Origin of the sequence: Pseudovibrio sp. Ad46 (assembly GCF_001623065.1) — a bacterium.
Classification (GTDB): Bacteria; Pseudomonadota; Alphaproteobacteria; order Rhizobiales; family Stappiaceae; genus Pseudovibrio.
On the sequence record NZ_LMCG01000041.1, the window covers coordinates 173,015 to 285,993 of the forward strand.

Consider the following 112,979-nt stretch of genomic DNA (forward strand, 5'->3'; position numbering starts at 1 on the left):
CCCGTCCGCGGTGTCATCAAGCCGCTCTCTGATGAAGAATTGTTGGTTGCTCAAGGCCAGGAAAACCATGAACGGAAAGACCTGAGTTTCATTGAAACCTGCCTGTTTGTTTTCCGCCTTGCGCAAGATTACCCGCAGACGCTCATTGTCAAAGCCATTGGCAAAGACAAGTCTCTCGTTTCCAAACTCCGTAAGCTGGCGGCAACCATGCCTGAGGAGTTTTTGCGTGTGATTGGGCCTGCCCCAAAAATCGGACGGCCACGTTGGGAAGAGATGGCAAGTTTCTTCCACGAGGGCCAGCTGGCGCCGAACCACGAAAAAGCGATTGCCTCGCTGTTTGCGCTGGATTCATTCACAGAGCTTCACAGCGATGAGCGGTTTAGCGAAGTGTTGCAGCTGCTGCAGGAAACGCCAAGCGAGATGGAGGCAGGTTCTGCGTCCTCTTCTGGTGAGATTGCTGTTGCAGCTCATACCCGCGCCGCGAAATCTTCTGAATGGCTTGGAAACAAGCATGTGCTCGTCAAGCACACTGGCAAAGCGACCGTCTTCTCCGTTGATAGCAAAACGCAGAGTGACTTTGGCTCCTTCTTGCTGAAAGAGCTGCCCGGTCTGATTGCCAAATTTGAAGACACGAAGGGGGAGGATGCCTGATGGTGTAACCCCTGAATGACGAAAGGCCCTGCTGACGGCAATCAGCAAGGCCCCAAAATCGTCGCCCAAGAGAGTGAAGAGCACTCGTCGAGGACCATCTTTAGCACGATCATCCTACGACGAACGCGCGGTGCGAATCAAGTCAGCAATGCTTTCTTGAAACCCTTTGTGGCGCATTTTTGCTTTTTCGGGCGCTCAATCCCCAATCTTACTTGGATAACACCTTGGGTCTTCCCTCGGTGAATGGGTTAGCTATGCAAAGCACCGGTGTTGCGTCCTTTCGCAAAATGACACCCGGCATGTTGGAAAGCCAGCGACTGGCAATGGCGAATGACATCGTCAAAACAACAAAAGCCGAGGTGGCGATCACGTTAAAAAAGGCGGCTCCTGCTCTGGGGATCGATGGTACCGCCTACCATATTCTCGATATTCTGATCGGCCTGACACGGGCAGATGACTGGAAACAGGACCGCCGTCCGCTGGTCGCGATCTCCAATGACAAGTTGGCTGAATACGTGTGCCGCTCCACGCGCACCGTGATCCGTGCACTTAAGCGACTGGTTGAGGTGGGCATACTGGCATACCGCGACAGTTCAACAGGCCGTCGTTTTATCTATCGCAATGGTGCAAGTGGTGAGATTGACCGTGGATATGGTTTTGACTTTTCGCCAGCACGCCAGCGGATTGATGAGATCAAACGGATTGGGGAAGAGTTTCAAGCACGGGTGCGGGCAGAGCAGGAAGCAAAGCGGACTGTTAACCGGCTGTCTCGCGCAATCGTTGACGCTTGCCGGACCGGGCAAAGCGAAGGCGTGGATTGTACCGTGTTCCTGGGAGAACTCTCTGCCATTATGGAAACGCCAATGCTGCTTCTTGAGCGGGCAGCCAAGGTCTCAAAACTCTATGAACTGGTTGTAGAAGAGCTTGCGGAAGACAAAACCGGAGACGAGCAAACTGCCTCAGATATCAATGAATATGCTAAAATGTCAGGCGACCATGACATTCATGTCACCCCTTATAATAATACAACCCATCAAACTCATATAAATAGTAAAACACGGCAGCCATCTAACGATGGCTACTCAAATAACAACTCCGCTTCTAACGAAGCTTCGAAGATTGCTCTTGAAAAAGATCAATCAAGCAAATTCTCTGCCAAATCCAACGCTTCAGCTCAATTGCAATCTCGGCAATCTGGTCAGTTAGATAATGGTTTAAGTGAGCATTTATCTGCTATTTCCATTGGTTTGATTGATAGCGCAACAACAGAGACCCAGGAAATGCTGGGCATGCAGTTTTCAAGCTGGTTCGAGCTTGCGCAGTCTGGCGAGCAGCTTCGTTTGGCGATTGGCCTTTCCGAAGATGGCTGGAAACAAGCGGTTGTGACACTGGGCGAAAAAATGGCTGCGGCGGTTCTGGTGGTGACGGTTGAAAAAACCCTGCGCGATCCTGAAGGCATTTCGCGACCGGCGGGTTACTTCCGCGCCTGTGTTGACCGCGCCAAGGACGGAAAACTCGCCCTGCACAAGTCGCTTTATGGTCTGGCTCTGGGGTAAGGGTCTGCAATGCCGGTTTCTTGCGGATGGGGTAGATGGATCCGCAAGTGTGGTGTTGGTGCGCGGGTGATGAATTCGTCTTCGATAAGGTCAAGCATATTGCGTTGTTCCCGAAAACTCACCAACGCCTTTGCATCCGCAAAGGAAAACCATTGATAGGTATCGTGCTCTTCATTGATCGTAATTGAGGTATCGTGAGGAACATCTGCAACAAACACTGGCAGAATTACGAAGCTGTTCTTTTCTGGGATGTAGAAACGAATATCAGCATCTGCGGACCAAAGGTTGTCGAGCACTATGCCAGTCTCTTCTCTCACTTCGCGTAGCATTGCTTGCCAGGCTGTCTCTCCTGCTTCGATACCCCCAACAATCTGACTCCAGGTATGAACTGGTGGTTTGAGGCGGTGAAGCAGGAGAACCTGTGGCTCTTCAGTGTTCTTGTTGATGAGAAATACGGTTGCGGCGTCGCAAAAAACAGGGACTTGGGACATAATGGTCTCATTGAAAATGGTAAAGGATTCAGATTAAGCCAAGAGAAGCAGATTTATCTCTTATCCTGGTGGTCAATTACCCGCCTCCTCCTTAACATCGCTAGGTTGAACCTAGATCTTTGGTCATCACATCAGATGGCTTACATCGTTTAATTTTGCCACTCTGGAAGAACCATCCTTCTCTCGTGTCAAATGCGTGAGACTGCAGGGTCTGATGTCGTGCGTAATGTTCTGTAGGTGAATATCGCTTGAAAGGCCAAGCCACCAGTTGATGATGCAAATGATGGAGTTTGCGTGGCTAATGATTATGAGCCTCTCCATGTTGGCATTCGCTAAGAATTCCATGTAGGTCGCAATTCGAGAATACAACATCCGCCAACTTTCACCCTGATCGTAAGGAATCCAATCAAGAACTGGTTCGGTTGGTGAGCTCCAGATTTTCTGGGCTTCTGCTTTTGAGAGGTCTTTTGCCACGCCGTTGTTCAATTCACGCAACTGCCCGGCTTTGGTGAACGCATTTCCGGTTTTCTGAGTTATCCATTCCGCAGTTTGCACTGCGCGTGTCAGATCGCTGGTAAAAATTTGAAAGGCAGGAGTTGGAACAGATTTTGCCAAGTAATCGGCAGTTTGCTTCGCTTGAGTGATGCCGCGAGGTGTAAGTGTTGAATTTGTCCAACCGCCCACAACACCTTTCAGCATGTGCTCACTTTCACCGTGTCTCAGAAGAATGAGTTCGTTCAACATTCAATACCACCAGAGTTCCGGCACTTCCATGAATAGAGAATGTGGAGTGTCAGGAGCTCAAAACTTCGCTGGTCTCTTCGTCCTGCGGTGTCGGTAACTCGATCCGAAGATGTGGGCTTGCTTTGCGTGTTACGAACTCGGCATGGAGATATTCAAGAACACGGCGCTGGCCGGGAAAGCTGAAGAGCTCCATGGCATCATCAAATGAAAACCATTGATAGGCATCGTGTTCCTCATTGATGGCGATTGGCGTTTCGCTGGAAACAAAGCTCACGAATACTGGCAGTTTTTGGATGATGTTTTTTTCCGCAACATAAAACTCCTCGCACAGATCAGCAGACCAGAGTTCGGTGAGGACCAAACCGGTTTCCTCTTTCACCTCTCGTAATGCTGCTTCCCAGCCGGTCTCATTTGGTTCAACCTTGCCTGCGACCTGACACCAAGCGCCGAGCAAAGTATCAGCGCGGCGCATAAGCAAGACCTGCGGCTCCTCTGCATTCAGGTCGAGAAGAAAAACGGAAACGCCGTTGCTGAGAACGGGAATATTGTTGGGGGTCATAAGTTGCTCATAAAATAACTGGTGCAATAGACCATGAGCATACTCAGAGAAGAACGAAAAACCAAGAGAGACAAAGGGCCGGAGATCACTCCCCTGCCCTCACGTTTAAGTTTTGGAGTGGGCTGTTGAAGCCGGGACCTGATCGTCTTTAGAGAACTGACCGCGTGTCCGGTTGGCATAAGAGACCAGTGCCAACATCACCGGCACCTCAACCAGTACACCAACGATGGTTGCCAAGGCAGCTCCGGAGGTGACGCCGAACAAGCTGATTGCCACAGCGACGGCCAGCTCAAAGAAGTTGGACGCACCAATCATTGCGCCGGGTGCTGCAACATTGTGAGGCTGACGCCACTTCCGCATCCAGAAGTAGGTGACGAAGAAAATCAGGACAGTTTGGATGAGAAGCGGAATCGCGATGAGAACGATGTCTGCTGGTGATGAAATGATGTTGTCCGCCTGAAGACCAAACAGCAAGAACACCGTGCCCACCAGACCTGCAATCGAGAATGGTTTCATCCCTGCACTGAATGAAGAAAGGTGCTCTTTGTCTTTGAGGCCGAGCCGGGTCAACCACCCTGCCCCCAATGGCAACGCAACAAATAGTGCGGTTGAAACCAGCAGTACATCCCATGGGACAATGATGTTTGAGACATCCAGCAAAAACGCCGCGATTGGCGCGAAAGCGAAGATCATAATCAAGTCATTGGTTGCAACCTGTGCCACCGTATAACTTGCATTGCCCTTTGTTAGATAAGACCAGACAAACACCATTGCAGTACATGGAGCAACGCCAAGCAAGATCATGCCTGCGATGTATTGATCCGCCAGATCTGCTGGAATGAACGGCGCAAAGATATGGCGCATGAACAGCACGGCCAGAGCTGCCATGGTGAAGGGTTTCACCAGCCAGTTCATAGCTAGTGTTACGATGAGTCCCTTAGGTTTCACAAAGCAATTGCGAACCTCGGTGAACTCGACCTGCACCATCATTGGATAGATCATAAGCCAGATCAGAACCGCGATGACCAGATTGATCCCGCCGACCTGCAAGTCACCGATTATCTGAAAAAGGCCAGGTTGAAGGAGGCCGGCCCCTACCCCCAGAGCCATTGCAAGACCTACCCAGACTGAGAGGTAGCGTTCAAAAGTACCCATGATTTCTCCTGCCTATCGTCGATAGACGATGAATTTCGACAAATTTTAGAGCTTGAAGCTGCTCTCAAAGAGGAAGTTGAAGTTCTTCAACTCAGACCGATTGACTGAATAACAAATGCGCGGGCGCTGAACTTCCGCCAGTATGAACCCTGCATCCTTTAAGATCCGAAGATGCTCGGACACAGTGGATTGCGCCAGACCGATAGAGTTCACGAGATCTCCACCGACGCAGCCGGGTTGAGCCGCCATAATCTTCAGCAAGCGAACACGCGCAGGATGCGCCAGGGCTTTGGCCTGGACTGCGAGCTTTTCTTCTTCTACCTCATTCAAAGAGGCAGGTGCGAATTCCGTAACGCAGGTGTTTTCTGTCATCGTTGATTCCGTATATCGTCGATACACGATATACTCCTCTCCTCCCCCACTGGCAAGGCCTTTCTGTGTTGACAGCTGTCAACTTTTTTGAAGCCGAGTTGACAGCTGAAACTCCCCTCCCCTGCTCACTTCTATCGTGCTGCGGAGTGATACTCTGGGTTGGGCTGCATGCCTGTTGCAGAGGCCATGCGGTTGGACATGGAGAAAAAGGCCGCGACTTCGCAAATGTCCCAGATGTCTTCTTCCGAAAACCCAATATCCCGAAGGCCTTGCCGGTCACCCTCAACAATCTCAGAGGACGTCTTCGCAATCTTTGTAGAAAAGTCGAGCATCACACGCTGCTTGTCAGTCAGATCAGCATAGCGATAGTTCATCACCATAGCTTCACCCAGTTCCGGCTTGTTGGAATACTCCCGAACAGCAGCGCCATGGGCGACCTGACAATACCAGCAGGAATTGATCGACGAAACGGTGACAGCAATCATCTCTCGTTCCAGTTTGGAAATGCCAGAGTCTCCAAGCATGAGCTCATTATACATCTGAGAAAACGCCCTGAGCTTTTCTGGTCGATGTGCGAAGGCAATCAGCACGTTCGGGATCAACCCGAGTTTGCTCTGACATTTCCCAAAAAGCTCCTGAATATCATCAGGTAATGGATCCGGCAGGCTAAGCTTCAAGGCAGTCGGATGCGTAAGGCTTGCGCTCTCTATTTTCTGAAAATCGGTTGTAGTCATTATATGGTCTCTCCTCCATTTCAACAGCTTAACTGTGATTGAAGGAACTGTCCTCACTACAAAAGGAGAGCAAAGAAAAGCCCGCCTTTGGGAAGAGGCGGGCTTAGTTGGAGGCTTGCTTGTGATTTAAGCGTGGGCGGAGAGCTTACGCTCTTTTCGTTTATTGGTGACGTGCACATATCTGTAGAGCTCTAAGAGTAGAAGCGGTGTGAAATGCACCAGTGCTGGCCCAAATTTGTAGTCTACCAGGACCCAATGGGCGAACACGAGGACTGCTGCTGCGTAAGCAAGTTTCTGAAGGTTCTTCCATCTGGATCCGAGCTGGGCGATGAACCAATCATTGCTGGTGACTGTGAGCGGAATGAAAATGAGAGAAGCCAGCCATCCAGTCCAGATCCCGATTTTGACGAGATCTTGCAGGATAGGGCCAAGAGATCCCTTATCCAGCAGGTAGATAGCGACATGCAGAGCTGAATAGCAAGCTGCAGCTACGCCAATATACCGCCGCCGTGCCATCAGCCAACGCACCCATCGTTGACCGTTTGTCAGGAACATCAGCGGCGTGATCATGAGGCTTATGATGAGAAAACGAGCGGCAAACTCTCCAGTTGGAAGGAGAAGGTGCTCCAACTTGTCGCTTTCACGGAGAAGCTCTCCGATGATAGCAAGCCCCGGGAGTGCAAGGATAGACCAGAAGGTAAATGGTGAGTTCCAAATTGCTCGAAGGTAAGACATGGTCGCCCGGATGAGTTTGCACTGAGTTGTAAGGTGCACACTGCTGATTTCGCGGTGTTGGGGTACGTGGGAAGTCAGCAGTGTGCGGCCGATTGCGACTGCGGAGTTCGCGTTCAACCTTGTCTAAACACTGGATCAGCTCTGTCTTTTCCGCAAGAAATCAGATGTAACAAAATGTCGTGGAACTTGGTTGGGTTAGAGATCTAGCTGCTTCGTGGTGTCGGTTAAGTTATGGCCCAACATATTGGAGGCATTAGATAATTTAAGAAGCTCCGACAATGGCCCGCAAACTGTCCTTTCTGCATGTGTTTAGCGAAAGGCTTCCTCTATTACACTTTAACAAGAGTTGCGTTGTTTTTGATGCAAACGTGGTTGCAAACAGCAGTAACAGCTGAGGGCCTCTGAAAAGAAACCCGCCGCAAATCTGCGATAGACTGTTGAGTGAGTTGTGTGCTGCGAATGTTGGCTTGGATAGAATGAGAGGAAAACTGGGCCTCAAAGCATCGGATTGATACTCGGTTTTATCGGCTTTGCGCGAGATGTGCAGGTTTTTGACCTACCAAACGGACGGGTCATCAGAGCTGAATACGTGTGAGTTGCCAACTGACAACATTGCTCTGGAAGGGATATCGGCACTCAGGTTGCCCGAATTGAGTGCCGATGTTGGAGGATGTTACAGGTTCAAACGCAGAACCTGAGAACGTTTCTGGAACTCTTCCTCATCGATTTCACCAGTCGCAAAACGTCTGCTCAGTATGTCCAGAGCTTCTGAGGTTTGGGACTTTAGCTCTTCAGGTTCAACCTTGCGAGCAGTGTTGGAACCTCCGAAATAGCCGTAGGACCGAGCGATTAAAAAGCCGATGACGAGCAAGAGAATAAGCGTGATTGGGAATGGGAAAAAGTGAAATCCGTGCATTCCTGCTTGATGAAACATAGTGATCTCCTTGGGATATTTATTAGACATCACTAGAATGGGGAGTACCGGCACAGCTTTCAAATTACATTTGTAATCAACTGTCTCAACCGCTTCACCTGCGGATAACGGTTACACTTTTATAAAAGTGGACAGCTGTCAACTTTTCGAATTGGCAAGAGATTTCGAATTTACGTCGAAACTATCCGTGGAATGAAACAGGATGGAAGGCGTGGTTCAGGTAGCATACTGACAGGAAAAAGAGGTGCCAGAATGATCAAAAAACTCCCAGAAAGTTCGGAGAACATCCTCGGTTTCGAGGTGGATGGAAAGGTCGATCTTAACGAAGAAATGGAGCTGATTTCGCAGGTTGAGAACGTCCTCGACAAACATGCAAATGTCAGTGTGCTGGTGATTTTGAATGATCAAGCGAAGTGGGGCATCGAGGCTGGCTACGAAGATTTGAAGTGGGCGATGACACATATCAAGAGTTTTCATCGCATCGCAATCGTCTCTGATCGGAAGATTTGGGAGTGGCTCGTCGCGATTGATAGTCCGTTTGCAGCCATGCTTGGAATAGGTGAAAAGCACTTCGATATGGCAAATCTCGACAAGGCCTGGGAATGGGTCAGAGAGTAAATTAGGCCCATCGGGCGGTGAGGATAGAGCGTTGATAGAGACCTATCGCGGTGTAGTTTACCCCTATCAGTTGGACCATATGGGACACATGAATGTTCAGTGGTACACCGAGAAATTCGATGAGGCCAACTGGCATCTGTTCTCACAAGCCGGGCTAAGCGCGACCTATTTTCGAGAGTACAACAGGGGTATGGCTGCCGTTCAGCAAACCACGAAATACCATGCCGAAGCGCTGGCGGGAGACCTGCTTCTGTGTCGATCAGGGGTGACGGACATTCATGATAAGACGCTCTATATCCTCCATGAAATGCATAATACTGAAACGCAGAAATTGATCGCGACCACTGAACTGATATGCGCGCATCTGGATAGGGAAGCCCGCCATGCGTGCCCGTTTCCGCCAGACGTGCGGGCGGCGGCAAAAGCACTTCTCATAGAGGGTAACTAAGTCCTCCATCGCGTTTCAGGAAGGCTATTCTGGTCCTATATCGCGTTCTAGGTCGCAGGCAATCCGCCAAACTCCCATGGTTCCAACAGGCAAATCATGGAGTTATCAAATGGCAACAAAGCACAGCACCAAAGCCCTTATCGCGATTGGCGTAATAGCGATTGCGGCTTACGTTACATTCTCAACAGGCATGGAAACCTCTGAGACTCTCAGCCCTGAAGGTGTGCATTCAATCGAGATCTCAGGAAGCAATCTGGGTCTGCGCATCGTCGGAGGCAATAGCAGTTCAAGCGACATTAAGCTTGATACAAGCGATGCAAGAGGTTGCTCTCTAACCGCTACAACATCCAAGAATGAAGACGGTCTTATGACCATTAAATTTGAAAGACGCGGGTCCTGGAGACTTGGTTGGTGCGACCCGGCGGCGACGCTCAGGTTGCCGAATTCGATGAACATCAGCGTAAAGATGGACAGATTAGCGGGTGACTTTGTGGGGCAGTTTAAGGACTTCGCTATCACCTCAGAGAAGTCTGTCATCTATTTCGACGGGAGTGTTTCGCGCTTCGATTTGGTTGGAGAGATGGCCGCGGTCTATTTGAAATTTGATGCAGATGTTCCAAAGGAAAACATCCGCATCAATGTTGAGAAGCTCGTGTCCAGCATCAACTTGGCGAAGGGGTGGAAGCACGCCACAAGCATCCTGCTAGAGATCTTTTAGGCCGACTCCACACTCTGCACAGTACGGCTTTCTTTTCGCCAGGCACTCGGGCTCTTGCCGGTGATGCGTTGGAACTCGCGGTTGAAGTTTGACTTTGTCGTAAAGCCAACCTCGTAAATGATCGTGGTGATTGGGGTGTCTGTTGTCTCTAGCAGATGACAGGCCTCAGTCACACGAAAGCCGTTGGTGTATTGCGGTAGGTTGACCTCACGCACTGTGTTGACAGCTGTCGAAATCTGACGCGCTGGCACTCGGAGTTTACGTGCCAACCTGTCGAGAGACAGGTTCTCGTCCCGATACAGATGTTCATTTTGCATGAGTTGATCGAGAGCCTCAACTAGCTCAATCTGTTCCTCGGAGGCCGAAACGGTCTTTGCTTCGGGTTGTGGCAACTGCGGTGTAGCTGCTGGTTTGCGAGTAAACAGAACAGCGATTGTGACCAGCGCAAGCAGCATGAAGAGGTTTGCCGTGCCAACGATGGTTGCTGCATTGGTCCCCTTGTTCACGGCAAAGTCTGCTGCAACGGCTAAATCAACAAGTGCGGATGTTGAGAAAATAGCGCCTGCGATCAGCTGTGTCTGGCGCGCCGGGAGCATCTGATCAATGGGCAGATGGCTGGCCCATTCCCACTGCCTGGTCGTTGCAGACCGGAAGAACAACAGTCCATAACCGAGATAGACAACGACACTTGTAAGGTCGATCAGCACCAGCGCGTTGAAAGCGGGTGCCAGAGTGAGAGAGCTAAGAGATGCAACCGTTGCAACAATTGTCCAACCGACAGCTTTCTTCGAAAGACGCTCCGTGAGTTGAAGAAATGAGAGCCAGGTCGCAGGCGGCAACAACAATGCCAGCCCTATGAGTGACCAGGGTGGGAGGTCTCCCATGCCCCATTTGATACCAAGAAGAACCGACTGGATTGCGTAAAGGCTGATGGTTGCAATAAGCAGTGACGGAATTTTGCGTCCATACCCCACCATAAGGCGCAGCAGGATGAAGCATAAGAACAAGGCAGTAAAAAAGGGAAGGGGTAAGCTCGGCAACGCGCCAACTCCAATTGCAGACAATGCTCTATATCTAGTCTGTCTGCGTAAGGAGTAAAAGAGCGTACTGCATTTCTTTTAGCGGCAGAGCTTTCGGGCAACATTGAGCACAAACATCCAGAGGATGGCTTGCGTCCAGACGATGCCGATCAGATCCCAACTGATAGCGGGAACGAGGAAGCCGGATCGACAGATGACAACTGCGAGTAATTGAGTGGTGATTATTGCCATGAGCAATTTCGCCGAAGGGCGTGGTGCCTGCCAGAACCAGTGATCGTGTCTGCAGACAAACAGGAGTAGATGTCCGGCCACAACCAACTGCAAGAACATGACGCTCTGCAACTCCGCAGCGGGTACATCCAGCCAATGCCGCGCTGCCATCATGAGGGCAAAGTTCTCGACAACTGAAATGAGCCCGAGCACGGTTGCCGTGCGCAGCATGTTTCCGAGTTGCCATTCCATTGGCGCTGGTGCAGCCTCGGTGTTGTCGTAGGCGATGGTGATGATCGGGATGTCATCCAGCAATGCCAGCATCACAATCATGATGGCTGTCAGAGGCACCTCTTCCAACAACAGCACGCTGGCAGAGACAAACACCATAAGGTTGATTGTCATGGCCATGCGATAGTCAACGTAGCTGATCATCCGTGCGAAGATTTTCCGTGCCTCGATAACGGCATCGGTGATGACGGATAGGCCAGGCAGTGTGAGGATCAGATCAGCGGCAGATCGGGCTGCATCTGTTGCACCTGAAACGGCAATGCCCACATCAGCTTGTTTCAATGCTGGAGCATCATTCACGCCGTCACCCGTCATGGCGACGTAACCTCCGGATTGTTGAAGTGCTTTGACGATGCCGTATTTGTGCTCGGGAAAGACACGGGCGAAGCCATCTGCGTTGACGATCTCCTCGCGGATGTTGGCTGGCAGGTTGTCCATGTCCTTTGCCTCAGAGAACACCTGACTGGCGCTTTCAAGTGAGGTGCCGAGACCCAGCTGTCCGGCAATCTCTCTGCCTATGGCGACATCATCGCCTGTCACCATCTTTACCGCGATACCAGCATTCTGGGTTTCTTCAATCACTGATTTGGAATCGTCGCGGGGCGGATCAAAAAGAGAGAGGATTCCGAGCAGGCGTAACTCGTGGTTCTCGTTGGTCTTGGCAATGCCAAGCGCGCGTAGGCCTTTGACTGCAAACTCGTGCACGGCCTTGCTGGCGACGGCTTTCTCCTCTGGTGTATTTGTGCTGAGATCGATGACGACTTGCGGCGCACCTTTGATGACCTTGAACGCCCCGCTTGGGCCGGAGATGCCTGCTTCCGTTCTCTTGCTCACAGGATCAAACGGTGTGAATGTGTTTTGCTTGTAAAGTTCCAGCACACCCCGTTCGGCTTTGCTGACAATCAGTTGGTCGATGACGTCCTTCTCAATGCTACTCGAGGCAAGAGCTGCCATGACGACCAGTTCTTTTTCGCTCTTCGCATCAAACAACACGGGCTCGCCAAGTGTGAGTTCGTTTTTGGTAAGCGTCCCGGTTTTGTCAGAGCACAGCACATTCACCCCTGCCAGCTCTTCAATCGCCTGAAGGTGTGAAACGATGGCTTTCTTTCTGGAAAGTGTGAGTGCACCCAAAGCCATGGTGACTGAAAGAACAGCGGGCATCGCAACTGGGATTGAGGCGATCACCAATACAAGCACCAGTTCAATTATGCCCAGAATGCTTTGCTGCAGATAAAGCTGTTTGACGATGATGAGCGCCGCAAGCAAGGCCGTGCCGAGAATGAGAAACTTGCCAATACCCAGAACGCTTTTCTGGAAATGAGAAATGTTGCCGGCGGACTGAACCAGCTTGGCTGTGTTGCCAAAGAATGTATTCCCGCCCGTCGCTGTCACAAGCGCCTGCATGGTGCCTTGTTTGATGATGGACCCAGAATACGCCACATCGCCGATTTGCTTGTCGACCGGGAGCGACTCTCCCGTTAGTGCAGCCTGGTCGACGGCAAGGTATGGCCCGCGTTCCAAAATGCAGTCTGCCGGGATGATATCTCCGTTTTCCAGATTGATGATGTCGCCGGGCACGATTTCCTCGGCTGGAATGTCAGTCCACTTCCCATCTCGTTTCACGCGTGCTTTGAGAGCCATGGATGATTTCAGTGCTGCAAGCGCGTCTGCTGCTTTGCTGCTTTGAACAAACTCGATGCCAGAGTTGAGGACCAGCATAAACAGGATGATCGCAAAGTCGGCCCAATGCGCAATGATGGCAGACAGGATGGCTGCGATTTCGATGAGCCACGGAATTGGGCCCCAGAATGTCAAAAGCAACTCTACCAGTTTGCTGGTCTTCTTTTCCTCCAGCGCATTTGGGCCATACTGCTTTAGCCGGTTGGATGCGGTAGAACCAGACAGCCCTTCCGGTGAGCTTTCAAGGCGTTTGAACTCATCAGCTAAATTAGGCTTTTCCTGTTCTGCCATCCGGTCTTTCCATGGATTGCGCACACATCATGGAATTATCTTCACCGCAGCATGTAAACGGATGATGAGAACAAGCTGAGCTTCCATGAACCGTGGTTTCCTGATTGCGAAGCGGCTTGCTCAAATTATTCAGGTTTGCTGAGAGGGGAGGGGGCTTGCGCCTAGCGTTGTGGTTGCGCTCACTGTGTTTCCGTAACATACTCATGGGTATGTTTTGATTTGGGAGGGAAATCATGCGTGCTGTTGTCTGCTCAGAATACGGACCACCAGAAGCTCTGCGTGTGGAGGATGTTGAACGCAAGGAACCGAGGAAAGGACAAGTGCGGATTGCGGTGGAAGCTGCAGGCGTCAACTTTCCAGATACGCTGGTGATTGCGGGCAAGTATCAGATCAAGCCACCAATGCCGTTTGTTCCAGGCGGTGAAGTTGCGGGGAGAATCGAGGCCGTAGGGGGAAGCGTAACCCAGTTTGCACCGGGTGATCCCGTGATGGCCCTTCTGCTGCAACAAGGTGGCTATGCCGAAGAAGTTGTCGTTGACGCTTCAGCTGTGATGAAGCGGCCAGAAGCGATGGCTGCTCATGTTGCCGCCGGCTTTACGATGACCTACGGCACGTCCATGCATGCGTTGAAGCAACGTGCGCAGTTGCAACCGGGCGAAACACTGCTGGTGCTGGGCGCTGGCGGTGGTGTCGGGCTCACGGCTGTTGAGCTGGGCAAGGTCATGGGCGCCAAGGTGATTGCCGCCGCCAGTTCCGCTGAAAAGCTGGACGCCGCGCGGAAAGCGGGTGCAGATGAGTTGATCAACTATTCCACGCAGGATCTGAGAGAGCGTCTTAAGGAGATCACGGGCAAGGCTGGCGTTGATGTTGTGTATGATCCGGTTGGCGGAGAGCTCTTCGAACAGGCACTCCGCTCAACAGCCTGGAATGGTCGCGCACTGGTTGTAGGCTTTGCTGCTGGCGATATCCCATCAATCCCCACCAACCTGCCTCTGCTGAAGGGCTGTGCCGTTATGGGCGTGTTCTGGGGTGCGTTCCGCATGAGGGAGCCGGATAAGGACCTGAATAACTTCTCAGAGCTGTTTAAATGGTTCCAGGAAGGCAAAATCAACCCAACTGTTAGTAAGAGCTATTCTCTGGAAGAAGCTCCTCAGGCGCTTCGAGACCTCATGGAGCGACGTGTGGTAGGGAAGGTCGTTCTGGAAACCGGGAGGGAATGAAGATGCAACCCAGATTTGCAGGTCAGGCAGCCCTGATTACGGGCGCAGGCAGCGGCATTGGCCGCGCGACCGCGATCCGACTGGCGGAAGAAGGAGCTGCAATCGCTCTGGTGGACCTGAATGAGGACGGCCTTGATGAAACCGCAAGGCTGTTGCCAGAAGGTTGCCGTGCACGGGTCTATGTCGTCGATGTTGCGAATGAAGAAGCGGTTGAGAGCTGTGTGGATGCGGTTGAAAACACCTTTGGCGGTATAAGCGTTCTTTGCAACAATGCCGGGGTCATCTGCGAAGGCTCGTGGGGCGGAAGCCATGAGGACTTTAGCGACTGGCTCAAGGTTTATGAGGTGAATGTACTCGGTGCGATGCTATTCACCAAGTACACCCGCGAACAGCTCAAGGCTTCAGGTCAAGGTTCTATTGTGAATACTGCATCCGTTGCTGGAATCAGAGCGGGCGCTGGCGGCAATGCCTATAGTGCATCCAAAGCTGCGCTCATCAATTTTACAAAAACATCCGCCTGTGATTTTGGCGAGCATGGTGTGCGTGTGAATGCGGTTTGTCCGGGGCTCATTGAGACCGGCATGACAAAACCTGTGTTTGATCACGCCCGCAGTGTTGGCAAAGAAGACAGGCTCGGCTCAAGAGCGGAACTGCGTCGACACGGTGATCCTGCTGAAGTTGCAGCAACAATCGCTTTCCTTGCCAGCCGCGATGCCAGCTTCATCACTGGCCAGGCCCTCGCCGTTGATGGCGGAAACACATCCTCCCTCAACATGCCGGGTATGAAGATCTGAGATGGTTTTGGTTAGCCAAAAATAGAAAGAGCCAGTCTGCAACACCGGGCAATGCTGTTGCGGACTGGCTCTCGCTGATCCAAAGGGGTGGACCAGATGGCTTCAATTATGAAGTTACTTTAGAAATAATCACAAGTAGAATTACGGATTATACAGTTAAAGACCTCGTATTTTTAGCAGAAAGTCTATATGGTGAGCACTGTCACCCAGCATCTCTGTTAACACCCGGTCGTGTTTCATGAACAATCCGACATCAACTTCGTCGGTCATACCGATTCCACCATGCATCTGCACCGCTTCTTCTGTTGCCACGCGAGAAACCTTAGCAACCTTGGCTTTGGCTGCTCGGGAAAGAGCCTCTGCCTTATCTGAGGTTGTATCTGTTGCGCGTAGCGCGGAGGAGATGAGTGAAGCTGTTTGTTCAATCTGGCAATAAAGGTCGGCCATTCTGTGTTGAAGTACCTGAAACATGCCGATTGGAACACCAAATTGTTTTCTTTCATTCAGGTATGCCGTTGTGCGCTCTGCAACTTCTTTTGCAACTCCAAGTTGTTCTGAGGCTGCAATCGCACGACCTGAGCGGAGCGTGGCGTCCAGAACGGTCGCGCCCTTATCAAGCGGACACAGCAAATCCTTGCCATCCAGATGCAAATTGCTGATCTGAATGTTCGCCGCATTGCGGCTGTCCAGCATAGCGTTGCGCTCTACCTCAACTTCAGCCGTGCTTGGATCTACCAGAAAAAGCCCAATGTCTTCGCCGGTTTTTGCAACAACAATCAGCCGGTCGGCGTTGTAGCCATCAAACACCGCGCGTTTTCTGGCGTTGAGAATGAAGCCGTTGCCGTCCGATTCTGCTGTGGCTTTGATGCGGGAGGGGTTGTGCTTTGCTCCCTCATCTATGGCCAGCGCGATGACTGCGTCGCCAGTCGCGATCTTCGGTCCCCACTCGCTTAAATGCTCACCACCAGACTGACGCAGTGCCATTGCACTCAAAACAGCGGTGGAGAGGAACGGAGAGGCTGTCAGGTTGCGCCCCATTTCCTCTGCAACAAGGCCTGCAGCGCGGTGGCCAAAGTCATATCCGCCAGCGTCTTCCGGCAGCAACATGCCAAACCAGCCCATCTCGGCCAGTGTTTTGTGAAGCTCCTGATTAAAGCCAAGAGCCTCTTTATGGTCGCGCAGATCACGCAGCGCCTGCACTGAGGCATTTTCTGCCATAAAACCAGAGGCTGAGTCCTTCAGAAGGGTTTCTTCAGAGCTGAAAAGTTCCATATTTTCTCTCCTTAACCCAGTGATGGCAGGCGCAGCACTGCTTTTGAAATGATGGAGAGCATGATCTCCGAAGTGCCGCCTTCAATGCTGTTGCCCTTGGAACGCAGCCAAGAGGCAGACTGATTGCCGATGCCGTTGTTCTCTTCTGGCCCAGACAAGGCTTCCAGCCCTCCAGCCTGTACAACGAGGCTCTGGCGGCGTTTGTTCAGTTCTGTGCCGAGATACTTCAGCTCTGCAGAACGGGCGCCCAGCTGGTTGCCTGCGCGGTGGAAGTCTTTCGCAGCTACAAGGTGCGCGGTCAGTGCCATTTCATCAATCAGGAACTCCCCGATATCAGCACGAAGGAGCGGGTCATCCAATCGGCCTGTCTCATCCAGCCCAATGGAGTCGATCGCAGTTTCATAAAGGCCAGCGGAACCGCCAAAAATCGCATCCAGATTGCTGACCATTTCGCGTTCGTGGGTCAGCAGATACTTGGCGATTGTCCAGCCGTTGCCGCGCTCATCAACCACATTCTCCATCGGCACCTTCACTTCATCGAAGAAGGTTTCGCAGAACGGAGAACTGCCGGAAATCAGGCGGATTGGCTTGGTGGAAACGCCCTTGCTGGTCATATCAAACAGCAGGAATGAGATGCCCTTGTGTTTCTTCGCATCAGGTTCGGTGCGCACCAGAGCAAAGATCCAGTCTGCTTGATCTGCGTAGGAGGTCCAGATCTTCTGACCGGAAACGAGGAAGTGGTCGCCCATATCCACGCCTTTGGTTTGGACAGACGCCAGGTCAGAGCCGGAACCCGGCTCTGAGTAGCCCTGACACCAGCGAATTTCACCGCGTGCGATTTTGGGCAGGTGCTGCAGCTTTTGCTCGTGAGAGCCGTATTTCAGCAAAGCGGGACCAAGCATCCAGATGCCGAAGCTTTCCAGCGGAGATATGGCGTTGATGCGCGTCATCTCCTCTTTGAGGATCTTGGCCTCGTCACCGTTCAGGCCGCCGCCGCCGTACTCTTTCGGCCAGCTTGGCACGGTCCAGCCACGCTCGGCCATGCGCTCCAGCCATTGCTGTTGTGCTTCGGACTTGAACGTCCAGTTGCGGCCACCCCAGCAGATGTCGCTCTCTGTGGTGACTGTCTTGCGCATGTCTTGCGGGCAGTTCTCTTCCAACCAAGCCCTTGTTTCCATGCGGAAATCATCAAGTGATGTCATTGCGTTCTCCCTGTTTTGGAGTGCAGATGCAAAGGATAAGGAGAGCGAAGGCTCTCCCGCCCTATCAGATCTTTTCCTGAGTGTGTTTGCGCAGCTCGGAGCGGCCAATGAAGTTGCGGTGTACGGCATCAGGACCATCCGCAAAGCGCAAGGTGCGCAGGTTCATCCAGTTGGTTGCCAGCGGGGTATCCTGAGAGATACCCTGACCACCAAACATCTGCATGGCTTCATCCGTCACCTTGAGGGCCATGCGCGGCGCAACAACCTTGATCTGGCTGATCCAGAATGCTGCTTCGCGGGCGGAGGCATTGTCCATCATCCATGCAGCTTTCAGGCAGAGAAGGCGGGCCTGCTCAATCTCCATGCGGCATTCTGCGATGATGTCGAAGTTGGCGCCCAGTTTGTAGAGCTGCTTACCAAAGGCTTCGCGGTTGATGGAGCGCTTACACATCAGCTCAAGCGCTTGTTCCGCTTGTCCAATTGCTCGCATGCAATGGTGGATGCGACCCGGTCCAAGGCGGCCTTGTGCCACTTCAAAACCGCGCCCTTCTTCCAGAAGCAGATTCTCGACAGGAACGCGCACATCCTCAAACCGCAAGTGCAAGTGTCCGTGAGGGGCATGGTCATGACCAAACACCTGCATCGGGCGTAACTTGGTGATGCCCGGTGTGTTGGCGTCCACCACGATCATCGAGTGCTGCTGATGCTTGGTGCCGTCTGTTGGCGTGTGAACCATGGTGATGTAAACCGCGCAGCGCGGATCGCCAGCGCCAGAAGACCACCACTTCTCTCCGTTCAGCACATAGTGGTCTCCATCACGCACGCAGGACATGCGGATGTTGGTGGCGTCGGATGAGCCGTGGTCTGGCTCAGTCATCAGGTAGGCTGAGCGAATCTCGCCGTCCAGCATGCGCTTCAGCCAGGTTTCTTTCATCGCCTCGGAGCCATAGCGCTCAAACACCTCCATGTTGCCGGTGTCAGGGGCGTTGCAGTTGAATACTTCTGGTGCGAGCGGAGATTTGCCCATCTCTTCAGCCAGATAGGCGTATTCAACGGTGCTGAGGCCGTAGCCGCGCTTGGAGTCTGTCAGCCAGAAATTCCAAAGGCCTTTGGCGCGTGCGCTGGCCTTGAGACTTTCCAGAATTTCTGTTTGCCGCGGAGTATGTTGCCAGCGGTCTCCCACCGGAATCTCATCATGAAATTCGTCCTCGAGAGGCATGATTTCATCGCGAACCATGCTGCGCACTTGTTCCATGAGTGGCGCTACACGCTGGCTTACCCCAAGGTCCATAACTGGACGTTCGGCTAATAAAGTGTCGCTCATGATTGACCCTCCCAAGACATCTGAGCTCTTTTATCTTTACAGACCCGTGGGGAAATTCCACTTATTATCAGAGGGATAAGTGATCATGAGCTCCCACACAAAATCAAAATCCCAGGCCGGAGAGACAAAAGAAACGAGCTAAAAATTTTGCTTTACAACTGTTGATATACGGAAACATACTACTGAGTATGTTGTCAACTGCGCGCGAAGATGAGCACGCTTGACCATTGGTTTAAGGTGGCCTCCCCAAAACGTGGGTGGCGGTATCTGAATGAAGAAACGCCTGAATCAAGTCGCGTGAGAGGCGGTGGCAGATCGAAGAACACTATGGGAGGTAGGGTGTCTTCATGGGATATCTTGAGGAACTGTTTGGTGTCGCTGGCAAAACAGCGCTGGTAACAGGTGGTGGAACCGGCATTGGCCGCATGGTTGCCACTGCACTGGCAGAAGGTGGCGCCCGCGTCTTCATCTGCTCGCGCAAGCTGGACGTGGTTGAGAAGACAGCACAGGAGATCAATGCGAACCTGAAAGCCAACAATCCGGCGGCTGCCGGATCTGTTGAAGCGTTTCAGGGAGATGTTGGCTCTGAAGAGGGCGTGTTGGCTCTTGCTGAAACTGTGCGTGAGCGCAGTCCAAAGCTCGATATTCTGGTCAACAATGCTGGCATCACCTGGGGTGAGCCACTGGGCACCTTCCCGTATTTTGCGTGGAAGAAGGTGATGGATGTCAACGTGGCAGGCCTGTTCCATTTGACGCAGACGCTATTGCCAGAGCTGAAAGCCAGTGGACGACCGGAAGATCCGGCCCGGGTTATCAATCTGGGCTCGGTCATGGGCTCCACGCCGATTGGGGATGGCGCTTACTCTTACTCAGCCTCAAAGGCCGCAGTGCACCAGCTGACGCGTATCCTCGCAAAAGAACTGGCGAAAGAACACATTACATTCAACGGTTTCGCGCCAGGACCGTTCCAATCCAACATGACAGCGTTTGCAACGGGAACGGACGAAAAAGCAGCGCATGTCGGGAAAGGCGTGCCACTTGGCCGGATCGGGCACCCTGATGACATCGCGGGCGCGACGCTCTTCCTTTGTGGCAAAGGCGGGTCTTATGTCACGGGAGAAGTGATCCCGCTGGATGGTGGCATTCATATCGCCACAGGCACCAATTTGTTTGGACAGTGAGGGGCTTATGGAACTGACCATAGAAGAACTTGAGGCCCGGGTTGGCCAGCAGATCGGCTTGTCTGACTGGGTGGAGGTGGATCAGTATATGATCTCCACCTTTGGCAAACTGACCTTTGATGAGCAGTTTATCCATATGGATCCTGAGCGCGCCGCGGCTGAAACCCCGTTTGGCGGTACCATCGCCCATGGGTTTCTCACACTCTCACTCGCCAGCAAATTCGCCATAGAAACCCTGCCGGATGTGAAGGGGCGGACCATGGGCATCAACTATGGTTTCAATAAAATCCGCTTTTTACATCCTGTCGCCAGTGGTAAGCGCATTCGGGGACGTTTCACTCTGGATAATCTGACCCGCAAGGGAGATGGTCAGATCCTTCAGGAGTTTGGTCTTTCAATTGAGATTGAGGGTGTCGAAAGCCCCGCGTTGGTCGCACAATGGCTGACAATGACGTTTTTTGAGGAGGTAGCTGCATGACGCAGGACACGATAAATTTTGCCGGTCAGGTAGCGATTGTTACGGGCGCAGGCGGTGGGCTTGGTCGTCTTTACGCGCTGGACCTTGCTGCGCGCGGCGCTGCGGTGGTGGTGAATGATCTGGGCGGTTCTGTTGATGGCTCCGGTTCGTCCGCAACCGCTGCTGAAACGGTTGTTGAGGAGATCAAAGCAGCAGGCGGTAAAGCAATCGCCAATGCTGCGGATGTGACGGATGAGACTGCTGTCAACGCTATGGTGGCGGACACTGTTGCAGCATTCGGGCGCGTTGATATTCTCATCAACAACGCTGGCATTTTGCGCGATAAATCCTTTGCCAAGATGGAAATGTCCAACTGGAACAAAGTGGTAGACGTGCACCTCAATGGCGCAGCGCTCTGCACCAAGGCCGTCTGGAACGTGATGAAAGAGCAGGGCTATGGCCGCATCATCATGACTACATCTCCATCCGGCATCTATGGCAACTTTGGGCAGGCGAACTACGGCGCTGCGAAAGCGGGCCTTTGGGGCATGATGAATACGCTTGGCCTTGAAGGGGCAAAAAGCAACATTCACATCAACTGCATCGCACCTTCTGCCGGCACACGCATGACAGAAACTATTATGGATGCTGGCACGCTGAAGATGCTTGCGCCAGAGAACATCACGCCTGCAGTGGTGTTCCTGTGCTCTGAGGCTGCGCCAACCCGTAAGGTGCTTGTGGCCGCTGCCGGCACTTACACACTAGCCGAAATGGTTGAAACACAAGGCATTCATCTGGCTGAGGGCAACCGTACACCAGAGGCAATTTCTGCCAATTGGGGCCGGATTGCTGACCGCACGGATGCGGAGCCGGTGAACAGCGCCATGGAAGGTGTTGCCAAGCTGGTAAAGGCAATGGCCAACGCCTGAGCCTAAATGCCGATAAGGAGCCTGACTGTTCACGGGACGGGGGAACCGTCAGGCAACCGGATGTTTCATGGAGGAGGGGAGCCCATGACGAACGCCTTGCATACATTAGAGAAACCAGCGCTACAGGCTTATCTGAAGCAGCACATACCGGAGTTTGGTGAGCTTCTGGAGATTGAGAAATTTCCGGGCGGCCAATCCAACCCAACCTACAAGCTGGTGACCTCTGATAAGACCTATGTCATGCGAGCTAAACCTCCGGGAACCTTGCTGAAATCCGCCCATATGGTGGATCGCGAGTATCAGGTGATGACGGCTCTGGCGGGCAGTGATGTGCCTGTGCCCAAGACCTATCATCTGTCTGAGGACGACTCTCCAATCGGCACAATGTTCTTTGTGATGGAGTATGTTGAAGGGCGAATTTTCTGGGATCCTGCGCTGCCAGAGTGCTCTAATGAAGAGCGTATGGCGATCTTTGCGGAGATGAACCGCGTGTTGGCCGCGCTGCACGATGTTTCTCCCAATGCCGTTGGCTTGATGGACTATGGCAAGCCCGGCAATTACTTTGAGCGGCAGACCGGACGCTGGATCAAACAGTACAAGGCCTCAGAAACCGTCACGATTCCAGCCATGAACCGGCTGATGGAGTGGCTGGAAGCGAACATGGTGGAGGATGATGGTTCGACTTCGCTGGTGCACGGGGATTACCGACTCGACAACCTGATCTTCCATCCCACAGAGCCACGGATTGTGGCTGTGCTGGACTGGGAGCTTTCCACGCTTGGCCATCCGCTGGCGGACCTTGCCTATCAGTGCATGCAGTGGCGTTTGCCGTCTTTCAAAGGTTTGCGCGGTTTGGCAGGGCTGGATCGTGTGGCGCTCGGTATTCCGCTTGAAGAGGAGTACGTCCGTCAGTACTGTATGCGTCGCGGGCTCAGCGAGATTGAGAACTGGGAGTTCTATCTCGCGTTCTCCATGTTCCGATTAGCCGCTATTCTTCAAGGGGTTGTAGCACGTGCTGAAGCAGGCAACGCCTCCAACCCGCAAGCCGCAGAAATGATGCGAAAAGCTGTCCCTCTCATCGCCGGTATGGCGTGTGAGGTGGTTGGCGAACTGGTGGAGTAACGAGAGTGAACAAGCGATCCGGGCGTTGTATGTGCGGGGCGGTGTCCTACAAAATTGAGGGTGACCCGGTGGTTACAGCTCAATGTCATTGTGAGGAATGTCGCCGGGTGAGTGGGACCGGCCATACGGTTGGTGCCATGTTCCGGGCTGATCAGGTGAATATCTCCGGCGAGCTGGGCGAATATCTTTACACCTCTGCCAACGGCTCAAAGGTCACCAAAGCCTTCTGCCCAAACTGTGGAAGTCCGATCTATGGCCGCAACACCAACGCGCCTGACCACATGACATTGCCGCTCGGTTCCATGGACAACGCAGATGATCTGAAAATTGAGGTCGTCATCTTTGACCGCGACAAACCGCATTGGGATGCCCTGCCAGAAACAGCGGCGATCTTCGAAACCCAGCCAGACTGGAAGCCCGAGAAGGTGTGAAGCCTAAAAGAAGCGCTCCACAAACAACAATGCCCGCCTAAACCGGGTTAGGCGGGCATATTCGCAGGGGTTTGTGTCAGAGCTGCAGGGGCTGAGTACTTCGAGATCTCGACAAAACGGCGAGATAGCTGGTGCTCAGGGGTTGCGAAAAACTCTTGTGTTTCCTTGTGTTCTACGATCCTGCCGCCATCCATTACCGCGATGTCATCGGCCAGTTTTGCCAGCGTTTGCAGGTCGTGTGAGATGATCAGGAGACCCATATTCATCTCTGCCCGCACCTTGCGCAGCAGGGAGGTTATCTGCTCCTGCGTCACCAGATCCAGCGCGGAGAGCGGCTCATCCAACACAAGAAATCGCGGCTTAACCGCCAAAGCGCGTGCCAGAGCAACACGTTGGCACTGCCCGCCGGAAAGCTGGTGTGGTCGCTTGGCTGCGCAAGTTGCATCCAACCCAACCATATCTAACAGGTCTTGTGCCTGTCGCTGGCGTTCAGCCTTGGGCAGCTTATGGATGGCTTTCAGCGGCTCGCAGATTAGGTCCAGTGCACTCAAGAAAGGGCTCAAAGCTGCCAGTGGATCCTGCCACATGTAGTGGATGATTTCTCCGGTTTTGCTGAGGTCCGGAAAGAAGATCTGGTCGTTGTGGAATAGCGTCTCCTGCGGTGTGGGGATGATCCCCGTCATCGCCTTGGCAAGCGTTGATTTTCCGCAGCCGGAGCGGCCTAGAAGGCCGGTTGTGCGGGAGGGATGCAGGGTTAGGCTGACTTGTGATAGCACCTGATTAGAGCCGTAGGCGATGGAGAGGTGTCTTGCTTGCATGGTCATAGCTGAAGTCTTTCCATAGCGCCTGTAATTTCCGCAGTCGCACGGTGGCAATCCGGGGCGATTGGTTGGTTCAGATCGCAGGCATCAACGAGTTGGCCAGCGTCCATCACCAGCACAGAGGTGCAGGTTTGGCGGACAATGCGCAGATCGTGGCTGACGAACAGCAGAGCGGAGCCGGTTTCCTGCTGCACCACGTTGAGCGCCTGCAGCGTTTCGTGCTCGGTGATGACATCAAGCCCAGTGGTCGGCTCATCAGCTATCAGGACAGTCGGTTTTAAAATCAACGCCATAGCCATCATCACTCGCTGCTTCATACCACCGCTCAAAGCGTTGGGGTACTGCTTCAGGCAGAGCTTGGGCAGTGAAACCGCTTCGAGTGCCTGAAGGAGAGCATGGTGTGCAGTTTGACCGCGCAGTGAGACGTTTCCTGCAGTTTCAAGCAGTTGTGTTTCAATGGTCAGGCTGGGGTGCAAGGCGCTGCCGGGGCTTTGGAAGATACAGAAGATGCCGGTGCCTCGGATCTGCTGCTTTTCAGCAAAAGGCATTGCCAGAAGGTCGTTGCCTTGAAACCGGATGGACCCGCTTGAAGCTTCCAGAGGTGCACGCAACGCGCCTGTAATCGCGTGGCAGGTCAATGACTTACCGCAGCCGGATCTGCCGATCAGACCCAGCCTCTGGTTGGTTGCAAGATCAAAACTGACGCCTTCAACCAGCGGCTCGTTGTTCTGCGCACTGTTGGAAATGGTGAGGTTATGCACCTGAAGAAGGGGGATTTCTACCATCTGTAGGGTTTCCTCTTGTCCAGCTGAAAGCGGATGCCTTCACCTACCAGGTTGAAGCTGAGAACGGCGAGGATGATAACGATGCCCGGAGCCAGCACCACGCTTGGGCGCTCTGCGAAGAAAGGCCGTGCCTCGTTGAGCATGGCACCCCATTCTGCGGCGGGTGGTTGAGCCCCAAGGCCGAGGAAGCTGAGGGAGGATAACACCAGCAAAAGCCCTGCCATTTCAAGGGAAAGAACCACCAGCAGCGGGGGTAAAATTTGCGGAAGGATGTGCCGCCCGATGATGCTAAGCGGCTTTTGTCCGCATTGGCGGGAGGCTAAAACGTATTCTTTGGAAGCTGCTTCCAGCGTTAATGTGCGGACCAAACGGGCGAGGCTTGGCCACCAGGCTAGGGCGACGCCGATGACGGCGGAGGTGAGGGAGGCGCCCAGATAACCGATGATGGCAAGGGCGAACACCAGCATGGGAAACGCGAGGAAGATATCCGCAATCCGCATCAAAACCGCATCAACCCAGCCTTTGCAGAGGGCTGAGAGCAGGCCCACGGGCAGCGCGATGGCGAGGATAAGTCCGGCTGTTGTCAGCGCCGTGCCAAGGGAAAGTGCGGTTCCTGCCATCAGGCGGGAGAGGATACAACGGCCCAGATGGTCGGTTCCGAGCGGGTAAGTCAAACTAGGAGCGCTGAGACGGTGCAGCAGGTCGATCTGGTTGGGCGGGTTGGGGGCGAAGGCTTCGCCGCCGAGTGCCAGAGTGATGAAGAAGCACAGGAAGAGCCCACCCAGCAAAAATGTGGTTCTGCCTCTGAGGAGCTGTGTTGCCCGCGAGAGGGGGATAGATTTTGCTCTATTGACGTACGCCATGGTCATCCTCCTTGAGTTGAGGCATGAGCCAATGGTTCGTCAGGTCCGCCGCAAAGTTCGCCAGAAAGAACACCAGCCCCATAAACAGCAGATACGCCTGCAGGATCGCAAAGTCCCGCTCCGCAATGGCTTGCAGGGCGAGCTGTCCCAGACCGGGCAGGTTGAAGATATTCTCAATAATCACAGACCCACCTAGCAGGGAACCGAAAGAGATGGCCCAGTTGGTGATGAGTGGCGGCAGAATGGACTTCAGCACGTGGCGGCCCAAAATAGCGCGACGTGACAGACCTTTAGTGATGGCCAGACGGATGTAATCTTCGCTCATCACAGCGATAATCCGTTCCCTGACAAGGCGGCTCATCACCGCTGCGTTGCCGAGCGTCAACGTGATCACTGGCAGGATCAAATCTTGCGCATTGCCGAATTGCAGCAGTTTGAACCACCCCAGACCCAGCGCGAACACCGCCAGCAGAAACAACGCCAGCCAGAAGGAAGGCACGGAGACCAGAAACATGGTCAGCACATAAAGGCTGGTAGAGACCGATGTGCGCTGTGATACAGCGGTTACGGTGCCAAGCACCAGCGACAGGGCCAGCGAGCTGACGAATGCCAGAACGGACAGCGTTGCCGTGATGGGCAGGTGCTCTTTAAACAGCTCCAACACAGGACGGCCTGAGGCTATGGAGGTGCCCAGATCCAGCCGGAACAGGTCCAGCAGCCAGATAAAGTAGCGCTGGATCAGTGGCTTATCCAAGCCATACTCCACCCGCAGCGCCTCCACCTGCTCTGCGGTGAACGACACGCCGAGGCGACGCAGCTCCATCTCAATAGGATCGCCGGGGGTGAGGCCGATGATTAAAAAACCAATCAGGGTCATGCCAAACAGAGTTGGAATTCCCGAAAGCGTGCGCTTGAAAACAAACTGCTTCATGTGCTGATCTTTCGTGAAAAGGCAGCACAGATCATGGTGTTGCAATGACCTGTGCTGCGCATCTCTTATTTGGTTTGAGTAACCTGACCGTAGTCGATCCAGTCAGCATGCTCGAACATTGGGATGTTCAGACCCGGACGGGACAGGTTGAAGTTTGGTACCATCAGGATTGGAATAGCAGCCAGTTTGGTCTGCACGATTTCGCGGTGCGCTTCACGAACAAGTTCAATGACTTCTTCGCGGCTCTGCGCCTGACGGGCATTGTCGAGGATGGTGTCCAGCTTGCCACCCGGTGCGGTGTACTGGTAGCCCCACGGGGTCTTGGAGTGGAACAGGTTGTACAGCAGGTAGGTTGGGTCCGCGTTGTTGTTGGAGGCAAACTCCATGTACAGATCCGCTTCGCCGGTTGCCAGATAGGTGTCGTCATAAACGCCTGAATCATCAACCTGAACCAGCTCAATGTCGATGCCGATGCCGCGGAACATCTGCTCCAGCAGCTCTGGCATTGGGCGTACGCTGGAAACGTTCGGATAAGCGGCTACAAGGCGCAGTTTCAGCGGTTTGCCGTCTTTGCTGCGCATGCCATCGCTGCCTTTGGTCCAGCCAGCTTCATCCAGCAGGGCTTCTGCCTTCTGGGTGTTGTAGTCAAAGCCGTCCACGTGCTTGTCGCCAAGGCCAAACATCCAGTCTGGCAAAATGCCTTTTGCAACAACACCTTTGCCGTTGAACAGCACCTGTGCCAGCTGCTCGCGGTTGATGGCATAAGCCAGCGCCTCACGCACGCGTTTGTCCTTCAGCGTGTCGTATGGTGCTTTGCCGTGCAGGTTGGTCAGCAGCGCCACGTAACGGATTGGGCGGGACTGGTGCACCACCACGGACCCGTCTTTTGGCAAGCTCAGCAGCATCTGAGGGGTGACTTCAGCAACAATGTCGACCTCTTTGTTCTGCAGGGCCAGCAAACGCACCTGATCATCTGCAATGAAATGATAGGTGATGTTTTCAACCTTTGGCGCATCCCCCCAATAATCCGCATTGCGTTTCATGCTGATGGACTGCTTTGGCTTGTAGCTATCCAGCAGGTAAGGGCCTGTACCAATTGGATTTTCTGCACGTTCACCGTTGATGGAAAACAGCGATGCCCCACGGTGGGTCATGTTTTCAATGACAAGAGAGGAGTTGATCTCGGACTTGAACGTGAAGGTGTAAGGCCCGGTCTGATCAAAGCTCTCCTGATCAATCTGCAGGAAGTCGGAGCGGCCCTGATCGTACAGCTTCAGCGCATCAATGGCGGCTTTGGCGTCAAAGGTCTGCCCGTCGTGGAACTTGATGCCTTCGCGCAGCTTGATGCTGTAAATGCCGTCTTTGTAGTCCCAAGTCTCAAACAACACGCCTTGCGGAATGAAGTTTTCGTCTGGTTTAACAGCCGTTTCAACAATCTGCCCGGCTGGTCGACGGGTGGTGAAGTTGAACTTCTTCGGGTCGACGCTGTAGCGATCTTTTTTCACCGCAATGCGCAGCTGTTGAATGTCTTCCGCCTGTGCTGTTGGCACGCCGGAAATCAGAGCAGGAAGAGACGCTGCGAGCACACCGCTGACGCCAAGGAGTTGTTTGAATTTATTCATTTCAGTTCCAATCATTGTCTGTAATCGAGAGAAAATCAAACAAAGACAGGAGGCGCCCGTGGAGCATGGCTTCGCCGCAAAATTGCGTAGTGTCCCACCTCGTTGTGGGCAAAGACATGCTTTGGCTTGGCGATTTCAAGGATGAACACGCCCAAAGGAGCGGAAGAAGGAGACTTTAGCGTGGCAAGCGAAAAAACGCAGAACGCATTGTTCTTTTTGTCTTTTTGCTCCTCATCCTCATCAGAGGTTTCAATGAAGATCTGCTGAAGGCCCTGTGCAGTACAGATCGAAATTTCAAAACCATCCGCACCCGCACGCGGCATCATGCCGGGCGGTGCAACAAGCTGCAGGATCACAAACCATGTTGCGAGCCAGCAGGCCAGTACGGTGGATGGTTTCAAAGCCAAGTGAACGCACCTTGCGCTTGATGAGCAATCAGAGCCAACCTCAGACATTGCCGAGATTGAGGGATGAGCTGTTGCAGGCGTTGAGCTCTGCAGGTCCGAATGCATGCAAATGTGGCGCTGGTTTTTCTACAAGCAGCCTGCAGAAAACCTGAAGTTGCCATGGGTTTGCATGACGGAACAGGAATGTCCTTTGATAAAATAGCCCTTTTATGTCAGCAAATTAGCCACAATAAGAAAGGCTGGGACAAACCAATTTATGCTCAGACAGGAGGTGCTCTGGGGGCGGCGATGCGCACTGTTGTTTCAGCAAGCGCAACGCTTGTTGGCAGTGAAACCACATCGATAGGAAGGGGTGACCCGCCAAACTCTGTGTGAGGAGACGTGCTGAGGGCCTTTGCAACAACACTGCCAAATGCGCAGTTGTCGTAGGCTTCCTGCTCTTCAGCTTGCGGGAGTTCGTTGCCTTGCTCGTCAAGAAGGACTGTTCGCATACCTTGCGCGGTGCAGATGACAATCTCAAAGCCGTCCTCTCCGCCGGACACCATCATGCCGGGAGGCGCAACAAGCTGCATCAACACAAACAGTGCAGCAAATACAGTCGCTTTGGCTTTTGTCAGTTTCACAGCAAACTCGAGTGACGCTAAGTACATTTCCGCCTTAGGCCACTACAAAAACCAAGTCAATGACTTTTACTTATATGCACCGCGACTCTATGAAAATTTTTTAGCAAATTCTGTCAGGTATTTAGCTCGTAGAGTTACTTAACAACTCAGAAAAACACCATGATTTCATGGTGTTGTTGCACGCTTGTGGGGTGCTGAGGATTGCTGCTAGGTGAAGAATGCTCAGGTGAGCGTTAAACTGCCGCGGCTTGATAAGCCTGAGTTGCATTGAGCAGCAGTGCAGATGGATCAGAGGCGGTTTCAGGATATTCCTGAACCTGCAACAGAGATTGTAACCCACTGACTTCGCTTGCTTCTTGCTCTTCCTCGCTGCCGCCAAGGTTCTTCTCGCGCAGCTCGGTATAGGCCTGCGCCAGATTCGTCTGGGCTTGCGCTGCAACGGCCTGATCCTGACCGGATGGCTGAGCGGGCGCAAGGGCTGCTGCGATGACCGTGTTCAGCTTGGCAATGCTGGCTTCCGGATCACCGGAAACGGGGGCAGAGTCGATTGAGACTTCGCCGCCAATGGCATAGCTGTGACCATCCGGGCCGCGAGTCTCGGTATAACTCGGCGCTCCGGCGTAGGCACCGCCTGTTGCTGCATGGGCTTGTTCGTGCGCGCGAACTTCCGCGTCGCGTGTCTTAAGCTCTTGAACCTGCTCCTGTTCTCCATCAGAAAGCTGTCCGTTTTCATTCTTGGACTTTTCAGAGGAAGAGGAGGCCGCTACCGGGTTGGCAGAAAGGTCGCTTCTGATGGTGACGGAGTCTTTTGGGACCGCATGTTCAACGGAAAAAGACGTGGATTCCTGCTGGTTTACGCGTGCGGGCTGAGCTGCGTTGTAAGACGCAGAGCGAGCCAGTCCGGTAAATGAGGATCCAATTCCATCTATCATAGGTTGAACTTATACTAGGGACTGGTGCTTCAGGTAAAGGAATTTCTGATACACAATTTCGTTAGGTATGCTAGGGTTTTGCTTCGGGTGGAGACTGTAAACCTGTGTATTTACAGCGCATTCCTGAAATGTGCCTGCTGGTATTCAGGTAGGACTGGGCGCAAGAAAGATGCTTTAAAGCAGTTTGTCGGATTCAGATTGCAAGCAAACTGCGTTAAAGGGAAGGCAGCGGGAGCCTTTAGGGGAATACGGGAATGATCGAAGATTTGAGCCGGTCTCAGCAGGAGATATTGGACGCTGCTGCGGAGTGCTTCATGAGGATGGGGCCGGATGTGGCTTCCATTGATGATATTGCCGGTCTGCTTGGGTCTACAAAGGGGCGTGTTTACCACCATTTCCGCTCCAAGGGTGAGCTGCTTTATGCCGTCCGCCTGCGCTCTGTTTCCTTGCTTATGGAACGGGTTAGCCCCATTGCAGCGCAAGACATCCCCCCTGTCGAGAAGCTGCGCGCCATGTCCATTGCCCATGTGCTGCGCATCCTCAAGTTCCTGAGCTATCACCGTGTTGTCAGCGAAGACACCCGCATGTTTTTCCGTGGTGCGGCCAAGCCTCATGAAACACAGATGATCGAGCAAATCATCGAAATGCGCCGTGCCTATGAGAATCTGTATCGCGGTGTGCTGACAGAAGGCATTGAGGCTGGTGTGTTTGCAAAGCAATCAGTCTCCATCACCCTGCACTCCATCATCATCCTGATGAACGGCCCATGCTTCTGGTACTCACCGCGCGCTGAGCAAACCGACAAGGATCTGGAAGAAATCGCCCGCAGCGTTTCTGATCTGGTACTGCGCGCCGTGGTGGCTGATCCAGCGTTGCTGGAAGAGACTTAATCCCCGCTTAAAGAGGGGATATCTCGTTTGCGTTGAAATGTGCGTTGCTTTGCGCGATTTAGCGTTTTTCTGCGTTGTTATGTTTTTACGGATTAGGCCGGTTAGACGTTTCAGTCTGCGTGCAGACGATCCAGCAAAGGGCACTGCAGATTACCGCTAGCGCAGTTTCCCATGAGCTCTTCGAGCGCTTTTTCCAACTGTCGAAGGCTTTCGATTTTTTGGCGGACAGACTCCAAATGCGCCTTGCTCATGTCATGAGCGATTTTGCAGTTCTCGTCTTGCTGCTCACCGAGGCTGAGAAGCGCTTGTGCATCTTTGATGGTGAACCCCAGATCCCGGCAGCGTTTGATGAAGCGTAACTGCCCGATCTCCTTTTCGGAGTAGGCACGACGTCCGTTATCCCCGCGGGCAGGTTTGATAACTATGCCTTCGCGCTCGTAATAACGGATCGTTTCAATAGCAACGCCACTGCGCTTAGACGCTTCGCCAATCGCGAACATGTGATCACTCCTACCTTGATCCACTTGAGCTGGTCAGGACATGGCGCCTGATAGCGCGTCCGTGGCGCAACATCGGCAAGACACGCCGGGAACTGCCTGCAGGAAACTCGGACTGGCCGCTTCAGCAATACCGCTTCGCAGTTCGCAGTCTCAAAAATGGTTCAAGACTTCGCCGCAATATCAGGACCTGTTTGGAAAGCGCCACAAACCAGTGCATTTGGCATTGCCGAAACCAGACTGCCATTGAAGATATGCTTCATGAATGGGGCTCTGCTACAAGCTGAGCGCTTTACTTCACCAGCTTTACGTCTCTTGATTTTGTAATCTTCTTTGTTTCAGCAACAGCTTCATCACCAATCTTCTTGGCCTGTTTGTTCTCATCCCCTTTTAAGGATGCATAGCTGCGGTCCATGGTGATATCGAATGTCCCATTCACTGATGGTAATCCCACATCTTCGTATCTAAAAGTCCAAACGGCCTTTTTTCCGGCACTTGAGGCGTTGTGATAAAATTTTGGCTTGGATTGCTTGGCAACCCGCACAACAAAAGACCCGGATGGCAACTTTAAACGAGCACTTAGTTCATGCGCCTTTTCAAAGAGCTTCATGACCATTGGCTTGATTTCATCCGCTTGCTTTTGCTTGTTCTGATCCCCTTTTTTCGCTTCAAATAACAAAAAATTTCCAAGTTTCTGCAGCGTTAGATCAGCCAGCTTGCGGGCTTGTGAATCTCCGGCCAGTTTCGCGCGAGCCTGAAGGATCTTGATACTTTGCTTTGCTTCATGTTCGCTTGGAATACTGCTACTCGACCACTTCTTGGGGAGTTCAGGTGCTTTTATTGCAGTTGGCATCCTCGGCAACCTCTTTATAGACATTCCTCAAGTGAAACGCTCAAGGCTATAGTCATTGGGTTTTGAAGCACGATCAAGAGATTGATTTCTGTTAGGCTTAAAGGTCGTGATTAGATGTTTTTTGAGGGATTTATAGAAAGAAATGATTAGAGGGGTACAGCGCTCTTGCTGAAGCGTGACTGCAACCTTTTCACTCTTCAACACGATCCTTCTCATAGGTTTTTGCAACCGGGAACTCTGGTAGCCAGGTTTCGCGGCGGGTGGTCCAGAGCTCATAGGTTGGGGTCATCTGGTTGGGTTCGTCCAGAGCGCCCAAGTGGACCTCGACTTCGCCTTCACTGGTTGAATAGACGGAAGATCCGCATTTTGGGCAGAAGAAGCGGCCCTGATAGGCGTTCACTTTACCCTCAATACTGACCTTCTCCTCAGGATAGACCGCCGAGGCATGGAAAACGGCGCCGTGATGTTTACGGCAATCCATGCAATGGCAAACGCCAACCCTGTCCGGCTCCCCAGATGCCACAAGCCGAACCGCCCCGCACAAACACCCACCCGTGATTTGCTTCATCTCAACACTCCCCCGTTATCCGTCGGGCAGGGTACTGCGTGACATGTATTGAGGGCAAGGAAGTTTAGAGCAGCGCTTTACACTAATAAGGTTGGGGCAAGCGCAGAGTATAAATATGCATTTAGCATAAAAATATTCTCTAGCCCTTTGTGAGAAAATGAAAAAACATGTTTGTGCCGTACTGGCTTTATCTTTGTTAGCTGCAGGTTGTACCACAACCGCGCAACAAGGCCCTCGCCCAACCGTTGAAGAGATTGTTGATCGCAGCAACAAAACATTCTCTGCTTCAATCGGCGGAGCTATCGACCAATGTATCGATTTTGCGGCGAGTAACAAAGCACCAGATAAAGCGAAGTTTGCAAAGTATGGATACAAGCCAACCTTTGGTCTGGGCTTTCCTGCCTACTTCCGTCCGAAGGACGAAGGAGGCAGCAGATTCCCGGGTTCAAGGGGGGTGACCTTTGTCTTCCACTCTTGGATTGACCGTTGCATGGTGACCAGCAACGGTGTTGGTGGTGGCGTGTATATGCTGGCCGGCTGGATAAGAAGTGAGCTGGTTAAGCGTGGTTGGAAAAAAGTAAAAAGCGACAGCAAGTATAGATATCGCTATGTCAAAAAAGGCGTTGAGGTTGAAGTCTCTGGCTCGCAATCAGGTGGCTTGGCGCAAGTCGTATTGCATCAGACAGACAAGATGAAAAACTAGGCTTTGTGCCCGATTGGAATTGCTTTTGGATGTTGGCGAGAGTTTTGCCAGCATCCTTGAAGTGGCTCAATCCAAACAGCCCCGCACCATCATCCATCTCACGATAAGGGCGGATACGATCATTTCCAGCCAGGCCAGCGGCAAGGTGGTCAGGACGACTTGGGTGGTGGCCAGGTTCATGTTCCAAAGGCCAAGCCAGAGGATGACGAAGATTGTTGCCCAGATTACGCTGCCTGCGTAAAGCGCGTTGCGGATGGTTGGGCCGAACCGTTCCAGCAGCACCCAGCTGAGGCCGGTTGCTGCGAGCACCAGCACTGTGTCCCACACGCCCCAGATCATAAACACCGGCAGGTTCATGGGGGCTACGTCCTGAATTTGCGGAAGTGAGCTGCGCATCAATGGCATGACGAAGGCGAAATAGCGAAAGACCTCGGAAGCATTGATCCAAAGCAGGTTTAGCAGCAGGGCGAGCCAGAAGGCTCCTTTGAGATTTGGGGGAGCGATAGCAGTCATGGGGCCGAAATCCGTGTTCTGATGGTTTCCAAAAATTGTCTGGTGCTGGCGCGCAGAAAATCACCGTCTTGGGTGAGGCGGGAGGTGGACCAGAGGCCGTTGGTGAACACCACCAGCACTCCCGCAAGCAATTCCAGCTCTTCAGCGCTCAGCTGGTGCGGTGCAGGCGTTTCGTTGCGCAACGCATTGAGAAAACCCAGCTTGAGGCGGGCGTTGTGTTCTTCCACCTTGGCCAGAACGTCCGTGTCGTGCGGTGCAACCTCGGTTGCTGAGTTGGCGACAAAGCATCCCGGGCCCGGAAGGCCGGTTTCCTCCGCCCGGCTGATCTGCGCTTCAAAATAGGTTGCGACTTGCTCCAGCGTTGCATCAGGCTGCTCTACCTGAGTGAACGCCGGTGAGACAACGAGGTCCTGATAGCGTTGGAAACACGCGAGGAACATCTGCTTTTTGCCGCCGAATGCGCCGTAAATGGCGTGACGGGTGGCCCCTGTTGATTTCACAAGGTCATCTAGGGAGGAGGCATGGAAGCCGTTCTCCCAAAAATGCTCCAGTGCGCGGTCGGTCAGGTTCTGTGTGGTTATGTTGGCTTTTCTTGGCATGACTCAGTTGATAGCAGAATGATCGTTCTGAATCAAATCAATCCCACAGGAGACGGTGATACTGATAAGCAAGCAGACGATCACCCAGCCTTCATCCCACCTATGAGAAGCACTAGGCCAACAAGAACGACTTGATGGATTTGGAATGGTGGCTTTGAAGAAGATGATGGTTTGGCCTGCAGCGGCGTTGTTGGTGCTGGTGCTGGCCGGGTGTGGCTCGATTGAAGATGACTACGAGATTGCACGGTTTGAGGCCGTGGATGGAGAACTGCTGATGAATGGAGTCATCAGCTCGTCCACGCCGATTGATTTGCGGGCGGCTTTGGATGAGAACCCGAAGATCAAACGCATCGTCATGGTGGATGTACCGGGTTCCGATGATGATTACGCCAATCTGGAGGCGGGCCGCATAGTTCATGAACGCGGGCTGACCACGGTTATTCCGTCAAACGGTATTATCGCGTCTGGTGGGACGGACTTCTTCCTTGCGGGTAAAAAGCGAGTTGTGGTGAAGGGCGCGCGCATTGGTGTGCATTCATGGAGTGCTGAGGATTACAACGCGCTGGACTTGTCCAAAACGCATAAGGAGCACGAGAAGTATCTCAAGTACTACAAAAACATCGGCATCGATCCGCTGTTCTACTGGTACACACTGGAAGCCGCGCCGCCGGAAGATGTGCATTGGATGACCGACAGCGAGATGAAGCGCTACAAGGTCGGCACCCAATATGCCTCCCGACCATAAGGGCCTTTAGCGACACAAACATACATCACGGGTCACGTAACAGTGGTCCGTGATGCTTCCGCTCTTGCATCCCTCTCAAACGCTTTTTAAGGATACTCTTATGAGCTTAGGGAGCCTGTGATGACTGGGACCGATCTTCAAACCAAAGGCATGCTGTGTGATCCGGGGGATCACTTCAAAGGTATCTATGAAGTGGAGCGCAAATACGCTGTTGCCGATCTTGAAGTGATCCGCAGTCAGCTGGAAGCGCGTGGAGCCGTGCCCTTCACCCTTGGCAATACCGAGCAAGACATCTTTTATGACCTTGCAGACAGGCGCCTTGCCAACAACAACCAGCAACACGTGCTGCGTGTCATGCGCCCGTCAGGCCGTGCACTCTGGATCAGCAAAGGGCCGGGGCCGGACAAATGTATCTCCATGGATATGGCAGATGCAGATCAGACGAACGCCATGATTCTGTCTTTGGGGTTTGAGGAGGTCGAGCGGCTGGAAAAGAAGCGCGACATCTACTTTCTCGGCAAGTTCCACATCACGCTGGATGAAGTCCCTGACCTTGGCCGTTTTGTTGAACTGGCTATCATGACAGATGACGCCGACATGCTATCTCAGCACGAGCAGGAGATCGGCGAACTGGCCAACAGCTTCAACCTCTCCTCAAACGCCCTGCAAACCCAATCCTACCGCGCCATGCAGCAGGCTTTGAAAAAGGCCTGAATTCATTTCAGGATTTACTGATTTAGCTTTAAAACACACCCATTTGCGGGGTGTGTACTGTGGGCCTGTGCGCATCCATTTGAAAACTATGGTGTTCATACCCGTAAGTAATTGTGCCCGTTTTTCTATTCTTGAAGGCCGAAAATATTCGCAAGGGTAATACTGGGGTTAAGTTTCGCTGTTTAGTTGATACTAAAATTATGCACTAGGTATAAATGCATAATGAATTTATTTTTGGAATAGTTATGAGTGGAATATTTAATGCAATCAGAGTGGACCTATATACGTGACGGTCATTTCAGAAAGTACTTTGACGCATCTGCTCCACTCTACGTAAACAACGAAAACGTCTCTGCTATAATTAGCAATATTGAATACAACCAAGAGCTTCAGGTTCGGATTGCCAAAATACTTCCAAAACGGGATTTTAGCGCTTGTTATACTTCTTTTAGAAACGAAGCCTGCACGATATCCGGAAATTTTCTTTTACAAGGCTCGTTGGTTGCAACAGTCTCCGGGGTTGGGCAATTTAGTCTGAGTGCGGATCGGGCTAATTTTGTCAGATACGGCCCCTCTACCACCAAATTTCAGATTGCGCGCGGCACCGACCTGCAGTTGCTCTCCTATTCAATTTCAGAGGAGTTCCTCGCACGGGCTCTTGAAGACGACATTCCTGCCACGTTCCTTCCGTTTCTGAAGCGAAGCGAGCCGGAGTTTAACCTGTTGGAGTTTCGCCCGACACCAGAGATGCGGCGGCTTGTGCGGTCTGTGATCAGCAGTCCGCTGGTTGGGACCATGCGGAACCTGTTTATTGAAGGCGCCGTGCTGCAATTGCTGGCTCTGAAAGCCAACTTTCTCAGCAATCAGGTGTCGGCTGGCGGAATGCTTAACGAGTACGAAGTGGCGAGTGTGCAGCGAGCCTACAAGCTGCTGATGGGCAGCCTCAGCACGCCGCTGTCTTTGAGTGATCTGGCGTACAAAGTGAACCTTGGCGAGAAGCGCCTGAACAGCGGTTTCAAGAAGATTTTCGGAGGGACGGTTTTTGAGGTCTACCGCAATGAGCGGCTGGAGATTGCACGCAAAACGATTGAGCAGAGCGATGCCTCGCTCTCTAAAATCGCGCAGCACATTGGCTATCGCCACTACAACAATTTCATAAGCGCGTTCACGCGGCAGTTTGGGGTGTCTCCTGCAAAATACCGGAGGCATTCGCGGGATAATAAAAACACGGAATAGGTCATTAATTTAAAAAATACGGGGTGAGGCGGAATGTCGGAATTGAATATTATCAGAGAGGACGAAACCTCTTTTCATCAGGAATTAGAAGGCCTTCAACTTGCATCCTGCCAATTGAAGAACCTCGTGGAAGCTCTGAACATCGTTTTGACTAGCCGGCTGGAGCACACACGGGAATACGACATGCTGCTCACTATCAATCACGCAATTATGGGACACAATGAGGACCTGCAGGATCGCAGTCTACGGGTTCTCGCCCTGCTTCAACATTCAGGTGACCCTACCTACGTAGATTGAGGGTGATTGCAGCACCACGCCCCTGTGCCGGGTGATGCGGAGAGGGAGTTCAACGGGTCAATTAACTGGCATCAGATCAGACCTGCCCGTTGGCATCCCGTCTCTGTCTGTTCAGGAATAGCATATAGAAAAAGGATCGAGGCTATGCACCAAGACAATCCTCGGCAACAACAGCAACTGGTTGAACCGGGAAGCATTCGTATTTCTGGGCTGACGGTGAGAGAAAACCCGCGTATCAACCGCATTCAGTTTGTGTTTGATGAGCAACCCAGCGAGGAGATCTGCCGAATCTTAAAGAGCAATGCGTTCCGCTGGTCGCGTCATGAAGACGCCTGGCAGCGGCAACTCAGCCTGACCAGTCGCAAAATCGCAGTAAAAGCCCTGCTGGAAATCAAAGCCCTCGCGACACCTGCCAAGCGGGCACGGTGACGGGAACCGCACGCCTCTGCCTTTGTCGCCTGCTCTCCCGTTTCTGCCCACCATACGTGCATGGCGTGGTATCTTGACATTGGTGCATTCGCGCCGCCATCATTCTTCAAATTTTAGCTATTTGAGGTGGTTTGCCTTTATTTGAGGGCAACGAAACTGCTTTAAGCCGTTGGTCCTGCGTGTTTGTCCCAGGCATTTCCTTGGGCCAGCTCGTAATGTGCACCAAAGCATTGGGGTGAAGATGATTGAGATTCCAACACTTCTCGAAGCGCGGTCTGTTCAATCTAAGCGATTGACCACGCGGGTGCTGTTCTCTGGCCCTGAAGACGGTGTGCCGATCTTCTTTATTCATGGCAGTCTTTCTGCTGCCACGTGGTTTGAAGAAACTATGCAGCGCTTGCCCGAGTTTTTTCGTGCCATTGCGCCAGATTTGCGCGGGTATGCAGGCGCTGACCCTGCCGCTGTGGTGGATGCAACCCGTGGCACCAAGGATTTTTCCGATGACCTTGCCGCGCTGATGGACGAGTTGGGGATTGAGGCTGCGCATATGGTTGGCCACTCGCTCGGCGGCGGAGTGCTCTGGCAGTTTCTTGCTGATTATCCGCAGCGAGTGCTGTCTCTCACGCAAGTCAGCCCGTCCTCTCCCTTTGGCTTTGGGTGCTGCAAAGCGGATGGCTCGCCGTGTTTTGAAGACGGGGCAGGCAGCGGGGCTGCGGCGGTGAACCCTGAGTTTGTGAAGCTGCTTATGGGCAAAGACAGCAGTACGGGGAGTGATTTTTCTCCGCGCAACATCCTCAATACGTTTGTCTGGAAGCCGCCCTTCCAGCCCACGCGGCTAGGCGATTACATGACAACCGTGTTTGCGCAGCATACCGGCGACAAATCCTATCCGGGGGATGTGGTGCCCTCGCCCAATTGGCCGGGTGTCGCTCCGGGCCGTTATGGCAGCACCAATGCACTTGTACCCACCCGTCAGGCAAACCCTCTGGGGTTCTGTGATGTTGAGGCCAAACCGCCTGTGCTTTGGGTGCATGGCGCGGATGATCTCGTTGTCTCTGATGCCTCCATGTTTGATCTGGGCTCATTAGGCAAACTCGGTTTCCTCCCCAGCTGGCCCGGCGAAGAGGCCTTCCCACCGCAGCCGATGGTCACCCAGACCTCCCAAGCGCTGGACCGCTATGAGGCAAATGGTGGAAGCGTTGAGCGTTACGTGGTCAGGAACTGCGGCCACACCGCCTACATCGAAAAGCCGGAGGAGTTTGACGCGGTGTTCCATGCTTTCCTGATGAAACATGTGAGTGTGACTGAGGCGAGTTGAGGGTGTGAGCTGAGAGTACTCGAAACTAGTAGATCTCGCCCTTTAAAATAAACCAGTGATAATAAGCTAGATAAATCATAATGTTGTCGGTCTGTTCCTGTCAGCATAGGCTCTCCTATACCACCCCTTTGCGAAGCAGCAGCACGCGCCAGTCCGTGCAATTGGAGAGGTTAGGCACTCCGACAGAAGCAAAGCCTGGTCAAAGGAGGTGGTGGTTAGGTGAGATTTGAATTGAGGTTCAAAGTAAAAAGAGCCCGAAGACGACTGGCAGTCTACTTTCGGGCTCTTTTTAGGATAACCTAACAACCGGAGCGGGGAGTTAGCGCTTCCCGTTCCACTTGCCTAATATAACGCGTCTTCCTTAAGTCTTCAAGAAACCTGAGGGGCAGTAAGCCCCCTGAATGCTCAGAGGTCGGTGTGCTGCTATCGTGACTTTAGCTCCCTATAAAGGTAGAGATGCTCTGTATGTATGCAGGCGATACTCTCAGCTTTGATGCTAGTGAGGCCAATACTAAGGGGAGTGTTATGTGGGTTGGAAACGGTGAGTTTGATAGCTACGGGTATTTGAAAACCGCGTTTATCAAAGGACAGATGGACGGAGAGCTGAAGCCGGATATGTGCTATCGGATTTTTGATAGGGGCGGTACAAACACTTCTCAGCAGTTTCATTTTGTGCCCGTTGATATGAACGGAAATGAGTTAGGGCCTTCTGTCCTCAATACTGCTGGGAATATTGTTTATTCCATTTGGGAGAAAGGGCATCTTTCGCAAGACTGCAACATCAGCAATCTGTTCATGGCGTGAGTTTTGAAAGCGGGCCTACAGTCCCTCTACAAACTCCTCAAACTCAGGGTGTTCCTGCCATGAACCGTCGGGCCAGAGGGCTTTCATGGCTTTTACGATGGGATCGCTCCAACCTTGCTTGCCTTGGGATTGTGCCGCCAGCAGTTCGTCGCTGATCATGCCGGGGCGGGTGCGCCCAATGACCTCGATCAGAGCTTTGGCCTGTGCCAGATCCTTCGTCACCTTTGTCGCTGTATGCGCGCGCTTTTGTGAGATGATGAGCTTGTGCACGGCATAGCGTTCTGGTCGTGGCACATACACCGGAATGCCCGCCCCGAAGGGCAGGGCGGCAGGTGTGGACTCGTCAATCAACCAAGCCAGATATTGCAGGCTCATGGCTCCCGCATCCAACCCCTGTAGCTCCAGCGGTTGCTTTTCGCCGCGCTTGCGGGTTGGGGTCAGCAAGTCCACCACAAACCCGATGCGAGAGCGGAAACGCGATGGCTTGGCGCGTCCGTCCAGTTCCGGAATAGGCTCAAAACTCGGGTCGGCGTCTTTCAAGATCGAGAGCATATCGATGCCCTCATCTGCTTTGATGGCCAGTGAGGCAGCCACCAGATCTGCATCATCCGTCGCCAACTGTGTGGATGGTAACGTACACCCCAACAGCAGCGGGTAGCACTGATAAGCCAGCGTCCCCACCAGAATGGCGCCATTGCGGAACAGGCCATGATAGGCCATGGCATCCAGCACGCGGCCCGCATAGCTGTGTGTCGACAGCACACCGACTTTGTTGAGTACGCTCAGGTCCTTACGCCGCGCTCGCGCCCGCTCGCTGGCATACTTGATCTGCTCGACCTTCGCCTGTGTTTCCGGCTGCAACGCTGGCCCCACATACAGGCTCTTGCGCCCGGCACCGACCGGCATCTTGACGAAAATGTTCTCCACATTCCCCTTCGCCTGCTGATAAACCGAGCCCCGCAAAGCCCTGCTGTCATCATGCGTTTTCTGAATATAATCGGCGGCGAGATTCTGATAGGCGAGAGGAAGATCTGTCATGTAGGCAGTATAGACAGTTTGTTCCTAAAGTGTCTATACCATTATATAGTTCCAGGTGTATTGAGGCCGGACCTGATGAAATCGATTTTCCTAAGTAATGAACTGCGTGGCTTATTATAATTCATGTGATTTATGCATGTATTGTGGTAGAATACTTGCAGCTTTGATTGCGTTGTTTTCTTTGAAATAGATTCCGTTGTCAGGTTTGCTGCAGACTTTCGATGAAAGTGCATGATGCTCTTCTGCAGACTCGGATTTACCGAGATGTCCCATTATTTCCAGAGAGGGACAGAAACATGAATTCTGTTGATTTAAATACTAGCAGTGTTCAGCTGTTCGAAACACAGCACCCTGTGCAGCTACCCAACTCCTCTGCGGTGCAACCGGAGACCGATGAGGGCCTCAAGACCCTTCGAGCGAACGCATCAGGGATTGACTTTAAGCCTGTTGCAATTGGTGAAGGAACTTCGGATAGCCTGATTTCTGAAGAAACTAGAAATGTGCTGGCAGAGATGTCGCTCAAGTATCATGCTGCGGAACTTCAGTTTGAGTTTGCTCCACTTCGAGCCGCGTTTACCTCTATGAACTCCTCACTTGCGGAAAACAACGGAGACTATTCAGGTCTTGCTGATCGCCTTGGAAATTTTCAGGAAGGCATGCAGGGCATTCTTGCTAATGGCATAGAATTTAACCCAGCCAATCCCTTCCTCCGGAATGAGGACCTTCTCGAGGAGCTGGTAAATATTCTGCCAGATAGCACTGATGGTGAGCCAAACGATTTAACTGGCGTGCAGACTTGGGTTCTTCAAGGGAAAGCTGCTGAAAATGCAGGTTTGGCAGGGATAAACGTACTTACATTCGATTTCTCAGAGATGCTTGAGGGTGATGATGCCGAGAGCGTTGTAAGTGTTCTGGGAGAAGCCGTTGCTAGCTGGCAAGGTGCACTTGATCAGGCTTATAACAGCATTAGTGTGATCCGTGATGAGAAGATTGCTGGGTTGTCTCAGCCAGCGGAACCAGTCGATTCTGAGGCTGCCGCAAACGTTGATAAGGACATGAATTTAGATCTGGCGCGCGAGAAAGCGCAGCACGTTCAGACTGAGCTCGCCAAACAGGTCTTCTCATTGGTCAATGCGACATCTCCAAGCGCTCTGGCGTCCTTCAGCTTGTAAAATATTGGAGAAGCTGCGCCTGCTGCTGGCGCAGCTCTGAAGATCTGGATGCTCAGAATCGGTATAGACATTTTGATTTGAAAATGTCTATACCGATAGCCACATGACCAATCTTCCCGAACCCCCAAATGCTTTGAGTGTAGAAACAACCTATACTTGCAATATTGGATCCTCTCCCCAAATATTGTTTAGGTCGGGAAGAGGGGAGGAGCTATTGGAAAATGAAGGCGGAAAGAAGAGGCCTAGTAAAACACTTGTGGTTACAGGCATACTTGGCTGGCTTCTTGTCATTTGAGAGTTTCTGTATTTTCTCACACGCATTCCCATCCTCATAATACTGGGAACAGGTGCAGCCTTCTTTGCCCTCGAAAAGGTCTTAGATGTCGTGCTTGGGCGTATCTTTAGAAGAAAGCCCAAGCAATAAATCCCCCGTAAACGCTCTGCCAAATAGAGACCCACACTCCACCTTTGAATGGCTGACGGGGCTTGGCAAGTTCTGTTAGGCTTCTCCTGAATTTCAGGGGAGGGGTTTATGGCGGTTGGTTTTGAGGTTGAGGGGACGACGGCGGTTATTACGCTGGATAGACCTGAACGGCGCAATGCGGTGGATGGGGAGACGGCGCAGCTGCTGGTGGATGCCTTTACTCGTTTTGATGAGGACGACAGCCTCTCCGTTGCCGTGTTCACCGGGTCTCAAGGCACGTTCTGCGCTGGGGCTGACCTTAAAGCCATTTCAGAAGGCAAGCTTAATACCCTGCAAGAGGAAGGCGATTTCGCGCCGATGGGCCCGTCTCGAATGCGGCTATCAAAGCCAGTGATTGCGGCGATTGAGGGCCATGCAGTGGCTGGCGGGTTGGAGCTGGCGCTTTGGGCGGATATGCGCGTTGCCGGAAAATCTGCGGTGTTTGGCGTCTATTGCCGGCGGTTTGGCGTGCCACTGATTGATATGGGTACCATCCGCCTGCCGCGTTTGATCGGCCAATCCCGCGCCGCAGATATGATCCTGACAGGACGCAGTGTGAGCGGCGAGGAAGCCGTGGCTTTTGGCCTCGTCAATCGCCTGGTGGAAGACGGGGAGGCTCTCACCAGGGCGAAGGAATTGGCGGCGCATATGGCGCAATTTCCGCAAATGTGCATGCGCAGTGACCGGCTTTCCATGTTTGAACAGTGGGACATGACAGAAGCAGAAGCGATCAGGAACGAGATGCGGCGCGGCCTTTCGGTAATCTCCAGCGGAGAGACCGTTTCCGGCGCAACGGCTTTCAGCCACGGCAAGGGACGCCACGGGGTAGGTGTAGAAAGCTGACGAGCACATTGATTGCGACTGGGTAAACGCAGGCTGCACAATTTTGCGGGCCTCGCTAAGACTGCCTACACCTAAACTCCAATAAACATTACTTAGCGGAAGGCATTTTTCTTCGCATGATATATTGTATCTCTCAGGACCGATTGTCGGAGGAATGCCGTGCCTGCCCAACCCCAAAACCCCGCTGGAAATCAGGAAAACCTGCCGCCAGAGCAAGAGCAATGGCTGGATGCTGTGGAACGGGCATTGAATGTCCGGCTGGGTGAGATCCCTCCGCAAGGTGACAATGCCGTTGAAGACATGATTGTTGATGGGCCTGAGGAAGAGCGCGGCGAGTTTATGGCCATCGTTGAGGATGAAGAGCAGGAAAACATCGAGGAAGGCATTGAGCAACGGCCCACGCACGATCAGCAAGGCCGCATTATCGAAGAGCAAGGCGAGTTTTTGGCGCTTGGAGATGATGAGGACGAACGCGACATTGAGCGGGGTGTTGAGCAGCGCGGTGTAGACTTGCGGCAACCGGAAATCCCGTTTGAGGCCCCGCCGCCTTACGATCCTCCGCCACCTTATGAAGCGGGCGAACAGGAGGATATGGATGACGAGGAATTTGAGGAACTGGAACGGCCCGAGCATCGCGAGTTGCACCAGCATGATCCGCAGCCAGGAGAGGGCGAGCAGCCACCGGAACGCCGGGTTTACAACGAGATGCCGCAGGCAGGTAGCCCTATCCGCCTGAACCGGAAAAATGATGGCACCATGGTTATTGATCGACGCTCTGTTCCAGCCACGATTAAAGCCAAACGGGAACGCAGTTTAGGTCGGCGTGATAAGGTGACTTATGAACCTACTGAACATTCGATGAATGTAGAAGGTCTGCTCACACCGCCCAATAAGGTTGGCAACGAGCGGCTGCAAAGTGTGTTCGCGAGTGGCGCGACAGGATACCTGCAAAAGTTCCCGGATATTGAAGATTCCGCTATCAAACGATGCCATGCGATGGAAGAGGCAAATGGTTCATTGCAGTTTGTTGGTGCCGATCAGATTGTGCATGAGACCAAAATCTTGACCGCTCTCTCTCATTTCAAAGATGCGAAGGGGGCAGAGAATATCATCGAATATCGAGGCTCTGGCATTTCGCAGTTTGGTGATCCGTTCCTGATCATGGAAGAAATGAATGGCGGCACACTTGCAAATCGTATCCCTGATGATCGCGGTCTGGAAGAGCCGCAACTGAATGATTTTGCAAAGGGCGTTCTCTCTGGCATGGCGTTTTTGCAAAATCGGAACATCATTCATCAGGACCTGAAGGCTGATAACATCCTGTTTCGCGAAAATGACAGCACTGTGCCGGTTATCAGTGATTTTGATACAGCCTCAGCACATGAGGGCATCGCCTCTGACCACGAAAATGGTCGGGACTTCGGCTACAGGAGAGGCGGTTCTCCCGATATTCAACCGCCGGAAGTATACGATGAAAATGGCCAGATGACCGGCAAGATCGACTCCTGGAATGGCGGAGTTCTGATGTTACAAGCGGCAATCGGTAATGAGGGGCGACAAGCTTTCCTCGATGAGACCGCAGAGTTTCGTGCACAAGACGGGCGCAGAGATCAGGGGCTTTATGATGCCTTTCTTGATCCGCGCATCGCAAATGTACCGCCAAACATTCAGGCCGTGATCAAAGGACTTCTGAAGATCGATCTGAATGAGCGAATGACCGCTGAGCAAGCATTAGCGCTGATTGAAGATCAGCCAGAGGATGAGCAGCAGTAGCTGCAATTCTCATTATTTTGGTAGGGCCGCTTACACGTTGTTTTGGCTGTTTGCTTTTCAGCGCATAGGCGAACAACGATACTTCCCGATACTGCAGGCTGAAACGAGGAGATCTCGAGTGGTTCGCAAGGCTGGTGATGTTTTTCGAGGTGATAATGGCTGACTATGACACGTGGATGAGAGCTGTCGCCAAAGTCCTGAGCATTGATCTGCCGCCAGCACAAGCAGCAGCGGGCTCCGCAAACGCACTTGAAACGCCTCCGGACAACAGCCCCATCAAGGTGCAAACCAAACCAGACGGAACCATGGTCATTGAGCCAGATTCCGTGCCCTCAGCCTTTCAACATGGCAACACCAACGGTGGCAAACAGCCCTATGGCAACATGTTTGGCATTTCTGAAGAGCATGCCATGGACGTGACAGGCAAGGTCAGTCCTCCTGTCACAGGTGGTGCGGCCAATGCGGAAAATGTGTTGTCTTATGATGCGTCTGGCGTGGTGCAAGACTATCCGTATATGGAAGATGCCGTGATCAAGCGGCCAAACGCGTATTCCGCTGGACCGGATTCCCCGCCCACCTTTGTCGGGGCAGAGCTGCTGGTGCACGAAGCCAAGATCCTCACCGCTCTTGGTGAGTTTGATCACGCGCCCGGCAGCGAGAATATTTTGAAGCTGAAAGGCGCAGGCCTGACTGAGTTCGGGGAGCCATTCGCCATCCGTGAAAAACTGAAGGGTGGGTCGCTGGATGACCGTCTCCCAGAAGACAAAGGCATGGATGAAGAGCCGCTCAACGACTTCGCCGGAGGACTTTTGGCCGGAGTTTCGTTTTTGCAAAAGCGGAACATCTTCCATCAGGATCTGAACATCGACACCATTCAGTTTCGTGAGGAAGACAGCACAGAACCGGTGATCACAAGCTTTGACTATGCAACGGCGCATGAGGGGGTTGCCGCTGATTGTGAGGATGGCCAGCATTTTGAAATGGAGATTGGTGGTACGCCAAACAACCAGCCGCCTGAACGGTTTGTTGATGGAGCGGAGCTGTCTTCTAAGGTGGATTCCTGGGCAGGTGGTCTTGTGCTTGTTGCGGCAGCTGCTGGCAAAAATGCGCAGCAGGAGCTGATTGACGAACTTCAGGAATTCCGTAGTGGCAGCAGCAATGATCAATCTTTGCTGGATGAAAAGCTGGAAGCGCGGTTGGATGGCACACCGGACAACATCAAGGGCGCGATTAAAGGCCTGCTGAAACTATCTCCGGAAGAGCGCTTGTCAGCCGAAGAGGCTTTGGGTGTTGTCGGCGAACGCTCAGAATAAGGCTGAAGTGAAAATTTATTCCTGAATGCAGCTGGTAGCACAGGGTCATTAGATTATTCTTCTGCTAAAGGCCCTGATTGCGCTAAACGCTTTTATGCACTATGCCAAGAATATACGCATTTTTGGGGGCGTTTCGGGAGGAAACCATGACAACCGCTGCTGCCAATTGGATCGATCGATTCCAAGGCCTTTCCAAGCTGGAAAATCACATCAGGGACATTCTGGTTAATCGTAGCACCATTGTCTCTGTGCCTGCCGACACCATCATCTTTGGTCCTGGGAAAGCTCCGGAAAACCTCCTGCTTTTGCTTTCGGGTTCCGTGCGTGTACAGCAGCTTTCCGAAGGTGGACGCGAGATCATTCTCTACCGTGTGCATGCAGGTGAAAGTTGCGTGCTGACGACGGCCTGTCTGCTGGCCTATGAGGATTACTCAGCAGAAGGCATCGCGGAGACAGACACGCAGGCGGTCGCTATTCCGCGCATGGTGTTTGATGATCTCATTGCGCAATCCGAAACCTTCCGCCGCTTTGTGTTCTCCGCCTACTCCAAGCGCATCACGGACCTGTTTTTGGTGATCGAGGAGATTGCGTTCCAACGCATGGACATCCGCCTTGCGCAAAAACTGCTGGAACTTGCTGGTAGCAGCAAGCAAGTGGCCACCACGCACCAGCAAATGGCAGCAGAACTGGGCACGGCGCGTGAGGTCATCTCCCGCCAACTGCGCGAGTTCCAGCGCCGTGACTGGATCACCCAATCCCGCGGAACCATCGAGATTGTTGACCGCGCCGGACTGGAAGTTCTGGCGAAAGCCTAGAGCGTATTCCCGAAAAGCGGTTTCGATTTAAGGATGAGAATACGCGCAAAAGTACAGATTCAGAGTTTAAGAGAAACCCTCGGATCGCGAGCCATCCATTTTTGAACTTCATGATGCTCTCGGTCATAACCATGATCCGCCCGCGCCTTGCTGGGCTCAATGTGGTTGGTGTTTGTGGGGGAGGCGAAGAAGTCAAAGCCGTAGATGTTGATATGCTTGTAACCGCTCAACTCTTCCAGCAGGCCCAATAGGCGGAAACCGGTGCTCGGCTTCTTCTCTGTACGCGCTTGATAACCCCTCAACTCTGCGGGTTTCATCAGGTAGACAACATCGTTATGTCTGGCGAGCCAATGGGGCAGAGAGAAACTACGTTCAGCCGGCGTCCAGATAACCCGCCGCGCCTGCTCGCCATACACAAAGCTTTTAGGAATATCGAGGCTTGTTGCCACCCATGAGAGCTTCTGGCCATGGCTTTTGGTGTGCGGAATTGTGCCGCGGTTCAGCCGGATCACGATGTCATGGCCGTCAATTTCCGGTCCATATTCTTTGTTGCTGAGGGACTGCGCGTTGCCAACGACGGCGATGCGCTTGCCAGCAATATCGTTCTGCAACTCGTGCTTTGGCACGTACCCCTTAAACATCTTCATCCGCAACATACGCAAAATGTGTTTGCGCTTTGCCACCGAGTTGGCGCGCCTGCGCTGTCGGTAAACCTGTCTCAGGTTCTGCCGCGCTTCAGCGGAGGCGTCCCACGTGACATAAAATTGCTGGTCGTTGTTGGTGCTGCGCAAAACCTCCACATACGGAAAGTGCTGCGATAGCTTCTCCTGCCACCAAGGGGTTGAGCGAACGGTGCAATGTGCGTTGGACCCATCAGCCAACAAGGCTGTCGCGTAAAGGGTTGGGATATGGAAGATAACCTTGTCTGATCTGGCCTGAATGTCCGCTAAAACATCGTCCAGTTCGTCCTCCGGCACGTGCTCCAGCACATCCGTGTTCAGCACAAGATCGAAACGCCCCTCCGGCATATCGTTATATTCCAGAATACAAGGATCGTAGCGGTGTGAGGTGCATTGCAGGCTCGCGGCAAGCTCTTCAATCAATGAGCTTTTTCCGCAGCCGTAATCCAGAATTCTTGCAGGCTTCACGTCTCGCGCCAGCGGCAGGATAACGTCCATCAGGTAGGATGAGGAGGTGCCGTACCCGAGGTTTGATTTGTGAAGCTGAGTGTAAAAATCTTTGTTTGCTACGGAGACTTCGGTCAACTGGAACCCCAACTGCTTTCTGGCGCACGCCTCGGGCAATCGGCGCTTCCGGCTGTGCCCTTCAACGCTATGCTAGCCAGAAATTGGATTTCTGAAACCTATGGATTGTTCTGGGATAGCCAGCTGGCATTATGACCTTTGGGCATTTCGCATTGATTTTTAAGGCGCTTCGAAGAAAAGAAGGGTTTGGAGCGGAGTTTGGTGACTTCGTCACTGAAGCCTTTGCGAAGACTCGTTATCCGTTAGGCCACGTACCTGGAGGACGAGACTATGATGGCTAACGTTGGAACTATTGATCGCATTCTTCGTTTTATTGTCGGTGTTGTGCTGATTGCACTGCCGTTGTCTACCAACATTTCTTTGTTTATGCAGCCACTTTTCTTTTATGGCGCAATCATTGTTGGCATTGTAATGCTGCTGGTTTCCGCCGTGCGGATTTGCCCGTTCTACTCCATTTTTGGAATTAAAACCTGCCGCGTTTAAGCATGTTTCCGGAGATCACAAACTGATTTCCGACAAAAAAATATAATAAGAAATGCTTAGGCGGCTGTGCAGGCGGTCGAACACGAAAACAAACAAGTGCACGTACCATCGACCGCCACTGCGCACGCGTTAACTTATTGAGGAAGTTATGACGAACTACCCCGTGAACATGGCTGTCGAGCCTGAAGTCAGGGCCTTTTTTGACCCCGGCACCAATACAATTAGCTATGTGGTGAAAGATCCTGCCTCATCTTCTGTTGCCATCGTCGATTCCGTTATGGACATCAACTATGCAGCAGGTCGCATCACCTATGACAATGCGGATGAGATCATCAAATACGTGCAGGACAATGGCCTGGCGGTTGAATGGCTGATTGAGACCCATGTTCATGCCGACCACCTCTCTGCTGCTCCGTATATTCAGGAGAAGCTGGGCGGCAAGATCGGCATTGGTGAGAACATCACCGTGGTTCAGGACACATTCGGCAAGGTGTTCAACGAAGGAACTGAATTCCAGCGCGACGGAAGCCAGTTTGACAAGCTGTTCAAGGACGGGGACAGCTATCAGATCGGCACCATGACTGCGTTTGCCATTCACACACCGGGTCATACTCCCGCTTGCATGGTTCACGTTGTGGGCAATGCGACGTTTGCGGGCGATACCCTGTTTATGCCGGATGGCGGTTCTGCTCGTGCGGACTTCCCGGGCGGGGATGCCGCAACGCTTTATGACAGCATTCAGAAGGTACTGTCGTTGCCCGATGAGATGCGCCTGTTCATGTGCCACGACTACGGCCCGAATGGCCGCGACATTGAGTGGGAGACCTCAGTGGGTGCGGAGAAAGAACACAACATCCACGTTGGTAAAGGCCACTCCCGCGAAGATTTCATCAAATTCCGCACCGAGCGTGATGCGCAGCTGGACGTACCAAAGCTGATCATTCCGTCTTTGCAGGTGAACATGCGTGCAGGTGCAGTGCCGACCGATGAGGACGGCGTTCCAATGCTCAAAGTGCCAGTCAACGCACTTTGATCTGATGATGTGAGGAGGGGAAACATCATGGATATTAAGAGTATCAGCTCATCACTTTCTGTCTGTCCGCAGATTACTGCACAAGACGTTCAGAAGATCGCGGACCTGGGCTTCCGCAGTATTGTTTGCAACCGTCCGGACGGGGAAGGTGCAGACCAGCCAGTGTTTGACGAGATTGAAGCGGCTGCGAAAAAGCTGGGTCTGGAAACACGCTATCTGCCGGTTATTTCCGGTAAGGTGTCTGACGAAGACGCCGAGGCCTTTGGCAAGGCCATGAACGAAATTCCGCGCCCTGTTCTGGCTTACTGCCGCACTGGCACGCGCTGTGCCACGCTGTGGTCTCTCAGCCAGGCTGAAACGCTGACTGTGGCCGACATTCTGGCAGCCACTAAGTCCGCTGGCTATGACATGGCAGGCGTTGTGCGCCGCATTGCCAATGGTGGCAAAACCCCAACGGACCGTGCAGATGCCTCGTTTGATGTGGTGATTGTTGGCGGAGGGGCTGCGGGTATCGCTGTCGCGGCGAGTTTGAAATCCCGAAAGAGCGATCTTGAGATCGCTGTCATTGATCCTGCTGATATTCATTACTATCAGCCGGGTTGGACAATGGTTGGCGGTGGCATCTTCAATGCCTCCCAGACCGCTAAAACCATGGGCTCTCTGATTCCACGAGGCGTGCACTGGCTCAAATCCGCGGTGGCCGCGTTTGAACCGCAAGACAATGCGGTCATTCTGGATGGTTGCCGCGTCGTGAAATACGACCGCCTTGTGGTGTGCCCCGGTCTGAAGCTGGACTGGCACAAGGTGGACGGGCTGGTCTCGACGCTTGGTAAGCACGGCGTGACCTCCAACTATCGTTACGATCTGGCACCCTACACGTGGCAACTGGTGAGCAACACGAAAGAGGGCCGTGCGCTCTTCACCCAGCCGCCGATGCCAATCAAATGCGCCGGAGCACCGCAAAAAGCGCTTTACCTTTCCGGTGATTACTGGCGCAAGCAAGGCGTGCTGAAGAACATCGACATTCAGTTCCACAATGCGGGTGGCGTGCTGTTTGGCGTGAAGGAGTATGTGCCTGCGCTGGAGAAGTACATCAACCTGTACAACGCAGACCTCAACTTCTTCAACAATCTGGTCGCCATTGATGGTCCTGCGAAGAAGGCCTGGTTTGACGTGGCCAAGCCGGACACGCCAGTTGAGCGGGTGGAAGTTGATTTCGACATGATCCACGTGTGCCCACCGCAATCTGCACCGGACTTCATCCGCGTCTCGCCACTGGCGGATGCTGCCGGATGGGTGGATGTGGATCAGATAACACTGCGCCACAAAACGCACAGCAACATCTGGTCGCTGGGTGATGTGATGAACGCACCCAATGCAAAAACAGCTGCTGCAGCTCGCATGCAAGCACCAATCGTTGCTGAAAACCTCGTTGCAGACATCGAAGGTCGCTCACAACCAGCGATGTACAACGGCTATGGCTCCTGCCCGCTCACCGTGGAGCGCGGCAAAATTGTACTGGCTGAGTTCGGGTATGGCGGAACCTTGCTGCCAAGCTTCCCCACATGGCTGCTGGATGGCACCAAGCCAACCCGCGCGGCGTGGATCCTGAAAGAGCAGATCCTGCCTCCGGTTTACTGGTGGGCAATGCTGCGCGGCAAGGAATGGATGATCAAGCCTGAGAAGGTTAGCGCAAGCTAAAATAAGCATTGCGGCCTTTGCTGAATTACTATCATGTGTCCGGGGGAGCTGCTTCCCCGGATTAATCTATGCACTTTGAAGGCAGACCCATGTTCTCCTCGGCCTTTCGGCGATATTTGCCCGTTTTAACTTGGGGCAGAAACTATAATAAAGACAGTTTTTCTAATGACATGATTGCAGCGGTGATTGTGACGATCATGCTGATCCCGCAGTCTCTTGCTTATGCTTTGCTTGCTGGCCTACCGCCGGAAGCCGGGCTTTATGCGTCAATTCTACCGATTATTTTGTACGCCATCTTCGGCACCAGCCGTGCGCTGGCCGTTGGCCCGGTTGCTGTTGTTTCGCTCATGACGGCAGCCGCGATTGGCCAGATCGCAGACAGTGGCACAGCAGGTTATGCCATTGCTGCGCTGACCCTTGCCATGCTGTCCGGCGGTATTTTGCTGCTGATGGGCGTGTTCAAACTCGGCTTCCTTGCCAACTTCCTCTCCCACCCTGTGATCGCCGGTTTCATCACGGCCTCAGGTGTTTTGATCGCCAGCAGCCAGCTCAAACATATTCTGGGTGTGGACGCGAAAGGGCATACGCTGGTGGAGATTATCTTTTCCATCTGGGAGCATCTGGGCGAAGCCAATCTGGCGACGATCCTGATTGGTGTCTCGGCCACCTTGTTCCTATTCTGGGTGCGCAAGGGCATGAAACCGATGCTGCTGAACATGGGCCTGAAGCCACGCCTTGCAGATGTTTTGACCAAGGCTGGACCGGTCGCCGCCGTGGTGGCGACGACAGCTGTGGCGTGGACTTTCAGTTTGGATCAAGCCGGAGTAAAGATCGTCGGCGCTGTGCCGCAAAGCCTACCGCCCCTTAGCATGCCAAGCTTCTCCAGTGAGTTGATCGGCGCACTGGTTATACCTGCGCTGCTGATCTCCATCATTGGTTTTGTGGAATCCGTTTCCGTGGCGCAAACGCTGGCTGCCAAAAAGCGTCAGCGTATCGATCCTGATCAGGAGCTGATTGGTCTGGGCGCCGCCAACCTTGGGGCGGCTTTCACAGGTGGTTATCCTGTAACGGGTGGGTTTGCCCGTTCCGTGGTCAACTTTGATGCGGGTGCTGAAACCCCTGCTGCCGGGGCCTATACGGCAGTTGGTCTGGCGATTGCTGCTGTTTCCCTCACACCGCTCATCTTCTTCCTGCCCAAGGCCACATTGGCCGCAACCATCATCGTGGCTGTGTTGTCACTGGTGGATTTCAGCATTCTCAAGCACAGCTGGAGCTACTCCAAGTCTGACTTCTCAGCCGTGGCTGCCACCATTTTGCTGACCCTCGGCTTTGGTGTTGAAACCGGTGTTTCTGCAGGCGTGATCCTTTCCATTGGGCTTTACCTCTACAAGACCTCCCGGCCTCACATTGCAGAGGTTGGGCTGGTGCCGGGGACCGAGCATTTCCGCAATATCAACCGGCATGAAGTGCTGACAACGCCAGAACTGCTGACCATCCGCATTGATGAAAGCCTCTACTTCGCCAACGCGCGTTTTCTGGAAGATTACATCTACGACCGTGCGGTGGATGATGAATGCCTCAAGCATGTGGTGCTGCAATGCTCTGCGGTGAATGAAGTGGATCTGAGTGCTCTGGAATCTCTGGAAGCCATCAATCACCGGTTACAAGACGCAGGCATCACGCTGCACCTTTCAGAGGTGAAAGGCCCGGTAATGGACCGCCTGCAACGCTCGCACTTCCTTGATGAGCTGACGGGCAAAGTGTTCCTCTCTCAATATCAGGCCCAAGAGGAGCTCGCCTCCGTCTGCACCCGCCAAACCGCTCAGGCGCCTGCCTGATTCACCCCCCTTATCAGGCAGAGCTAAGAGACCCCGTGGATCCCCTCCACGGGGTTTTTATGTTCGGGGGTGTAGTTAGCAACGAGATGATCCAGCTCTCCTACTTGCCGCCATTCATCAGCTCACAGGCATTCGCAGGAGCAGCGTGCCTGTGGACCAAAAGCCAACTATGCACTAACCTTCAAATCGAACCACTCAAGCGGCGCAGGGCAATTGAGTATAATCATACACTTAAAGCATACCAGCTCTCTCTTGGTAACGAGGCTAGGGATGGTGCGCCTTTTTCGGAGAAATTCCATTGTCCGACATTGCCGGGACCACATTCAAAGCACCTGAAGTTGCCGGTTTCTACCCGCGCCGCCCTCCTTACGCTCACCAAATTTACGAGTGCATCATTGATCGGTCTTCCGCAACACACCGCTTATTGGATTTGGGTTGCGGCGAGGGCAAAATTGCCAGACCAATGACGAAAGTCTTTGATCAGGTTTGCGCCGTAGACCCTTCCGCTAATATGATAAAATTGGGTCGGTCCTTGGAAAACGGTAGGACAGACAACCTTGAGTGGGTGAAAGCGACAGCCGAAAGGGCGCCTTTGACGGGTAAGTTTGACACAGTCACCTTTGCGTCAAGCATCCACTGGATGGAACCAAGCAGGCTGTTCCCTAAACTTGCAAAGCACTTAAGTGAAAATCATATTCTTGCAATCATTCAGGGCGATGCAGCGTTTCAGCCGCCGTGGCATGATGAGTGGCAACAATTTTTGGCAAAATGGGTGTCTACAATCACAGGTGAAGAGGTAAACTCTAACAAATGGCGGGCGACCCAAACCAAACATTTGGACTATATCAATATCCTTGAAACCAAAGAGTATGTTTCGCAGCCTTTCCGGCAAACCGTTGAGGACTTTATCTTGTGCCAGCATTCGCGCGATACTTTCGCGCTGGTAAAGCTGGGCGCGCGCCGCCAAGACTTTCACAATGAACTTAAAGCCCTTTTGCAGCCTCATGCTAATCGCGAGGGTCAACTGACATTTCAAGTCAAAACCCATTTGACAATCGCTAGGATTAAGTGAGCTTCGCTCCTCCCAATGCAAAGGTCATCCCAAAAACCTAGCTGAGCCTGAGCATCCTCGCCAATGATCAGGCTGCTCGTTTTAATAGATTCCCGTGAATGGGAATTAATGCAGAAAAGGCGAGAGGGTCAACATTACGCCAACTGATGCTTAGGGGCAGTCCGAGAGAAATAGCGGGTGTTGGGTGTTGGGGCAGGAGTAGTAAGCTAGTGGCTTACTCCAGGCTTTCGCTCCGTTCATGGGCATCAATTGCAATGGCACACGATGAAAAATCACAGCTTCAAAAGGGAGCCGCAGGCTGGTTTTTGCTGGCAACGCTTGGGGTTTCCTATGTGATCTCAGGCAGCTTTGCCGGGTGGAACTACGGGTTCGCGGTGACGAACTGGTTCGGCATGGTCATCGCAGTGGCATTGATGGGGCTGATGTATTTCTGCCTTGTTCTGTGCCTTGCAGAGATGTCTGCCGCATTGCCGAGTGCCGCTGGGGGATACCGGATCTCACGGAAGGTGATGGGAGATACAGGCGGCTTTGCGACGGCGCTTTCGGTTTTGCTGGAATATTCCATTGCGCCAGCCGCGATTGTGATCTTCATTGGACAGTATCTTGAAGCGCTTTGGGGTATCAATGGCCCCTTGGTGTATGCGGTGTTTTACGTGGTCTTCATCGGTGTGCACCTGCTCGGCGCTGGTGAAGCCCTGCGTTTTATGCTGGTTGTGACTGCTTTTGCTGTGCTGGCGATTGTGGTGACATTGGTGGCGCTGGTGCCGCATTTCAGCTTTGCCAATCTGGCGGCCTCTGCTCATTTCAGCTCTGATCAGCAAACCCTGCTGGCATTCGATGAAGTTTCAGTCTGGGCAGCCCTTCCGTTTGCCATGTGGCTGTTTCTGGCGGTGGAAGGTGTGCCTCTTGCAGCGGAGGAGGCCAAGAACCCTGCGGTTGATCTGCCGCGCGGTATCATTGGGGCCATGTTGTTTCTGCTGGCCAATGGGCTGCTTATTGTTGTGTTTATTCCCGGTGCTGCGACCGCTGTGGAAGTGGGAGATTACGGCGCGCCACTGGTAGATGCGCTTGATCATGTGTTCGGCGAAGACTCCGTTCTGGCCGCAATCGTCAATCTGATCGGGCTTACAGGACTGATTGCTTCGTTCTTCTCTATCATTTTTGGATACAGCCGCCTGGTCTTTGCCATGTCGAGGGAAGGATATTTGCCCCGGTTCATGTCCGCGATCAGCTCACGAAAAGTGCCACACTGGGCACTGATTATTCCCGGTGTGATTGGATTCCTCTGCTCGCTGACGGGCAAAGGAGAGTTAATGATCAACATTGCAGTGATCGGTGCGACGCTCTCCTACGCGCTGCAAAGTGTGAGTTATATTTTGCTGAAGCGAGATTATGCCGAGTTGCACCGGCCTTATCGTGCGCCGGGTGGGCAAAAAACGGCGTATGTAACGCTCGCTCTTTCGCTTTTGGCACTTACTTCGTGCTTTGCGTATGATCTTATGGCTGCGTTGATTGCTTTGGCCCTCATGGGGCTGGGTGTTGGCTATTATGTTTTGCTGGGCCGAAGAAGGGCTTAAGATTCTCACCTCAGCCTAACGCAGGCTTTTCGCCATAGAGCTTGATGGCCTTCACTTTACCTGAGAGTTCGGTGACAGCCTTGTCCAGCATTACATCTGTTGAAAGCCCAAGTTGTTTGGCCAGTTCATCCAATGCAACGGGTAGCTCGTCTTTGATGAGCTGTTTCAGAACGGCGTCCTCATAAGTCATCCGATCCAGAACTGTCAGCGCAGTGAGACCGCTGTTTCCTGCGTACTCCAAATAAGCTGCTTCTGAGACCGCGCCAGAGATACAGGCGGACAGAAGATCCTGATGCATATGCAGCCAGTCCGGTAAGTCCTCCGCCAGCATGTCTGAGATCACAAGTTTGCCGCCCGGCTTGAGCACGCGGTTGATCTCAGAAAACACCGCAGCTTTGTCGGCGGACAGGTTGATAACGCAATTTGAGATGACCCAGTCCATGGACTGATCCGGGAATGGCAGATGCTCAATAATACCTTGATGGAGTTCAATGTTATGGAGGCCATGCTGCTCGCAATTGCGTTTGGCCAGCGCAATCATATCCTCACTGACATCAATGCCGATGACTTTACCCGATGGACCTGTCTTCTCGGCGGCAAGGATAAGATCCAGTCCCGCGCCGGACCCAAGATCGAGCACCGTCTCCCCTTCTTTGAACTGCGAGAAAGCCAGCGGATTACCACAGCCGAAACTGGACCCGAGCAAGTGCTCGGGTATCTCTTGCGCATCATAATCAGGAGCCAGTGCTTGCTGGAAGGTGTTTCTGCCCTTCGTGTCCGCAAGCTTGCCGGAATAAAAGGCGGCGATGTTTGAGAGGTGCTCTGATTTCTTCACGTGGTCTGTCAACGACATCACCCTGCTGCTGCGCGTTATGGCTCTGTGTAATCCTAGTTTACGCTGTACAGCAGGGGCAAACTTCATGGTCTGACAGACAAAACAAAGCGTTAAGCGATGGCTGCTTTTCACGCGAGTTATCGGGAAGCCTCATGAGATTGCGAGACCTGATACCCAAAGATGAAGCTAGGTGTTTTGTGCGGGAGATGATCCGGGGACGCGCAGTGTTTGCGGGCTTGTTAGGCTGCTATCTGCCACTTCCTTGCAAAGCAGCAGCGCGTGTCAGTCCGCGCAATCGGAGAGAGTTAGGCACTCCGATCGTAGCAAGGCCTGGTAAGGAGGTGGTATGTTGGATGAACCTTGCGATTAAGCTTAAGTTTAAGCTGCGCATGACAAGAGCCCGGAATCGACTGACCATCTTCTTCCGAGCTCTTATTAAAGTCATCTAGCGACGGGAATGGGGGGCGAGAGCCTCCCGTTCCTATCTTCCTTAATATAGACCCCAAAGCTTAAAGCTTCAACCATGGGTCTTGGCAGGGCAAATCAGCCGGTTGTCTCATCTGGCAGCAAGACTGCCATGCGTTTGGTGAACTCTTCCCAGTTGCGGGTGAAGCCGATCAGAGAGTAGTTCAGCGCCAGCTTTTTGCGGTCATTGGTCTTGGTGACTACAATGGACATGGCCTTGCCGCGTTTGAGGAAGTTGACGATGGTCTTGTTGGCGTTAAACGCCGCCTCGCACCCGTCTGGCTGACAGGTGATCAGCTTGGCGTCGAACAAGGCATCATCATCAATGCCAATCTGGATACCGCTGGGGATGTGGATCCCGAGCGGCAGCTTGATAATAGCTGCATACACATCTGCTTCGAGTTTGCGAAACATGATGGAATTTACCAGCGCACCGTTCTCAAGCCGGATTTCAGCGTAGACCTGACACAGGTCACTGCTGCATTTGACTGACCAATCCTCTTCATTGGAAGGCTCAGTGGTGCTGTACGCATTTACACCCTGAAAGAAAAAGAGCATTGCCGCTGTCAGCAGGATCCAGATTGGTTTCATGATCTACATCCTTGTTAGAAGGAGAAGCCCAGGCCAGCACCAGCAGTGACGTTGTTGCTGAAGTCTGTGGCTACAGAAGCTGTAACAGCCATGTTCTCGGTTGGCAGGAACGCCACTTTCAGAGCAGATGCAGCTTTGCCTTTGAAGTGTCCAAAACCACCGGAAACGGAGATACCGTTTTTGCCACCCTGAAGGACCGGCGCATTGGCAATCGCCACCGCCATCGCCACACCGCTGCGCAGCTCGTCAACATCCTGTTCCAGTGAGACGATGCTGGAGGTGTTGGAAGAGATGTTTGCGGCGTTTGTGGAGATATTGGCGGTATTGGTCGCAATATTCTGCTTGTTGGTATCGATACGATGGGAGTTTGAACTGATGAACGCCCGATTAATGTGAATATTGCGTGCGTTCGAACCGATGAATGCGCGATTAGATTGGATACCGCGTGCGTTTGAACCAATGAAGGCACGATTAGTTTGGATGTTTCTCTTGTTACCTACGATGTCTCTAGCGTTGGCGTAGATCCGACTAGTGTTGTTAGATATGCGACGATTGGTGTGACCAATATCAGATTTGATACGTGAAATGTCGCTATCGTTACTGGTGATGCGTTTTGCTTGAGCATTCAGTGCGCTCTGATCTGCCTTATTATTGATCTTTGTTGCGAGCGTACCGCTTAAATCTGATTCATCAATATCACTTATGGTTGCAGTGATATCTGTTGCTCTACCAGATTGACCAGGATGGAACTCAGTTCTTTCAGCATCTGTTCCTGCATCTACGGTAATTGTTTTGTCATTCGTTGTCACAGTGCCATCAGAAACATCGATTTTTGCAGCTTGAGCGGTGCTCATGCCGGCAACGAGGGCCACGATTGCAGCAGAAAGCTTCAAAGCGTTCATCTTTTTATGTCCTTTCAGAGGGGCGAAGCTTGTATGTGCTTTGCCCGGTCTAAAGTTTTCAGCTGCAACGTCATGCACGTACACCTGAATTGAGGACGAGTTTATTAGTTCCGCAAAAACAATGGGTTGCAGATGGGGTGTGTTCTAATACGCTCGATTTTTAAGGAGCATATGGCCCCCAGTTTTTATCGGAGTGTTAAAAAGCACTGGTATAAGGCTGGAGACCTTCCCTAAGGAAATTAGGAGTAACCCTAGGGTGAAAATATTCAAAAAATTTCAGGCAAGACTTGCAATGGTTAATATTTGTAAACTCTCGCAAAATTGCGGGAATTGAGGTGACTCTGAGGCATTTTTCAGAAATTTTCCTCATGAGTATATTTCATATAATTTTAATTGATAAAATTATGGAATAAATGTGGACAAGAAAAAACCCCGTGGTTTCAAACCGCGGGGTTCTTTTGTCTGAGCATGTGATGGGTCTTAGAACTCGCCGCGCGCACTTGCAAACACGCATTGAGTTCTAAAGTCTTTGCTTGAGTGAATTTGCGAGATTTGACCGTAACCAATCAAGCAAGCTTCACTCTTAATGACCCTCTTTCAGCAGGCTCAGATCAGGTAGCTTGTGTGCGATGCCTTTGTGGCAGTCGATACAGGTCTTCTCACCAGTCACGAGGAATTTCTCATGCTGCTCAGAAGCTCTCAGGCTCTGGCGTGTAAAGTCCATGGATTCTTCACTGTGACAGTTACGGCATTCAAGAGAGTCGTTGGCTTTAAAGCGAGCCCATTCGTGGCTTGCCAGCTCAAGACGCTTGTCCTCGAATTTCTCCGGTGTGCTGATTGTGCCGAAGATCTTGCCATAAACTTCCTTGGATGCCTGAATCTTACGGGCAACCTTGGAGGTCCAGTTGTGAGGTACGTGACAATCAGGGCAAGTCGCACGCACACCAGACCGGTTGGTATAGTGAATGGTGGTCTTGAGTTCCTGATAGACAGTGTTTTCCATTTCGTGACACCCAATACAGAATTCTTCTGTGTTGGTGACTTCCAGGGCGGTGTTGAAACCACCCCAGAAGATGATGCCAGCGACGAACCCGCCAAGTGTCAAAAAGCCGAGGCTGTAATGGACACTAGGTTTGCGGATAACCTGCCAGAACCGTTTGATAGCTGAAAACATACGGTGTGCTCCTACTTGCCGGCCTTACCTTCGAGCACGTCATCAACGTCAACGAAGGTGTTCTCAACCAGTGGCTTGGCTTCAGTCTGAGGCACATGACACTGGGTGCAGAAGAAACGGCGAGGGGAAACAGACGCCAGGAACTGATTATCACGGTTCATAAAGTGCGTGATGGAGATCATTGGTGCCTGAGACTTTTCAATTGCCGTACGGCTGTGACAAGTCATACATTTGTTCAGGCGCTTGTCGATCTGGTAGCCGTCGATCTTGTGAGGGATCAATGGTGGCTGCTCAGGGTAGTTACGCACCTGACGTTCGTCAGAGTTCACCACTTTCGGGATCCGCGGTGCGGCATCCTGAGTCAGGATGTCCGCGTTGCGCATTTCGGAGATGGTGTCAGCAGCAAATGAGCTTGCTCCACCAAAGACAGACACAGCGATAAAGCTGGCTACAAGGAGTTTCAGAAGTTTCATGGCGTACCTCACACGGCTACGATCTTGACCGCGCACTTCTTATAGTCGGTCTGTTTTGAAAGAGGATCTGTTGCATCCAGTGTCACCTTGTTGATGAGCTGGCTTGCATCAAAGAACGGTACGAACACGAGGCCTTTTGGCGGCTTGTTACGGCCACGGGTCTCGATGCGTGTTGTGATTTCACCGCGACGGGAAACAACGCGCACTTCAGAACCACGACGCAGACCCTTCGCTTTTGCATCATCAGGATGCATGTAGCACAGAGCATCTGGAACAGCTTTGTACAGCTCAGGAACGCGCTGGGTCATAGTGCCAGTGTGCCAGTGCTCAATCACACGGCCTGTACAGAGCCAGAAATCATACTCTTCATCCGGGCTTTCTGCTGGCGGCTCGTAAGGAAGCGCGAAGATGCGTGCCTTACCGTCTTTATGACCGTAAAACTCGTAGCCCTTGCCTTCGCCAACGTATGGGTCAGACCCTTCGCGGAAGCGCCACTGGGTTTCTTTGCCATTCACAACAGGCCAGCGCAGGCCGCGTTCTTCGTGGTAACGCTCGAACGGTGCCAGATCGTGCCCATGGTCACGGCCAAAGGCAGCGTATTCTTCGAACAGACCTTTTTGAATGTAGAAGCCGAAGTCGTTTGCTTCGTCGTTCTTATATTCATCGCTGGTTTCAGAAAGCGGGAACTTGTCGACGTTGCCGTTTGCGAAGAGGATGTCAAACAGAGTTTTGCCGCGTACTTCTGGTTGTTTTGCAATCAGTTCTTCAGGCCATACGTCTTCAACTTTGAAGCGCTTGGAGAACTCAACGGTCTGCCAAAGGTCAGACTTTGCCTCGCCCGGAGCAGAAACCAGCTGGTGCCAGAACTGAGTACGGCGTTCAGCATTGCCGTAAGCGCCTTCTTTTTCTACCCACATTGCGGTTGGCAGAATGAGGTCAGCAGCCATTGCGGATACTGTTGGGTACGGATCGGAAACAACCACGAAGTTCTCTGGATTTCTCCAGCCTGGGTAGATCTCATCAACAACGTTAGGACCAGCCTGCATGTTGTTGGTGACCTGGGTCCAGTAGAAGTTCAGCTTGCCGTCTTTGAGCATACGGGACTGCTGAACTGCGTGATAACCTGGCTTTGCCGGAATAGTACCGTCTGGGAGCTTCCAGATTTTCTCAGCGTACTTACGATGAGCTGGGTTTTTCACCACCATGTCTGCTGGCAGACGGTGTGAGAAGGTACCAACTTCACGTGCTGTACCACAAGCGGATGGCTGACCGGTTAGTGAGAACGGACCACAGCCTGGCTTGGAGATTTTGCCGGTGAGAAGGTGGATGTTGTAGAACATCTGGTTGACCCAAACGCCGCGGGTATGCTGGTTCGCACCCATGGTCCAAAGGGACATAACCTTTTTGTCTGGATCAGCGTAAAGCTTTGCCAGCTCCAGCAGACGGTTTGCAGGAACACCAGACATCTTCTCAGCGTATTCGAGAGTGTATGGCTTAACGAATTCTGCATACTCTTCGAAGCTGATTTCCTTAGAACCACCAGCTTTGTCAGCGTTTTTAGCTGCTTGCTGCAGTGGATGCTCAGGGCGCAGGCCGTAACCGATGTCCTGATTGCCAAGGCGGAAGTTGGTGTGCTTGCTAACGAAGTCCATGTCTACGGCTTCGTTCTCGATGATGTAGTTTGCGATAAAGTTCGCAATCACAAGATCGGTCTGTGGAGTGAAGACCATTGGGATGTCAGCAAGGTCAAAGCTGCGGTGCTGGTATGTAGAAAGAACAGCAACTTTAACATCCGGGTTAGACAGACGGCGGTCAGTCAGACGGGTCCACAGAACCGGATGCATCTCAGCCATGTTGGAACCCCAGAGCACGAATGCGTCTGCGTTCTCAAAATCGTCATAACAACCCATTGGCTCATCGATACCGAAGGTACGCATGAATGCGCCTACAGCAGAAGCCATGCAGTGACGTGCGTTCGGGTCAATGGTGTTGGAGCGGAAGCCAGCTTTCCAAAGCTTAGAAGCTGCATAGCCTTCCCAAACCGTCCACTGGCCTGAGCCGAACATGCCAACCGCGTAAGGGCCGTTCTTCTTCATGGCTTCTTTTGCTTTAACAGCCATGATGTCGAAAGCTTCGTCCCAGGATACTGGCTCGAACTCGCCTTCTTTGTCGTACTTGCCATCGGTTTTACGCAGCAGTGGCTGCTCAAGACGGTCTTTGCCGTACATGATCTTGGAAAGGAAGTAACCTTTCACACAGTTCAGGCCGCGATTAACCGGGCTCTGAGCATCACCATGTGTTGCAACAACGCGGTCATTCTTGGTCGCAACCATGATGGAACAACCGGTACCGCAGAAGCGGCAAGCAGCTTTGGACCATTTCAGGTCTGTTTTGCTTGCATCCGTTACAATGTTTGCTGCTTGCGCCGGAAGGCTTGCCCCGGCTGCGGCAGTTGCCGCTGCAACAGCCTGCGCCTTAATGACAGCGCGTCTTGTTAGTTTAATCATGAGCAAGTCCCCTCGGGTTGCATGTCACCCTGATCAGAAATCACAATTGAATTGAGGTCGGTGGTGTCGGTTTGGTGGAAGATGAGCGAAGCAGTAACCACGCCATCTAACTGCTGCATGTCACTCAATGCGTTCGCGAGGTCGCGTTCGCTCGGTGTTTCCAGCGTCACAATTATCTTTGTAGAGTCAGATACTTCTGTAATTTCAGCAGAATGTATCTGTTCAATCGCAGCGCATATCTGCTCTCGCTTGGCAGGATCGGCCTGGAGCAGCACACTTGAAATGTGCCAGACACCGGCTTCTTCTTCGCGCTCTACGGTTGTTGCATTACGCATTTGCTAAACTTTCTCGGCTCTGGTCGTTCATGACGATCGCATCTACGGGGCAGGAAATGAGACAAGCTCCGCAGCCATTGCATTGGTCTGCATCCAGTTGAATCTTTCCTGTAGGTGCGACACGCATATCGAACCGGAGGGCTCTTGGATCGCAGCTGTCGGTACAGGTCTGGCAGGAAACGCCCTTTCCAAGCAGACATGCCCCTTGCTGAATTTCTGCTGTGAGCCTCCAGGGTGCCACAGTCAGATCAAACAGACCTTCCTCTGGGCACGCTTTTGCGCACTCTTCGCAGAACGTGCATTCTCCAACGCCGGTTTTGAGGTAAGGCCGATTATCCGCGCTGAACAAAATAGCTTCCGGGCAGGCTTTGACGCATTCAAAGCAGCCGATGCATTTGTCTTCAATCCGCTGTTCCGTTGTCCAAGGCGGACGAACCGGAGACACCACCTCTGGGGTAGCGCTTAAGCGGGTAAAGAATGCTCTGCGGGATAATTTGGCCACGACTACCTCTTAGAAGGACGGTGGGCCAAACAGGATCTGCGACATCCAGATAAGGAAGCCGTATCCGCCAACAGCTGCAGTCATCAGAACTGGCGCAAGAACAACTGCCAGAAACAGGAATGCTACTCTCTCGCGGCCTTTGCTCACTGCTGGAGTGGTGGTCTGGGTATTTTGGCTTAAGCCAGCCATGTGCGTACTCCGTACTAACAGCCGCCTCTTGCAGCTATTTGATTGGAGCAGACACCGTAACGTTATACGTGCCCGCTCGTACGCGCAGGAACCTAGAGTAAATGTAAAAAGCACAAATTGAGTGCAATCAATTCCGGATTAGTAGATTTTTTCTCTTTGATATTCCGCAATATATAAGTGCATGCTGCATTTCTAATATATAATTTATATTAGAATATTCTAATATTACGAAATTCAATACTTAAGTGATTTCTTATATATATTTAATGCTGGAATTCTGCGGATTCACAGTGGGTTAACTAGCAGATTTCGTTAGGGCAGTCCTCAACAACAAACGGCCTCCGCAAGGGGAGGCCGTGTCGTAAGGTCCGTTTAGGCCTTTCTAGAGGAAAACCCTCAGGTTTTGTATCTTTGTCATTCTCTGGGGATTTTTCTGAAATCGCGTGTTTTTCCTCCGCTTCCAGGGCCTCTTTTCGCTCCATTTGCGCATATTCCAATGCCTTATCGCGTTTGCCGAAGAGAAAGACGCGAATATCTTCCGCAATTGCGACCAGTACTGGAATCAGGATTAAAGTAATAAGTGTCCCGAAAATCTCCCCGTATGCCAGAGAGACGGCTGCTGGTATCAGGTACATGGCCTGCTCGGAAGTTTCGCTCATGAGCGGCATCAAGCCGGCGACCGTTGTTGCTGTTGTCAGGAAGATCGCCTGGAAGCGATCCACGCCGCTACGCTCCGTTGCTTCAATATGGTCTACACCGTCCTCACGCAGGTGAAGGTAGTGCGTGACCATGACGAGAGAGTCATTGACGATCACGCCGATCAAAGCCAGCAAGCCGAAGATCGACATCATGCTGAACGGGATGCCCATGATGGCATGGCCGAGGATTGCACCGACCACTCCAAACGGAACCACGGACATGATGATCAACGGCTTGAAGTAGGACTTCAGCGGGATCGCCAATAGAACAAAGATGAGGAAACAGGTGATGAGAAGGGCGCGGTTCATATTGCCCTTAACTTCACCCATTTCCTCCAGCTCGCCACCCTGCTTGATTTTAACACCGGGATACTTCTGTTGTAGTTGGGGCACAACGGAGGTGAAGATATCCTGACCCAGCTCAGCAGGAGCAACGATCTGTTTATTGATGTCAGCTTCGATTGTGGCGACCTGATCGCCGTTTCTGCGGTGCACGTATCCGGGCACATAACGCGCTTCGATGTTGGCAACTGATTGCAGCGTGACCCAGTTGTCGTTGGCCCCGCGCAGACGGGACTGCAACAGGTCCTCAATGGCATCACGTGCATCCAGCGTGTTGCGAACAATCACGCGAACCTCTGAATCGCCACGTTGGATGCGCTGTGCTTCCCCGCCACCAAACTGGTGCGCCACCTGACTTGCCAGCCGCTCTGGTGTGAAACCGAGATGACGTGCTTCCGGTTTCAGTGTCAGGCGAAGTTCTGGCTGGCCGGCTTTGAACGTGTCGCGCAGGTTGCTGACGCCAGCTCGCTTGCCAAGCTCTGCCATGAGCTCTTCACTTGCCAGCTGCAACTGCTCAGAGTTTTCACCGAACAAACGGATCTTGAACCCACCACCGATCTCTTCAAAGCCCGAGAAGGTGAGTTTGGAAACACCTTCCAAAGTACCGGTGCGGTCCTGCCAGTCGCGCAAAATGTCACTTGTCTTTGCATCCCCGCGCTCGTCCAACGGGCGCAGCTCAGCATAAATGGTGGCATTTGTGCTGTCGGATACGATGCGGAAGATGTTTTGGAACACACCGCCCACGTCCGGCTGCTGCTCGGCATATTGCCGGTCAACAGCATTTGCGATGTTTTCAATCGTGGAGATGTTGTTCTGTGTCAGATCGAACGGTGCGCGTGGATCCATCTCCATGTTCACCACAATGTACTGACCGGGAATCTCCGGAAAGAAGACAGAATGGATTTTGCCCTTCCACATCAGGCCGAACACGAGCACTGCCACAGAAATGAAGCCAACCAGAACCGCATAACGTTGCCGGATGGCCCATCTAAGCACCGGGAAATAGATGGTGTCGCGGAACCAGAACAAGCTGCCACGAGCCACACCCTGCACCTTACCCCAGCCTCGCGAGAAGATGTTCTGCTTCTTCTCCTCCAAAGAGATGTAAGCGAGGTGAGCGGGCAGAATGAACTTGCTCTCGAAAAGGGAGAACAACAGAGCCAGAATAACAATGCCTGAGAAGCTGCCGAGGATCTTACCCAGCTCACTGTTCATCAGCAGCATCGGGAAGAATGCCGCCGTGGTTGTCAGCACGCCAAATATCGTCGCAACGGCCACTTTATGTACGCCTGCCGCCGTACCTTTGCGCGGGTCCGCATAGCGTTTGCGCTGCTCAAAGACGCTTTCACCAACCACCACGGCATCATCAACGAGAATACCAAGTGCGATGATGAGGCCGAAGGTTGTGATGTCGTTGAGTGAATAATCGACCCAACCAGTTGTCGCCACAGCAAACGCACCAGCCAGAGAGATTGGAATGCCCATCGCGACCCAGAAGGCCAGCTTGATGTTGAGGAACAGCGACAGAATCAACACCACCAGAGCCAGACCCTGAAACGCGTTGGAGCTGAGCAGGCTCAGGCGATCCTCGATGTAATCACTGGAGTTGCCCCAAATCCCCACCTGTACACCAGTCGGCAGAGTTGTGCGGAAGTCAGCTATGATGGCCTGCACATCCTCTGAGACATGAATAAGGTTGTCTTTGCGACCAATCAGCACTTCCAATCCAACGGACTCTTTGCCGTTGAAGCGTGCTTCCATATCAATGTCAGCAAAGGCGTCTTCCACCTTGGCAATATCGCCAAGAGTGGTTGTGGTGCCGTCTTCCCACTCAATGATCGGAATGCGCTCAAAATCGGCTTTATAATAGGCCTGAGTATCTGCGCGCAAAGAGATATAGCCGCCTTCGGTCTTCAGCGTTCCGCCCTGATAGTAAAGAGAAGACTCGCGGATACGGTTCATGACCTGCTCAGGGGTCAGGTTCAGACGTTCCAGCGTATATGGCTCTAAACCGATCTTGATCTGTTCGGTCTGCAAACCCCATTGTTTGAGGCGAGAAACTTCTGGGCTGGCCAGCAGCTTGTTGCGCAGTTGACGAGCGATGCGCTGTAGGGTTTTGAAATCCGCATCTCCGTAGACCTGCACAAACATGGCTGGCATATCCATGCTCTGTTTTTCAATGACAGGCCGTTCCGCTTTCTTCGGCAGATTGTAAATGCCATCAATTTTCAAGCGAATGTCATCCAGCAAGGTGGATAGTTTGGTGTCGCTTGTCTTTTGAACGGAGACAACAGACGAACCCGGTTGTGAAATTGAGCTGATGTTTTTGACGCCGCTCAGGCCTTCCAGCGCCTTTTCCACCTTGCGGGTGATTTGCTTATCAACCTGCTCCGTGTAGCCGTTGGGCAGTTCGGTCGTGATTGTCACGGTATCCGCAGGCAGCTTGGGAAAGCCCTCAATACGGATGTTCATGAGAGAGGACACCCCGACAATCAAGATGAACGCCATGATGAGGTTCGCCGCGACCGGGTTTCGAATAAACCAGTTTGTGAGCCACGCCATGTGTTAGTGCCCCGCTGGAGTTGGGGCGACGTGCTGGCCCGGTAAGAACGCGGCCATCGGCAGCTGAACAACGCGCTTCTCATCCATCTCTTGCAGCTCATTCGGCATCTTCACGATGATGTCTGTGTCATTGCGGAACACGACAGAAGCTTCAAAGCGCTGCAGCTCGTCCTTGTTGTTTAAGAACCAGATGAACCCTTCCTGAGTGAGCACAGTCGCAGGCAATTTCAGGCTGTCGTTGACTGTTTTACTCTGCAGTTCAACTTTCACGAACTCGCCCGGCAAAACAGTGGTTTCTGGTGATTTCACGATCTCGAGGAAGAGCTGATAACGTCGCGATTTAGGGTCAAGGAAGCCACCACCGCGCTGGATTCTGGCAAGCCCGACCAGTTCCTTGTCAGCATTATAGATCTTCGCCGGAAATTCCTGCCACGCCTTTTCCAGCAGGTTCCATTGGGCTTGGTCCAGAGAGACGGTGATGTCCAACTGCTCAGCGTCCAACAGGGTGAACAAGGTATCGCCTACAGAGATGCTTTGGCCGATGCTCACATGGCGTTTTGTCACAAACCCGCTGAAGGGGGCCTTGATGGTGGTCGTGTTCACATCATACTGCGCGACTTTTACCTTCTGGACAGCAGCTTCCAATGCTTTTTCTGCAACGCGCAGTTCCGGAATATGGACGGCCATTTCCGGTGGGGCTTCCTTCGGGTTCACTGCGCGCCAGTTTTTCAGCGCAAGCACATGCTTGTTCTGCTTTTTCTTCAGATTGAATTCTGCAGTCGACTGCTGGTATTTGGCATCTTCCAGCTGGGCTTCGTAAGTGTGCTTTTCCAGCTGCGCCATCACCTCATTCTTGGAGACTTTCTTACCTTCAAGGGCCTGAGGAGCCACGGACAACAGCTTGCCAGAGACCTGCGCCTTTAGATCCGCAGTCCAACGCGGGCGCACTTCGGCAAAAACAGAAATATGTCCGGTGTTATCGGCTGCCTGCGCAGTCACATAGCTGACCACAGGCAGAACAACGTCCTTTTCTCCGATGTCGACATCACTTGTGTCTTCAAGCGAAAGAACATAGGTACCGACAGTTCCCAGTAGCACCAATGCCGCTGACAACCACACAATCCGTTTGGACATTCAGTGCTCCTGAGCAATATGTTTAATTGAGGCAGGTTTCAGAGTTTGGTTTAGGCCTACGGAATGCCCGATTATCGCTGAGTGAACGCCTCTAGATCATCTCTGATCTTGATTTATGAGAAGGTTGTGTATCATAATAATTATATGTGAGACAAGTGCGTCTCATAAAATGAGGATGAAATGTTATTGCGTGATAAAAGGGCTGTTAAGTCCCGCAGGGCCCTGATTGAAGCTGGCTTGGCAGAATTACCAGTAAATCCAATGGCTTCACTAACGGAGATCGCTGAGATTGCCGGGATTGGTCGCGCCACGCTGTATCGACATTTTGCGTCTCGGGAAGCGTTGATTGAGGAGGTCCTGAAGGTCAGCTTTGAGGATATTATTCACGCGCTGACGCCTATGGAGAAAGAAGGTCTTCGCGGGAAGCAAGCGATGATGCGGGCTGTTGAGCTGATGCTTCCGCTTGCAGACCGGCTACGTTTCCTCTCCTCTTTTTGGCTGGATGGGGAACGCGTTCTGAGCAAAGATCCACGCTATGCCCTTATGGAGCAAGAGACAATCACCTCGGTTGAGCAAGCGAAAGAAGATGGCGACATTCGCAAGGAGCTGCCGACGCGGTGGGTGATGAATACCTATGACGTGCTGTTGTTTTCTGCCTGGGATATGATCGTGAAAGAAAAGGCGGATATCGGAGAAGTCACGGCATTGCTCATGACGACCTTCTTTGATGGCGTCGGACCAAAGCCCCGCGAGACTCAAGAGTGATCAAGCCGCATCTCGCGCTGTGGTGCGCGTTTGAAAGGGCCGGTGGCCGTTGCAATCAGCTGATCATTCTCGTCAAACAACTCCGCCTCGGCAAAGAGTGTTGATTTGCCGCCACCAACGACTTTGCCCTTCGCAACCAACCGCTTGCAGATGGCAGGTGCGATGAAGTTGACTGTCAGTGACAGCGTCACAAACGGTTGCTTCCCGGTGGGATCCACCGTTGCGTTGCAAGATCCACCGCAGGCATTGTCCAGCAACATGGTCACAATCGCCCCATGTACCACTCCACTGCGATTGGCAAACCGGGCATCAATATCCAACGCACAGATTGCCGTGCCTTCCTTTGGGAAAAGCTCCAGCTCATATCCGATAAACCGCTGAAACTCGGTTTCATCGCGAATGGATATGGAATTGTCGGTATTGGATGAGTATGTCACGGCTGCCTAGGTCCTCCCACAGGTGCAAGGCATATCAATAACTTACTCCTCCTAAGAAATCTATTTGGCCTTCTGGCTACGGTGTCAGCATTTCCATGCGCTTGTGGAATGCGTTCCAGTTACGGGTGAAGCCGATCAGGGAGTAATTGAGAGCCAGCTGCTTTCGATCTCCTGCCTTGCGGACGAGGATCGACATTTTGTCTCCCCGCTTCAGAAAATCCACCACCGTTTGATTTGCTGTAAAGGCAGCTTCGCACCCATCAGGATTGCAGGTGATCAGCTTGGCCTGAATGATCGCCGCTTCATCAATGCCGATGTTGATGCCGCTTGGGATGTGAATACCGAGGGGCAGCTTAAGGATGCCCGCGTATGTGGTGGCATTGAGTTTGCGAAACGCGATGTTGTTAAACAAGGTGCCGTTTTGCAGCCGTATCTCGGCGTACATCTGACATTGTTGCTTGCTGCATTGAACGGACCACTCCTCTTTTGCCTGAGCAGAAGTGGGTGCGAGAACACCCCCGCCATGGAAAACCATGGCGAAGGCTACGAAGAAAAATGAAAGAAGTCGGCTCATGTGCCTCTCCTTGAAAACTTAGAATGAGAAACCGAGACCTGCGCCGGCGGCGACGTTGTCGTCAAAGTCGGTCGCGACGGAGGCGGTGATCGCCATGTTGTCCATTGGCATGAAGGCGGCTTTCATAGAACCAGCAGACTTGCCTTTGAAGTGCCCGAAACCACCAGAGAGGGAGAGGCCGTTGTAACCGCCCTGAATGATCGGCGCATTGGCAATCGCGATTGCCATGGCAACACCGGACTGCAGCTCATCAACGTCCTCTTCCAATGAAACGATGCGGGAGCTGTTGTCAGAAATAGCTGCGCTGTTGGCAGTAATACGCTCAGCATTGCTGTTGACTGCTGCCACAACACTGTTACGGGCTGTGCCGGTAAAGGTGGAGTTCAGATCAGCCAGAGAGCCGACCTTCTCGTTGAGCTTGGTCACAGCCGAGACAACGGTGGTATCCGCCGGGGTTGGTGCCTGAAGGTCGCTTGGCAATGTGCTGATGTCGCCAATTTTAGCATCTACCGCGTTGAAGGATGCCAGAATGCCATTCGCCAGACCTTCGCCGCTTTCCAGTGCCTGAGCTGTTGCACGGCCAGATGCATTGGCGCCATTGGCCGTGGTGAAGGTGCTGTAGTTCTCGTGTGGTAATTGCTCCGCCGCGTAGTTGTCTACTGCAGTATCAAGCGTACCCAGATCTGCCGCCATGTTCGCAGGCAGCGCGCCGCTTGTGAAGTCACCCGCCACTGGATCTGTCGGAGCATCCATGGTGATCTCTTCGCCAGCAGCTGCTTTTGCCTCAACGTGGTCCAGGTAAGCTTTCCACTCGGTTTTGGCTGTTGCGCCATCTTTGAGCGTAGCTTCAATATCGCGGACTTCTTCCAAAGGCGTGCCTGTGTTGTTCTTCAGCGGATCTTTAACGCCATCAGATATTGCCGCTGGTGCTGTTGTCTGCACTGTTCCAAACAGGGTCTCAAAGTCGGAAATAGTTTGGCTGTTACTGGCAATATCTGCGGCGTTGCCTTTGATTTCATTTGCGAAAATGCGATCAACGTCTGCGCTGTCGGCAATACCGGTTTGCGATGTCTCAACAAGGGCTGTGTCAGCGTTGTCTGACGAGCCTGTGTAATGAGTCACCACATTGCTGCCATCTGTGGTGATAGTAATTGTGCCTGCGTGTGCCATGCCTGCACTCGCCAGCAAGGCGACCAGAGCACATGAATATTTGAGATGAGTCATAGTATAAACCCTGTTTTAAACAATAGAAACTGAGCTAAATACTGCTGCCGGAAACTGTGTAATTGGCATGCAGAAATTGTTCTGTCGCGTCAGGCGAGCAGTTGTTTGTATGCAATTTGTGTTTGTGTGAAAGAAGCCTGCGATCAATGGACTTCATCATGTGCTTACTTATATTCTCTGGAATTCGTGAAGAATATTAGTGAAACTGAGCCCGTAATATTCAACGTTATTAAAAGTCGGGAATGAGAAGCCAGAGATATCTTGGTTTTCACTGGTGTGATCCTGCAAAAAATATCTGCAGACTGGGGTTTTCCACCTTTTCTAATCCGCCTGAATCAAGGGGGTATAGCTGACAATAACTAAGGGAAGCTGGTCTGGATCTTTGGCGCTACATATGAAAAAGACAAAATAAAAACCCCGCCTCATAAAGAGACGGGGCTTTTTGAGTGTGCGAGCGCCACATGAACACGTGCCCGTGTGGGGCCTATTATTGTTATTGTTCGTTCTTATTGTTTTTATTTGGCTCTAAATGGCTTCACCCATGGCAAAGCCGCTTAGATTAGTCGCTCGCAGGAAAGTTTTTCTGCACGTTGTCCAGATCAAGGACGGTTGGCAGAGAGGCCTCGTTGCCGAGGAACTGAATGGCGTGTGCGGAAGCCGCACGAGCCAGTTTGAAATGGTCTTCCCAGGTTCCCTGAGGGTCCGCCAGGTAGCCGTAAACATAAGCGCCGTGGAAGGTATCACCCGCACCGTTGGTGTCGATGACGCGTTCTTTTGGCACTTTCAGAGCTGGCAGACGCTTGATCGGGCACTTGTCTTCGTACCAGAGCAGGCCTTTTTCGCCCTGAGTGACACCGCCGACCTTAACGCCTTTGGCACGCAGGTATTCCAGTGTGTCTTCCGGGGATTTTTCCAGCTGTTCACAGAACAACTCAGAAACGATGGCTACATCAATGTAGTCGAGCAGTTCCTCGGTGTTCTCACGAACAGCACCACCATCCAGAGACGTCAGGATGCCATGCTTGCGGCACAACTTTGCGTAATGCAGAGCAGCGTGTGGGATGTGGCCGTCTACGTGCAGCGCCTGGCAACCTGCGAGGTTAAGTTCAGGAACCGGATGCAGGAAGTCGTTGTCGCGACAGCGCACGATGGCACGTTTGCCGTCCTTAGGCATGATGAAGGAGAGGGAGCTTTCCTTTACCTTAGCGCCGTGGATCGGAATGGAATACTTGGCCGCCATATCGCGGAACATGCGAGACAGCCAGTCGTCTGCCATGGAGCACAGCAGGTCAGGTGAGATGCCCAGCTTTGCGCAGACGAAAGCCGCGGTGACAGCGTTGCCACCAAAGCTGACAGCGTAATCCTGCGCAATTGCCTTCTCATCACCTTCCGGCATGGTCTCTGACAAAAAGGTCACGTCAATATAGGACTGGCCAATAAATAGCGCTTTCATCCTGTACTCCATTAAAGTCCAGGCCACACCCCCAACGTGTGGCCTGTGAGGTCATTCTTACTGCGCCAGGGATTTACCAGTGCTGCGAAGGTCTTCAAAGGCTTCTGTCAAACGAGTGACGATTCCTTTTTCACCTTCACGCAGCAACTTGCGCGGATCGTAGACCTTCTTATAAGGGACACCGGTCTCTGGGTCGATCTGGTGTTTGAACGCATTTGGCGTTTCGAACACATAAGCGCCCGCCTGCTCGGAGAATGCGAACTGGGTGTCGGTGTCGATGTTCATTTTGAACACGCCGTAGCCCAGGCTTTCTGCTATTTTTGCTTTTTCAGAGCCGGAACCACCGTGGAACACGAGTGGCAGTGGGTTTTCACCCAGACCGTGGGTTTCGCGAACCAGTTTCTGGCTTTCACGAAGAATCTCAGGGCGCAGCTTCACGTTGCCTGGCTTGTACACGCCGTGCACGTTGCCGAAGGATGCTGCCACAGAGAAGTGACCCAATGGGTCGAGGCGATTGTACGCTTCCAGCACGTCTTCTGGCTGGGTGTACAGTTTCGGGTTGTCAGATCCGATGTCGTCGTCGGAACCAACGCCATCTTCTTCACCACCGGTGCAGCCGAGTTCAATCTCAAGGCTCATCTGCAGTGGAGCCATGCGCTTCAGCAGGCGTTCACTTTCCGACAGGTTGTCTTCCAGAGTTTCCTCAGAAAGGTCCAGCATGTGAGACGTGAAGAGTGGGCGACCATTTGCACGGAAGTAGTCTTCACCGTGCGAGATAAGAGCTTCCAGCCAAGGCACCAGCTTACGGTTTGCGTGGTCTGTGTGGAGCACAACGCAAACACCGTAGTGTTTTGCCAGCAGGTGCACGTGTTGGGCTGCGGAAACCGCGCCAAGAACACGGGCCTGGAAGCTATCCGGCAAGGCTGCTCCAGCATAGAACTGTGCGCCGCCGTTTGAGAGCTGTACGATTACGTCGGATTTGTTGGCTGCTGCAGCTTCGAGCACTGCGTTGATTGAGTTGGAGCCAACTACGTTTACTGCTGGAAGAGCGTACTGCCCTTCGCGTGCTGCCTGAATGAGGGTTTTGTATTCTTCGCCAAAAATGACGCCTGGACGCAGCTTCGTCACCTTAAAGGTCTCCCGATCGCATGTTGAGTGAGTAAAAAGCGAAGCCCGGGAGGAGGGAATGCTGTCTATAACAGCAGGGAACGGACTTCGCTTTTACTCATGTGGTTCGGTTGTTACGCACCAGCTAAAAGGGGGTATAGCTGGCAGTAAGGCCCCGAATTAGGCTTGCCGAGGGTGGCGGCAAACCTTGCAGGTGAAAAACTTTTCACCGGGTGCAAAAAGATTTGAAGGGAAAGTGCATCGAAACGCGTTGGAATGAAATAAGTAGGAATGCGTAGTTGATGCAATCGCACGAAAGCGTGGTTTGACCACGTTATAACGATTTAAAATTCCCTCAAATGACAAATCACAAACTAACTGAGGGGAATGTGCGGGTTAGTTGCAATATTATTTGTACCAAAGCGCTTTGGCGAGACATATATCAGTATTACCTCGAGTAATAGGTATTGAACCCCATGACAGATTGTCGCCGAATATTGTGCGCTTAAGGGGAAAACCCGGGTGATTTTTCGGTTTTGCAGGCATTTTGCCGGGACACTACAGAAAAACCACCCGAATTGACGATTAGGTCAACTTGATGAGTCGCTTACTTTACTCGTTTAAACGACTCGTATTCTCCGCGTGTTTGCAGTGATAAAGTAACAGGGCTGTTAGTTCTGTTACGCCAGAACCAACCATGGTTGCCATCAAATGCTGCCGTGATCTGTCCTTCATCCTGCGGCACGCCGCGTCCTTTCACATAGGAGATGGAGCGACCACCCCCGTCTCCATGTGTGTCGAAGTTCAATGTGCCTCCGTTTGCCGTCCAGCGAAACGCCGCACTCTTGCCGGCCTTCATCACCAGCTTCACCTCAACACCCTGACCGGGATCAAGTTGAATGGTGGTCTGATCGCTTTTGATGGCAGGTGTTGGGGCAACAGGTTGAGCCGCGGGTACTGCAGCAACAGTTTTCGCTGGTGCAACAGTCTTCGTGTCAACTCGGCGAGACGTGGCAGTCACACGCTCGCGCAACTGCTGTTTCAGCATCACCTCAGCCAGCTTGCGTTCAATCTCGTCAACGCGGTTGGTGAGTTCCGGTGAAGTGGTTGCCGCTGGCTGAGTGAAGGCTGTCGGTGCAGAAGCCGCAGTTGCAGCTGCATCGGTTGCACTTTCCTCTGCCAGCTGGGTTTTAATCTCACCCATCTCTGTCAGGCCCAGAACGCGGCCCATGCCGGTGGCATCTACCCCATATTCAGAGGGCAGGATAACCACGATGAGGAGGGCCAGAGCAGACAAAGCCGCAATGATGGTGGAGCGTTTCAGTTGTGCAGAAGATGGCAGCTCAGAGCGTTTTGGTGGAGTTGTATTGTGCATGGGGCCTCGCATTACAAAGATAGGATGAGGCCCGTGAGCTGGTATCCTACCAGCGCAAAGCCTGCTGTCATCATGGTGGTGTTCATGGAGTAGGCGTAGCGCCAGAAGGTCTGCGTGCGCCGCCAGTAGCCCATAACAATGAGAATGCCGCTCAAGGCCAGCAGTTGGCCAAGTTCGACACCCACGTTGAAGGCGAGAAGGTTTGGCACCAGCCCATCCGGTGAGATCTCGTATTCGAGGATCTTGGTGGACAGGCCAAAGCCATGAAAGAACCCGAAGATCAGTGTGGTGAGGCGGGTGTTGGGCTGATACTTAAACCAGACCCGGAAGGCGCCCATATTATCAAGCGCTTTATAGACCACCGAGAAGCCAATGATGGCGTCAATGATGTAGGCGTTGATGCCAATGTTGAAGTAGACTCCAAGCAGCATCGTGGTGGAGTGGCCGATCGCGAACAGGCTCACATAAACGCCGATGTCTTTGGTCTTGTAGAGGAAGAACACGATCCCAAGCAGGAACAGGATGTGGTCGTACCCCGTGACCATGTGTTTGGCCCCCAGATACATGAAGGGGATGATGTTGATCCCGGCGATCTCTTGAATATAGCCCTTGTCACCAGTCGCGATGCCATGGGCTGCCGCAGGCAACGTGAGCGCCAGCAGCAGGATGCAGGAAAGCAGCAGCAAACGCGCGGGCGTCCACCGCTCAGCGCCTGCGCGCTGAAGAGGAAATGTCATGGAAAATCCATCTGTAGTTTATAGGATTGGTGCTACAGAAGGAATGGTCGGGGAGGGCGCTCCAGCCTTGAAGCGAGGTCATATCGCAAGCTTTTGACGGGCTGCGCCACGTGCTTGCCAACCTCAGCAGAAATCACAGGACGCGTGAAATGTGCTTCAGCTGGTGCTTCATGAGAATGATCAGCAGAATTATGTCCGTGCAGATGTCCGGAGATTTGCAGGTCATCTTCAAACGCGTCGTGGCTGTGGCCTGCTTCCTGATCATGCGTGTCCGCAACCACATGCTGCTGATAGGTGGTTTGCGCCAGCGCACCCAGATCATGCGAAGGCGTTGGCCGGCCCATGACAGAAAACACGAGCATCAGAGTGATGCACGTGAGCAGGGCAGATCTCAGCAATGTCACAACACGAAACGGCATGCAGCTGTTGGTCAACTCTCAAACATGGAATGCGCTGAATAGTCAGAGGACTATGGCAATACCATGGACCTTGGCAGAGAAAAAGACAGGAAAGTTGAGTGCCTTGGAAAACCCCAGCTACCACGATAGCTTACCAACGTTTCCCGTATTCATCACCTGACTGACGTTGTATGCATAGGGGGTATTACTGACTCGCGTTTCAGTTCTTGCGCTTGGCGATGATGCCAGAGCGCAGGTGATTGAGCGTGCAGGTCACTCCTTCTCACCAGAATTCAGCCGGTACCCAATGAGCAAACCAAACATTCTGATATTTATGGTCGATCAGTTGAACGGAACTCTGTTTCCTGATGGTCCGGCTGATTGGCTGCATGCGCCGAACCTTAAGAAGCTGGCGGAGCGTTCGACCCGTTTTAAGAATGCCTATACGGCGTCTCCGCTTTGTGCGCCGGGGCGGGCCTCGTTTATGTCAGGTCAGTTGCCAAGTGCGACTGGTGTTTATGATAATGCGGCAGAGTTTGCATCCTCCTTGCCGACGTATGCGCATCACCTGCGCCGGGCGGGGTATCAGACCTGTTTGTCGGGTAAGATGCATTTTGTTGGCCCCGATCAGCTTCATGGATTTGAAGAGCGGCTGACCACAGATGTTTACCCGCCTGACTTTGGTTGGACGCCCGACTATCGCAAGCCTGGTGAGCGGATTGACTGGTGGTATCACAACATGGGGTCTGTGACCGGATCTGGCACCGCCGAGATCACCAATCAGCTGGAATATGATGATGAGGTCGCGTACCACGCCACGCGTAAGGTCTATGATCTGGCGCGGGGCAACGATGAACGGCCTTGGTGCCTGACGGTGTCATTCACTCATCCACATGACCCTTATGTGGCGCGGAAGAAATATTGGGATCTCTATGAGGATTGTGAGCATCTTCTGCCAGAGGTTCCTGCAATGCCTTACGAGGAGCACGATGCGCATTCAAAGCGTATCTTTGATGCCAATGACTGGCGTTCCTTTGATATCAAAGAGGAAGATATCCGCCGGTCCCGCCGCGCTTATTTCGCGAATATCGCGTATATCGACGATAAAATCGGTGAGGTGATGACTGCGCTGGAGAGCACGCGGCAAGAAGCGATCATCCTGTTTGTCTCAGACCATGGCGATATGCTCGGTGAGCGCGGTTTGTGGTTCAAAATGTCGTTCTTTGAAGGCTCCGCACGCGTGCCCTTGATGGTTGCTGCTCCACAGATGGAACCCGGTTTGGTGACGACACCCGTAAGCAACATTGATGTGTGCCCGACGCTATGTGACTTGGCGGGCATCAGCATGGCAGAGGTGATACCGTGGACCACCGGAGAAACGCTGGTTGGCTTGGGGCAGGGTGAGACCCGCACCTCACCTGTTGCGATGGAATATGCGGCAGAAGCGTCTTATGCACCCATGGTGTCACTGCGCGAGGGCCGTTGGAAGTTCAACAAATGCCTGTTGGATGAAGACCAGTTGTTTGATCTGGAAGCAGACCCACATGAGCTTCATAATCTGGCTCAAGACCCTGAACATCAGAATGTTGCAGACGAGTTTCGCACAAAAGCCGCTGCACGCTGGGATCTGGACCGTTTTGATGCAGATGTTCGTGCCAGTCAGGCGCGTCGATGGGTCGTTTATGAAGCGCTTCGTCAGGGCGGACATTACCCTTGGGATTACCAGCCCCTGCAAAAAGCCTCCGAACGCTACATGCGCAACCACATGGATCTGAATATTTTAGAAGAAAGCCAGCGCTTCCCAAGAGGTGAATAGTTTTAGTTGGAGGGTTGATTGAGGTCCCACAGAAACGACCTCAATTGACTTCAATAGTTTCGCTGAGCTCCAGCTTTTGCGTAGAAGCAAGTACTGCGTGTAGTTGCAGCAAGAGAAGCCCGAAGCAACTGATGGCGAAGACGAACCAGTAGTAGTTTGAGGTTGGGAACCCCACGATGAGCAGGGAGAGCAGGAAACCGAAGAGGGTTCGCTGGACGTAGGTCAGGGAGCTGATGACAGAGAGGTAGCTGCCAAAAATGCCCTTTTCAACCTTGCTCATAATGTAGGTGTTGTAAGCGACGCGATTGGCAGACCCCGTCGCGCCAAGGATTCCTGCACCGATCACAATGGTTGGAAGAGTTGGGAACAGGCTGATTGTGAGCAGTGCAAGACTGAAGACCGTTAGGCAAATGCGCATGATCCTTATGGCGGACCCTGTTGAAACGAATCGGCTGATGAGAAAGCCGGAGAGGGCTGCTCCTAAGCCATAGGAAATAGAGAGTTTTGCAAGGGCGGATACATCCAGTTTGAGTACACCGCTCAGATAGATGGGATGCACTAGGTTGAGCATCATAACAGCCACGAATGTAATGTTGGCGCAAACCCCGAGCAGCACCAAATCCTTCCGTTTGAAGATACTGCGGAAGACGGTGCGCGAAACGCGTGCACGGGCTGGTCTTGCTTGCTGTGTGTAAGGAATGAAGCAAAACAGAAGGGCGGAAAGCAACATCAGGCCGCTGTTCAACTGCAAGAGGAACTGGAAGTCATCGCTGTTCACGGCGTAGATCATCAACAGACCCACTACAAAGGTGGAGGCCTGCATTTCCACCTGCATCCAGCCATTGACTTTTCCGCGCTCACCTTCCGCAAACACTTCCTGAATGAACGCTGTCAGGGCGTTGTAGAAGAACAGAAAGAAGACCTGTGAGGCGAAGTAGAACGTGCTTAAACTGGCGATTTTGAGAAATGAGTTGCCATGGGCGACGGATGCAATCTGTAAGACACCCGCCATCATCGCGATGCAAATCATCAGGGTTGAGCGACGTGAGAACCTGTCCACCACTCTGCCGGAGATTGGTGCAAGAAAGATCAGCAAAGCAGTGGCATAGGTTGCTGTAAAGGCGAGGACTTTCTCACCGCCAAGAGACTTTGACAGTTCCCAGGGGACGATGGTCAGCGCGATCCCCATGGCAATGGATGCAATAAAATTCGCGAACACTAAAACAGACAGTTTCATCCCGTTTCCCCCTTGCAGTTCAATGGAGCATATTTAGAAAGAAAAAACTATCTTTATTTGATTAAGCAGGTATCACGCCGCTATTATCACTCGAATAACTGTTCTATATTTCTCAAGAGTTGGTGAGTTCGCAGACTGTTCAGCCTCAAGAAACCTATGGAGCATATAGGGCTTTGTCCGTATGCTGGATGTGTTGGATTGAGGATAAATCAAAATGGAACTCTGGATTCCAATCACCATTGCAGCGGCGTTTAGCCAGAATTTGCGTTCGGCACTGCAAAAGCACCTAAAAGGCAAAATTGGAACCACAGGGGCCACGTTTATTCGTTTCGGCTTTGGCTTCCCTATTGCGGTGTTTTACCTTGCTGTGATCCTCAAGCTAACAGGAGAATCCGTTCCCGATGTGGGAACAACATTCTACTGGGCTGCTGCGTTTGGCGGTTTGGCGCAGATAATTGCCACCTTCCTGCTCGTACACCTGTTTTCTTATCGCAATTTCGCTGTCGGTACGGCCTATTCCAAAACAGAGCCAGTTCAGGCGGCACTCTTTGGCTTTATCTTGCTGGGAGAGCAACTGACACCGCTTGGCATGGGCGCGATTGCGCTGGGGATCATCGGGGTGTTGTTCATCAGCTTTGGGAAGCAACGTCCAACAGGGGCTATGGTGCTGTCCACTCTGGTTGGGAAACCAGCGTTGATTGGTCTGGCATCGGCAGCGTTCTTTGGGGCATCCGCCGCGTTCTACCGCACAGCTTCGCTTTCCGTTGAGGCCGACTCCTTCTTGCTGCAAGCGGCGTTTACGCTGGTGTGTGTGACAGCGTTTCAGACCGTTGTCATGGGCAGCTGGATGACCGTGACTTGCCCCGCAGAGTTACGCGCAGCAATCCGAAACTGGCGTTTGTCCGGCCTAGTTGGGCTTGCGGGTATTGCCGGGTCCATCGGTTGGTTTACAGCAATGACATTGCAGCAAGTGGCGTATGTGCGTGCGCTGGCTCAGATTGAGCTGGTGTTTACGCTGGCAGCATCATGGATGTTCTTTCGCGAGAAGATTACGCCGGTTGAGCTGGCAGGGTGCGTGCTTGTTGCCCTCGGTGGGGTAGGCATCGTCATGGCTGCCAGCTAAGAGGCTTTAACTGCCTGTACGACCAACAGCGTTGGTTGGCGTGCCCTTTTGGAAGCTTTCCATGTGAGAGATCAGCTGGTCCCAAAGGGTCTGCATGGCTTCCTCTGATGCCCAGGCCACATGCGGGGTTACGATCACGTTTGGGCGGTCCAGAATGCTGAGAAGGGGATTATCCTCCTGCGGTGGTTCTGTGGTGAGCACGTCAAATCCCGCTGCTGCGATCTGGCCGTTGTTGAGCGCCTCCACGAGTGCAGCTTCATCCACCAGTCCACCGCGAGACGTGTTGATGAGGATCGGCTTTTGATGCATCGCCTCAAACTCAGGCGTGGAGATAATACCGCGTGTTTCTGGAGTTAGCGGCGTGTGCAGGGAGATGACATCACTGGTGGTGATCACCTCTTGCCAGGCGGTGTAGCCAGAGCGGACATCTGTTGCTCCCTTGCGCTCGGCAAATACAACGTCCATACCCAGAGCTTCGCCGATCCGCGCGGTGCCCTTGCCCAATGTACCTGAGCCAATGATGCCCAGGCGCGAGCCGGACAGATCTTTGATCGGGTGGTTGAAGAAGCAGAATTTGCCTGACTTCTGCCATTCGCCATTGACCACGTCCTCGCGGTATCCCACCAGCGAACGACGCAGAGCGAAGATGAGAGCGAAGGCATGTTCCGGAACGGTATTGACCGCGTAACCGCGCACATTGGACACCACGATGCCCAGCTCGTCACAGGTCGCGATGTCCACCTTGTCGTAGCCTGTTGCTGCAATGCAGATCAGCTTCAGGTCTGGCAGCTGCTTCAGCACATCGGCGGAAAGAGGCACCTTGTTGGTGATGCAGATCTGAACCCCGTGCAGCTTCTCCAGCACTTCCTCAGGAGAGGTGTTGTCATGTTCCACCCAGTCATGCGGAAAGGTTGGTTTGGAGATGTGGACGCTCGGTCCAATAGTGCTGCGGTCCAGAAAAGCAATCTTCATATGGTTACCCTGAAAATGTTGGAAGCAATGCGTCAAAGATGGAGGATGGTTCGGCACTCTCATCATCCACGCCATTGCGGGCCTGCCCCCAATCGCTCAGGGCGTTGAGAACCGGAATAAGCGATAAACCGTCTTTGGTCAGCGAATATTCCACGCGCACGGGCACTTCAGCAAACACCTCACGGCGAACGATGAAGTGTTCTTCCAGTTCTCGAAGAGAACGGGTGAGCATCCTGTCGGAGGCGCCGGGCATCAGTTTTTTCAACTCGGAAAAACGCTTGGAACCGGTTACGAGATGGTAGAGCAGGATCGGTTTCCACTTGCCGCCGATGATTGCTACGGTGGTGGCGACTGCTTCTATTGAGCCGATATGAGCTGCACTGTCACTTGTCATTTTTGCTTACACGCTTGTTCGTATCACTCGTGATGCGGGTAGGACGCACACTTACAGGTGCTATATCAGCTTTTAATCAAAATCAAACGAAGTTTCAGTGAGCTAGAGCTGAATAAGCTCAGCCTAACAGTTAGCCTTGCGTAAGGCTTGAGCCCTCTCAAAACGCTCTGGACACGCCTTCAGGTTCCCGCCAATATCTGTAGCTTCGATTTATATGATTTGAGTTGGATGGTCTTTTGGCGAGATACCCGGAAATTTTCGTGCTTCGGCATGGTCAAACAGAATGGAACGTAGCGGGCAGATTTCAGGGGCACCAGAATTCTCCACTCACAGAGAAGGGCAAGGAGCAAGCTCTGCTGCAAAGCAAGCTTCTCTCACGTGTTGACGCCCTGCCGTCTACTGCGTTCGTTAGCCCTCAGCCCCGCGCAGTGCACACGGCGCAGTTGGCACTGGGGCCAGAGATTGAGCAGAAGCTGGATGACCGGCTGAAGGAGATCCACTTGGGCGCCTGGGAAGGTCTGAAGAGGCAGGAAGTGAAGAACCTAGTCGGAGATGGCTACGAGAGTGGTCTCTGGTACTTCGCGAGTCCGCAAGGCGAAGACTTCGAAGCGATTTCAGGACGCGTCCAGAACTTTCTGGAGGAGCTGACTGAGCCTGCCATTGTAGTTACACACGGCATGACTTCCATCATTTTACGCGGGCTCTATATGGGCCTCAACATACTGGAACTCCTGCAGCTCTCCTGTAAACAGGGCTGTATCTATCACCTTTCCGAGGGGGCTGAGCAGGTGCTGGTGTAAGGGCGTATCTATCAGACAGCGTTAAGCGTGGCAGCGAAATTAAAGCTGTCGTGCTTGCTCTCCCAGTTCAGCTCTTGCTTCGCATAACTGGCGTCGTAAACACGGTCGATCGACTTGGGCAATGTCCAGCCTTGTGATTGAAATAGTTTTACAATCGCGGGGGATCGCCGGGCGATAACGGCAGGCGCGTCTATCTTCAACTCCTCCGCATCTTCAAGCAGGAAGGGCGTTTGTCCGGAGATGATGAAGCGATCAAAATCTTTTCCGTCATCAGTGAGTGTAGCCACGTGCGCTGCGACAACGTCGTGTTTGTCGATACCTCTGTGGAGCCGATAGGCGACCATCAGGGCGGAATCTTCCGGAAAGCATCGTGACATGCGCAGGGCTCTCACCTTGAACGTATCGCTTGCCAGTGGTGCCAAATGGTTTTCGGCTTCTAATTTGGTGCGGTGATAGATCGTGCGTGGCTGTGGTTCTATCTGCTCTGTGATCCAGGCTGCTTTGTCTGCAAGCGTGTTGGCCTGACCGTAAAGAGCTGTGGTGCTGGTGAAAATGAAACGCTGAACACCTTCGCACGCGCCATGTGAGCCAGCGCAACTGTACCCTTTACATTGATCCGGCGAAATTCATCCTCCGAGAACACGCCTACATGCGGTGCATGGAGAGCGGCTGAGTGGATCACCGCGAACGCGCCCTGACAGAGGTGCTGCATCGTCTTTGCATCTGAGATGTCAGCAATGTGTGCTGTTGTTGGTGCCGCGACGCGATCTATGCCGATAACTTCATAAGATGGCTTGAGAGCTAAGACGATCTCGCTGCCAATGCGACCAGAACTTCCTGTGACAATGACCTTCTGCATTTCTGAGGCTCCTGAGACTTACCGCACCATCAAATAAGCGCCGGAGATCAGCAGCATGGCGGCGAGGGCGCGGCTGAGGTCTATGGAGCGGATGGGCAGGTTGAAGAGGCCGAAGTGGTCGATGACCATGCCAGCCATTAATTGCCCGACGATGATGAGCAGCACAGCTGATGTTGCGCCCAACTTTGGCAGGGTCTGCGTGATGGTGAGATAGAGAATGAGGCCAAAGACACCGCTAGCCAGCATGTACCACGGAATGGTGCGCCACTCGCTGATCTGCTCACCCTTGCGCGCAAACAGCAGGGCAAGCGAAGCGATTAATCCGCCTGCATGAATGATGACACTGGCGGCAGCTCCGCCAACGCGTTGGCCCATAATACCGCCCATAGGCGCTTGCAGGCCAACGGCGACACCGCCGAGCAGACCGATAAAGCAAATTGCGAGTAATTCCAGCACAGACAGAGATCCGATTCTTGTAGAGATTAGAGCAGCTAATCCCCTCTGTATCGGTCTCCACCTGCTCTGCCTATGCAGAAATGCTGATCAAACCCTATAGGTTCGCTAAACTGCCGAAGCGGGTTGCTTGCCTGTTTTCCACCCGGCCCGGCCTTGAAGGCTTGGTCAGGTACCGGATGTTGGACTTCCGGCGTGCCTGAACAGCCTTTATCTTCTTGCTCAGCTGAATGTGGACGATCTCCAACAGCAAACCAAAGGCCATCGCAAAGTAGACATAGCCCTTGTTGATGTGGATCTCGAAGCCCTCAGTCATGAGAAGACCACCGAGCAAAATAAGGAACAGCAGGGCCAGCGCTTTCAGGCCCGGGTGCTTTGTGACGAGCTGGTTGATTGCGCCAGCTGTCAGCACCATGACAACAGCAGATGCCAGAATTGCCGCGACCATGATTGGCAAATCATCCGTCAAACCAACAGCGGTGATCACCGAGTCCATGGAGAACACGGCGTCCATCGCCACGATTTGCAGCAGCACGACCGTCATGCCGTTTGCCAGGTGAGGCGCGTGCTCGGTATCACTCGCCACCAACAGGTGTTTCAACTCTGCCACGCTCTTGGCCAGCAGGAATGCGCCGCCGCCAATTAGGATCAGGTCACGACCGCTGATATCAACGGTGCTGACCTGAAACAGCGAGTAGGTGAGGGACATCACCCAACTGATGGAGAACACAAGACCCACACGAGCAAGCACGGCCAGTCCGATACCAAGGTTTCGGGCAATCGTGCGTTGGTGTGCGGGAAGGCGCTCACACAGAACCGAAATGAACACGACGTTATCAACGCCCAAAATCAGCTCTAGTCCAAACAGGGTAAGAAAGATTAGCCAAACCTGAGGCTCAAGGAGAAGCTCTATCATTGGTAAGGCTCCCTGATCAGAACCTCACCGGTGATCGGTCGACAACCAGAAGCGTCGTCCATTGTTTTTTGTACCTCGACAAAGGAAGATAGCCGTATCCGCTGGCATTGGGGGCTATCACCTTATGCTTCACTTGCCAGCGGCAGGCATTTTGACGGAAATCTATTCACTCATAAATAGGTGTAAATACTTATTTTATGAGATGTGATGCATGTAAAGGCTTCGCATAAATGGCAGAAATGCCTAAGATTTTTATGGATTCGGGGTGCTATGTCACATTGTGCAACCTGAGGTGAATATGAGTATGATAGATCTATAATTTTGGAATAGATTTTTACGGAGGTAATTATGACTGCTCAGGAAACAAAGCTGCTTCTGGTATGCGGAAAGATTGCCTCTGGTAAATCCACTCTTCTCACACATTTGGTGAATGATCATCATGCTGTGCTGATCAGCGAAGATCATTGGAACGCGACGCTCTTTCCCGATGAGTTGAATACGCTGGAGGACTACGTGAAGTATTCTGCCCGCGTGAAAAAAGCGCTTGGCCCGCACATTGTGGGTCTGCTGCAGCACGGTGTTTCTGTCGCGCTGGACTTTCAGGCCAACACGATGCGGGATCGCAAGTGGATGAAGAGCTTGTTTGAGGCTGCTAATGTCGCCCACGAGCTGCATTATCTCTCCGTGCCTGATGAGGTATGTAAGGAACGCCTTTGGGTGCGCAATGAGGCAGGCGAGCATCAGTTTACGGTCAGTGAAGCTCAGTTTGAGCAGTTCACCAAATACTTTCAGGCGCCAACCGTTGATGAAGGTTTCAATGTCATCCTGCACGACTTTCAGGCCGCCTGACGAAAAAGGCCCCTCGGCAAAGAGGGGCCAGTTTTGCAAAAGTCGTTGAGACAACAGTTTATGCTGCTTGGCGTTTTTGTAGGGTCGACTTTTACGTTGTCAGTAAAGCCTTAAGCCGTTGCTTCCAGCTCTTGTGGTTGAGTGGCCGGAGCCTTGCCCCAGCGCAGGGATGCTTCCGCAATGCGCTTGCCAAAGGATTCTGCCGTGCGATGATCTGCATTTGGTGGCGCCACATCTGGCCCTTCATCCACGTTAGCTTGTGCCATCATGCCCAGATAAGAACCGAGGCGGTTGATGTCTTCAACGGAGCCAGCACTGGAGTTATTACCTGCCATATCGTTGGCGCCAACCCAAATCATACCCTGCTGAGCTGCAAAGACAGACATCTGCACGAGAGTAGTCATCTTATCGCCAGACTGTGAAGCCGATACCGTGAAGCCAGCCGCCAGCTTATTTTGCCAACCACGGTCAAACCAGACCTTGGAGGTTTCATCCATGAACATCTTAAAGGGACCGCTGACAGAGCCCAGATAGGTTGGTGAACCGAAAATGATGGCATCAGCGTTGTTCAAAATGGCAAAGTCGCCGTTTAAACCAGTGACATCGACCAGCACACCATCTGCGTTTTCAATTGAATTGATGCCATTGACGACAGACTTCGCCAGCGTTTCGGTGTGACCAAAACCAGAGTGGTAGGCAACAGCGACAGAAACTCTCTTATCCTGCATATTTTGTTCCTTTGAAATTGAGAGTGTGCGTTCTGCCGATACATGAGGGGCTGGCCTAATGAATACAAATGCATTAATTCAATAAGAACTATGCAGAAAATGAATTATTTAGGTCTTGATGGCCGCGCCCTGATGATGTTGAAGCTGATCCATGAAAGCGGATCAGTGACGCAGGCTGCGCAGATGATGGGTGTAAACCAGTCCACCGTCAGCCACGGGTTGGAGCGGGTGCGCGGTCTTTTGGGAGACCCGCTGTTCGTCAAAGCAGGCCGCAACGTGGTGCCGACAGAGCGTATGGATGCTCTGATGCCCATGGTGGAAGAGCTGCTGCAAACGCTGGCGTTGATCGGTGAACCGTCAAAGTTTGATCCGTCCACCGCAACCAACCGCTTTGTGATTGACTGCCGTGATGAAGACCATAACCTGCTGATCCCCTCAGTAATCAAGCGCTTACGGCAGGAGGCTCCTGGTGTAACTCTCCGCTGTCGCCTGTCTCATCGTCACGAGGTCGCCTCACTGGTGGATGGCGATGCCGATTTGCTGTTCACCCCGCTGCCACCACCAGACTCCCATGAGTTTGTTGCGCAAACGCTGTTTGATGATGAGTTTGTGGTGTTCTACGATCCTAAAACACGAGATGCTCCGGACACGCTGGAAAAATATGTCGCGGCACCGCATGCCAACATGCTGGTAACTGCTGATGAAGTGACATTCATTGACCGCGCATTGGCTGAGTTGGGCCACAAACGCCAGACGGTCTATTCTGCCCCCAGCTTCAACGCCCTTGCTGCAACACTGCCAGGCACAGACCTGATTGCCACTATGCCCCGCAAGTTGATCTGTGGTGGCATAAAGTCCGGTCTCGCCTCCTGCAAATGCCCAGCCCCTGTCGTCGACGTTGGCATCAGCGCCATCTGGCACATCCGCAACCGCACCTCCCCCGCCCACAAATGGTTCCGCGATCTCGTGGTATCGGAAGCACAAGCACGGTTTGGGGGTTGGCATTAATCTACACCTATTAATTGAGTAAATTTACGAGTTCAGCTTGGGGTATGCTCTGGGTGCTTTCTTCAGCCATGATGATTTTGAGTTAAATTGAAAGTACTCTGATGTTGGTTGGAATGTTAAAAAAGCAATCTATTCTTGGATTATTATTATTGGGCGCTTGTACTACGACTAGCGGTAGCCCCAACGAAGTAACGGAAAATACAAAAGCCACTACAGAAATAAGAAAAGATTTGAAAGCTGGCAAAGGCATAGTGTTTACAGATTTGCATTACGGCTCGCGTCGGTGCAGGCTGCCTATCTTGTTTTTCCAGAGTAAAAGTACAAACACAGTTTATAAGTTTAGCGATGGTGAGGCGGTTTTATTTAAGAGTTTACTATCCAGACCAGGCTATAAAGCGCTTCCAGCTGGAGATTATTGGATTAATAGGATAATTTGTGAAGAACAATACTCAATAAATTTTGGTGGGCTTCTCTCTGGTGGATACATACCAGCATCATCTAAGCAGCTTTCTCAACGTGCGCCAAGCTTTACAGTTAGCGCAAATGAGATCAGTCATATCGGAACTATACAGCTCGTAACTCGCGAAAAGGGCGGATATTTCTCCGACGAAAAAGTAACGGTGGAACTGGTGCCTACAAAAAAATATGCGATTAAACAGATGAAAACGAAGCTTCCGTCTCTTGTAGCAAATATGACTTTTAATCAGTAAATTATAAATATGATCGACAAAAGCCTCGGTAAATACCGAGGCTTTTGCTTCATAAATTACAGGGTTCTTACTCTCTCTCGCCATTCTTCCGAAATGTTCCCGGCCCCATGCCAAAGCGTTTTTTGAAGAGTTTGGAGAAGGAGGGGAGGGAGTTGTAGCTGCAGCGGATGGCGATTTCATTGCTGCTGAGGTTGGTGTCAGTCAGTAGGCTGCGCGCGCGCATCAAGCGCCAGTCTCGCACATACTCCATGGGTGATTTGCCCACGCGCCGAATGAAATGGCGGGCGAAACTGGCGCGCGACATGCCTGCAACTTCGGCTAGGCTGGTGACTTGCCAGTTCTGCTCGGGTGCGCGGTGGATCTGGGTGATTGCGCGCGCGAGGGACTTGTCAGCAAGCGCCGCGATAAAGCCTGTCTGTGCATCTTCGCTGGGTTGGGCGTTGAGCGTTCGCGTACTCTGAATGGCGATTGTTTCAATCAATCGGTTTAAAATGGCACTAGAGCCTTGCCCGTTAAAGTTTGCTTCCAGGGCTATGAGTTTGAGCGTTGCTGCTAACCAAGGCTCCGAGCCCAGATCCTGCAAGCGTAGCCGTAGGGAAGACGGTAGGTTGGAGAGGATCGGATGGTCAAGCTCCTCATCAAACTGACAAAATCCGCAGAGCAGAGAGGTTGTTGCAGGCCCTTCACCTACTTGGAGACAGCCATCTTGCAGAGCCCTGCCAGCCAACAAATCTCCTATTCCAACTGCTCAACCCAAAGGCCTGGGCTGTGGCGCTGATTGTAACTGTTTCCTACACCAGTGCTGAGAACTACATGACCAGCTTGATGTTGCTGATTGCGGTCTTTGCTGTGGTGAACATTCCCAGCATCAGCATATGGGCGCTTTCTGGTTCAGCCCTGCGAACTCTGCTGGCAAAAGGCAATCGCATTGCTCTGTTCAACGTGAGCATGGCCTTGCTTTTGATCACCAGCATGGCGCCTGCACTGCGGATGAACTAAAACAGGCTTGCTTGGCTGAGAGATAAAGTGATTGATATGACCCTGACAACAATCGGTTTCACCAAAACAACAGCAGAGAACTTCTTTGGCCGCTTGCAAAGTGCGGGCGTCAAGAAGGTGATTGATGTGCGCCTCAATAACACTTCTCAGCTGTCTGGTTTTGCCAAGTCCAATGATCTGGCCTTCTTTCTGGAGGCCATTGGCGGCATCGGCTATGAGCACGAGCCATTGCTGGCGCCGGATCAGGATATGTTCAAAGCCTTCAAGAAAGAGAAGGGCGACTGGACCATCTTCAAAGACCGTTTCATGGGCCTGCTCTCCCAGCGCAAGGTGGAGAGCAAGTTCAAAGCAGATATGTTCGAAGGCGCCTGCCTCCTCTGCTCCGAACACCTCCCCCACCAATGCCACCGCTCCCTCGTCGCCAACTACCTCAACAGCCGCTGGGGCGGAGCACTGAAGGTGACGCACCTTTGACTTAGGGGTAGTTGGTCGGTTTCAGATTTCGTAAGAGTACTAGGCAACCCAGTAGTCAGAGAATCGATTTCTGCTAATTGCGACCGATGAGAAATATTTATCCAAAACTCCAAAAATAAAACTTGATTATATTACTCATATTTTATAGGTAGAGGGTAGCCGCAAGCCAATACCTCTTTCTATAAACATCGGTAAAATAATGAAGTTCTCTCCGAGGCCGGAGCAGGCTTGCAGCACCTTTGTGCTTGTTGCCTGCGCCCTTTCGCTATCTGTGCAATCTGCTCAAGCTCAATCCAATAAATCGAAAGAAAGCGAAGACGTAGACGCGCTGGATCCAATCGTTGTGACCGGGTCTACAGACAACAAGGACACTATTGCGCAGTCCGAGATCACAAGTGACCTGATTGACCGCACTCAGTCCGCGACGATTCCTGGCTTGCTCTCCAGCCTCCCTGGTATTGAGTTGATCGGCAACAGCCGTGTTCTCGGGCAATCCATCAACATTATGGGTTTTGGCGACACTGAAGATATTGAAATCACCATTGATGGCGCTCAAAAGTCCTTTGAGAAATACCAGCAGGGATCGGTCTTTATCGACCCTGAACTGCTTAAGGTCATAGATCTCACCAAGGGTACTTTTTCCGCCGAAAAGTATGGTGCATTCGGAGGCTCTGTTGAGATGACAACTAAGAGCGCTTCGGACATGTTGCGTGATGGCCAGTCGTATGGCGCTTTTGCGAAAGTCGGCTTTGCTTCCAACGGCAATGAACTCGTAAAATCAGCTGCCACCTATGCCCGCTCGGAGGAGCAAGGCTTTGAAGTGTTGGTTGCCGGAACACACCGCACCAATGATGACTACTCAGTTGCAGGGAATGACGAAGATCTGACTCTTTCTGCGGGTAGCATGTTGACAGGCCACTTCAAAGCAAACCTGGAGCGTGAAGATCATTTTTTCGAGTTTAGCGGAATGTACTCTTACAGTGACGATTTCAAGCCCTGGGCTGCCAGACGTGGTTTGATCAAGCCTAAGCAAACGTCATTAAGCAAGTACGGGTCTTTAGATGAATACCTGAAAACACAGGCTGTTGATCGCGAAATGAAGGACACTTCGTTGAGTGGGACTTATGAATACAACCCAGACAGCGATCTTATTGATTTGGCATTCAAGGCTTCTTACTCAAAGACAGCCCAACATGACACGCGGCGGGTTCCCATCTCTAATCCGGATTACAGCGCAGGCCTTTATGTTGGTGGTGATGACAGCACGCTAGACTATTCCATTTACAAGCTGGACCTCCAAAACACCTCTGCTTTTAATTGGGGTGAATTTGAAAATACGCTGAAATATGGCGTGCAAATGCGTCATGAAATTCGTGACAGTATGGCTTTTAAGAAGAGTTATGTCGGGAATCCTGATTACAATGATGGGCACTTGCAGCCTTATAACATTCCGAGTGGAACGCAGACAATTTGGTCCGCTTGGGGTGAATACACGATTGGCTTTGCTGGATTAGAACTGACGCCGGGGCTGCGTTATGACTACATTCATTCCAAAGGTGAAGCCAACCTTGCACCTAAATATAACAATCCAGAGATGAACCATGATTACGGTACTGTAGAGCGCTTTGGATTCTCTCCTAGCATCAGTGCAGTTTACTCTCTGACACCTAACATCAAACTCTTTGGTGACTATGCTTATAAGCTTCGCGCCCCACTGGTTGATGAGTTCTATGATGTAGGCAGCTCACGTGCGACGGCAACGCAACTGCAAAATGAGCGTGTTTCTGCAAAACGTATCGGTGTGGCTTCAACCTTCAAGAATGTGCTGATACAGAACGACACGATTACTGGTCGTATGGCGATCTACCGCAATGATGTCTCCAACAACATTTATCGATTGTTGAGTGAGAACTCGAGAAGCTATGACGCTCCTGCGCCAACATATGGCAATCTTGCTGGCTACTATACGCAGGGCTTTGAAGCCGAGTTGTATTACGACAGTGAGCGGTTCTTCGGTAGCATTGCGTATTCCAGAATGCAGGGTAAGCATGATGGGACACTTAAAGACGTCAATGCAACCACGGACCAGTACGTCTCTGAAGTTGCTCCAGCAAAGTTGGTCGTCAGCCTGGGCTACAAGGTACCAGAAGCGGACATCACATTTGGCTGGAAGGGCCGTTTTGTCGATGCTCAGGACCGGGTGCCAGATAACTACACCAGCCTGTATCGTCCGAGTAAAGGCTATGCAGTCCATGATGTGTTTCTGACATGGACTCCAAAAGAGGGGCGTTTTGAGGGATTGGAGGCCCGTGCTTCCATTGAGAATATGTTCAACAAGAACTACCGCCCTTATTTTGCTGATGGAGCCGCGCCTGAGAAAGGTATCAACTTCAAAAGCTCAGTGAGTTACAAGTTCTAAGCGTGTTGAGAGCGGGGGCGGTGAGCCTCCGCTTTTTTGTTTCACACCCCCACCGTCTCCCCCAACACCACCTCTCTCGTTACCCCAATACTCTCCAGAAACGCGGGATCGTGGCTTACTAGAAGGAGGGCGCCGTTGTAGGTGGTGAGGGCGGATTCTATGGCCTCAATGGCGGTGAGGTCGAGGTGGTTGGTGGGTTCGTCCAGGATGAGCAGTTTGGGGGGCTGGGCTGCGCCGAGCACGCAGGCGAGGCCGGCGCGGAGCATCATGCCACCGCTGAGGGTTTTGACCTGCTGGGTGGAAGCGTCTCCGCGGAAGAGGAAGCGGGCAAGGATGGCGCGGCAGGTGTTTTCATCCTGCTCCGGATTCAACACGCGGAAGTTCTCCAGCACCGAAAGATCCGGGTTCAGCAGGCTAACGGTCTGGTCCAGCACACGGGTAGACGGGTGCAGCTGGCACGTGCCGGACAGGGGCGGGAGCTTACCCGTCAACGTCTTCAGCAGCGTGGTCTTGCCAGTTCCATTCGCGCCTTTGATGGCAATGCGTTCCGGACCCGTTATCACGAGCGAAAAATCGTGAAGCAAAGGCTGATCTTTCTCATAGCCCACGCTCAGGCCCTCAGCTGTCAGCACCCGCTGTCCACTTGCAATACCAGAGGAGGCGATACTGATGCTGAGCTGTTCCAGAACCTCGATCTTTTCGCGGGCGGCTTTGGAGTGCTGTTCCGCTTCCTCGCGCAGTCGGGAGGCCTGATTAGCGTTCTCTCCAAGGCTGTTTTCAGCCTTGTTGCGCATGGCGTTGAGAAGGATCTTGGGTTGGTCGCGCTTGGCACGGGCGCGTTGACCAGCTCCATCCTTGCGGGCTTTGCGCTCGGCAACGCTCTGGATCTTGCGGTTCAGGTCGCCAATACGCTTTTCAGCAGATGCCAAATCTTGCTCAGCGGCAGCCAGCTCCTGTGCTTTTTGCGCCTTGTAGAAGCTGTAGTTGCCGCCAAACGCGGAGGCTCCCAGTGTGGTCAGTTCAACAATGCAGTCCATCTGCTCCAGCAAGGCACGGTCATGGCTGACGATGATCGCACCCTTGCGCCACTTGGCGAGGAAGGTGCCTAGAGCCTCCCGGCCATCTGCATCCAAATTGTTGGTGGGCTCATCCAGCAGCAGAAAATCAGCATCATGAAACTGAAGTGCCGCCAACCTGCAACGGGTGATCTGCCCGCCGGAGAGGGAGGAGAGTGGGTGATCAGCGGAGATTTCTAGCCCCATCTGGGCAAGGGCCGCTTCCATGCGACTTTCCAGCGTCCAGTCTGCATGAGCCAACTCGTCCATACTGGCAGTTCCTGCCTCAGCCTTTTGCAGGACGCGCAGAGCTTCGGTGATGCCAAACAGGTCTGCTAGTGTTTCTTGTGGCCCGCTTTGCAGCTGCTGCTTTAGCAAGCCGATGGACCCTTGCACGGAGACAGAGCCGGAAGCAGGTGTCAGCGCACCGCTGATGAGGTTCAGCAGTGTTGTTTTGCCAGTGCCGTTGCGGCCAATCAGGCCGGTGCGGTGTTGAGCAAACTGAAGATTGAGATCAGAAAAAAGTGCAGTACCGTCAGGACGTGCGCAAGACAGATGATTGAGTGAGATAGATAAAGGCATGGTGATGAACTCTTACAGAAACAGGGCAGGTTGAATGTGTTGTCCTGTTCTTGTTCATCGCTTTATCTCCTCGCGTTTTGATCGGGCCAGAGATTATGCGGTTTGCACGGGAAGTCAAGGCACATACAGCTTGCCCGTCATTGCCCCGCATCCTGTGTTGCTTTTGCCTCACTCCGCCGTGCGCTTAGCACAAGCAACAGGAGGAGGGAGATGAAGAGCACCACAACGCCGGGAATGATGGAGGCGCTGGACAGGCTGAGGGTGGTGATCAACACGCCAGTTATAAGGCTGCCAACAGGAGCACCGCCTTCATCACCCAGATACATGACGCTGAGCACGCGGGATTTGTGGGTTGAGGGCGCCTGCTCCTGCAAGATGATGCGGCTCATGTTGAGGCAGATACCGCCGCCAACGCCCCAAAAGAAGATGCTGCCAAGAAAAGCCCAGTAAGGTGGAGACATCGCCCAAAACAGCAGTGCAAAGCCGCCCATGCTGTAACCCACAACAAGCAGTGGGACTGGATTTCTGATTGCTCCCAGTTTGAGGAGCAAGCCGCTGGAGCATGCGCCGCCAACCATGAAAACAGCGAAGGCAAACGCAAAGTCAAAGCCTGTGGCGTGATAGGTATCCCGTAACATAAGCGGCACCAGAACGGCATAGGGACCGCCCAGTATGAGGCCGGCTGAACTCATCAGAAACACCGGCAATCTTAGGGTTTTGGAAAACAACACCAAAGCCAGTCCCTCACGAATTTCGCTAAGGATGCTGGGTCTTTCTTTTGCCGCAAGTGCTGGCGTGTCTGGCAAACGCAGGCTTGTTATAATGCCAACCAGAAAGAGCGTGCTGGAGATGGCAAGCAGCGGTGCAACACCAACCCACTCCACACTGCTGGCAAGTGCAAAGCCTGCCAGCGTGACGAGGTAGAGCATCCCTACGGAAAGCGTCACGCTGCGCCCGATGAGCATGGATGAGATGTGGTTGAGCATGCCATCCAGCGTAGGCTGAACGAATGCCAGTGTGGTGCCAGAGAGCAGCGCAAAGAGGATCAGGCCTTCAAACCCGACAAAGCCGAAATGAAGCAGCACAGTCAACGCTATTACGGGGACCGCATTGGCGATGTGCAGCAAAACAAGCAGCTTGCGCTTGTTCAGACGGTCAGCGACGGCCCCGGCAAACAGCAGCACAAACAGGTTGGGCAGCATAGAAGCCGTCATTGCATAGCTCACCCGTTCCGGGCTCTCAGCAAGGTAGACAGTTACAAGGTAGGGAAACAGCACGCCCAGCATGGCACGGGGGAACTGAAAGCTGGTGAGGCTGAGTTGATAAAACAGGATGGGGCGTGAAACAGACATCAATAAAATCTCTAAGAAACAATCTTTGAAGCCTATCGGCAGATCATGGCCCTGTCTGCTAAACCCAGCGTTTCTGCGAAATAAAGCACGTCTGTTGCCCGTACAGCACGCTTTGCGTGAAGGCTGGCGCTCTGCCGTATCCTGGGGAGACAGAGCGCCCTAATGCCTTTGGGGGGATGTGATTTAGATGCTGGATTCCACAGCAATCGTGAAGTTTGGCGGGATTACGTCTGTGCGAAGGTGTTTGATTGCCTGGTATTCAGGGGAGTTCCAGAGCGTCTTGAGGGCTTCCATACTTGGGAACCGGAAAAGCGTCAGTTGCGCGTTTGTGTTCCATACGCCTTCCAGATGTTCAAAAGGCTGATCGGGTCCGCCAAAGATGATGCATTCCCCACCTGCAGCTTCAAATAGTGGAACGGCTTTTTCGCCATATGCGTCGATTGAGCCATGATCTTTTGGCATAAAGCTGCTGGCAACAAGGTAGGCGGCTTTTGGTTCACTCATGTCAGTACTCCAGTTTAGTCAGGTGAGGCAAAAGCGCAAAATTACGCCAATTGGGGGGAACAGCCTCAGCCCGCTTGTGATGAGATGACACTCAAGTACTTCCTCAAGTTAAGTTGAGGTCAAGCGTTTTTTCGGGAGAAATGAAAAATCTGGTGCGCATAAATGTCACGCTGTCCTACGCAGGAGATTACAACAGTTTAACTTGAAACTGCCGTAATGTGCCCTTAGGTTGCAGCCATGTTTCGTGTGCTGATCATATTATTGACGCTGTTCGTCACCACGCCCTATGCCATGAGCATGCAGGGCGAAATGGCGTCTAACAGTGCAGCACAAAAGCTCGCTCTGGTTGAGCAGAATGCAGCTGCCATGGAGCATATGATCTCTGATAAATCATCTTGTTGCTGCTGTGAAACAGAGACAGCCATGGCAACAGGTATGACTGCCTGTATGGCGACGTTTGGCCTGCTGGATCAGACCAATGCAATCTCTCCTTTATACCGCAGCTCCAGCATGTCTGTGCCGGTTTTGCTACCGGTGTACTCTGCTCAAACCAGCGGTATAGACAGGCCTCCAATCCATTCAGTTGTTTAGACCTCAAAACTCTAACTGACTGAAATAAATAATAAATTGGATTGGATAGACTCATGATCTCCAAAACTAATCTGTTTGCTGGTGTGTTCTCTGCTGTTCTTGGTGCAAGCGCTTTAATGCTGCCTGCGCATGCTGAAGGTGAAAAGGACGTAACCCTTTACAAATCTCCGAGTTGCGGGTGTTGCACAGCTTGGGGGGATGCGCTTGAAGATGCGGGCTTCAATGTGACTGTGAAGAAGACGGATGATCTTTACCGCGTCAAACAGCAGGTGGGCGTGCCTGAAAATCTTGAGGCGTGCCATACCGCTATCGTGGATGGATATGTGATTGAAGGGCACGTGCCGCTGGATGCTGTAAACCGCATGTTGACGGAGCGTCCGGACATCAAAGGCCTCTCAGTTCCGGGCATGCCAATGGGCTCTCTGGGCATGGGTGAACCGGATGAGGACACTCAGTACACCGTTTTTGCGCTGCCTAAAGTGACTGGCGGCAAGCCTGCCGTTTACCAGAAGGTCGGTAATTAATCTTTTGCGACTACAGGCAGGAGCAGCGTTGCTTCTGCCTGTTTCTTTGAGGATCCCCTCCTACAAATCCCAATGGAAATTGGGGAGATTGCGCTTGTCTCTCGCCTGTTTGACTCTTCCAAAATCGCCAAATCAAAAGGATGCGAATTATGGATGAGAACTGGCTCCCAACGCTGCAAACAGCCAACCCGCAAGAGGGCTATGAGCTTGCAGTCAAACTGTCCCGCATGGCTATCAAGTTTATGCAGCCGGATGCCGAAGTCCGCTCTGCCATGCGCTTGATGTATGAATATGATTCAGAGTCTCTGATCGCAGCTTCACAAACCATTGCTGAGCACTTCAGCACTGTTGCAGCGGCCAATAACTACTGGAAATAAGCTCAGCTTTCTGCGCTGAAACACATCCCCGATGGCCCTGCGGTTTTCGGGGAGATGCTCTGTCACGCTCCCACGAGGGCCGGGGATTTCAGCTCACACAGGTTGCCATCCGGATCGGTAAAGGCTGCGATTGTGCCCCAGTCGAATGACTGCGGCTGAACATCCAGTCCTTTGGCGTTCAGGAGCTCAATGGCTTTGTCCATGTCGTCTGTGTTGAACCGCAGGACACTCGGGTTCTGCCTCCGCGGTTTTTGCGTGGGGCTGCCGTGCCCGCCGCGCTCAACCATAAGATAGCTGCCACCAAAGCGAAAACTGACCAGATCCGGCGTGCGTTCAATAACTTGCAGGCCCAGAGTGTGCTCATAGAACTGCACACAGGCCTCAAAGTTCTCCGTAAACAGGATCACGCCAAACTCTGCTGTCAGCTCAGAAATGCTGGTGGGTTTCATCTCAAAATCACCTTGTTCAAACAACTTGTCGGCGCATGATGCGCCTGAAAATACAGGCGGTCATGCTATGCCAGCTGGTAATCCTGAGCAAGAAAACCGATTGCACACCGCTTGAAGAGGTGCGTGCAACCGGCTGAACTGCTGCCAAAGAGGGGCGCGATCCAAGCGATTAGCTCAGGGGTTTGAAGATGAAGCCATCGCCGTCCTGTGTGACATGGCCCATGCCGGGATAGCTCAGGTGTGTGGCTGCCAGTGGGGTGCCGCTTTCCGCGAGGCGAGTGAGCAGTTCCCTGCGTGTTTTGATGGCTTGCTGCGGATCGATGTCGAGACCGTATGTGATCTCGGGATTCCTGAACTGTAAAACCTCCGAGATGATGGCGTCGCCGATAATCCAGAGTTCCTTGCCGCCACCAGCAATGCGCAGCCCGCTGTGTCCTGGTGTGTGGCCGGGAAGCGGCACAAGCACCAGTCCGTCCCCTAAATCTGTTTCACCTTGATGGGTCATAACGCGATCTTTGAGAGGCGCTGCGATCGCTTGGGCGACTTCGACGAGGGGTTTCATTTCATCTGGAACGCGCTCTACCAATGCCGGGTCTGTCCAGAAGGTCCATTCAGCCTCTGCCATATGGATTTTTGCATTGCTGAAACCACCGGCATTCGGACCCAGCAATCCACCAATATGGTCAGCGTGCATGTGAGTGATGACGATATCGGTGATTTCATCCTGCTTGATGCCCTGTGCGGCGAGCAAGGCATCCAATTTGCCAACATTTGGGTCTGTCTCAGCAAAAACGACACCTGACCCCGTATCAACCAGCACCAGCCGTTTTCCCGCACGGATCAGCCAGACATTGGCGCCAACAACAACAGGATCACCCGCTGTTGCGAGGATTTCCGCATTCGCATTGCCAAACCAGTTGTTGGGCAGGTTAAAGTAACCATCTGAGAAGGTGGAAAGTTCCAGCCCACCAAGCTTCATGGTGGCCAACTCACCTGCAAAACTGATGGGTGGCAGCATGGTGCTGGCAGCCGTGGCAGCCAAGGTCAGCATCACGCGCCGGCGGGTCATTGTGTACGGTGTCATTTTGATCTCCTGTTGTCTTGTGGGGTGTGATGAGTGGCGGTTACGCACGCCAGCTTTCTGAAAAGGCCAGAGCGCCGGTGGTGAAGGGGTGACCATCCAGATCCATAGGCCAGATTTGGCCGCGGGCCTGTTGTCCATTCACGGTGAGCACTGCTTTCTCCGCCGGGATCATCACCGCACTCACACCATAAGGGCGGAGCGGCAGATCGCTGACAGTCTCGTCGCTGACGAGCAGAGGCTGGAGCATATCGAACCATGACATCACGACCTCGTCCTCTGCGCTGCGGATGGTCTGGCTCCATGCTTTTTGGGTGTCACCGCTTCGGTCAAACTCGGCGTTGATGGTTGGGATGCTCTGGTCTTTGGTGTCTGGCCCCAGCATGCCCTGCACAGTGGATTGCAGCCAGCGGGTCATCTCCACATTGTCGGTGTAGATGCGCCATTCATCGTTGGTCAGTTCACTCTTGATGAACAGAGCGTGGCCAGCCCCTTTGGGGGAATAAGTGATGGTCCAGAGACTTGCCTCGGATGTACGCGGGCCGTCTTTGGTTTTGCTCAGCCAGCTGAAAGGATTTTCGCCGTTGAGTATGACAGTGCCGGGATTGACTGATGGCATGATGTAAAACCTTGAGAATGTTGAATGAGAAGCTCACCCCGCTTGCGGGATGGGCGAGCATGTCTAAGCCGCGATCAGGACGCGCGAGGCAGCCTGATCTGGTTCATGCCTCCATCCGCCTGCACATCTGCGCCGCGCATGAACGAGGATTCTGAGGAGGCGAGGAATACGGCGACGGCTGCCATTTCCTCTGGTTGGCCAACACGCCCTGCGGCGAGCATGTTGCCGAATGCTTCGTTTGTGGCCTTCACCTGCTCATCAGTGAGCCCGCCGTTGGTTAGCGCAGGCGTATCAATGGGGCCGGGGCTGAGAACGTTGATGCGCGCACCAATCTCATAAAGATCCGGCGTTAGCGTGCGTGCCAGAGAGCGCACGGCAGCTTTGGAGGCCGCATAGGCTGAGTAACCCGCCGTGCCCATTTCGCTGATGCAGGAACCCACGAGAACCACGGAGGCCTCAGGTGCCAGCAATGGCAGTGCGTATTGCACGGTGAAGAAAGCGCCTTTGAAGTTGACGTCAAACACGCGATCCAGCTGTTCTGGGCCGGTTTCAATCAGCGGCGTGGCCGGGGCAACTCCCGCATTGGCAAAGACAACGTCAATCCGGCCATAGACTTCTTTGACCTGCTCAAAAGCTTTCCGCAGAGAAGGCAAATCGGCTACGTCGCCGACAACGCCCATAGCGTTTTTACCAATTTGGGCGACAGCTTGATCCACTTTTGCCTGTGTGCGGGCCAAAATGACGACGTTTGCGCCTTCGGCCACAAAGGCTTTCGCGGTGGCAAGGCCTATCCCGCTGTTGCCTCCGGTGATGAAGGCAACTTTGTTAGCCAGACGATTGCTCATAAGAATTCTCCAGTGAGGTTCAAAGGGAGGGCGCGAGGCCGCTATGAAGGCATGCCTTCAGGCTCCGGCGCGACCAGAGTGCGGAGGAACCTCGGCTCCGCCGTGGTGATGACTTAGGGGATGCCCCCTAAGTCGCTCATTGGAAGGGAAGTCTTGCTATCAGCTGTCCAGCGGCTGCATGAAGATTGCTTCGCGCAGCACTTGCCAGCGACCATCTTCAAAGCGCCATTCAATGTTGCAGAGCAGCTTCATTTCCTGATCATTCATACCGCTGTGTTTGCGGGTCAGCACAGAAACGCCGGTGTCACCGAGAATATGGAAATCGTGCCATTCTGCCCATGTGTTCAGCTGGTGCTTGCCTGCTTCAGCCTGTTTGCGGAAGTGCTCGATAAATTCTTGCTTGTTGAAGGTGGTCACGCTGCTGTCGGGTGCAACAAGCGTGGTGTGGAAGTCATCGTGATAGATGGTTTGCAAGGCGTCAATGTCATAGTTGGTGGCGCGGTCGATCAGGTGATCCATTGCTGCGCGGATGCCTTCTGCGGTGTGTGTTGCCTTTGTCATTTTCTTATCTTTCTTCGTCTTTTCACGACCACCAGAGTGTTATCGAGTGTTCCCAGACCTTGTTGCGGCTGAGTTAAGTCGTCATATGGGGCAGTGTGCTAGTTGAGTTTTACGAGGTTGGCAGTTACAGAAAACTGCTCAAAAAACCTCGGATTTACTTAAACGTGCCACGCACTGGATAGTTGTTATCCGGGTTGCGGATAAACCCCAATCCACCAAGCAGCGCGGTCAGATCTGGCCGGGTAAACGGCGCGTTGGAAATGTCCACCAACTGCAATTCCTGCTTATCATTCACCACAAACAGAGCAGGCTCGGAAAACGGAGCAGGAGCTTCCTGCGGGGACCGAGGCTTGGAGATGTAAACGCCCAGTTCCTGCATCTGCTCAAGGGTCAGACCGTACCCGGCCGGAAACTCCGGCTGCACATCCGCCAGTTGGCGCTGTGCGCGTTCAAGGCTGTCTGCCGAAACCGCCAGGGCCTCAATGCCAAGGCGATGCAAGTCGCTCAGCTTTTCGTTGAGCTGCTTCAGGTAACGGGTGCAAAGTGGGCAATGAGCCCCGCGATACACCACAATCATCTGCCAGTCGAAGCCAGCATCAGGTGTGCCGAGCGAGAGTTCGCCGCCACCAACAGCCTTCACTGTAAGCTGCGGAAACGGCTGTCCCGCTGCTAATGCTGTATGTTTCACAAAAGCCTCCTTGAGTTTTGTAATGAACGTTATTAAACTTGCCCGCAAACAAGAGTCAATAGTTTTGTAATGGATGATACAAAATAAATGGGACGCCCAAGAAACTTTAACCGAGACGAAGCCCTGCAAGCTGCCATCAATGTGTTCTGGAAAAAAGGCTACGACGGAGCCTCCATGAAGGACCTGACGACAGCCATGGGCATCAACAGCCCAAGCCTCTATTCGGTGTTTGGAGACAAGCATCAGCTCTATCTGGAAGCGATCGACCGCTATTCCAATGATGACGGATGCGCACCGCTGGTCGCGTTTGAAACAGAGCCGGATATTAAAAAGGCAGTGGTCGCCTTCATGCGCTCGACCATTGATTACGCCAGCAACCACGAAAGCGGCAGCAAGGGGTGTTTTCTGGGCAATTGCGTTTCAACAACAGTGGGGCAGGTGGAAGGCACCACCGAGCGACTTCAAGGGGCGATCACCGGAGCAGATGAGCGTCTCGCTTCCCGCTTTGACAAGGAAAAAGAGCTGGGCAACCTGCCCGCTGACTTTCCCTCATTAGAACGTGCCCGCCTGATGTTCGACCTGCGCCAGGGCCAGGTCCTCCGCGCCCGCGCCGAACTCGACCAGGACACCACAGAAGCCGGCCTCGCCTTCCGCGCGAAGATGATATTGGCAGTGTGAAGAAGACTGAGCGCAGCGGCTAGAGTGCTGCTGCGCGTTTCTTTACTTGCTGGTTCGAAATTCTGAGTATTAGCAGATAAAGTTTAGTTTGCGGGGCGTTGTCATGAAAGCTTTGGAAACTGAGGGTATGGTTTTTGAAGTGCTGCCGAGTCTCTTTTCAAGAGCTATACTGTGAATTGTAAAAAATATAAATATCACAACACGTTACCGCATAACTGTGCCGTTACCTAGCTTATGAGATTTTACCGCTAATATACCTTCCTCTCCGGGCCTAAGAGATCTTATGTTTTCTGTCAAAAAGCCATTTACGCTTGTTATTTTTTTGTCTGTTTCGGCCTGTGCAAGTCATCAGGATAAGCATGGGTTGTTTGATAGTCCTTCGCACAATGAAGTTGCTGCCAGCGATGTGATGCCGGAGCAATCAGCGAAGCGTCCGGCTTCGTTTAAAAAGCTCGAAGAGCCGCCGAAGTACTTTGCTGCGGCAGATGTTTTGTCTGTGCCGCTACAGAGCGAAAACTACACAATCAGCGAGGCGGCGCCGAGCAATGGGCGGTATCTGACCTTCGCAATCAAAACGGAAGATGGCGCCTACACTGTGCAGGGCAAGCAGTTTATGGAAGACCATGTCCATGAGCTGAACGCACTGGCAGCACTGCGCGAAAAAACAAGGCAGTCGCCTTTGCCAGAAGCGCGGGAACAGCCGTCATCACGCCAATCAAGTCGGTCTACACAACGGTGACAGCCCCAGTCACCGCAGCCAAAAACGTGTATGGCAATGCCAAGGGCATGGTGAAATCCGTGCGCAAAGGCGTGGGCAAAGCGGCGACCTTTGTGAAAACGCGCGGGAACATGCCGCCGGAAACAGCAGAGCGTGAAGAAGACGGGTTCATCAGCGGCTTCTTTGGCCGTCCGGAGGCGATACGCAAGCTGGCCTTTGAGATGAAGGTGGATCCGTACACTCACTTCACCCCGTTGCGCGATGAGCTGACGGAGCTGGCGAACTATCATGCTGCGGGACAGTTTGGCGTGGATCAGGGGCTGAGCTTTGTGCCCGGCGTGGGCAGCATCATTATCAGCAGCCTTAAGACGGCGGACAGTCTGACCAGAAAAACGCTGCTGAAGACGCCTGACGAGATGGCCGATATCAACCGCGAGCGTCTGGCGGAAGCTGGTATTTCCAAGGAAAGCACTGAGGGCGTTCTGCTGAACGCTCACTTTACGCCAACGGAGAAGACCATTTTCACGGGCCTTGTGATTGAGGCGAAAGACCTTGAGGGCATTGAAGTTCTCATGAAGCATGCGTCCGGTGCGCAGTCCCGCCCGCAAGCGTTCTCCGCGCTGATGCTGGTGGAGATGCTGGGGCGTTTGCATGATGACAGCAAGATTGAGAAGGTGGAAGTGCATCACGATGTGGTGGTGGCTTACCAGGCTGACAGCACGGCGAACATCGTTCTGCCCTACGACTATCTGAGCTGGACCTCCTATAACGCAAAGACCGTCTGGAACGTGACCAGAAGCCTTGCGGCCAAGGATGTTAAGACCAGAAACGTGCGGTTTGTGCTGGCGGGCGATCTTTCTGAAAACAGCCGCAAAGCTTTGGAGACTCGCAAGTGGGGTGTGCGGAGAAATCTGATGGCAGACGTCCTTTGACCTAAGCCCCCAATGCCCCTCTCACAAATCCATCAAACGCGGTGATCTTGAGATTGCCGCGATTTGAGGGGTGGTAGAGCAGCCACAGATCGGTCTGGTAGATGGCAGGTTGTTCTCCGACATCACGCAGGCCATCAAGAAGCGTCGGTATGTCGGGCAAGATGCCAACGCCCAGACCACTGCGGATACCATCCGCCAGCAGGCTCATGCTGTCGTAGCGGAGGAGGCTGGCCGGTGAGGGGACTTTGTCGCGAAACCAGTCATTTGCCGGGTGCGCTTGCAGGCTATCACCGGGGATCAGCCATGTGAGCTCCTGAAAATCAAGCTCACCCAACCCATCCAGATATTCTGGCGCACCAACCAGCTTGTAGTCGATGGTGCCCAGTCTGAGGCCGATCATATCATCCGGCGGCTGGCTGGTGGGGCGCAGGGCCACATCATAGCGCCGCTCGCTCAGGTTCTCGAAGCTGTTGGTGACATTGAATTCCAGCTGCAGGTTTGGGTGGGCGTTGCGAAACGCTGCAAGACGGGGGTGGATCACACTTTGCAGCAGCAGGTCGGTGGTTGTTACCCGCAGTGGACCAGTTAGCCCGACATCTTCACCACCCAGCAGGGCATCAGCGGCGGAAAGTCCTGCATGGATCTGCTCGGCCTGCTCACACAGCGCCAAACCCAGAGGCAGGGGCTTGAAACCGGCGCGGGAGCGGGTGAACAGCGGCTCGCCCACCTTGGCCTCAATGCGCTTGATCCCGCGAAAAACAGAGGAGGTGTCCTTGCCAAGCGCGAGGGCGGCGTTCTCCAGTGTTCGCTCGCGGGTCAGGTGCATAATCACCAGAAGATCGTCTGCGCTCAGTTTCATATGCATGTCCGCCCTTGTTCGCTGCAACTATGCATATTTCACAGGATCAGGGCAATCGCTAGTCTCAGCCTTACACCGAGAGCACATCTCTTTGCGCTCATGAAAACAGAGAGTTACAAGGATTAGCCATGTTTAAGACAGCCCTGAAAGCCATCAGCACCGCAGCCTTGATTGCCATGTCCACCGCCGCTTTTGCTGGTGGAGATGATGACCATATGACCCAGCTGAAAGACATTGAGTGGACCCAGTTTGGCAACACGCCGATCCACATTTCTGTGTTGTGGGGCGACCGTGATACCGGCCCTTATGGCATGTACCTGAAGATGCCAGGTGGCTTCCACGTGGGGGAGCATGGCCACTCCAACGACTACAACGCCATCACCGTGCAGGGACAGTGGGAACACACCCGCGCTGGCAAAAAAGAAGTGCTGCCGGTGGGCTCGCACGTGATGCAGCCGGGGCAAGAGTTCCACGATGATGCCTGCGTTGGCCCAAAAGACTGCATCCTGCTGGTCGTCCAAAACGGCAAAGGCGACGTCCTGCTGCCACAGTAAGGCGGACTATGCTGTAAATGCTTGAGTTTTCGATCAGAAATGGGGCCTTTCGGGCTCCATTTTTGTGTGTTGGCCGGTGTGCTGAACCTCGTCGAAACTGCCGTAGCGGACTGCTGAAGTCTCAAGGAAATCAGAGGCTTCAGGGCGTTCAGTTTGGGTATCTGTTGTATTCAAAGGGATTATTGTACATCCGCTGATATTTCATGCAGTATGGGTCTACGTAATATTGCGAGTAGGCCGCACCTCATAATCAAATCTCCAAAAAATCTTGGGTCTTTTCATCGCAGATAATTTCCTGCCGCACCCCGGCAACGCCAGACATTTGTGAGAGTTATCTGATGGTTTCTGAAGAAAAAAGCAGTGTGCCGACCCCGTCAAAGAGCCACAACGCCCCGTCGCTGGATGACAAGTACACCCAGACCAGCGGCGTTGTCTTTCTCACAGGCAATCAGGCACTGGTGCGCCTTCCGTTGCAGCAGCGTATGCGTGATGAGCTGGCGGGGCTGAATACGGGTGCTTTTATCTCTGGTTACCGCGGCTCTCCGCTTGGGCGTTACGATATGGAGCTGTGGCGGGCGCAGTTGCATCTGGATAAGCACAGCATTGTATTTCAGCCGGGCGTGAATGAGGATCTGGCGGCAACGGCGATCTGGGGCTCACAGCACGTGGGCAACATGAAGATGCGCAACAAGGATGGCGTGGTTGGCTTCTGGTACGGCAAAACGCCGGGGGTAGACCGTTCTGGCGATGCCTTCCGCCATGCCAACTTTGCAGGCACGCACCCCAAGGGCGGTGTTGTGGCGCTGTGTGGGGATGACCACGCGGCCAAGTCCTCCACCGTTGCAGGCCAGTCGGACCATGCGTTGATTGCTTCTGGCATGCCAGTACTTTACCCCGCCAACCCGCAGGATATTCTGGACTACGGCATTCTGGCCGTGGAGATGAGCCGTTACAGCGGATGCTGGGTGGGCGTGAAGCTGGTGACGGATGTGGTGGAAAGCGCCTCCACCGTGGAGGTGGATCTGGACCGCATTGAGGTGCTGAAGCCGGACCTGAAAGACCCGCAGGGCGGCGTCTGGATTCGTGAGATCGACCTGCCCGTGCAGCAGGAAAAGCGGCTGCTGGAAGAGAAGATTCCACGTGCGCTGGCCTTTGCGCAGGCCAACAACATCAATCAGATCACTCACGATGCGCATGAGCCGGAGGTGGGCATCATCGCCTCGGGCAAATCTTATTCTGATCTGCGTCAGGCCATGAACGAGCTGGGCCTTACGTCTCTTGAAACGGAAAAGCGCCGCATTCGAATCTTGAAAATTGGCATGGTGTGGCCGCTGGACCCTAAGATCATCGAGGCGTTCTCCAAGGGTCTCAAGAAGATCCTTGTGGTGGAAGAAAAGCGTCCTGTTGTTGAGGATCAGCTGAAAACCATCCTGTTTGATGCGGGCATTTCGTTAAAGGTGCAGGGCAAGGGTCTGTTGCCGAACTCTGGCGTGCTTGCTGCCAATCAGGTGGCCTCTGCCATTGCAGAGTTTTTGGAGGATGAGGAGCTGAAGGCCAAAGTGCCGGTGCCGATCAAGCTGAAGCCGGGGCCGGTGCGCCGTCCATCGTTCTGTTCCGGTTGCCCGCACAACACCTCCACCAAAGTACCGGATGGTAGCCGCGCGCTGGCAGGCATTGGCTGCCACACCATTGCGTATTTTAATGATCCGGTGAAGACCAAGGCCCCCTCTCAAATGGGCGGCGAGGGTATGCACTGGGTGGGTCAGGCACCGTTTACCGATGAGCCGCATGTGTTCGCCAACATGGGCGACGGCACCTACTTCCACTCGGGCTTTCTGGCCATGCGTCAGGCTGTGGCCGCTGATGCAACCATGACCTACAAATTGCTGGTCAACGGCTTTGTTTCCATGACGGGCGGACAGCCCGTTGATGGCGAGCAATCCGTGCCCCAGCTCATCACCGCCGCGCTCAATGAGGGCGTGAAGAAGGTGGTTGTGGTGACCGAGGATGTGGAGCGGGTGCAGGCTCAATCCATTCCGGCAGGCGTTGAGGTGCACCACCGCCGGGAGCTGGAAGCGGTGCAGCGCGATCTGCGTGAGATGCAAGGTGTGACGGTGCTGATTTATGATCAGGCCTGCGCCACCGAGCGCCGCCGCCTGCGCAAGCGTGGCAAGTGGGAGGACCCGAAGGTCCGCACTTACATTCACCCGGACATCTGCGAGGGATGTGGCGATTGTGGTGAGAAGTCTGGCTGCCTTTCCATTGAGCCGCTGGAAACGCCTCTGGGTCGCAAGAGGCAGATCAACCAATCCAGCTGCAACAAGGATTTTTCCTGTGTTGAGGGCTTCTGCCCAAGCTTCGTGACCATTCATGGTGCAGAGCCGAAAAAGGCCACCACACCTGCAGAGCGTCAGATTGAAAGCGTTGGCGATGAACTGTTGGCAGAGCCGGAGTTGCCCGCAATCAACGGCGCAACAGGACTGCTGGTGACTGGTATTGGTGGCACCGGTGTTGTCACCATCGGGGCGATCCTCTCCATGGCAGCGCATTTGGATGGCAGCCGCGTTTCTACACTGGACCTGACGGGCCTTGCGCAAAAGTACGGGGCGGTGATGACGCATATGCGCATCGCCAAATCCGTGGATGGGCTGCAAAGCGCACGATTGGCTGTTGGCGAAGCGGATGTGGTGATCGGCTGTGACCTGGTGGTGACAGCAGGTGACGAGACGCTGACAACGCTGCGACAGGGCTCCGCTCAGGTGGTGGTGAACACGGAAGAAGTGCCGACCATCGACTTTTCCAAGAACCCGGATTGGGACATCAACACGCCCAACCTGCAGGCGCGGTTGAGCGAGGCGGTTGGTGACCGATTGGATTACTTCGACACCACACAGGCTGCGAAAGACCTGTGCGGGGACGCGGTGATGGCAAACATGATGCTGTTTGGTGCCGCCTGGCAGCGCGGCCTTATTCCGGTGACACTCGGTTCCATCCGTCAGGCCATTGAGCTGAACGGTGTGGCCCGCGACAAGAACTTCGAGGCCTTCAACTGGGGCCGCCTGATGGTGCTGGACCCGGAGCGGGTCGCCAAAGCACGGGCACCGGTTGCGACTGTAGTGAAGCTCGACCGCCCGTTGCCGCTGGAAGAGCTGATTGAGGACCGGGTGAACCGCCTCAAGGATTATCAGGGCAGCAGCCTTGGCAAACTTTACCGTCAAAAGCTGGTTGCGCTGAAAAAGGCTGGAGCAGGTGAACAGATACTTCGCACCGCCGCGACGCAATATTTCCGTCTACTGGCGCATAAGGACGAGTTTGAAGTTGCGCGCCTGTTCTCACAGCCATCCTTCAAGCAAAGCCTCGCGGAAACTTTCGAGGGCGATCTGGATGTACGCTTCCACATTGGGGGCGGTCCCTTTGCCAAAAAAGACCGCGTGACTGGTTTGCCGGTGAAGACCGAGTTCGGCCCGTGGATGATGAAGTTATTCACGGTCCTGTCTAGCCTCAAAGGTCTGCGCGGCTCGTTCCTTGATCCGTTCCGCAACAATGAGGAGCGCGTTCTGGCAAATGAAATGCGCTCATCATATGAGGCGGACATGAATCTGGTCTGCACTCGTTTGGCGGAGGCTGGTGAGAAAGCTGCGCATGATCTGCTGAGTTGGCCGGTGAAAGTGCGCGGGTATGGTCACGTACGAGCGGGCAATGCGGAAAAAGCGCTGAAGCTTCGCGAACGACGCATATCTGCACTTAGTAACGCACAAAACAACGCAAAGCAGGAGAAGGTGCCTGCCTGAATGTAACCTTCTGAGATAATTGGTGGAATTGGGGTGAGGCCTGCGGGTTTCACCCCGTTTTGGTTTTGGGGCTTACATAGCAACGGAAACGGGCTCAGCGTTTTTTTGTAGAAAATTGGCCCCCTCAGCAGGGTCGCACAAGATCATGCCGTTATTCCCTCAGTTCAAGACGTGCCGTGGAGACGTGGCAGCAACCTGCCGTTGATGAGATGCCCTGAGTAAAAGATGTAGGTACTAGTACCGCTGTAGTTTTGAGTTTTTCAAAGTTTAAATCCAAAGCATGTATTGCGCACTTAGGATAATCCCTAATAGTGATAATAGTTTTATTTTAGTATTGTCCAATAAAATGGGTTCTTTATCAGGGATAATATCTGATCTAAGCTTATCTTTGTATGTATTATGATGATAAATTCAGTTAAATATTAACAAAACTATAATAATGGCTATTGTTGTATTTACGCAAGGAAAGTGGCAATCAACCACAGGTGGTTGAAACCAGCATCATATGAGTGAGAGATGGCGGAACCCATACTGATTTCTACAGTATGGCGAAGCAGAAAATGAAACTAAGTCATCGCATTGTCAGCGCATCAGCAGCGGTCCTTCTCGTTGCCTCATCGCTCGTAATTTCGATCGGAACCTACCTCAGCATGCAAACGGCTGAGCAAGACAGTCGGACCCTGTTCAACTCGGTTGCATCTGGACTGGCTGTTACAGCGCAGGATCTTTTAAAAGAGTCGCAGGTTATTTCCACAACACTTGCACGCACTTACGGCGCTGAAATCGACAGTGGAGACGCTTCGCGCACCAACATCGCGCTCATGACAGAAGCGGCCTTGCGCGGCACAACGGACATTCTCGGCATCGCCGTCTTCCTTCAGCCGGATGTTGCAGGCAAAGATGCTGATTACGTTGGCAAGAAATACGCTTCTGACACCGGCCAGTTCGTTCCCTACTTCTATATGGAAGATGGCAGCGTCCAATCCCTGACAGCAGACATTGGCCGCGCTGATGTTCAACTGCGTATGCGCAGGGCGATACAGCAGAAAAGCCAATTCGTGACTGAGCCTTACACCTTTGATGTTGAAGGCAAAAAAATCCTCTCCGCTTCCGTTCTGGACCCAATCCTGAACGCGAAAGGCGAGGCCGTTGGTGTTGTGGTGATCGATGTTGATTTCGACAAGCTGCAAGAAAAAATGGGTGCCGCCAACTTCTATGACACAGGTCGTCTGGCCGTGGTCAGTGAAGACGGGCTTTGGGTCAGCCACAGTGACCGCTCTGTTTTGGGCGAGAAAGTCCGCCCGGTTATTGCGAGTATCATGAGCGGTGTCCGCGACAAGGCGAACATGCAAGAGGTTGGTGACCGCCTGTTTATTTTCGAGAAGTTTCAACTGGGTACGACAGATCAGTCCTGGTTTGCCGGCATGTCCGTCACCACTGAGGAGCTGACAGCCGGTGCCCGCAATACACGCGATATGGCATTGATTGCAGCGGTGGTTTCCGGCCTGATCGGTTGCATTATTTTATGGTTCATCGGCAACTCCATTGCCCGTCCAATCGTCAATCTGACCCACCGAATGCAATCTCTTGCTGATGGCAATGTTTCCGATGAGGTGCAGTATACAGGCCGTTCTGACGAAATCGGTCAGATGGCTAACGCCTTGAAAGTGTTTGTAACTGCGGTCTCAGAACGCCAGAGCTTGCAGTCAGAAGCTGAGAAGGAGCATTTGCGCGAGGTGGAGCGTCAGAAGGAATCATCCAAACTGATTGAGGCGTTCTCCGGCACCGCAGAAACCGCTCTGACGGTCATTCACAGTCGGTTTGATGAGCTGGAGCAGACCTCTAAAGATCTGGCGGATATTGCCGAGAACACAAACCTTCAAACCACAGCAACCTCTGCGGCTTCTGAAGAAGCAACAGCGAACGTACAGACGGTGGCCTCTGCTTCTGAGGAGCTTTCAACCTCCATTGAAGAGATTGCGCAGCAGATTGCCCGCACCAACAAGGTGATCACCCAAACCAACGATGCAGTACAGGCCACCAACACCAAAGTGCTGGATCTGGACGGCACGGCGCAGCGTATTGGTGAGGTGGTCAATCTCATTCAGGACATCGCCGAGCAAACCAACTTGCTAGCGCTCAACGCCACCATTGAGGCAGCTCGTGCCGGTGAGATGGGCAAGGGCTTTGCTGTTGTGGCAACCGAGGTGAAGGAGTTGGCAAGCCAGACCTCTAAGGCGACTGAAGAAATCTCTCAGCAGATCGCGGAGATTCAAGGCTCCTCCAAGGATGCCGTTGAAGCTATTCAGGAAATCACCTCCAGCATCCGGCAGGTTAACGAGTTTTCATCCAACATTGCGGCCTCTGTTGAACAACAGGGCGCGGCCACTGCCGAGATCACTGAAAACGTGCATCAGGCAGCAACGGGTACGCAGAACGTTTCTGAAAACATGGTGCTGGTGGCGCAAGCAGCAGAGAAAACCAATCAGTCCTCTGACCTGGTCTCCAAAACCGCCTCTTCTGTGCGGCAAGAGGTTGTTGACCTGCGTGAGCAGATCGATGACTTCCTTTACAAGGTCCAGTCCGTATAAGGCTGTAACTTAATGAGAAATCCGGCTGGCGAGGTTATAGGCTTTGCCAGCCTTTGTGTTGGGAAATGGCGAACTATGTTTATCAAGTGGTTGAATGGCAAAATTTCAACTTACCGCTATCTGCGGTTTCGGCTTGCATTAACTCAAGCCAGATCAATACTGTTGAGCGGCTTCCCACTCGAGAAATGGGCCAATGTTTTCTTCAGGCAACCATGGTTCATCAAGCTCGGGCCAGCGTTTGAATTTGAAATATTTGAACTTTTCCTTGCTAAGGCGCTTGAAGACCTCATTGGAGACATAAACGCCAATAATGCGTTGATAGTCAGAACACCAAAAATGGTGCCCCTTAATGCGAGAGACGCTCAGGTAGTTGGTATTGCCATTATGAATGTTTAAC

At 52.9% G+C, this 112,979-nt stretch carries 117 protein-coding genes and 1 pseudogene (2 of these 118 running past the window's edge); 51 read left to right on the top strand and 67 right to left on the bottom strand.

The genetic code is table 11. The features are described from left to right. A protein-coding gene (repB, locus tag PsAD46_RS09950; protein ID WP_057462164.1) for a plasmid partitioning protein RepB crosses the window boundary here: on the top strand, positions 1-651 show its 3' portion. The gene continues 423 nt to the left of window position 1, outside the view; 651 of the gene's 1,074 nt are visible here — the last part of the coding sequence; the start codon falls outside the window, past its left edge; it ends in the stop codon at positions 649-651. A gap of 254 nt (positions 652-905) precedes the next feature. After that, positions 906-2,207, top strand: coding sequence for a plasmid replication protein RepC (gene repC, locus PsAD46_RS09960; RefSeq protein WP_063306735.1), 1,302 nt, complete (start codon positions 906-908; stop codon positions 2,205-2,207). Here repC and PsAD46_RS09965 read toward each other — a convergent pair. The 8 genes from PsAD46_RS09965 to PsAD46_RS10000 form a co-directional block, all read right to left on the bottom strand. Beyond that, positions 2,186-2,698 carry an NUDIX domain-containing protein gene (locus PsAD46_RS09965; RefSeq protein WP_063306736.1) on the bottom strand — a complete coding sequence of 171 codons (513 nt, stop codon included), beginning with the start codon at positions 2,696-2,698 and terminating at the stop codon, positions 2,186-2,188. The two genes, repC and PsAD46_RS09965, sit on opposite strands and share 22 nt — an antisense overlap. 126 nt (positions 2,699-2,824) lie before the next feature. Beyond that, a complete protein-coding gene (locus tag PsAD46_RS09970) occupies positions 2,825-3,442 on the bottom strand; it encodes a histidine phosphatase family protein (RefSeq protein ID WP_063306737.1) in 618 nt (205 codons plus the stop codon). Between the two features lie 49 nt (positions 3,443-3,491). Further along, on the bottom strand, positions 3,492-4,001 hold the full coding sequence (locus tag PsAD46_RS09975) for an NUDIX domain-containing protein (protein WP_063306738.1): 510 nt from the start codon (positions 3,999-4,001) through the stop codon (positions 3,492-3,494). Positions 4,002-4,106: 105 nt separating this feature from the next. Continuing rightward, positions 4,107-5,156, bottom strand: coding sequence for an ACR3 family arsenite efflux transporter (arsB, locus tag PsAD46_RS09980; RefSeq protein WP_063306739.1), 1,050 nt, complete (start codon positions 5,154-5,156; stop codon positions 4,107-4,109). Between the two features lie 45 nt (positions 5,157-5,201). Beyond that, on the bottom strand, positions 5,202-5,528 hold the full coding sequence (locus PsAD46_RS09985) for a metalloregulator ArsR/SmtB family transcription factor (RefSeq protein WP_063306740.1): 327 nt from the start codon (positions 5,526-5,528) through the stop codon (positions 5,202-5,204). A gap of 131 nt (positions 5,529-5,659) precedes the next feature. After that, the gene (locus PsAD46_RS09990; protein ID WP_063293011.1) at positions 5,660-6,262 is read right to left on the bottom strand and encodes a peroxidase-related enzyme; all 603 of its coding nucleotides are present in this window, start codon (positions 6,260-6,262) and stop codon (positions 5,660-5,662) included. 126 nt (positions 6,263-6,388) lie between these two features. Beyond that, positions 6,389-6,997, bottom strand: coding sequence for a ferric reductase-like transmembrane domain-containing protein (locus tag PsAD46_RS09995; RefSeq protein WP_063306741.1), 609 nt, complete (start codon positions 6,995-6,997; stop codon positions 6,389-6,391). A gap of 673 nt (positions 6,998-7,670) precedes the next feature. Next, a complete protein-coding gene (locus PsAD46_RS10000; protein WP_063306742.1) occupies positions 7,671-7,931 on the bottom strand; it encodes an SHOCT domain-containing protein in 261 nt (86 codons plus the stop codon). A gap of 252 nt (positions 7,932-8,183) precedes the next feature. Here PsAD46_RS10000 and PsAD46_RS10005 point away from each other — a divergent pair, with 252 nt between their 5' ends. The 3 genes from PsAD46_RS10005 to PsAD46_RS10015 all read left to right on the top strand — a co-directional run bounded on the left by PsAD46_RS10005 (position 8,184) and on the right by PsAD46_RS10015 (position 9,715). Next, positions 8,184-8,549 (top strand): STAS/SEC14 domain-containing protein, encoded by a 366-nt coding sequence (locus tag PsAD46_RS10005; protein ID WP_057462154.1) that lies wholly within the window; start codon positions 8,184-8,186, stop codon positions 8,547-8,549. A gap of 70 nt (positions 8,550-8,619) precedes the next feature. Continuing rightward, on the top strand, positions 8,620-8,997 hold the full coding sequence (locus tag PsAD46_RS10010) for a thioesterase family protein (RefSeq protein ID WP_343229273.1): 378 nt from the start codon (positions 8,620-8,622) through the stop codon (positions 8,995-8,997). A gap of 109 nt (positions 8,998-9,106) precedes the next feature. After that, positions 9,107-9,715, top strand: coding sequence for a hypothetical protein (locus PsAD46_RS10015; protein WP_063306744.1), 609 nt, complete (start codon positions 9,107-9,109; stop codon positions 9,713-9,715). Here PsAD46_RS10015 and PsAD46_RS10020 read toward each other — a convergent pair. Both PsAD46_RS10020 and PsAD46_RS10025 read right to left on the bottom strand, forming a co-directional pair. Beyond that, the gene (locus PsAD46_RS10020; protein ID WP_063306833.1) at positions 9,712-10,755 is read right to left on the bottom strand and encodes an AraC family transcriptional regulator; all 1,044 of its coding nucleotides are present in this window, start codon (positions 10,753-10,755) and stop codon (positions 9,712-9,714) included. The genes PsAD46_RS10015 and PsAD46_RS10020 overlap by 4 nt on opposite strands. Positions 10,756-10,833: 78 nt before the next feature. Next, complete coding sequence (locus tag PsAD46_RS10025) at positions 10,834-13,227, bottom strand: plasma-membrane proton-efflux P-type ATPase (protein ID WP_063306745.1); 2,394 nt, start codon at positions 13,225-13,227, stop codon at positions 10,834-10,836. A 233-nt stretch (positions 13,228-13,460) separates the two neighbouring features. On the opposite strand from PsAD46_RS10025, the gene PsAD46_RS10030 reads away from it, so the two are divergent. Together PsAD46_RS10030 and PsAD46_RS10035 are read left to right on the top strand one after the other, a co-directional pair. Continuing rightward, complete coding sequence (locus tag PsAD46_RS10030) at positions 13,461-14,447, top strand: NADPH:quinone oxidoreductase family protein (protein WP_063306746.1); 987 nt, start codon at positions 13,461-13,463, stop codon at positions 14,445-14,447. Positions 14,448-14,449: 2 nt separating this feature from the next. Continuing rightward, positions 14,450-15,241, top strand: coding sequence for an SDR family oxidoreductase (locus tag PsAD46_RS10035; RefSeq protein ID WP_063306747.1), 792 nt, complete (start codon positions 14,450-14,452; stop codon positions 15,239-15,241). A gap of 156 nt (positions 15,242-15,397) precedes the next feature. Here the strand turns inward: PsAD46_RS10035 and PsAD46_RS10040 are convergent, their stop codons facing one another. The 3 genes from PsAD46_RS10040 to PsAD46_RS10050 form a co-directional block, all read right to left on the bottom strand. Continuing rightward, positions 15,398-16,513: an acyl-CoA dehydrogenase family protein gene (locus PsAD46_RS10040; RefSeq protein WP_063306748.1), complete on the bottom strand. Its 1,116-nt coding sequence runs from the start codon at positions 16,511-16,513 to the stop codon at positions 15,398-15,400. An 11-nt stretch (positions 16,514-16,524) separates the two neighbouring features. Beyond that, on the bottom strand, positions 16,525-17,715 hold the full coding sequence (locus tag PsAD46_RS10045) for an acyl-CoA dehydrogenase family protein (protein ID WP_063306749.1): 1,191 nt from the start codon (positions 17,713-17,715) through the stop codon (positions 16,525-16,527). Positions 17,716-17,779: 64 nt separating this feature from the next. Next, the gene (locus tag PsAD46_RS10050; RefSeq protein ID WP_244273195.1) at positions 17,780-19,039 is read right to left on the bottom strand and encodes an acyl-CoA dehydrogenase family protein; all 1,260 of its coding nucleotides are present in this window, start codon (positions 19,037-19,039) and stop codon (positions 17,780-17,782) included. Positions 19,040-19,386: 347 nt separating this feature from the next. Here PsAD46_RS10050 and PsAD46_RS10055 point away from each other — a divergent pair, with 347 nt between their 5' ends. The 5 genes from PsAD46_RS10055 (at position 19,387) to PsAD46_RS10075 (ending at position 23,159) form a co-directional block, all read left to right on the top strand. Beyond that, entirely contained in the window at positions 19,387-20,220 is an 834-nt protein-coding gene (locus PsAD46_RS10055; RefSeq protein ID WP_063293001.1) for an SDR family oxidoreductase, read from the top strand. A 7-nt stretch (positions 20,221-20,227) separates the two neighbouring features. After that, on the top strand, positions 20,228-20,698 hold the full coding sequence (locus tag PsAD46_RS10060) for a MaoC family dehydratase (RefSeq protein WP_057462147.1): 471 nt from the start codon (positions 20,228-20,230) through the stop codon (positions 20,696-20,698). Then, positions 20,695-21,606 carry an SDR family NAD(P)-dependent oxidoreductase gene (locus PsAD46_RS10065; protein ID WP_063287846.1) on the top strand — a complete coding sequence of 304 codons (912 nt, stop codon included), beginning with the start codon at positions 20,695-20,697 and terminating at the stop codon, positions 21,604-21,606. The genes PsAD46_RS10060 and PsAD46_RS10065 overlap by 4 nt, the downstream gene beginning before the upstream one ends. 84 nt (positions 21,607-21,690) lie before the next feature. Then, the gene (locus PsAD46_RS10070) at positions 21,691-22,728 is read left to right on the top strand and encodes a phosphotransferase (RefSeq protein ID WP_063287847.1); all 1,038 of its coding nucleotides are present in this window, start codon (positions 21,691-21,693) and stop codon (positions 22,726-22,728) included. Between the two features lie 5 nt (positions 22,729-22,733). Beyond that, positions 22,734-23,159, top strand: a complete 426-nt coding sequence (locus PsAD46_RS10075) for a GFA family protein (protein WP_208981759.1) — start codon at positions 22,734-22,736, stop codon at positions 23,157-23,159. Between the two features lie 47 nt (positions 23,160-23,206). Here PsAD46_RS10075 and PsAD46_RS10080 read toward each other — a convergent pair whose 3' ends face one another. From PsAD46_RS10080 to PsAD46_RS10115, 8 genes are all read right to left on the bottom strand, one after another. Further along, positions 23,207-23,983, bottom strand: a complete 777-nt coding sequence (locus tag PsAD46_RS10080) for a dipeptide/oligopeptide/nickel ABC transporter ATP-binding protein (RefSeq protein ID WP_063306750.1) — start codon at positions 23,981-23,983, stop codon at positions 23,207-23,209. After that, on the bottom strand, positions 23,980-24,765 hold the full coding sequence (locus PsAD46_RS10085) for an ABC transporter ATP-binding protein (protein WP_063306751.1): 786 nt from the start codon (positions 24,763-24,765) through the stop codon (positions 23,980-23,982). The genes PsAD46_RS10080 and PsAD46_RS10085 overlap by 4 nt, the downstream gene beginning before the upstream one ends. Continuing rightward, positions 24,759-25,628 (bottom strand): ABC transporter permease subunit, encoded by an 870-nt coding sequence (locus tag PsAD46_RS10090; protein WP_063306752.1) that lies wholly within the window; start codon positions 25,626-25,628, stop codon positions 24,759-24,761. Before PsAD46_RS10090 ends, PsAD46_RS10085 begins: the two co-directional genes overlap by 7 nt. Continuing rightward, positions 25,612-26,559: an ABC transporter permease gene (locus PsAD46_RS10095; RefSeq protein WP_063306753.1), complete on the bottom strand. Its 948-nt coding sequence runs from the start codon at positions 26,557-26,559 to the stop codon at positions 25,612-25,614. The genes PsAD46_RS10090 and PsAD46_RS10095 overlap by 17 nt, the downstream gene beginning before the upstream one ends. A gap of 65 nt (positions 26,560-26,624) precedes the next feature. Further along, on the bottom strand, positions 26,625-28,181 hold the full coding sequence (locus PsAD46_RS10100) for an ABC transporter substrate-binding protein (RefSeq protein ID WP_063306835.1): 1,557 nt from the start codon (positions 28,179-28,181) through the stop codon (positions 26,625-26,627). A gap of 35 nt (positions 28,182-28,216) precedes the next feature. Next, on the bottom strand, positions 28,217-28,588 hold the full coding sequence (locus PsAD46_RS10105; RefSeq protein WP_153040723.1) for a DUF2946 family protein: 372 nt from the start codon (positions 28,586-28,588) through the stop codon (positions 28,217-28,219). A gap of 260 nt (positions 28,589-28,848) precedes the next feature. After that, positions 28,849-29,211 carry a DUF2946 family protein gene (locus PsAD46_RS10110; RefSeq protein ID WP_063295921.1) on the bottom strand — a complete coding sequence of 121 codons (363 nt, stop codon included), beginning with the start codon at positions 29,209-29,211 and terminating at the stop codon, positions 28,849-28,851. 233 nt (positions 29,212-29,444) lie between these two features. Beyond that, positions 29,445-30,143, bottom strand: a complete 699-nt coding sequence (locus tag PsAD46_RS10115; protein WP_063287853.1) for a putative metalloprotease CJM1_0395 family protein — start codon at positions 30,141-30,143, stop codon at positions 29,445-29,447. Between the two features lie 254 nt (positions 30,144-30,397). Here PsAD46_RS10115 and PsAD46_RS10120 point away from each other — a divergent pair, with 254 nt between their 5' ends. Further along, positions 30,398-31,033 (top strand): TetR/AcrR family transcriptional regulator, encoded by a 636-nt coding sequence (locus tag PsAD46_RS10120; RefSeq protein ID WP_063306755.1) that lies wholly within the window; start codon positions 30,398-30,400, stop codon positions 31,031-31,033. Between the two features lie 110 nt (positions 31,034-31,143). On the opposite strand, the gene PsAD46_RS10125 is transcribed toward PsAD46_RS10120, so the two are convergent. The 3 genes from PsAD46_RS10125 to PsAD46_RS10135 all read right to left on the bottom strand — a co-directional run bounded on the left by PsAD46_RS10125 (position 31,144) and on the right by PsAD46_RS10135 (position 32,951). After that, entirely contained in the window at positions 31,144-31,533 is a 390-nt protein-coding gene (locus PsAD46_RS10125; protein WP_063287855.1) for a MerR family transcriptional regulator, read from the bottom strand. A gap of 289 nt (positions 31,534-31,822) precedes the next feature. Beyond that, complete coding sequence (locus PsAD46_RS10130; protein ID WP_063292991.1) at positions 31,823-32,383, bottom strand: hypothetical protein; 561 nt, start codon at positions 32,381-32,383, stop codon at positions 31,823-31,825. Positions 32,384-32,573: 190 nt separating this feature from the next. Next, the gene (locus PsAD46_RS10135) at positions 32,574-32,951 is read right to left on the bottom strand and encodes a GFA family protein (RefSeq protein ID WP_063292990.1); all 378 of its coding nucleotides are present in this window, start codon (positions 32,949-32,951) and stop codon (positions 32,574-32,576) included. Positions 32,952-33,108: 157 nt separating this feature from the next. On the opposite strand from PsAD46_RS10135, the gene PsAD46_RS10140 reads away from it, so the two are divergent. Further along, positions 33,109-33,654: a hypothetical protein gene (locus PsAD46_RS10140; protein ID WP_063292989.1), complete on the top strand. Its 546-nt coding sequence runs from the start codon at positions 33,109-33,111 to the stop codon at positions 33,652-33,654. 66 nt (positions 33,655-33,720) lie between these two features. On the opposite strand, the gene PsAD46_RS10145 is transcribed toward PsAD46_RS10140, so the two are convergent. Together PsAD46_RS10145 and PsAD46_RS10150 are read right to left on the bottom strand one after the other, a co-directional pair. Next, on the bottom strand, positions 33,721-34,167 hold the full coding sequence (locus PsAD46_RS10145) for a hypothetical protein (protein WP_063292988.1): 447 nt from the start codon (positions 34,165-34,167) through the stop codon (positions 33,721-33,723). Further along, entirely contained in the window at positions 34,164-34,766 is a 603-nt protein-coding gene (locus tag PsAD46_RS10150; RefSeq protein WP_063292987.1) for a TetR/AcrR family transcriptional regulator, read from the bottom strand. Before PsAD46_RS10150 ends, PsAD46_RS10145 begins: the two co-directional genes overlap by 4 nt. Positions 34,767-34,911: 145 nt before the next feature. Between PsAD46_RS10150 and PsAD46_RS10155 the strand changes: the two genes are divergently transcribed. The 7 genes from PsAD46_RS10155 to PsAD46_RS10185 all read left to right on the top strand — a co-directional run bounded on the left by PsAD46_RS10155 (position 34,912) and on the right by PsAD46_RS10185 (position 40,309). After that, complete coding sequence (locus tag PsAD46_RS10155; RefSeq protein ID WP_063306756.1) at positions 34,912-35,511, top strand: hypothetical protein; 600 nt, start codon at positions 34,912-34,914, stop codon at positions 35,509-35,511. A gap of 120 nt (positions 35,512-35,631) precedes the next feature. Next, positions 35,632-36,225, top strand: a complete 594-nt coding sequence (gene cyaB / locus PsAD46_RS10160; protein WP_057462130.1) for a class IV adenylate cyclase — start codon at positions 35,632-35,634, stop codon at positions 36,223-36,225. Positions 36,226-36,723: 498 nt separating this feature from the next. Beyond that, on the top strand, positions 36,724-37,461 hold the full coding sequence (locus PsAD46_RS10165) for an AraC family transcriptional regulator (protein ID WP_208980887.1): 738 nt from the start codon (positions 36,724-36,726) through the stop codon (positions 37,459-37,461). A gap of 33 nt (positions 37,462-37,494) precedes the next feature. Further along, complete coding sequence (locus PsAD46_RS10170; RefSeq protein WP_063287863.1) at positions 37,495-37,758, top strand: hypothetical protein; 264 nt, start codon at positions 37,495-37,497, stop codon at positions 37,756-37,758. Positions 37,759-37,902: 144 nt separating this feature from the next. Next, the gene (locus PsAD46_RS10175; RefSeq protein WP_063292985.1) at positions 37,903-38,187 is read left to right on the top strand and encodes a hypothetical protein; all 285 of its coding nucleotides are present in this window, start codon (positions 37,903-37,905) and stop codon (positions 38,185-38,187) included. A gap of 241 nt (positions 38,188-38,428) precedes the next feature. Next, positions 38,429-39,505 (top strand): alpha/beta hydrolase, encoded by a 1,077-nt coding sequence (locus PsAD46_RS10180; protein ID WP_063292984.1) that lies wholly within the window; start codon positions 38,429-38,431, stop codon positions 39,503-39,505. 525 nt (positions 39,506-40,030) lie between these two features. Further along, positions 40,031-40,309: a hypothetical protein gene (locus tag PsAD46_RS10185; protein WP_153040724.1), complete on the top strand. Its 279-nt coding sequence runs from the start codon at positions 40,031-40,033 to the stop codon at positions 40,307-40,309. A 15-nt stretch (positions 40,310-40,324) separates the two neighbouring features. Here PsAD46_RS10185 and PsAD46_RS10190 read toward each other — a convergent pair whose 3' ends face one another. Continuing rightward, complete coding sequence (locus PsAD46_RS10190) at positions 40,325-41,215, bottom strand: GSU2403 family nucleotidyltransferase fold protein (protein WP_208981760.1); 891 nt, start codon at positions 41,213-41,215, stop codon at positions 40,325-40,327. A 428-nt stretch (positions 41,216-41,643) separates the two neighbouring features. On the opposite strand from PsAD46_RS10190, the gene PsAD46_RS10195 reads away from it, so the two are divergent. The 5 genes from PsAD46_RS10195 to PsAD46_RS10215 all read left to right on the top strand — a co-directional run bounded on the left by PsAD46_RS10195 (position 41,644) and on the right by PsAD46_RS10215 (position 47,726). Then, the gene (locus PsAD46_RS10195; RefSeq protein WP_063292981.1) at positions 41,644-42,519 is read left to right on the top strand and encodes a hypothetical protein; all 876 of its coding nucleotides are present in this window, start codon (positions 41,644-41,646) and stop codon (positions 42,517-42,519) included. A 532-nt stretch (positions 42,520-43,051) separates the two neighbouring features. Next, entirely contained in the window at positions 43,052-43,825 is a 774-nt protein-coding gene (locus tag PsAD46_RS10200; protein ID WP_063292980.1) for a crotonase/enoyl-CoA hydratase family protein, read from the top strand. 159 nt (positions 43,826-43,984) lie between these two features. Then, positions 43,985-45,598 carry a protein kinase gene (locus PsAD46_RS10205; RefSeq protein WP_063287871.1) on the top strand — a complete coding sequence of 538 codons (1,614 nt, stop codon included), beginning with the start codon at positions 43,985-43,987 and terminating at the stop codon, positions 45,596-45,598. Between the two features lie 155 nt (positions 45,599-45,753). After that, positions 45,754-46,911: a protein kinase gene (locus PsAD46_RS10210; RefSeq protein ID WP_063306836.1), complete on the top strand. Its 1,158-nt coding sequence runs from the start codon at positions 45,754-45,756 to the stop codon at positions 46,909-46,911. Positions 46,912-47,057: 146 nt separating this feature from the next. Further along, positions 47,058-47,726 (top strand): Crp/Fnr family transcriptional regulator, encoded by a 669-nt coding sequence (locus tag PsAD46_RS10215; RefSeq protein WP_063287872.1) that lies wholly within the window; start codon positions 47,058-47,060, stop codon positions 47,724-47,726. A 59-nt stretch (positions 47,727-47,785) separates the two neighbouring features. Here the strand turns inward: PsAD46_RS10215 and PsAD46_RS10220 are convergent, their stop codons facing one another. Continuing rightward, the gene (locus PsAD46_RS10220; protein ID WP_063306758.1) at positions 47,786-49,030 is read right to left on the bottom strand and encodes a glycosyltransferase family 29 protein; all 1,245 of its coding nucleotides are present in this window, start codon (positions 49,028-49,030) and stop codon (positions 47,786-47,788) included. Between the two features lie 231 nt (positions 49,031-49,261). Between PsAD46_RS10220 and PsAD46_RS10225 the strand changes: the two genes are divergently transcribed. The 6 genes from PsAD46_RS10225 to eat all read left to right on the top strand — a co-directional run bounded on the left by PsAD46_RS10225 (position 49,262) and on the right by eat (position 56,695). Next, positions 49,262-49,474: a DUF2892 domain-containing protein gene (locus PsAD46_RS10225; protein WP_057462118.1), complete on the top strand. Its 213-nt coding sequence runs from the start codon at positions 49,262-49,264 to the stop codon at positions 49,472-49,474. A gap of 148 nt (positions 49,475-49,622) precedes the next feature. Next, the gene (locus PsAD46_RS10230; RefSeq protein ID WP_057462117.1) at positions 49,623-50,507 is read left to right on the top strand and encodes an MBL fold metallo-hydrolase; all 885 of its coding nucleotides are present in this window, start codon (positions 49,623-49,625) and stop codon (positions 50,505-50,507) included. A gap of 27 nt (positions 50,508-50,534) precedes the next feature. After that, complete coding sequence (locus PsAD46_RS10235; protein WP_063306759.1) at positions 50,535-52,208, top strand: bifunctional protein tyrosine phosphatase family protein/NAD(P)/FAD-dependent oxidoreductase; 1,674 nt, start codon at positions 50,535-50,537, stop codon at positions 52,206-52,208. A gap of 89 nt (positions 52,209-52,297) precedes the next feature. After that, the gene (gene sulP, locus PsAD46_RS10240; protein ID WP_063306760.1) at positions 52,298-54,046 is read left to right on the top strand and encodes a sulfate permease; all 1,749 of its coding nucleotides are present in this window, start codon (positions 52,298-52,300) and stop codon (positions 54,044-54,046) included. Between the two features lie 298 nt (positions 54,047-54,344). Beyond that, positions 54,345-55,118 (top strand): class I SAM-dependent methyltransferase, encoded by a 774-nt coding sequence (locus PsAD46_RS10250; RefSeq protein ID WP_193776932.1) that lies wholly within the window; start codon positions 54,345-54,347, stop codon positions 55,116-55,118. A 209-nt stretch (positions 55,119-55,327) separates the two neighbouring features. Then, on the top strand, positions 55,328-56,695 hold the full coding sequence (eat, locus tag PsAD46_RS10255; RefSeq protein ID WP_208981761.1) for an ethanolamine permease: 1,368 nt from the start codon (positions 55,328-55,330) through the stop codon (positions 56,693-56,695). A gap of 10 nt (positions 56,696-56,705) precedes the next feature. Here the strand turns inward: eat and PsAD46_RS10260 are convergent, their stop codons facing one another. From PsAD46_RS10260 to PsAD46_RS10315, 11 genes are all read right to left on the bottom strand, one after another. Continuing rightward, complete coding sequence (locus tag PsAD46_RS10260) at positions 56,706-57,548, bottom strand: methyltransferase domain-containing protein (RefSeq protein WP_208981762.1); 843 nt, start codon at positions 57,546-57,548, stop codon at positions 56,706-56,708. A gap of 525 nt (positions 57,549-58,073) precedes the next feature. Further along, positions 58,074-58,586: an invasion associated locus B family protein gene (locus tag PsAD46_RS10270; protein WP_082596641.1), complete on the bottom strand. Its 513-nt coding sequence runs from the start codon at positions 58,584-58,586 to the stop codon at positions 58,074-58,076. A gap of 14 nt (positions 58,587-58,600) precedes the next feature. Then, positions 58,601-59,488, bottom strand: coding sequence for a YadA C-terminal domain-containing protein (locus tag PsAD46_RS10275; protein WP_063287989.1), 888 nt, complete (start codon positions 59,486-59,488; stop codon positions 58,601-58,603). A 583-nt stretch (positions 59,489-60,071) separates the two neighbouring features. Then, positions 60,072-60,662, bottom strand: a complete 591-nt coding sequence (locus PsAD46_RS10280) for a cytochrome c3 family protein (RefSeq protein ID WP_063292970.1) — start codon at positions 60,660-60,662, stop codon at positions 60,072-60,074. Between the two features lie 11 nt (positions 60,663-60,673). Continuing rightward, positions 60,674-61,135, bottom strand: a complete 462-nt coding sequence (locus tag PsAD46_RS10285; protein WP_063292969.1) for a nitrate reductase cytochrome c-type subunit — start codon at positions 61,133-61,135, stop codon at positions 60,674-60,676. Between the two features lie 8 nt (positions 61,136-61,143). After that, positions 61,144-63,648, bottom strand: coding sequence for a nitrate reductase catalytic subunit NapA (gene napA / locus PsAD46_RS10290; RefSeq protein WP_208981763.1), 2,505 nt, complete (start codon positions 63,646-63,648; stop codon positions 61,144-61,146). Then, positions 63,639-63,977 (bottom strand): chaperone NapD, encoded by a 339-nt coding sequence (locus PsAD46_RS10295; protein ID WP_057462107.1) that lies wholly within the window; start codon positions 63,975-63,977, stop codon positions 63,639-63,641. The genes napA and PsAD46_RS10295 overlap by 10 nt, the downstream gene beginning before the upstream one ends. After that, the gene (locus PsAD46_RS10300) at positions 63,970-64,479 is read right to left on the bottom strand and encodes a ferredoxin-type protein NapF (protein WP_057462106.1); all 510 of its coding nucleotides are present in this window, start codon (positions 64,477-64,479) and stop codon (positions 63,970-63,972) included. Before PsAD46_RS10300 ends, PsAD46_RS10295 begins: the two co-directional genes overlap by 8 nt. A 9-nt stretch (positions 64,480-64,488) precedes the next feature. Further along, positions 64,489-64,668: a periplasmic nitrate reductase, NapE protein gene (gene napE, locus PsAD46_RS10305; protein ID WP_057462105.1), complete on the bottom strand. Its 180-nt coding sequence runs from the start codon at positions 64,666-64,668 to the stop codon at positions 64,489-64,491. Between the two features lie 299 nt (positions 64,669-64,967). Next, positions 64,968-68,270 (bottom strand): efflux RND transporter permease subunit, encoded by a 3,303-nt coding sequence (locus tag PsAD46_RS10310; RefSeq protein WP_208981764.1) that lies wholly within the window; start codon positions 68,268-68,270, stop codon positions 64,968-64,970. A gap of 3 nt (positions 68,271-68,273) precedes the next feature. Beyond that, positions 68,274-69,404 (bottom strand): efflux RND transporter periplasmic adaptor subunit, encoded by a 1,131-nt coding sequence (locus tag PsAD46_RS10315; RefSeq protein ID WP_063292967.1) that lies wholly within the window; start codon positions 69,402-69,404, stop codon positions 68,274-68,276. A 180-nt stretch (positions 69,405-69,584) separates the two neighbouring features. Between PsAD46_RS10315 and PsAD46_RS10320 the strand changes: the two genes are divergently transcribed. Then, positions 69,585-70,169: a TetR/AcrR family transcriptional regulator gene (locus tag PsAD46_RS10320; protein ID WP_063306765.1), complete on the top strand. Its 585-nt coding sequence runs from the start codon at positions 69,585-69,587 to the stop codon at positions 70,167-70,169. On the opposite strand, the gene PsAD46_RS10325 is transcribed toward PsAD46_RS10320, so the two are convergent. From PsAD46_RS10325 to PsAD46_RS10360, 8 genes are all read right to left on the bottom strand, one after another. Next, entirely contained in the window at positions 70,160-70,606 is a 447-nt protein-coding gene (locus PsAD46_RS10325) for a PaaI family thioesterase (protein ID WP_063306766.1), read from the bottom strand. The two genes, PsAD46_RS10320 and PsAD46_RS10325, sit on opposite strands and share 10 nt — an antisense overlap. A gap of 76 nt (positions 70,607-70,682) precedes the next feature. Continuing rightward, entirely contained in the window at positions 70,683-71,180 is a 498-nt protein-coding gene (locus PsAD46_RS10330) for an invasion associated locus B family protein (protein WP_208981765.1), read from the bottom strand. Between the two features lie 18 nt (positions 71,181-71,198). After that, the gene (locus PsAD46_RS10335) at positions 71,199-72,404 is read right to left on the bottom strand and encodes a YadA C-terminal domain-containing protein (RefSeq protein WP_063306767.1); all 1,206 of its coding nucleotides are present in this window, start codon (positions 72,402-72,404) and stop codon (positions 71,199-71,201) included. Positions 72,405-72,963: 559 nt separating this feature from the next. Then, positions 72,964-73,857: a sugar kinase gene (locus PsAD46_RS10340; protein WP_063292963.1), complete on the bottom strand. Its 894-nt coding sequence runs from the start codon at positions 73,855-73,857 to the stop codon at positions 72,964-72,966. Positions 73,858-73,914: 57 nt separating this feature from the next. Continuing rightward, positions 73,915-74,985: a class II fructose-bisphosphate aldolase gene (gene fbaA / locus PsAD46_RS10345; protein WP_057462099.1), complete on the bottom strand. Its 1,071-nt coding sequence runs from the start codon at positions 74,983-74,985 to the stop codon at positions 73,915-73,917. Positions 74,986-75,571: 586 nt separating this feature from the next. Next, on the bottom strand, positions 75,572-76,339 hold the full coding sequence (locus tag PsAD46_RS10350) for a hypothetical protein (RefSeq protein WP_063306768.1): 768 nt from the start codon (positions 76,337-76,339) through the stop codon (positions 75,572-75,574). An 11-nt stretch (positions 76,340-76,350) separates the two neighbouring features. Beyond that, positions 76,351-77,076, bottom strand: a complete 726-nt coding sequence (locus PsAD46_RS10355) for a HupE/UreJ family protein (protein WP_063306769.1) — start codon at positions 77,074-77,076, stop codon at positions 76,351-76,353. Between the two features lie 32 nt (positions 77,077-77,108). Then, complete coding sequence (locus tag PsAD46_RS10360; protein ID WP_208981766.1) at positions 77,109-77,495, bottom strand: hypothetical protein; 387 nt, start codon at positions 77,493-77,495, stop codon at positions 77,109-77,111. Between the two features lie 286 nt (positions 77,496-77,781). Here PsAD46_RS10360 and betC point away from each other — a divergent pair, with 286 nt between their 5' ends. Continuing rightward, positions 77,782-79,290, top strand: a complete 1,509-nt coding sequence (betC, locus tag PsAD46_RS10365) for a choline-sulfatase (protein WP_063306770.1) — start codon at positions 77,782-77,784, stop codon at positions 79,288-79,290. Between the two features lie 40 nt (positions 79,291-79,330). Here betC and PsAD46_RS10370 read toward each other — a convergent pair whose 3' ends face one another. Continuing rightward, positions 79,331-80,527, bottom strand: a complete 1,197-nt coding sequence (locus PsAD46_RS10370) for an MFS transporter (protein WP_063306771.1) — start codon at positions 80,525-80,527, stop codon at positions 79,331-79,333. Between the two features lie 214 nt (positions 80,528-80,741). Between PsAD46_RS10370 and PsAD46_RS10375 the strand changes: the two genes are divergently transcribed. Continuing rightward, the gene (locus tag PsAD46_RS10375) at positions 80,742-81,650 is read left to right on the top strand and encodes a DMT family transporter (protein WP_063306772.1); all 909 of its coding nucleotides are present in this window, start codon (positions 80,742-80,744) and stop codon (positions 81,648-81,650) included. A gap of 6 nt (positions 81,651-81,656) precedes the next feature. On the opposite strand, the gene PsAD46_RS10380 is transcribed toward PsAD46_RS10375, so the two are convergent. Together PsAD46_RS10380 and PsAD46_RS10385 are read right to left on the bottom strand one after the other, a co-directional pair. Continuing rightward, positions 81,657-82,622 carry a D-2-hydroxyacid dehydrogenase gene (locus PsAD46_RS10380; protein ID WP_063306773.1) on the bottom strand — a complete coding sequence of 322 codons (966 nt, stop codon included), beginning with the start codon at positions 82,620-82,622 and terminating at the stop codon, positions 81,657-81,659. 4 nt (positions 82,623-82,626) lie between these two features. Continuing rightward, positions 82,627-83,016, bottom strand: a complete 390-nt coding sequence (locus tag PsAD46_RS10385) for a helix-turn-helix domain-containing protein (protein WP_057462073.1) — start codon at positions 83,014-83,016, stop codon at positions 82,627-82,629. Between the two features lie 260 nt (positions 83,017-83,276). Here PsAD46_RS10385 and PsAD46_RS10390 point away from each other — a divergent pair, with 260 nt between their 5' ends. Continuing rightward, positions 83,277-83,816, top strand: coding sequence for a histidine phosphatase family protein (locus PsAD46_RS10390; protein WP_208981767.1), 540 nt, complete (start codon positions 83,277-83,279; stop codon positions 83,814-83,816). An 11-nt stretch (positions 83,817-83,827) separates the two neighbouring features. Here the strand turns inward: PsAD46_RS10390 and PsAD46_RS28115 are convergent, their stop codons facing one another. The 4 genes and pseudogenes from PsAD46_RS28115 to PsAD46_RS10405 form a co-directional block, all read right to left on the bottom strand. Beyond that, positions 83,828-84,193 (bottom strand): hypothetical protein, encoded by a 366-nt coding sequence (locus PsAD46_RS28115; RefSeq protein ID WP_208981768.1) that lies wholly within the window; start codon positions 84,191-84,193, stop codon positions 83,828-83,830. Positions 84,194-84,247: 54 nt separating this feature from the next. Continuing rightward, positions 84,248-84,675 (bottom strand): annotated as a pseudogene (locus PsAD46_RS28120) (NAD(P)-dependent oxidoreductase); the annotation flags it as partial. Positions 84,676-84,693: 18 nt separating this feature from the next. Beyond that, the gene (locus PsAD46_RS10400) at positions 84,694-85,131 is read right to left on the bottom strand and encodes a DMT family transporter (RefSeq protein ID WP_082596634.1); all 438 of its coding nucleotides are present in this window, start codon (positions 85,129-85,131) and stop codon (positions 84,694-84,696) included. A 94-nt stretch (positions 85,132-85,225) separates the two neighbouring features. Then, complete coding sequence (locus PsAD46_RS10405; RefSeq protein ID WP_063292952.1) at positions 85,226-86,044, bottom strand: TerC family protein; 819 nt, start codon at positions 86,042-86,044, stop codon at positions 85,226-85,228. A 348-nt stretch (positions 86,045-86,392) separates the two neighbouring features. On the opposite strand from PsAD46_RS10405, the gene PsAD46_RS10410 reads away from it, so the two are divergent. Continuing rightward, positions 86,393-86,893, top strand: a complete 501-nt coding sequence (locus PsAD46_RS10410; RefSeq protein ID WP_063292951.1) for an ATP-binding protein — start codon at positions 86,393-86,395, stop codon at positions 86,891-86,893. Between the two features lie 110 nt (positions 86,894-87,003). Here PsAD46_RS10410 and PsAD46_RS10415 read toward each other — a convergent pair whose 3' ends face one another. Next, entirely contained in the window at positions 87,004-87,621 is a 618-nt protein-coding gene (locus PsAD46_RS10415; RefSeq protein ID WP_063287900.1) for a flavodoxin family protein, read from the bottom strand. 99 nt (positions 87,622-87,720) lie between these two features. Here PsAD46_RS10415 and PsAD46_RS10420 point away from each other — a divergent pair, with 99 nt between their 5' ends. Beyond that, on the top strand, positions 87,721-88,629 hold the full coding sequence (locus PsAD46_RS10420; RefSeq protein ID WP_208981769.1) for a LysR family transcriptional regulator: 909 nt from the start codon (positions 87,721-87,723) through the stop codon (positions 88,627-88,629). Between the two features lie 101 nt (positions 88,630-88,730). Continuing rightward, on the top strand, positions 88,731-89,339 hold the full coding sequence (locus PsAD46_RS10425) for a hypothetical protein (RefSeq protein ID WP_063306775.1): 609 nt from the start codon (positions 88,731-88,733) through the stop codon (positions 89,337-89,339). 67 nt (positions 89,340-89,406) lie between these two features. Here PsAD46_RS10425 and PsAD46_RS10430 read toward each other — a convergent pair whose 3' ends face one another. Next, positions 89,407-90,066, bottom strand: coding sequence for an AraC family transcriptional regulator (locus PsAD46_RS10430; RefSeq protein WP_208981770.1), 660 nt, complete (start codon positions 90,064-90,066; stop codon positions 89,407-89,409). Between the two features lie 41 nt (positions 90,067-90,107). On the opposite strand from PsAD46_RS10430, the gene PsAD46_RS10435 reads away from it, so the two are divergent. From PsAD46_RS10435 to PsAD46_RS10445, 3 genes are all read left to right on the top strand, one after another. Next, on the top strand, positions 90,108-90,338 hold the full coding sequence (locus PsAD46_RS10435; RefSeq protein ID WP_208981771.1) for a hypothetical protein: 231 nt from the start codon (positions 90,108-90,110) through the stop codon (positions 90,336-90,338). Positions 90,339-90,374: 36 nt separating this feature from the next. Beyond that, positions 90,375-90,812 carry a DUF488 domain-containing protein gene (locus PsAD46_RS10440; protein ID WP_063306839.1) on the top strand — a complete coding sequence of 146 codons (438 nt, stop codon included), beginning with the start codon at positions 90,375-90,377 and terminating at the stop codon, positions 90,810-90,812. A 199-nt stretch (positions 90,813-91,011) separates the two neighbouring features. Continuing rightward, positions 91,012-93,231: a TonB-dependent receptor gene (locus PsAD46_RS10445; RefSeq protein WP_063306777.1), complete on the top strand. Its 2,220-nt coding sequence runs from the start codon at positions 91,012-91,014 to the stop codon at positions 93,229-93,231. Between the two features lie 41 nt (positions 93,232-93,272). Here PsAD46_RS10445 and PsAD46_RS10450 read toward each other — a convergent pair whose 3' ends face one another. From PsAD46_RS10450 to PsAD46_RS10460, 3 genes are all read right to left on the bottom strand, one after another. Beyond that, positions 93,273-94,868: an ABC-F family ATP-binding cassette domain-containing protein gene (locus PsAD46_RS10450; RefSeq protein ID WP_063306778.1), complete on the bottom strand. Its 1,596-nt coding sequence runs from the start codon at positions 94,866-94,868 to the stop codon at positions 93,273-93,275. A gap of 137 nt (positions 94,869-95,005) precedes the next feature. Further along, positions 95,006-96,220: an MFS transporter gene (locus PsAD46_RS10455; protein WP_063306779.1), complete on the bottom strand. Its 1,215-nt coding sequence runs from the start codon at positions 96,218-96,220 to the stop codon at positions 95,006-95,008. Between the two features lie 183 nt (positions 96,221-96,403). After that, positions 96,404-96,724, bottom strand: a complete 321-nt coding sequence (locus PsAD46_RS10460) for a DUF1330 domain-containing protein (RefSeq protein ID WP_057462291.1) — start codon at positions 96,722-96,724, stop codon at positions 96,404-96,406. Positions 96,725-96,961: 237 nt separating this feature from the next. On the opposite strand from PsAD46_RS10460, the gene PsAD46_RS10465 reads away from it, so the two are divergent. The 3 genes from PsAD46_RS10465 to PsAD46_RS10475 all read left to right on the top strand — a co-directional run bounded on the left by PsAD46_RS10465 (position 96,962) and on the right by PsAD46_RS10475 (position 98,216). Then, positions 96,962-97,315, top strand: a complete 354-nt coding sequence (locus tag PsAD46_RS10465; RefSeq protein ID WP_063306780.1) for a hypothetical protein — start codon at positions 96,962-96,964, stop codon at positions 97,313-97,315. 53 nt (positions 97,316-97,368) lie between these two features. Further along, the gene (locus PsAD46_RS10470) at positions 97,369-97,839 is read left to right on the top strand and encodes a DUF411 domain-containing protein (protein ID WP_057462293.1); all 471 of its coding nucleotides are present in this window, start codon (positions 97,369-97,371) and stop codon (positions 97,837-97,839) included. A 149-nt stretch (positions 97,840-97,988) separates the two neighbouring features. Continuing rightward, complete coding sequence (locus PsAD46_RS10475) at positions 97,989-98,216, top strand: hexameric tyrosine-coordinated heme protein (protein WP_057462294.1); 228 nt, start codon at positions 97,989-97,991, stop codon at positions 98,214-98,216. A 62-nt stretch (positions 98,217-98,278) separates the two neighbouring features. Here PsAD46_RS10475 and PsAD46_RS10480 read toward each other — a convergent pair whose 3' ends face one another. From PsAD46_RS10480 to PsAD46_RS10505, 6 genes are all read right to left on the bottom strand, one after another. Continuing rightward, a complete protein-coding gene (locus PsAD46_RS10480) occupies positions 98,279-98,665 on the bottom strand; it encodes a VOC family protein (protein WP_063306840.1) in 387 nt (128 codons plus the stop codon). 169 nt (positions 98,666-98,834) lie between these two features. Next, the gene (locus PsAD46_RS10485) at positions 98,835-99,749 is read right to left on the bottom strand and encodes an MBL fold metallo-hydrolase (RefSeq protein ID WP_208981772.1); all 915 of its coding nucleotides are present in this window, start codon (positions 99,747-99,749) and stop codon (positions 98,835-98,837) included. 40 nt (positions 99,750-99,789) lie between these two features. Then, positions 99,790-100,365 carry a hypothetical protein gene (locus PsAD46_RS10490; protein ID WP_063306782.1) on the bottom strand — a complete coding sequence of 192 codons (576 nt, stop codon included), beginning with the start codon at positions 100,363-100,365 and terminating at the stop codon, positions 99,790-99,792. Positions 100,366-100,439: 74 nt separating this feature from the next. Further along, positions 100,440-101,210, bottom strand: a complete 771-nt coding sequence (locus PsAD46_RS10495; protein ID WP_063306783.1) for an SDR family oxidoreductase — start codon at positions 101,208-101,210, stop codon at positions 100,440-100,442. Positions 101,211-101,369: 159 nt separating this feature from the next. Beyond that, positions 101,370-101,771: a nuclear transport factor 2 family protein gene (locus PsAD46_RS10500; RefSeq protein ID WP_063306784.1), complete on the bottom strand. Its 402-nt coding sequence runs from the start codon at positions 101,769-101,771 to the stop codon at positions 101,370-101,372. A gap of 154 nt (positions 101,772-101,925) precedes the next feature. After that, positions 101,926-102,459, bottom strand: coding sequence for a redoxin domain-containing protein (locus PsAD46_RS10505; RefSeq protein WP_063306785.1), 534 nt, complete (start codon positions 102,457-102,459; stop codon positions 101,926-101,928). Between the two features lie 87 nt (positions 102,460-102,546). On the opposite strand from PsAD46_RS10505, the gene PsAD46_RS10510 reads away from it, so the two are divergent. From PsAD46_RS10510 to PsAD46_RS10515, 3 genes are all read left to right on the top strand, one after another. Further along, complete coding sequence (locus PsAD46_RS10510; protein ID WP_057462301.1) at positions 102,547-103,137, top strand: TetR/AcrR family transcriptional regulator; 591 nt, start codon at positions 102,547-102,549, stop codon at positions 103,135-103,137. Positions 103,138-103,420: 283 nt separating this feature from the next. Beyond that, positions 103,421-103,876, top strand: a complete 456-nt coding sequence (locus tag PsAD46_RS28350) for a hypothetical protein (RefSeq protein ID WP_208981773.1) — start codon at positions 103,421-103,423, stop codon at positions 103,874-103,876. Further along, positions 103,873-104,787 carry a hypothetical protein gene (locus PsAD46_RS10515; RefSeq protein ID WP_208981774.1) on the top strand — a complete coding sequence of 305 codons (915 nt, stop codon included), beginning with the start codon at positions 103,873-103,875 and terminating at the stop codon, positions 104,785-104,787. Before PsAD46_RS28350 ends, PsAD46_RS10515 begins: the two co-directional genes overlap by 4 nt. A 1-nt stretch (position 104,788) precedes the next feature. Here the strand turns inward: PsAD46_RS10515 and PsAD46_RS10520 are convergent, their stop codons facing one another. Then, complete coding sequence (locus tag PsAD46_RS10520; RefSeq protein ID WP_208981775.1) at positions 104,789-105,646, bottom strand: LysR family transcriptional regulator; 858 nt, start codon at positions 105,644-105,646, stop codon at positions 104,789-104,791. Between the two features lie 128 nt (positions 105,647-105,774). Here PsAD46_RS10520 and PsAD46_RS10525 point away from each other — a divergent pair, with 128 nt between their 5' ends. From PsAD46_RS10525 to PsAD46_RS10535, 3 genes are all read left to right on the top strand, one after another. Next, positions 105,775-106,200, top strand: coding sequence for a DUF4437 domain-containing protein (locus PsAD46_RS10525; RefSeq protein ID WP_063306787.1), 426 nt, complete (start codon positions 105,775-105,777; stop codon positions 106,198-106,200). Positions 106,201-106,538: 338 nt separating this feature from the next. Then, on the top strand, positions 106,539-109,991 hold the full coding sequence (locus PsAD46_RS10530; protein WP_063306788.1) for an indolepyruvate ferredoxin oxidoreductase family protein: 3,453 nt from the start codon (positions 106,539-106,541) through the stop codon (positions 109,989-109,991). Between the two features lie 560 nt (positions 109,992-110,551). Further along, on the top strand, positions 110,552-112,582 hold the full coding sequence (locus PsAD46_RS10535; RefSeq protein WP_208981776.1) for a methyl-accepting chemotaxis protein: 2,031 nt from the start codon (positions 110,552-110,554) through the stop codon (positions 112,580-112,582). Positions 112,583-112,735: 153 nt separating this feature from the next. Here PsAD46_RS10535 and PsAD46_RS10540 read toward each other — a convergent pair whose 3' ends face one another. Then, positions 112,736-112,979, bottom strand: the 3' portion of a protein-coding gene (locus PsAD46_RS10540) for a DUF1629 domain-containing protein (protein WP_063292931.1). 398 nt of this gene lie beyond the right edge of the window; 244 of the gene's 642 nt are visible here — the last part of the coding sequence; its start codon lies beyond the right edge, outside the window — the gene reads right to left on this strand; the stop codon is at positions 112,736-112,738.

Coding starts and splice junctions, on each gene's coding strand:
- PsAD46_RS10285 (WP_063292969.1), bottom strand. CDS start 61,135: ATGAAACTTCTGAAACTCCTTGTAGCCAGCTTTATCGCTGTGTCTGTC.
- PsAD46_RS10495 (WP_063306783.1), bottom strand. CDS start 101,210: ATGAGCAATCGTCTGGCTAACAAAGTTGCCTTCATCACCGGAGGCAAC.
- PsAD46_RS10410 (WP_063292951.1), top strand. CDS start 86,393: ATGACTGCTCAGGAAACAAAGCTGCTTCTGGTATGCGGAAAGATTGCC.
- PsAD46_RS10310 (WP_208981764.1), bottom strand. CDS start 68,270: ATGGCGTGGCTCACAAACTGGTTTATTCGAAACCCGGTCGCGGCGAAC.
- PsAD46_RS10355 (WP_063306769.1), bottom strand. CDS start 77,076: ATGACATTTCCTCTTCAGCGCGCAGGCGCTGAGCGGTGGACGCCCGCG.
- sulP (WP_063306760.1), top strand. CDS start 52,298: ATGTTCTCCTCGGCCTTTCGGCGATATTTGCCCGTTTTAACTTGGGGC.
- PsAD46_RS10005 (WP_057462154.1), top strand. CDS start 8,184: ATGATCAAAAAACTCCCAGAAAGTTCGGAGAACATCCTCGGTTTCGAG.
- PsAD46_RS09995 (WP_063306741.1), bottom strand. CDS start 6,997: ATGTCTTACCTTCGAGCAATTTGGAACTCACCATTTACCTTCTGGTCT.
- napE (WP_057462105.1), bottom strand. CDS start 64,668: ATGGCTGGCTTAAGCCAAAATACCCAGACCACCACTCCAGCAGTGAGC.
- PsAD46_RS10480 (WP_063306840.1), bottom strand. CDS start 98,665: ATGAAACCCACCAGCATTTCTGAGCTGACAGCAGAGTTTGGCGTGATC.
- PsAD46_RS10460 (WP_057462291.1), bottom strand. CDS start 96,724: ATGAGTGAACCAAAAGCCGCCTACCTTGTTGCCAGCAGCTTTATGCCA.
- PsAD46_RS10035 (WP_063306747.1), top strand. CDS start 14,450: ATGCAACCCAGATTTGCAGGTCAGGCAGCCCTGATTACGGGCGCAGGC.
- PsAD46_RS10350 (WP_063306768.1), bottom strand. CDS start 76,339: ATGCACAATACAACTCCACCAAAACGCTCTGAGCTGCCATCTTCTGCA.
- PsAD46_RS10485 (WP_208981772.1), bottom strand. CDS start 99,749: ATGACACCGTACACAATGACCCGCCGGCGCGTGATGCTGACCTTGGCT.
- PsAD46_RS10360 (WP_208981766.1), bottom strand. CDS start 77,495: ATGCCGTTTCGTGTTGTGACATTGCTGAGATCTGCCCTGCTCACGTGC.
- PsAD46_RS10525 (WP_063306787.1), top strand. CDS start 105,775: ATGTTTAAGACAGCCCTGAAAGCCATCAGCACCGCAGCCTTGATTGCC.
- PsAD46_RS10095 (WP_063306753.1), bottom strand. CDS start 26,559: ATGAAGCAGTTTGTTTTCAAGCGCACGCTTTCGGGAATTCCAACTCTG.
- PsAD46_RS10135 (WP_063292990.1), bottom strand. CDS start 32,951: ATGAAGCAAATCACGGGTGGGTGTTTGTGCGGGGCGGTTCGGCTTGTG.
- PsAD46_RS10520 (WP_208981775.1), bottom strand. CDS start 105,646: ATGAAACTGAGCGCAGACGATCTTCTGGTGATTATGCACCTGACCCGC.
- PsAD46_RS09975 (WP_063306738.1), bottom strand. CDS start 4,001: ATGACCCCCAACAATATTCCCGTTCTCAGCAACGGCGTTTCCGTTTTT.
- PsAD46_RS10530 (WP_063306788.1), top strand. CDS start 106,539: ATGGTTTCTGAAGAAAAAAGCAGTGTGCCGACCCCGTCAAAGAGCCAC.
- PsAD46_RS10175 (WP_063292985.1), top strand. CDS start 37,903: ATGCACCAAGACAATCCTCGGCAACAACAGCAACTGGTTGAACCGGGA.
- PsAD46_RS10370 (WP_063306771.1), bottom strand. CDS start 80,527: ATGAAACTGTCTGTTTTAGTGTTCGCGAATTTTATTGCATCCATTGCC.
- PsAD46_RS10145 (WP_063292988.1), bottom strand. CDS start 34,167: ATGACTGCTATCGCTCCCCCAAATCTCAAAGGAGCCTTCTGGCTCGCC.
- PsAD46_RS10225 (WP_057462118.1), top strand. CDS start 49,262: ATGATGGCTAACGTTGGAACTATTGATCGCATTCTTCGTTTTATTGTC.
- PsAD46_RS10385 (WP_057462073.1), bottom strand. CDS start 83,016: ATGACAAGTGACAGTGCAGCTCATATCGGCTCAATAGAAGCAGTCGCC.
- PsAD46_RS10025 (WP_063306745.1), bottom strand. CDS start 13,227: ATGGCAGAACAGGAAAAGCCTAATTTAGCTGATGAGTTCAAACGCCTT.
- PsAD46_RS10200 (WP_063292980.1), top strand. CDS start 43,052: ATGGCGGTTGGTTTTGAGGTTGAGGGGACGACGGCGGTTATTACGCTG.
- PsAD46_RS10235 (WP_063306759.1), top strand. CDS start 50,535: ATGGATATTAAGAGTATCAGCTCATCACTTTCTGTCTGTCCGCAGATT.
- PsAD46_RS10490 (WP_063306782.1), bottom strand. CDS start 100,365: ATGCCATCAGTCAATCCCGGCACTGTCATACTCAACGGCGAAAATCCT.
- PsAD46_RS10140 (WP_063292989.1), top strand. CDS start 33,109: ATGAAAAAACATGTTTGTGCCGTACTGGCTTTATCTTTGTTAGCTGCA.
- PsAD46_RS10415 (WP_063287900.1), bottom strand. CDS start 87,621: ATGCAGGATAAGAGAGTTTCTGTCGCTGTTGCCTACCACTCTGGTTTT.
- PsAD46_RS10535 (WP_208981776.1), top strand. CDS start 110,552: ATGAAACTAAGTCATCGCATTGTCAGCGCATCAGCAGCGGTCCTTCTC.
- PsAD46_RS10340 (WP_063292963.1), bottom strand. CDS start 73,857: ATGAAAGCGCTATTTATTGGCCAGTCCTATATTGACGTGACCTTTTTG.
- PsAD46_RS10275 (WP_063287989.1), bottom strand. CDS start 59,488: ATGAACGCTTTGAAGCTTTCTGCTGCAATCGTGGCCCTCGTTGCCGGC.
- PsAD46_RS10335 (WP_063306767.1), bottom strand. CDS start 72,404: ATGACTCATCTCAAATATTCATGTGCTCTGGTCGCCTTGCTGGCGAGT.
- PsAD46_RS10055 (WP_063293001.1), top strand. CDS start 19,387: ATGGGATATCTTGAGGAACTGTTTGGTGTCGCTGGCAAAACAGCGCTG.
- PsAD46_RS10500 (WP_063306784.1), bottom strand. CDS start 101,771: ATGACAAAGGCAACACACACCGCAGAAGGCATCCGCGCAGCAATGGAT.
- PsAD46_RS10120 (WP_063306755.1), top strand. CDS start 30,398: ATGATCGAAGATTTGAGCCGGTCTCAGCAGGAGATATTGGACGCTGCT.
- PsAD46_RS10155 (WP_063306756.1), top strand. CDS start 34,912: ATGGTGGCTTTGAAGAAGATGATGGTTTGGCCTGCAGCGGCGTTGTTG.
- PsAD46_RS10060 (WP_057462147.1), top strand. CDS start 20,228: ATGGAACTGACCATAGAAGAACTTGAGGCCCGGGTTGGCCAGCAGATC.
- PsAD46_RS10420 (WP_208981769.1), top strand. CDS start 87,721: ATGAATTATTTAGGTCTTGATGGCCGCGCCCTGATGATGTTGAAGCTG.
- PsAD46_RS10115 (WP_063287853.1), bottom strand. CDS start 30,143: ATGATAGATGGAATTGGATCCTCATTTACCGGACTGGCTCGCTCTGCG.
- PsAD46_RS10125 (WP_063287855.1), bottom strand. CDS start 31,533: ATGTTCGCGATTGGCGAAGCGTCTAAGCGCAGTGGCGTTGCTATTGAA.
- PsAD46_RS10470 (WP_057462293.1), top strand. CDS start 97,369: ATGATCTCCAAAACTAATCTGTTTGCTGGTGTGTTCTCTGCTGTTCTT.
- PsAD46_RS10510 (WP_057462301.1), top strand. CDS start 102,547: ATGGGACGCCCAAGAAACTTTAACCGAGACGAAGCCCTGCAAGCTGCC.
- PsAD46_RS10015 (WP_063306744.1), top strand. CDS start 9,107: ATGGCAACAAAGCACAGCACCAAAGCCCTTATCGCGATTGGCGTAATA.
- PsAD46_RS10050 (WP_244273195.1), bottom strand. CDS start 19,039: ATGAGCGACACTTTATTAGCCGAACGTCCAGTTATGGACCTTGGGGTA.
- PsAD46_RS10170 (WP_063287863.1), top strand. CDS start 37,495: ATGTCGGAATTGAATATTATCAGAGAGGACGAAACCTCTTTTCATCAG.
- PsAD46_RS10475 (WP_057462294.1), top strand. CDS start 97,989: ATGGATGAGAACTGGCTCCCAACGCTGCAAACAGCCAACCCGCAAGAG.
- PsAD46_RS09985 (WP_063306740.1), bottom strand. CDS start 5,528: ATGACAGAAAACACCTGCGTTACGGAATTCGCACCTGCCTCTTTGAAT.
- PsAD46_RS10455 (WP_063306779.1), bottom strand. CDS start 96,220: ATGTCTGTTTCACGCCCCATCCTGTTTTATCAACTCAGCCTCACCAGC.
- PsAD46_RS10180 (WP_063292984.1), top strand. CDS start 38,429: ATGATTGAGATTCCAACACTTCTCGAAGCGCGGTCTGTTCAATCTAAG.
- PsAD46_RS10450 (WP_063306778.1), bottom strand. CDS start 94,868: ATGCCTTTATCTATCTCACTCAATCATCTGTCTTGCGCACGTCCTGAC.
- PsAD46_RS10070 (WP_063287847.1), top strand. CDS start 21,691: ATGACGAACGCCTTGCATACATTAGAGAAACCAGCGCTACAGGCTTAT.
- PsAD46_RS10000 (WP_063306742.1), bottom strand. CDS start 7,931: ATGTTTCATCAAGCAGGAATGCACGGATTTCACTTTTTCCCATTCCCA.
- PsAD46_RS10150 (WP_063292987.1), bottom strand. CDS start 34,766: ATGCCAAGAAAAGCCAACATAACCACACAGAACCTGACCGACCGCGCA.
- PsAD46_RS10380 (WP_063306773.1), bottom strand. CDS start 82,622: ATGAAGATTGCTTTTCTGGACCGCAGCACTATTGGACCGAGCGTCCAC.
- PsAD46_RS10295 (WP_057462107.1), bottom strand. CDS start 63,977: ATGCGTAATGCAACAACCGTAGAGCGCGAAGAAGAAGCCGGTGTCTGG.
- PsAD46_RS10320 (WP_063306765.1), top strand. CDS start 69,585: ATGTTATTGCGTGATAAAAGGGCTGTTAAGTCCCGCAGGGCCCTGATT.
- PsAD46_RS10190 (WP_208981760.1), bottom strand. CDS start 41,215: ATGCCGGTCGGTGCCGGGCGCAAGAGCCTGTATGTGGGGCCAGCGTTG.
- PsAD46_RS10330 (WP_208981765.1), bottom strand. CDS start 71,180: ATGAGCCGACTTCTTTCATTTTTCTTCGTAGCCTTCGCCATGGTTTTC.
- PsAD46_RS28350 (WP_208981773.1), top strand. CDS start 103,421: ATGTTTTCTGTCAAAAAGCCATTTACGCTTGTTATTTTTTTGTCTGTT.
- PsAD46_RS10030 (WP_063306746.1), top strand. CDS start 13,461: ATGCGTGCTGTTGTCTGCTCAGAATACGGACCACCAGAAGCTCTGCGT.
- PsAD46_RS10440 (WP_063306839.1), top strand. CDS start 90,375: ATGACCCTGACAACAATCGGTTTCACCAAAACAACAGCAGAGAACTTC.
- PsAD46_RS10090 (WP_063306752.1), bottom strand. CDS start 25,628: ATGGCGTACGTCAATAGAGCAAAATCTATCCCCCTCTCGCGGGCAACA.
- PsAD46_RS09990 (WP_063293011.1), bottom strand. CDS start 6,262: ATGACTACAACCGATTTTCAGAAAATAGAGAGCGCAAGCCTTACGCAT.
- PsAD46_RS10185 (WP_153040724.1), top strand. CDS start 40,031: ATGTGGGTTGGAAACGGTGAGTTTGATAGCTACGGGTATTTGAAAACC.
- PsAD46_RS10130 (WP_063292991.1), bottom strand. CDS start 32,383: ATGCCAACTGCAATAAAAGCACCTGAACTCCCCAAGAAGTGGTCGAGT.
- PsAD46_RS10210 (WP_063306836.1), top strand. CDS start 45,754: ATGGCTGACTATGACACGTGGATGAGAGCTGTCGCCAAAGTCCTGAGC.
- PsAD46_RS09970 (WP_063306737.1), bottom strand. CDS start 3,442: ATGTTGAACGAACTCATTCTTCTGAGACACGGTGAAAGTGAGCACATG.
- PsAD46_RS10215 (WP_063287872.1), top strand. CDS start 47,058: ATGACAACCGCTGCTGCCAATTGGATCGATCGATTCCAAGGCCTTTCC.
- PsAD46_RS10230 (WP_057462117.1), top strand. CDS start 49,623: ATGACGAACTACCCCGTGAACATGGCTGTCGAGCCTGAAGTCAGGGCC.
- PsAD46_RS10425 (WP_063306775.1), top strand. CDS start 88,731: ATGTTGGTTGGAATGTTAAAAAAGCAATCTATTCTTGGATTATTATTA.
- PsAD46_RS10080 (WP_063306750.1), bottom strand. CDS start 23,983: ATGACCATGCAAGCAAGACACCTCTCCATCGCCTACGGCTCTAATCAG.
- betC (WP_063306770.1), top strand. CDS start 77,782: ATGAGCAAACCAAACATTCTGATATTTATGGTCGATCAGTTGAACGGA.
- PsAD46_RS10040 (WP_063306748.1), bottom strand. CDS start 16,513: ATGGAACTTTTCAGCTCTGAAGAAACCCTTCTGAAGGACTCAGCCTCT.
- PsAD46_RS10405 (WP_063292952.1), bottom strand. CDS start 86,044: ATGATAGAGCTTCTCCTTGAGCCTCAGGTTTGGCTAATCTTTCTTACC.
- PsAD46_RS10315 (WP_063292967.1), bottom strand. CDS start 69,404: ATGTCCAAACGGATTGTGTGGTTGTCAGCGGCATTGGTGCTACTGGGA.
- cyaB (WP_057462130.1), top strand. CDS start 35,632: ATGACTGGGACCGATCTTCAAACCAAAGGCATGCTGTGTGATCCGGGG.
- PsAD46_RS10270 (WP_082596641.1), bottom strand. CDS start 58,586: ATGAAACCAATCTGGATCCTGCTGACAGCGGCAATGCTCTTTTTCTTT.
- PsAD46_RS10195 (WP_063292981.1), top strand. CDS start 41,644: ATGAATTCTGTTGATTTAAATACTAGCAGTGTTCAGCTGTTCGAAACA.
- PsAD46_RS10100 (WP_063306835.1), bottom strand. CDS start 28,181: ATGAATAAATTCAAACAACTCCTTGGCGTCAGCGGTGTGCTCGCAGCG.
- repC (WP_063306735.1), top strand. CDS start 906: ATGCAAAGCACCGGTGTTGCGTCCTTTCGCAAAATGACACCCGGCATG.
- PsAD46_RS10260 (WP_208981762.1), bottom strand. CDS start 57,548: ATGTCGTTGACAGACCACGTGAAGAAATCAGAGCACCTCTCAAACATC.
- arsB (WP_063306739.1), bottom strand. CDS start 5,156: ATGGGTACTTTTGAACGCTACCTCTCAGTCTGGGTAGGTCTTGCAATG.
- PsAD46_RS09965 (WP_063306736.1), bottom strand. CDS start 2,698: ATGTCCCAAGTCCCTGTTTTTTGCGACGCCGCAACCGTATTTCTCATC.
- PsAD46_RS10280 (WP_063292970.1), bottom strand. CDS start 60,662: ATGTTTTCAGCTATCAAACGGTTCTGGCAGGTTATCCGCAAACCTAGT.
- PsAD46_RS10085 (WP_063306751.1), bottom strand. CDS start 24,765: ATGGTAGAAATCCCCCTTCTTCAGGTGCATAACCTCACCATTTCCAAC.
- PsAD46_RS10465 (WP_063306780.1), top strand. CDS start 96,962: ATGTTTCGTGTGCTGATCATATTATTGACGCTGTTCGTCACCACGCCC.
- PsAD46_RS10045 (WP_063306749.1), bottom strand. CDS start 17,715: ATGACATCACTTGATGATTTCCGCATGGAAACAAGGGCTTGGTTGGAA.
- PsAD46_RS10065 (WP_063287846.1), top strand. CDS start 20,695: ATGACGCAGGACACGATAAATTTTGCCGGTCAGGTAGCGATTGTTACG.
- PsAD46_RS28115 (WP_208981768.1), bottom strand. CDS start 84,193: ATGTCACGATGCTTTCCGGAAGATTCCGCCCTGATGGTCGCCTATCGG.
- PsAD46_RS10375 (WP_063306772.1), top strand. CDS start 80,742: ATGGAACTCTGGATTCCAATCACCATTGCAGCGGCGTTTAGCCAGAAT.
- PsAD46_RS10445 (WP_063306777.1), top strand. CDS start 91,012: ATGAAGTTCTCTCCGAGGCCGGAGCAGGCTTGCAGCACCTTTGTGCTT.